General features: G+C 73.7%; 103 protein-coding genes and 1 riboswitch (1 of these 104 cut by a window edge). Of the genes, 60 read left to right on the forward strand and 43 right to left on the reverse strand.

Annotated elements, in window-relative coordinates:
- Nucleotides 1-944, forward strand: a 944-nt coding sequence (locus tag PV364_RS26825; RefSeq protein WP_319662903.1) for a WS/DGAT domain-containing protein, incomplete at its 5' end; no start/stop codon positions are given.
- A gap of 61 nt (nt 945-1005) precedes the next feature.
- Here the strand turns inward: PV364_RS26825 and PV364_RS26830 are convergent.
- On the reverse strand, nt 1006-1500 hold the full coding sequence (locus PV364_RS26830; RefSeq protein WP_319139054.1) for an inorganic diphosphatase: 495 nt from the start codon (nt 1498-1500) through the stop codon (nt 1006-1008).
- An 85-nt stretch (nt 1501-1585) separates the two neighbouring features.
- Here PV364_RS26830 and dacB point away from each other — a divergent pair, with 85 nt between their 5' ends.
- The 12 genes from dacB to PV364_RS26890 all read left to right on the forward strand — a co-directional run bounded on the left by dacB (nt 1586) and on the right by PV364_RS26890 (nt 14143).
- Nucleotides 1586-3058 (forward strand): D-alanyl-D-alanine carboxypeptidase/D-alanyl-D-alanine-endopeptidase, encoded by a 1473-nt coding sequence (dacB, locus tag PV364_RS26835; protein WP_319662904.1) that lies wholly within the window; start codon nt 1586-1588, stop codon nt 3056-3058.
- Nucleotides 3059-3112: 54 nt separating this feature from the next.
- Nucleotides 3113-4285, forward strand: coding sequence for a zinc-dependent metalloprotease (locus PV364_RS26840; protein ID WP_319662905.1), 1173 nt, complete (start codon nt 3113-3115; stop codon nt 4283-4285).
- 255 nt (nt 4286-4540) lie between these two features.
- Nucleotides 4541-5527, forward strand: a complete 987-nt coding sequence (tilS, locus tag PV364_RS26845; protein ID WP_319662907.1) for a tRNA lysidine(34) synthetase TilS — start codon at nt 4541-4543, stop codon at nt 5525-5527.
- Between the two features lie 36 nt (nt 5528-5563).
- The gene (gene hpt, locus PV364_RS26850; RefSeq protein ID WP_319663067.1) at nt 5564-6103 is read left to right on the forward strand and encodes a hypoxanthine phosphoribosyltransferase; all 540 of its coding nucleotides are present in this window, start codon (nt 5564-5566) and stop codon (nt 6101-6103) included.
- Between the two features lie 193 nt (nt 6104-6296).
- Nucleotides 6297-8348, forward strand: a complete 2052-nt coding sequence (gene ftsH / locus PV364_RS26855) for an ATP-dependent zinc metalloprotease FtsH (RefSeq protein WP_319662909.1) — start codon at nt 6297-6299, stop codon at nt 8346-8348.
- A gap of 116 nt (nt 8349-8464) precedes the next feature.
- Nucleotides 8465-9073, forward strand: coding sequence for a GTP cyclohydrolase I FolE (gene folE / locus PV364_RS26860; RefSeq protein WP_319662910.1), 609 nt, complete (start codon nt 8465-8467; stop codon nt 9071-9073).
- A 176-nt stretch (nt 9074-9249) separates the two neighbouring features.
- Complete coding sequence (locus PV364_RS26865; RefSeq protein ID WP_401973249.1) at nt 9250-11007, forward strand: phosphatidylglycerol lysyltransferase domain-containing protein; 1758 nt, start codon at nt 9250-9252, stop codon at nt 11005-11007.
- 32 nt (nt 11008-11039) lie between these two features.
- Nucleotides 11040-11894, forward strand: coding sequence for a dihydropteroate synthase (gene folP / locus PV364_RS26870; RefSeq protein ID WP_319662911.1), 855 nt, complete (start codon nt 11040-11042; stop codon nt 11892-11894).
- Nucleotides 11895-11958: 64 nt separating this feature from the next.
- On the forward strand, nt 11959-12438 hold the full coding sequence (locus tag PV364_RS26875) for a nuclear transport factor 2 family protein (RefSeq protein WP_319662912.1): 480 nt from the start codon (nt 11959-11961) through the stop codon (nt 12436-12438).
- 213 nt (nt 12439-12651) lie between these two features.
- Nucleotides 12652-13011 carry a dihydroneopterin aldolase gene (gene folB / locus PV364_RS26880; protein ID WP_319662913.1) on the forward strand — a complete coding sequence of 120 codons (360 nt, stop codon included), beginning with the start codon at nt 12652-12654 and terminating at the stop codon, nt 13009-13011.
- The gene (gene folK, locus PV364_RS26885; RefSeq protein ID WP_319662914.1) at nt 13008-13598 is read left to right on the forward strand and encodes a 2-amino-4-hydroxy-6-hydroxymethyldihydropteridine diphosphokinase; all 591 of its coding nucleotides are present in this window, start codon (nt 13008-13010) and stop codon (nt 13596-13598) included. Before folB ends, folK begins: the two co-directional genes overlap by 4 nt.
- A gap of 50 nt (nt 13599-13648) precedes the next feature.
- Entirely contained in the window at nt 13649-14143 is a 495-nt protein-coding gene (locus PV364_RS26890) for a DUF3180 domain-containing protein (RefSeq protein WP_319663069.1), read from the forward strand.
- A gap of 52 nt (nt 14144-14195) precedes the next feature.
- Here the strand turns inward: PV364_RS26890 and PV364_RS26895 are convergent, their stop codons facing one another.
- Nucleotides 14196-14798 (reverse strand): GOLPH3/VPS74 family protein, encoded by a 603-nt coding sequence (locus PV364_RS26895; protein WP_319662915.1) that lies wholly within the window; start codon nt 14796-14798, stop codon nt 14196-14198.
- 326 nt (nt 14799-15124) lie between these two features.
- On the opposite strand from PV364_RS26895, the gene PV364_RS26900 reads away from it, so the two are divergent.
- On the forward strand, nt 15125-16147 hold the full coding sequence (locus PV364_RS26900) for a hypothetical protein (protein ID WP_319662916.1): 1023 nt from the start codon (nt 15125-15127) through the stop codon (nt 16145-16147).
- Nucleotides 16148-16188: 41 nt separating this feature from the next.
- On the opposite strand, the gene PV364_RS26905 is transcribed toward PV364_RS26900, so the two are convergent.
- Nucleotides 16189-17331 (reverse strand): NADH-quinone oxidoreductase subunit D, encoded by a 1143-nt coding sequence (locus tag PV364_RS26905; RefSeq protein ID WP_319662918.1) that lies wholly within the window; start codon nt 17329-17331, stop codon nt 16189-16191.
- Nucleotides 17332-17335: 4 nt separating this feature from the next.
- Entirely contained in the window at nt 17336-18394 is a 1059-nt protein-coding gene (locus tag PV364_RS26910; RefSeq protein ID WP_319662919.1) for an SAM-dependent methyltransferase, read from the reverse strand.
- A 194-nt stretch (nt 18395-18588) separates the two neighbouring features.
- Between PV364_RS26910 and PV364_RS26915 the strand changes: the two genes are divergently transcribed.
- Nucleotides 18589-19575 (forward strand): carbohydrate-binding protein, encoded by a 987-nt coding sequence (locus PV364_RS26915; RefSeq protein ID WP_319662920.1) that lies wholly within the window; start codon nt 18589-18591, stop codon nt 19573-19575.
- Nucleotides 19576-19608: 33 nt separating this feature from the next.
- On the opposite strand, the gene PV364_RS26920 is transcribed toward PV364_RS26915, so the two are convergent.
- Nucleotides 19609-20547, reverse strand: a complete 939-nt coding sequence (locus PV364_RS26920; protein ID WP_319662921.1) for a 1-phosphofructokinase family hexose kinase — start codon at nt 20545-20547, stop codon at nt 19609-19611.
- A gap of 146 nt (nt 20548-20693) precedes the next feature.
- Here PV364_RS26920 and PV364_RS26925 point away from each other — a divergent pair, with 146 nt between their 5' ends.
- The 3 genes from PV364_RS26925 to PV364_RS26935 all read left to right on the forward strand — a co-directional run bounded on the left by PV364_RS26925 (nt 20694) and on the right by PV364_RS26935 (nt 25473).
- Complete coding sequence (locus tag PV364_RS26925; RefSeq protein WP_319662922.1) at nt 20694-23591, forward strand: AfsR/SARP family transcriptional regulator; 2898 nt, start codon at nt 20694-20696, stop codon at nt 23589-23591.
- A gap of 50 nt (nt 23592-23641) precedes the next feature.
- A complete protein-coding gene (locus PV364_RS26930; RefSeq protein ID WP_319662923.1) occupies nt 23642-24571 on the forward strand; it encodes an SCO0930 family lipoprotein in 930 nt (309 codons plus the stop codon).
- Between the two features lie 371 nt (nt 24572-24942).
- On the forward strand, nt 24943-25473 hold the full coding sequence (locus PV364_RS26935; protein WP_319662924.1) for a sigma-70 family RNA polymerase sigma factor: 531 nt from the start codon (nt 24943-24945) through the stop codon (nt 25471-25473).
- Between the two features lie 27 nt (nt 25474-25500).
- Here PV364_RS26935 and PV364_RS26940 read toward each other — a convergent pair whose 3' ends face one another.
- Nucleotides 25501-26943 (reverse strand): hypothetical protein, encoded by a 1443-nt coding sequence (locus PV364_RS26940; protein WP_319662925.1) that lies wholly within the window; start codon nt 26941-26943, stop codon nt 25501-25503.
- Nucleotides 26944-27104: 161 nt separating this feature from the next.
- Between PV364_RS26940 and PV364_RS26945 the strand changes: the two genes are divergently transcribed.
- From PV364_RS26945 to PV364_RS26955, 3 genes are all read left to right on the forward strand, one after another.
- Nucleotides 27105-29012: a putative T7SS-secreted protein gene (locus PV364_RS26945; protein WP_319662926.1), complete on the forward strand. Its 1908-nt coding sequence runs from the start codon at nt 27105-27107 to the stop codon at nt 29010-29012.
- An 81-nt stretch (nt 29013-29093) separates the two neighbouring features.
- Nucleotides 29094-29387, forward strand: coding sequence for a WXG100 family type VII secretion target (locus PV364_RS26950; protein ID WP_319662927.1), 294 nt, complete (start codon nt 29094-29096; stop codon nt 29385-29387).
- A 59-nt stretch (nt 29388-29446) separates the two neighbouring features.
- A complete protein-coding gene (locus PV364_RS26955) occupies nt 29447-33847 on the forward strand; it encodes an FtsK/SpoIIIE domain-containing protein (protein WP_415924613.1) in 4401 nt (1466 codons plus the stop codon).
- Between the two features lie 67 nt (nt 33848-33914).
- Here the strand turns inward: PV364_RS26955 and PV364_RS26960 are convergent, their stop codons facing one another.
- Nucleotides 33915-34547, reverse strand: a complete 633-nt coding sequence (locus tag PV364_RS26960) for a hypothetical protein (RefSeq protein ID WP_319662929.1) — start codon at nt 34545-34547, stop codon at nt 33915-33917.
- Nucleotides 34544-34840: a hypothetical protein gene (locus PV364_RS26965; protein ID WP_319662931.1), complete on the reverse strand. Its 297-nt coding sequence runs from the start codon at nt 34838-34840 to the stop codon at nt 34544-34546. The genes PV364_RS26960 and PV364_RS26965 overlap by 4 nt, the downstream gene beginning before the upstream one ends.
- Before the next feature lie 162 nt (nt 34841-35002).
- Here PV364_RS26965 and PV364_RS26970 point away from each other — a divergent pair, with 162 nt between their 5' ends.
- On the forward strand, nt 35003-35686 hold the full coding sequence (locus tag PV364_RS26970) for a hypothetical protein (protein ID WP_319662932.1): 684 nt from the start codon (nt 35003-35005) through the stop codon (nt 35684-35686).
- A gap of 75 nt (nt 35687-35761) precedes the next feature.
- On the opposite strand, the gene nagA is transcribed toward PV364_RS26970, so the two are convergent.
- The gene (nagA, locus tag PV364_RS26975) at nt 35762-36958 is read right to left on the reverse strand and encodes an N-acetylglucosamine-6-phosphate deacetylase (protein ID WP_415924608.1); all 1197 of its coding nucleotides are present in this window, start codon (nt 36956-36958) and stop codon (nt 35762-35764) included.
- Entirely contained in the window at nt 36901-37794 is an 894-nt protein-coding gene (locus PV364_RS26980; protein ID WP_319662934.1) for an ROK family protein, read from the reverse strand. The genes nagA and PV364_RS26980 overlap by 58 nt, the downstream gene beginning before the upstream one ends.
- 126 nt (nt 37795-37920) lie before the next feature.
- Here PV364_RS26980 and PV364_RS26985 point away from each other — a divergent pair, with 126 nt between their 5' ends.
- The gene (locus PV364_RS26985) at nt 37921-38178 is read left to right on the forward strand and encodes a DUF3263 domain-containing protein (protein ID WP_319663070.1); all 258 of its coding nucleotides are present in this window, start codon (nt 37921-37923) and stop codon (nt 38176-38178) included.
- 117 nt (nt 38179-38295) lie between these two features.
- Here the strand turns inward: PV364_RS26985 and PV364_RS26990 are convergent, their stop codons facing one another.
- Together PV364_RS26990 and PV364_RS26995 are read right to left on the reverse strand one after the other, a co-directional pair.
- Nucleotides 38296-41031, reverse strand: a complete 2736-nt coding sequence (locus PV364_RS26990) for an FtsX-like permease family protein (protein WP_415924614.1) — start codon at nt 41029-41031, stop codon at nt 38296-38298.
- A gap of 119 nt (nt 41032-41150) precedes the next feature.
- The gene (locus tag PV364_RS26995; RefSeq protein ID WP_319662935.1) at nt 41151-41909 is read right to left on the reverse strand and encodes an ABC transporter ATP-binding protein; all 759 of its coding nucleotides are present in this window, start codon (nt 41907-41909) and stop codon (nt 41151-41153) included.
- Nucleotides 41910-42481: 572 nt separating this feature from the next.
- Between PV364_RS26995 and otsB the strand changes: the two genes are divergently transcribed.
- Nucleotides 42482-43363, forward strand: a complete 882-nt coding sequence (gene otsB / locus PV364_RS27000) for a trehalose-phosphatase (protein WP_319662936.1) — start codon at nt 42482-42484, stop codon at nt 43361-43363.
- Nucleotides 43364-43504: 141 nt separating this feature from the next.
- On the opposite strand, the gene PV364_RS27005 is transcribed toward otsB, so the two are convergent.
- Both PV364_RS27005 and PV364_RS27010 read right to left on the reverse strand, forming a co-directional pair.
- Nucleotides 43505-44224 carry a response regulator transcription factor gene (locus tag PV364_RS27005; protein WP_319662937.1) on the reverse strand — a complete coding sequence of 240 codons (720 nt, stop codon included), beginning with the start codon at nt 44222-44224 and terminating at the stop codon, nt 43505-43507.
- Nucleotides 44221-45324: a sensor histidine kinase gene (locus PV364_RS27010; protein WP_319662939.1), complete on the reverse strand. Its 1104-nt coding sequence runs from the start codon at nt 45322-45324 to the stop codon at nt 44221-44223. The genes PV364_RS27005 and PV364_RS27010 overlap by 4 nt, the downstream gene beginning before the upstream one ends.
- A gap of 135 nt (nt 45325-45459) precedes the next feature.
- Between PV364_RS27010 and PV364_RS27015 the strand changes: the two genes are divergently transcribed.
- Genes PV364_RS27015 through PV364_RS27025 form a run of 3 tightly spaced genes read left to right on the forward strand, consistent with a single transcriptional unit; the run spans nt 45460 to nt 47508 of the window.
- Entirely contained in the window at nt 45460-45696 is a 237-nt protein-coding gene (locus PV364_RS27015; protein ID WP_319662940.1) for a hypothetical protein, read from the forward strand.
- Between the two features lie 24 nt (nt 45697-45720).
- On the forward strand, nt 45721-46977 hold the full coding sequence (locus tag PV364_RS27020; protein WP_319663072.1) for an SLC13 family permease: 1257 nt from the start codon (nt 45721-45723) through the stop codon (nt 46975-46977).
- Nucleotides 46978-46995: 18 nt separating this feature from the next.
- Nucleotides 46996-47508: a universal stress protein gene (locus PV364_RS27025; RefSeq protein WP_319662941.1), complete on the forward strand. Its 513-nt coding sequence runs from the start codon at nt 46996-46998 to the stop codon at nt 47506-47508.
- Between the two features lie 43 nt (nt 47509-47551).
- Here the strand turns inward: PV364_RS27025 and PV364_RS27030 are convergent, their stop codons facing one another.
- Nucleotides 47552-47968: a PIN domain nuclease gene (locus PV364_RS27030; RefSeq protein ID WP_319662942.1), complete on the reverse strand. Its 417-nt coding sequence runs from the start codon at nt 47966-47968 to the stop codon at nt 47552-47554.
- A gap of 360 nt (nt 47969-48328) precedes the next feature.
- On the opposite strand from PV364_RS27030, the gene PV364_RS27035 reads away from it, so the two are divergent.
- Nucleotides 48329-50302 (forward strand): LamG-like jellyroll fold domain-containing protein, encoded by a 1974-nt coding sequence (locus tag PV364_RS27035; protein ID WP_319662943.1) that lies wholly within the window; start codon nt 48329-48331, stop codon nt 50300-50302.
- 45 nt (nt 50303-50347) lie between these two features.
- Here the strand turns inward: PV364_RS27035 and PV364_RS27040 are convergent, their stop codons facing one another.
- On the reverse strand, nt 50348-51232 hold the full coding sequence (locus tag PV364_RS27040; RefSeq protein WP_319662944.1) for a hypothetical protein: 885 nt from the start codon (nt 51230-51232) through the stop codon (nt 50348-50350).
- A 255-nt stretch (nt 51233-51487) separates the two neighbouring features.
- Between PV364_RS27040 and PV364_RS27045 the strand changes: the two genes are divergently transcribed.
- Entirely contained in the window at nt 51488-52201 is a 714-nt protein-coding gene (locus PV364_RS27045) for a DUF2993 domain-containing protein (protein ID WP_319662945.1), read from the forward strand.
- Nucleotides 52202-52203: 2 nt separating this feature from the next.
- Here PV364_RS27045 and PV364_RS27050 read toward each other — a convergent pair whose 3' ends face one another.
- Nucleotides 52204-52395, reverse strand: coding sequence for a DUF397 domain-containing protein (locus PV364_RS27050; protein WP_319662946.1), 192 nt, complete (start codon nt 52393-52395; stop codon nt 52204-52206).
- Entirely contained in the window at nt 52392-53210 is an 819-nt protein-coding gene (locus PV364_RS27055) for a helix-turn-helix transcriptional regulator (protein ID WP_319662947.1), read from the reverse strand. Before PV364_RS27055 ends, PV364_RS27050 begins: the two co-directional genes overlap by 4 nt.
- Before the next feature lie 115 nt (nt 53211-53325).
- Between PV364_RS27055 and PV364_RS27060 the strand changes: the two genes are divergently transcribed.
- Complete coding sequence (locus tag PV364_RS27060; protein ID WP_319662948.1) at nt 53326-53718, forward strand: ATP-binding protein; 393 nt, start codon at nt 53326-53328, stop codon at nt 53716-53718.
- Nucleotides 53715-54131 (forward strand): hypothetical protein, encoded by a 417-nt coding sequence (locus PV364_RS27065; RefSeq protein WP_319662949.1) that lies wholly within the window; start codon nt 53715-53717, stop codon nt 54129-54131. Before PV364_RS27060 ends, PV364_RS27065 begins: the two co-directional genes overlap by 4 nt.
- On the opposite strand, the gene PV364_RS27070 is transcribed toward PV364_RS27065, so the two are convergent.
- Nucleotides 54110-54274, reverse strand: coding sequence for a hypothetical protein (locus tag PV364_RS27070; RefSeq protein ID WP_319662950.1), 165 nt, complete (start codon nt 54272-54274; stop codon nt 54110-54112). The two genes, PV364_RS27065 and PV364_RS27070, sit on opposite strands and share 22 nt — an antisense overlap.
- Nucleotides 54275-54443: 169 nt before the next feature.
- Entirely contained in the window at nt 54444-55436 is a 993-nt protein-coding gene (locus PV364_RS27075; RefSeq protein WP_319662951.1) for a zinc-dependent alcohol dehydrogenase family protein, read from the reverse strand.
- A 141-nt stretch (nt 55437-55577) separates the two neighbouring features.
- Here PV364_RS27075 and PV364_RS27080 point away from each other — a divergent pair, with 141 nt between their 5' ends.
- Nucleotides 55578-56165 (forward strand): TetR/AcrR family transcriptional regulator, encoded by a 588-nt coding sequence (locus tag PV364_RS27080; RefSeq protein WP_319662952.1) that lies wholly within the window; start codon nt 55578-55580, stop codon nt 56163-56165.
- A 27-nt stretch (nt 56166-56192) separates the two neighbouring features.
- On the opposite strand, the gene PV364_RS27085 is transcribed toward PV364_RS27080, so the two are convergent.
- Both PV364_RS27085 and PV364_RS27090 read right to left on the reverse strand, forming a co-directional pair.
- The gene (locus PV364_RS27085; protein ID WP_319662953.1) at nt 56193-57653 is read right to left on the reverse strand and encodes a trehalose-6-phosphate synthase; all 1461 of its coding nucleotides are present in this window, start codon (nt 57651-57653) and stop codon (nt 56193-56195) included.
- A 280-nt stretch (nt 57654-57933) separates the two neighbouring features.
- On the reverse strand, nt 57934-58905 hold the full coding sequence (locus PV364_RS27090) for a glucosyl-3-phosphoglycerate synthase (protein ID WP_319662954.1): 972 nt from the start codon (nt 58903-58905) through the stop codon (nt 57934-57936).
- Between the two features lie 180 nt (nt 58906-59085).
- A riboswitch (SAM riboswitch) is annotated at nt 59086-59213 on the forward strand.
- 18 nt (nt 59214-59231) lie between these two features.
- Here PV364_RS27090 and thrC point away from each other — a divergent pair.
- The 4 genes from thrC (at nt 59232) to groL (ending at nt 63475) form a co-directional block, all read left to right on the forward strand.
- Nucleotides 59232-60524, forward strand: coding sequence for a threonine synthase (gene thrC, locus PV364_RS27095; RefSeq protein ID WP_319662955.1), 1293 nt, complete (start codon nt 59232-59234; stop codon nt 60522-60524).
- Nucleotides 60525-60574: 50 nt separating this feature from the next.
- Nucleotides 60575-60853, forward strand: coding sequence for a ubiquitin-like small modifier protein 1 (locus tag PV364_RS27100; RefSeq protein ID WP_319662956.1), 279 nt, complete (start codon nt 60575-60577; stop codon nt 60851-60853).
- Between the two features lie 426 nt (nt 60854-61279).
- Nucleotides 61280-61486, forward strand: coding sequence for a cold-shock protein (locus tag PV364_RS27105; protein WP_005486335.1), 207 nt, complete (start codon nt 61280-61282; stop codon nt 61484-61486).
- A gap of 366 nt (nt 61487-61852) precedes the next feature.
- Complete coding sequence (groL, locus tag PV364_RS27110; RefSeq protein ID WP_319662957.1) at nt 61853-63475, forward strand: chaperonin GroEL; 1623 nt, start codon at nt 61853-61855, stop codon at nt 63473-63475.
- A gap of 81 nt (nt 63476-63556) precedes the next feature.
- On the opposite strand, the gene PV364_RS27115 is transcribed toward groL, so the two are convergent.
- Nucleotides 63557-64264 carry a copper homeostasis protein CutC gene (locus PV364_RS27115; RefSeq protein WP_319662958.1) on the reverse strand — a complete coding sequence of 236 codons (708 nt, stop codon included), beginning with the start codon at nt 64262-64264 and terminating at the stop codon, nt 63557-63559.
- Nucleotides 64265-64323: 59 nt separating this feature from the next.
- Between PV364_RS27115 and PV364_RS27120 the strand changes: the two genes are divergently transcribed.
- The 4 genes from PV364_RS27120 to PV364_RS27135 all read left to right on the forward strand — a co-directional run bounded on the left by PV364_RS27120 (nt 64324) and on the right by PV364_RS27135 (nt 68597).
- The gene (locus PV364_RS27120; protein WP_319662959.1) at nt 64324-65001 is read left to right on the forward strand and encodes a hypothetical protein; all 678 of its coding nucleotides are present in this window, start codon (nt 64324-64326) and stop codon (nt 64999-65001) included.
- Between the two features lie 40 nt (nt 65002-65041).
- Nucleotides 65042-65653: a maleylpyruvate isomerase family mycothiol-dependent enzyme gene (locus PV364_RS27125; RefSeq protein ID WP_319662960.1), complete on the forward strand. Its 612-nt coding sequence runs from the start codon at nt 65042-65044 to the stop codon at nt 65651-65653.
- A gap of 129 nt (nt 65654-65782) precedes the next feature.
- Nucleotides 65783-66139 (forward strand): VOC family protein, encoded by a 357-nt coding sequence (locus tag PV364_RS27130; RefSeq protein WP_319662961.1) that lies wholly within the window; start codon nt 65783-65785, stop codon nt 66137-66139.
- Between the two features lie 61 nt (nt 66140-66200).
- A complete protein-coding gene (locus tag PV364_RS27135) occupies nt 66201-68597 on the forward strand; it encodes an excinuclease ABC subunit UvrA (RefSeq protein ID WP_319662962.1) in 2397 nt (798 codons plus the stop codon).
- A 385-nt stretch (nt 68598-68982) separates the two neighbouring features.
- Here PV364_RS27135 and PV364_RS27140 read toward each other — a convergent pair whose 3' ends face one another.
- Both PV364_RS27140 and PV364_RS27145 read right to left on the reverse strand, forming a co-directional pair.
- Nucleotides 68983-69264 carry a DUF4031 domain-containing protein gene (locus PV364_RS27140; RefSeq protein WP_319662963.1) on the reverse strand — a complete coding sequence of 94 codons (282 nt, stop codon included), beginning with the start codon at nt 69262-69264 and terminating at the stop codon, nt 68983-68985.
- Between the two features lie 2 nt (nt 69265-69266).
- Nucleotides 69267-69671 carry a hypothetical protein gene (locus tag PV364_RS27145; RefSeq protein WP_319662964.1) on the reverse strand — a complete coding sequence of 135 codons (405 nt, stop codon included), beginning with the start codon at nt 69669-69671 and terminating at the stop codon, nt 69267-69269.
- Nucleotides 69672-69743: 72 nt separating this feature from the next.
- Between PV364_RS27145 and PV364_RS27150 the strand changes: the two genes are divergently transcribed.
- Both PV364_RS27150 and murQ read left to right on the forward strand, forming a co-directional pair.
- Nucleotides 69744-70652, forward strand: coding sequence for a MurR/RpiR family transcriptional regulator (locus PV364_RS27150; protein WP_319662965.1), 909 nt, complete (start codon nt 69744-69746; stop codon nt 70650-70652).
- A complete protein-coding gene (gene murQ / locus PV364_RS27155; RefSeq protein WP_319662966.1) occupies nt 70649-71578 on the forward strand; it encodes an N-acetylmuramic acid 6-phosphate etherase in 930 nt (309 codons plus the stop codon). Before PV364_RS27150 ends, murQ begins: the two co-directional genes overlap by 4 nt.
- Nucleotides 71579-71591: 13 nt before the next feature.
- Here the strand turns inward: murQ and PV364_RS27160 are convergent, their stop codons facing one another.
- Nucleotides 71592-73760 carry a HelD family protein gene (locus PV364_RS27160; RefSeq protein ID WP_415924609.1) on the reverse strand — a complete coding sequence of 723 codons (2169 nt, stop codon included), beginning with the start codon at nt 73758-73760 and terminating at the stop codon, nt 71592-71594.
- Nucleotides 73761-73917: 157 nt separating this feature from the next.
- Here PV364_RS27160 and PV364_RS27165 point away from each other — a divergent pair, with 157 nt between their 5' ends.
- The gene (locus PV364_RS27165) at nt 73918-74085 is read left to right on the forward strand and encodes a hypothetical protein (protein WP_319662968.1); all 168 of its coding nucleotides are present in this window, start codon (nt 73918-73920) and stop codon (nt 74083-74085) included.
- Nucleotides 74086-74094: 9 nt separating this feature from the next.
- Here PV364_RS27165 and PV364_RS27170 read toward each other — a convergent pair whose 3' ends face one another.
- Together PV364_RS27170 and PV364_RS27175 are read right to left on the reverse strand one after the other, a co-directional pair.
- The gene (locus PV364_RS27170; protein ID WP_319662969.1) at nt 74095-75726 is read right to left on the reverse strand and encodes a DNA repair helicase XPB; all 1632 of its coding nucleotides are present in this window, start codon (nt 75724-75726) and stop codon (nt 74095-74097) included.
- A 329-nt stretch (nt 75727-76055) separates the two neighbouring features.
- Complete coding sequence (locus PV364_RS27175) at nt 76056-78482, reverse strand: helicase C-terminal domain-containing protein (RefSeq protein WP_319662970.1); 2427 nt, start codon at nt 78480-78482, stop codon at nt 76056-76058.
- Nucleotides 78483-78631: 149 nt separating this feature from the next.
- On the opposite strand from PV364_RS27175, the gene PV364_RS27180 reads away from it, so the two are divergent.
- Nucleotides 78632-79486 carry an HAAS signaling domain-containing protein gene (locus PV364_RS27180; RefSeq protein ID WP_319662971.1) on the forward strand — a complete coding sequence of 285 codons (855 nt, stop codon included), beginning with the start codon at nt 78632-78634 and terminating at the stop codon, nt 79484-79486.
- Between the two features lie 21 nt (nt 79487-79507).
- On the forward strand, nt 79508-80125 hold the full coding sequence (locus tag PV364_RS27185; RefSeq protein ID WP_319662972.1) for an HAD family hydrolase: 618 nt from the start codon (nt 79508-79510) through the stop codon (nt 80123-80125).
- Here the strand turns inward: PV364_RS27185 and PV364_RS27190 are convergent.
- Nucleotides 80101-80340 carry a hypothetical protein gene (locus PV364_RS27190; protein ID WP_319662973.1) on the reverse strand — a complete coding sequence of 80 codons (240 nt, stop codon included), beginning with the start codon at nt 80338-80340 and terminating at the stop codon, nt 80101-80103. The genes PV364_RS27185 and PV364_RS27190 overlap by 25 nt on opposite strands.
- A gap of 187 nt (nt 80341-80527) precedes the next feature.
- Here PV364_RS27190 and PV364_RS27195 point away from each other — a divergent pair, with 187 nt between their 5' ends.
- Nucleotides 80528-80911 carry a cold-shock protein gene (locus PV364_RS27195; protein ID WP_319662974.1) on the forward strand — a complete coding sequence of 128 codons (384 nt, stop codon included), beginning with the start codon at nt 80528-80530 and terminating at the stop codon, nt 80909-80911.
- A gap of 45 nt (nt 80912-80956) precedes the next feature.
- Here the strand turns inward: PV364_RS27195 and PV364_RS27200 are convergent, their stop codons facing one another.
- From PV364_RS27200 to PV364_RS27215, 4 genes are all read right to left on the reverse strand, one after another.
- Complete coding sequence (locus PV364_RS27200) at nt 80957-81817, reverse strand: 1,4-dihydroxy-6-naphthoate synthase (protein WP_319662975.1); 861 nt, start codon at nt 81815-81817, stop codon at nt 80957-80959.
- A complete protein-coding gene (locus PV364_RS27205) occupies nt 81810-82514 on the reverse strand; it encodes a futalosine hydrolase (protein WP_319662976.1) in 705 nt (234 codons plus the stop codon). The genes PV364_RS27200 and PV364_RS27205 overlap by 8 nt, the downstream gene beginning before the upstream one ends.
- Before the next feature lie 14 nt (nt 82515-82528).
- Nucleotides 82529-82999, reverse strand: a complete 471-nt coding sequence (locus PV364_RS27210) for a hypothetical protein (protein ID WP_319662977.1) — start codon at nt 82997-82999, stop codon at nt 82529-82531.
- 135 nt (nt 83000-83134) lie between these two features.
- Nucleotides 83135-84532, reverse strand: coding sequence for an MFS transporter (locus PV364_RS27215; protein WP_415924610.1), 1398 nt, complete (start codon nt 84530-84532; stop codon nt 83135-83137).
- A 212-nt stretch (nt 84533-84744) separates the two neighbouring features.
- On the opposite strand from PV364_RS27215, the gene PV364_RS27220 reads away from it, so the two are divergent.
- The 3 genes from PV364_RS27220 (at nt 84745) to PV364_RS27230 (ending at nt 90470) form a co-directional block, all read left to right on the forward strand.
- The gene (locus PV364_RS27220) at nt 84745-85647 is read left to right on the forward strand and encodes a DUF3027 domain-containing protein (RefSeq protein ID WP_319662978.1); all 903 of its coding nucleotides are present in this window, start codon (nt 84745-84747) and stop codon (nt 85645-85647) included.
- A gap of 775 nt (nt 85648-86422) precedes the next feature.
- Nucleotides 86423-89584, forward strand: coding sequence for a sacsin N-terminal ATP-binding-like domain-containing protein (locus PV364_RS27225; RefSeq protein WP_319663074.1), 3162 nt, complete (start codon nt 86423-86425; stop codon nt 89582-89584).
- Between the two features lie 109 nt (nt 89585-89693).
- On the forward strand, nt 89694-90470 hold the full coding sequence (locus PV364_RS27230; RefSeq protein WP_319662979.1) for a calcium-binding protein: 777 nt from the start codon (nt 89694-89696) through the stop codon (nt 90468-90470).
- 31 nt (nt 90471-90501) lie between these two features.
- Here PV364_RS27230 and PV364_RS27235 read toward each other — a convergent pair whose 3' ends face one another.
- Both PV364_RS27235 and PV364_RS27240 read right to left on the reverse strand, forming a co-directional pair.
- Nucleotides 90502-92895 (reverse strand): HAD-IC family P-type ATPase, encoded by a 2394-nt coding sequence (locus PV364_RS27235; RefSeq protein ID WP_415924611.1) that lies wholly within the window; start codon nt 92893-92895, stop codon nt 90502-90504.
- A gap of 94 nt (nt 92896-92989) precedes the next feature.
- Nucleotides 92990-93340, reverse strand: coding sequence for a DUF2530 domain-containing protein (locus PV364_RS27240; RefSeq protein WP_401973310.1), 351 nt, complete (start codon nt 93338-93340; stop codon nt 92990-92992).
- A 159-nt stretch (nt 93341-93499) separates the two neighbouring features.
- On the opposite strand from PV364_RS27240, the gene PV364_RS27245 reads away from it, so the two are divergent.
- Nucleotides 93500-94960, forward strand: coding sequence for an NCS2 family permease (locus tag PV364_RS27245; RefSeq protein ID WP_319662980.1), 1461 nt, complete (start codon nt 93500-93502; stop codon nt 94958-94960).
- Here PV364_RS27245 and PV364_RS27250 read toward each other — a convergent pair.
- Nucleotides 94930-95139, reverse strand: coding sequence for a ribbon-helix-helix protein, CopG family (locus PV364_RS27250; RefSeq protein WP_319662981.1), 210 nt, complete (start codon nt 95137-95139; stop codon nt 94930-94932). The genes PV364_RS27245 and PV364_RS27250 overlap by 31 nt on opposite strands.
- A 198-nt stretch (nt 95140-95337) precedes the next feature.
- Here PV364_RS27250 and PV364_RS27255 point away from each other — a divergent pair, with 198 nt between their 5' ends.
- Together PV364_RS27255 and PV364_RS27260 are read left to right on the forward strand one after the other, a co-directional pair.
- On the forward strand, nt 95338-95730 hold the full coding sequence (locus PV364_RS27255; RefSeq protein ID WP_415924615.1) for a MarR family winged helix-turn-helix transcriptional regulator: 393 nt from the start codon (nt 95338-95340) through the stop codon (nt 95728-95730).
- Between the two features lie 171 nt (nt 95731-95901).
- On the forward strand, nt 95902-97254 hold the full coding sequence (locus PV364_RS27260) for an MFS transporter (protein ID WP_401973445.1): 1353 nt from the start codon (nt 95902-95904) through the stop codon (nt 97252-97254).
- A gap of 24 nt (nt 97255-97278) precedes the next feature.
- Here the strand turns inward: PV364_RS27260 and PV364_RS27265 are convergent, their stop codons facing one another.
- Entirely contained in the window at nt 97279-97704 is a 426-nt protein-coding gene (locus PV364_RS27265; protein ID WP_319662984.1) for a hypothetical protein, read from the reverse strand.
- Between the two features lie 124 nt (nt 97705-97828).
- On the reverse strand, nt 97829-98236 hold the full coding sequence (locus tag PV364_RS27270; RefSeq protein WP_319662985.1) for a helix-turn-helix domain-containing protein: 408 nt from the start codon (nt 98234-98236) through the stop codon (nt 97829-97831).
- Between the two features lie 131 nt (nt 98237-98367).
- On the opposite strand from PV364_RS27270, the gene PV364_RS27275 reads away from it, so the two are divergent.
- Nucleotides 98368-99270 (forward strand): NADP-dependent oxidoreductase, encoded by a 903-nt coding sequence (locus PV364_RS27275; RefSeq protein ID WP_319662986.1) that lies wholly within the window; start codon nt 98368-98370, stop codon nt 99268-99270.
- Nucleotides 99271-99408: 138 nt separating this feature from the next.
- Here PV364_RS27275 and PV364_RS27280 read toward each other — a convergent pair whose 3' ends face one another.
- Nucleotides 99409-102195 carry an FAD-binding and (Fe-S)-binding domain-containing protein gene (locus PV364_RS27280; RefSeq protein WP_319662987.1) on the reverse strand — a complete coding sequence of 929 codons (2787 nt, stop codon included), beginning with the start codon at nt 102193-102195 and terminating at the stop codon, nt 99409-99411.
- An 84-nt stretch (nt 102196-102279) separates the two neighbouring features.
- Between PV364_RS27280 and serC the strand changes: the two genes are divergently transcribed.
- Nucleotides 102280-103398 carry a phosphoserine transaminase gene (gene serC / locus PV364_RS27285; protein ID WP_319662988.1) on the forward strand — a complete coding sequence of 373 codons (1119 nt, stop codon included), beginning with the start codon at nt 102280-102282 and terminating at the stop codon, nt 103396-103398.
- A gap of 54 nt (nt 103399-103452) precedes the next feature.
- Here serC and PV364_RS27290 read toward each other — a convergent pair whose 3' ends face one another.
- Nucleotides 103453-104499, reverse strand: a complete 1047-nt coding sequence (locus tag PV364_RS27290; RefSeq protein WP_319663078.1) for a hypothetical protein — start codon at nt 104497-104499, stop codon at nt 103453-103455.
- 573 nt (nt 104500-105072) lie between these two features.
- Between PV364_RS27290 and PV364_RS27295 the strand changes: the two genes are divergently transcribed.
- The 3 genes from PV364_RS27295 to PV364_RS27305 all read left to right on the forward strand — a co-directional run bounded on the left by PV364_RS27295 (nt 105073) and on the right by PV364_RS27305 (nt 107344).
- Complete coding sequence (locus PV364_RS27295; protein ID WP_319663079.1) at nt 105073-105777, forward strand: GDSL-type esterase/lipase family protein; 705 nt, start codon at nt 105073-105075, stop codon at nt 105775-105777.
- Between the two features lie 34 nt (nt 105778-105811).
- Nucleotides 105812-106807 (forward strand): aldo/keto reductase, encoded by a 996-nt coding sequence (locus PV364_RS27300; protein WP_319662989.1) that lies wholly within the window; start codon nt 105812-105814, stop codon nt 106805-106807.
- 117 nt (nt 106808-106924) lie between these two features.
- A complete protein-coding gene (locus PV364_RS27305; protein WP_319662990.1) occupies nt 106925-107344 on the forward strand; it encodes a CBS domain-containing protein in 420 nt (139 codons plus the stop codon).
- 137 nt (nt 107345-107481) lie between these two features.
- On the opposite strand, the gene thpR is transcribed toward PV364_RS27305, so the two are convergent.
- On the reverse strand, nt 107482-108084 hold the full coding sequence (thpR, locus tag PV364_RS27310; RefSeq protein ID WP_319662991.1) for an RNA 2',3'-cyclic phosphodiesterase: 603 nt from the start codon (nt 108082-108084) through the stop codon (nt 107482-107484).
- 25 nt (nt 108085-108109) lie between these two features.
- The gene (locus PV364_RS27315; protein ID WP_319662992.1) at nt 108110-109210 is read right to left on the reverse strand and encodes a citrate synthase 2; all 1101 of its coding nucleotides are present in this window, start codon (nt 109208-109210) and stop codon (nt 108110-108112) included.
- 249 nt (nt 109211-109459) lie between these two features.
- Between PV364_RS27315 and pdxH the strand changes: the two genes are divergently transcribed.
- Together pdxH and PV364_RS27325 are read left to right on the forward strand one after the other, a co-directional pair.
- Nucleotides 109460-110080: a pyridoxamine 5'-phosphate oxidase gene (gene pdxH, locus PV364_RS27320; RefSeq protein WP_319663080.1), complete on the forward strand. Its 621-nt coding sequence runs from the start codon at nt 109460-109462 to the stop codon at nt 110078-110080.
- A gap of 370 nt (nt 110081-110450) precedes the next feature.
- Complete coding sequence (locus PV364_RS27325; protein ID WP_319662993.1) at nt 110451-111773, forward strand: PAS domain-containing protein; 1323 nt, start codon at nt 110451-110453, stop codon at nt 111771-111773.
- Between the two features lie 27 nt (nt 111774-111800).
- Here PV364_RS27325 and PV364_RS27330 read toward each other — a convergent pair whose 3' ends face one another.
- Nucleotides 111801-112550, reverse strand: coding sequence for an SIS domain-containing protein (locus PV364_RS27330; RefSeq protein WP_319662994.1), 750 nt, complete (start codon nt 112548-112550; stop codon nt 111801-111803).
- A 112-nt stretch (nt 112551-112662) separates the two neighbouring features.
- Between PV364_RS27330 and PV364_RS27335 the strand changes: the two genes are divergently transcribed.
- Nucleotides 112663-112855 carry the 5' portion of a metal-dependent transcriptional regulator gene (locus PV364_RS27335; protein WP_319662995.1) on the forward strand. Its footprint extends 500 nt past the window's final position, so 193 of the gene's 693 nt are visible here — the first part of the coding sequence; its start codon is at nt 112663-112665; the stop codon falls past the right edge of the window.

The raw sequence follows: 112855 nt of genomic DNA on the forward strand, positions 1-112855 counted from the left end.
CCCCCGTGCCGCCCGCGCCCCGCCGGCCGGCCGGTCTGCACCTGCCCGCGCTGCCGGGACTGCCCGGCCTGACCGGACTGCCGGGTCTCTCAGGGCTCCCCGACCCGCGGCAGATGGTCGCCTCCCTGCCGTCGCGTGTGCGCGAGGCGGGCCGGGCGCTGGGCATCGGCTCGGCGGTGCTGCGCGCCTCTCTCGACCCCGGCGGACCGGCCGCGCTCGGTGCCGCCCCCCGGCACGGCGGCGCGCCGCGCCGCTTCGCCGGCGCCTCGCTCGACGTGGACGACATGCACCGGGTCCGCAAGACCAGCGGCGGCACCGTCAACGACGTCGTCATGGCCGTCGTCGCCGGTGCCCTGCGGCGCTGGATGGAGTCGCGCGGCGACGACCCGGACGGCCCCGGCCCGCGCGCCCTGATCCCGGTGGCGCGCCGCCGCCGCAAGGGCGTGCGCGGCGGCCGGGGCAACCGCATCTCCGGCTACCTGCTGCGGCTGCCGGTCGGCGAGGCCGACCCGCTGGCCCGGCTGCGCGGTGTCCGCGAGGGCATGGACCGCAACAAGGCCGCCGGGCCGGACACCGGCCCCGGGGCGGTGGCGCTGCTCGCCGACAGCGTGCCGCCGCTCGCGCACCGCTTCGCGGCGCCGCTGCTGGCCGCCTCCGCGCGTCTGCTGTTCGACGTGCTGGTCACCAACGTGCCGATGCTCGACGTGCCGCTGACGCTGGGCGGCTGCCGGATGACCGAACTCCATCCGATCGCCCCGCTCGCCCGCGGCCAGTCGCTGGCGGTGGCCATCTCGACCTACCGGGGCCGGGTCCACATCGGGCTCTTCGCGGACGCCGCCGCCGTGCCCGACGCGGACGCGCTGGCCGCCGCGCTGCACGGCTCCCTGGCCGAACTGCTGGCGGCCTGCGGTGAGGGCGAGGACGGTCCGCGGCCGCAGCCCTGAGCACGCACGAGGGCGGCGCGCCCCCGGCAGGGAGCGCGCCGCCCTCGGCGGTCGCACGGCGTCAGTGGCCGCCGTGCTCCTTCAGGCGCTTGTAGGACGCCTCGATCTCGGCCTCGGCCTCGGCGCGGCCGACCCAGTTGGCGCCCTCGACGGACTTGCCGGGCTCCAGGTCCTTGTAGACCTCGAAGAAGTGCTGGATCTCCAGGCGGTCGAACTCCGAGACGTGGTGGATGTCCCGCAGGTGCTCCACGCGCGGGTCGGACGCCGGCACGCACAGCAGCTTGTCGTCGCCGCCGGCCTCGTCCGTCATGCGGAACATGCCGATCGCGCGGCAGCGCACGAGCACGCCGGGGAAGGTCGGCTCGTCCAGCAGGACGAGGGCGTCCAGCGGGTCGCCGTCCTCGCCGAGGGTGTTCTCCACGAAGCCGTAGTCCGCCGGGTAGACCGTCGAGGTGAACAGGTGCCTGTCCAGGCGGATACGACCGGTCTCGTGGTCCACTTCGTACTTGTTCCGGGAACCCTTCGGGATCTCGATCGTGACGTCGAACTCGAGCACAGCCTGTCCTCCATGATCAGCACATACTTCTGGTGATTAAGTGTCTCCCACGCTTGTGTGTGGTCGCGAAAGGGGCTGGTCCGGGGTGCCCGTCTCCAAGAACTGGCAGGTGGTGGCGGGGTCGACCGCCGCCGGCCTCGCCGTGGCGCTGACAGCGGTGGCCCTCGCGGGACCGTGGGAGTCAGGCCAGCGTACGGCCGAACGGGTGAGGGCCGCCTCCCGGGAGGAGAAGCCGGCCGGGGCCGGCGGAGCGGGGCGACCGTCCCAAGGGCCCTCCGGGGGCCGCAAGGGGGCCTCCGCGCCGGTTCCGGCGCCCCAGGTGCTCGCCGCCGCCGTGGGCCCGCGGGGAGCCCTGCCGCCGGGCGGCAGCGGCCTCGCCGGCCGGCTCGCCCCGCTGCTCAAGGACCGGGCGCTCGGGCCGCTGACCACCGGCGCGGTCGTCGACGCGGCCACCGGGGAGGGCGTCTGGGGCCACCGCGAGGGCACCGCGGCCGTGCCCGCCTCCACCACCAAGATCGCCACGGCGGTCGCCGCGCTGTCGCTGCTCGGACCCGACCACCGGCTCACCACCGGTGTCGTCGCGGACGGCGACGACCGCGTCGTCCTGGTGGGCGGCGGCGATCCCACCCTCACGGCCCGCAAGTCCGCCGGGGGCGGCTACGCGGCGGCCTCGCTGCGCGCCCTCGCCGACGGCACCGCCCGCGCCCTCAAGGCCCGCGGCGCACGCACCGTGCGGCTGTCGTACGACACGTCGCTCTACAGCGGGCCCACGGTGCATCCCATCGGGCACAACGACAACATCGCCCCGGTCGACGCCCTCATGGCGGACGAGGGCCGCGCCGACGGCAAGAGCTGGAAGGGCCCGGTGGCCCGGGTCTGGGACCCCGCGGCCAAGGCGGCGGCCACCTTCGCGGGGATGCTCCGCGACCGGGGCGTGAAGGTCACCGGAGCGGTGGACCGGCGCTCGGCCCCCGAGGGGCACGCCGCCGACCGGCTGGCCGTGGTGCGTTCGGCGCCGCTGTCCGACCTGGTCGAGCGGATGCTCACCAACAGCGACAACGACATCGCCGAGGCCCTGGCCCGGCACACCGCCCTCGCCGCCGGTCTGCCCGGCTCCTTCAGCGGCGGCGCCAAGGGCATCTCCTCCGCGCTGCGCGAGCTGGGGGTCCCGCTGAAGGGCGCCCGTTTCAACGACGGCAGCGGTCTGAACCGGGCCGACCGGCTCACCGCCGACCAGCTCGCCCGGCTCCTGGTGCTGGCCGGCGACCCCGAGTACCCCGAACTGCGGCCCACCCTGACGGGCCTGCCGGTCGCCCACTTCACCGGCTCCCTGAAGGAACGCTTCACCTCGGACGACGCCGGCGGCGGCCTGGGCGTCATCCGCGCCAAGACCGGCACCCTCACCGGGGTCAACGCGCTGGCCGGAACCGTGGTGAACGCCGACGGCCGGCTCGTCACCTTCGCCTTCCTCACCAACGGCACCACCAGCCCCGCGTCGGCCATGCGCGCCCTGGACCGGCTCGCCTCGGCGGTGGCCCAATGCGGTTGCCACGGTTGACCCGACACCCCGCGAACGCTCCCGAGCGCGGGGGACAGCACGTACCGTGAAGGAATGACGAGCATCGGTGGTGCGGAGATGGTCGACTGGAATCTCGCGGTCGCGACCGCGACCCGCTTCGTGCGGCCCGGACCCGAGGTCAGCCGGGACGAGGCGCGCGCGGTGGTCGCGGAGCTGCGGGGGTACGCGAAGGAGTCGGAGGCCCACGTACGGGCGTTCACGCGGATGTTCGGGGACCAGGAGCCCACGGACGCCGGCACGCCCGTGCTGATCGTGGACCGCCCAGGATGGATCAAGGCCAATGTGGCCGGCTTCCGCGAGGTGCTGAAGCCGCTGCTGGACAAGATGCAGGCCCGCAAGCCGGGCGGCCCCGGCGGCGCCGTGCTCGGCACCGTCGGCGGCAAGGTGACCGGTGTCGAGGTCGGGATGCTGCTGAGCTTCCTGGCCTCGCGTGTCCTCGGCCAGTACGAGACGTTCGCCCCGGCGTCCCGCGACATGCCGGCCGGCCCGGCGGTGCCGGGACCGGGCGAGCCGCGGACCGGGCGGCTGCTGCTGGTGGCCCCCAACATCGTCCACGTGGAGCGCGAACTCGACGTGGACCCGCACGACTTCAGGCTCTGGGTGTGCCTGCACGAGGAGACCCACCGCACGCAGTTCACGGCCGTCCCGTGGCTGCGCGACCACATCGAGCAGGAGGTCCAGGCCTTCCTCGGCGAGACCGAGATCGACCCCTCCACGCTGATCGAGCGGCTGCGCGAGGCGTTCCAGTCCTTCTCCGGCGGCCGTCCCGAGGCCGAGGAGGAGAGGATCGACGCCGGACCGGAGGACGGCCGCAGCCTGATCGACCTCGTGCAGACCCCGAACCAGCGGGAGATCCTGGGCCGGCTGACCGCGGTGATGTCGCTGCTGGAGGGGCACGCCGACTACGTGATGGACGGCGTCGGGCCGGACGTGGTGCCGTCGGTGGCCGAGATCCGGGAGAAGTTCCAGCTCCGCCGGCAGAGCGGCGCGGGGCGGCTGGACCAGGCGCTGCGCAGGCTGCTGGGACTGGACGCCAAGCTGCGCCAGTACCGGGACGGCGAGCGTTTCGTGCGGGCCGTGGTCGACCAGGCGGGCATGGACGGCTTCAACCGGATCTGGACCTCGCCCAACACGCTGCCGACGAAGCTGGAGATCGCCAAACCGGCGGACTGGGTGGCGCGGGTGCAGCGCAGGACCGAGACCTGAGCCACCGGGGCCGTTCCCGCTCCGGCGCATCCCGCCCCGACCCGTTACCCCACCCCGTCCCCAGCCGTTGTTCCAGCCGCCCTTTGCTCGTCTTTTCGCCTGTCCTTTCACCCGTCCGAGGGACCGTCGGCGCAGCGTAAGCGTGCAATGCTCGGGTATCGCACGCTGTCTGTCACCATCTAGCTACCCTGCGTCACTCCACCGTCTCCACTGCCTCCACTGCTCCGCCAGTGCTCTTCAGGAGGGAAACCGGACATGGGTCCCCACCCCGCGGTCGCGGCGATACGCCTCGCGGTCCGCCGCGTACTCCAGGACGTCCTGACCGACCACGCGGGCGGCAGCCCGCTGGTGCTCGCCGCCTGCAGCGGCGGCGCCGATTCCATGGCGCTCGCCACCGCGCTCGCCTTCGAGGCCCCCAAACTCGGCGTGCGCGCCGGCGGTGTGACCGTCGACCACGGCCTCCAGGACGGCTCGGACGTCCGTGCCGTGGACGTGGCCGCCCGCCTGCGTGGCCTGGGCCTGGACCCGGTGGACGCGGTCGCGGTCACCGTGGGCCGCCAGGGCGGCCCCGAGGCCGCGGCCCGTGACGCCCGCTACGCGGCCCTGGACGCCGCCGCGGAGCGCGCCGGCGCGACCGCCGTGCTGCTCGGCCACACCCGCGACGACCAGGCCGAGACGGTGCTGCTGGGGCTGGCGCGCGGCTCGGGCATCCGGTCGCTGTCCGGCATGCCGTCGGTCAACGGCCGCTACCGCCGGCCGTTCCTGCTGCTGGACCGGGACACGGTCCGCAAGGCCTGCCTGGCGCAGGGCATCGACGTGTGGGAGGACCCGCACAACCACGACCCGGCCTACACCCGCTCCCGCGTCCGGCACGAGGCGCTGCCCGTGCTGGAGAAGTCCCTCGGCAAGGGCGTGGTCGAGGCGCTGGCGCGTACCGCCCAGCTCTCCCGAGACGACGCGGACGCCCTCGACCAGTGGGCCGCCGAGGCGGAACGGTCCGCCTCCGACGCCGAGGGCGGCCTGGACATCGCCCGCCTGCTCGTGCTCCCCCCCGCCGTCCGCCGCCGGGTGCTGCGCCGCGCGGCCCTCGCCGCGGGTTCCCCCGCCGGTTCGCTCTTCGCCCGCCACATCGAGGAGACCGACCGCCTGCTCACCGCCTGGCGCGGTCAGAAGCCGCTCAACCTGCCGGGCGGAGTCGCCGTCGGGCGGCGCAATGGCAGACTGTTCTTCCAGGCCTTGTAGACCGAGCCGGAAGTTGTACGGGTGAACGAGAACGACATGGGCACCGACCTCGAGAAGGTGCTCATCTCCAAGCAAGAGATCGACGCCAAGCTGGCGGAGCTGGCGGCGAAGATCGACCGGGACTACCAAGGCAAGGACCTGCTCATCGTCGGCGTCCTCAAGGGCGCGGTGATGGTCATGGCGGATCTCGCCCGCACCCTGTCCTCCCACGTCACGATGGACTGGATGGCCGTGTCCTCGTACGGCGCCGGGACCAAGTCCTCCGGCGTGGTGCGCATCCTCAAGGACCTGGACACCGACATCGCGGGCCGTGACGTCCTGATCGTCGAGGACATCATCGACTCCGGCCTGACCCTGTCGTGGCTGATCAGCAACCTCGGCTCGCGCCGTCCGGCCTCGCTGGAGGTCTGCACGCTGCTGCGGAAGCCCGATGCGGCCAAGGTCACGATCGACGTCAAGTACGTCGGATTCGACATCCCGAACGAGTTCGTGGTCGGCTATGGCCTCGACTTCGCGGAGAAGTACCGGAACCTGCCGTTCATCGGCACTCTTGCGCCGCACGTGTACGGCGGCTGAGGCCTGCGGGAACCCTCACGCCCTCCGCGGCGTTGGAGGGTGGTAACGCTGTTTGTTAACGGTCTCCGGCGACTTCGGGTGACAATGCTGGGGTACCGTCCGAAGGTCGGTTCATACACCGGATGCACCGGCGGCTCTCCGGCCGCTGTGCCTCACTGTGGCAGGAGGGACGGGGCGTGATCGCCCCGCATGGATGGACGTGAAGCGCTATTTCCGTGGGCCAGTCATGTGGATCGTGCTGGCTGTCCTCGCCGTGGTCGTATTGATGCAGGTCGTCGGCTCGTCCGGCGGCTACAAGACGGTGGACACCGGCCAGGTCATCGCGGCGATCGACACCAATCAGGCCAAGTCGGCAGAGCTCACCACCGGTGACGAGAGCACCATCAAGGTCCAGCTCAAGGACGGCGCCAAGGTCAACGGCAAGGACCTCGGCTCCTCGAAGATCAAGGCGAGCTACATCGGCGACCAGGGCGTCGACATCGCGAAGACGCTGCAGACGAAGTCGGAGAACGGCCAGCTCCCGCAGGGGTACACCGTCGCTCCCTCGAAGCAGAACGCCTTCGTCGGCATCCTGCTCTCGCTGCTGCCCTTCGTGCTGATCGTCGTCGTGTTCCTGTTCCTGATGAACCAGATGCAGGGCGGCGGCTCCCGGGTCATGAACTTCGGGAAGTCCAAGGCCAAGCTGATCACCAAGGACACTCCGAAGACCACCTTCGCCGACGTCGCGGGCGCGGACGAGGCGGTCGAGGAGCTCCAGGAGATCAAGGAGTTCCTCCAGGAGCCGGCGAAGTTCCAGGCCGTGGGCGCCAAGATTCCCAAGGGTGTGCTGCTGTACGGCCCGCCCGGCACCGGCAAGACCCTGCTCGCGCGCGCCGTCGCGGGCGAGGCGGGCGTGCCGTTCTACTCGATCTCCGGTTCCGACTTCGTCGAGATGTTCGTCGGTGTCGGTGCCTCCCGGGTCCGCGACCTGTTCGAACAGGCCAAGGCGAACGCCCCGGCCATCGTCTTCGTCGACGAGATCGACGCCGTCGGCCGGCACCGCGGTGCGGGCCTCGGCGGCGGGCACGACGAGCGCGAGCAGACGCTGAACCAGCTGCTGGTCGAGATGGACGGTTTCGACGTGAAGGGCGGCGTCATCCTGATCGCCGCCACCAACCGCCCCGACATCCTGGACCCGGCGCTGCTGCGTCCCGGCCGCTTCGACCGGCAGATCGCCGTCGACCGTCCGGACCTGCAGGGCCGCCTGGAGATCCTCCAGGTCCACCAGAAGGGCAAGCCGGTCGCGCCGGACGTCGACCTCAAGGCCGTCGCCCGCCGCACCCCCGGCTTCACCGGTGCGGACCTCGCCAACGTCCTCAACGAGGCGGCGCTGCTCACCGCGCGCAGCGACAAGAAGCTGGTCGACAACGTGATGCTGGACGAGGCCATCGACCGTGTCGTGGCCGGCCCGCAGAAGCGCACCCGGATCATGTCCGAGAAGGAGAAGAAGATCACCGCGTACCACGAGGGCGGACACGCCCTGGTCGCGGCGGCCTCTCCGAACAGCGACCCGGTGCACAAGATCACGATCCTGTCGCGCGGCCGTGCCCTGGGCTACACCATGGTGCTGCCGGACGAGGACAAGTACTCGACCACCCGCAACGAGATGCTCGACCGGCTGGCCATGACCATGGGCGGCCGCGCGGCGGAGGAGCTGGTCTTCCACGACCCGACCACCGGTGCCGCGGACGACATCGAGAAGGCCACCGCGACGGCCCGTGCGATGGTCACCCAGTACGGCATGACCGAGCGGCTGGGCGCGATCAAGTTCGGGACGAGTGACGGCGAGCCGTTCCTCGGCCGGGAGATGTCCCACCAGCGCGACTACTCGGAAGAGGTCGCCGGGCTGGTCGACGAAGAGGTCAAGAAGCTCATCGAGACCGCGCACAACGAGGCGTGGGAGATCCTGGTCGAGAACCGCGACGTCCTCGACAACCTCGTTCTGGCCCTCCTGGAGAAGGAGACGCTGAACAAGGAGGAGATCGCCGAGGTCTTCAAGCAGATCGTCAAGCGCCCGCCGCGGCCGGCCTGGACGGGCTCCTCGCGGCGCACGCCGTCGACCCGCCCGCCGGTGCTCTCGCCCAAGGAGCTCGCCCTGACCAACGGCACCCAGCCGTCGGCCAACGGCACGGCCACCGCGGCCGGCTCCCTGAGCAAGTCCGCCGAGAGCGTCGAGCTCCCGGAGGAACCCGGCACCGAGGGCTGACGCCCCCGGCGTGGGATCGCTCACGCTCACCGGAATGTCCGCCGTGCCCCCCAGGTTTCCTATCCTGGGGGGCGCGGCTTTTCCGCGTGGTACGGCGTACGAGGAACGAGGCACACATGACCGACCCGGTGACCCTTGAGGGCGAGCTGAGCCCCATCGGCGAGTTCGACGAGAAGCGTGCCGAGAACGCGATCCGCGAACTCCTCATCGCCGTCGGCGAGGACCCCGACCGGGAGGGCCTGCGCGAGACCCCGGCGCGGGTCGCGCGCTCGTACCGGGAGATCTTCGCCGGGCTCTACCAGGAGCCGGAGGACGTGCTGACGACCACCTTCGACCTCGGGCACGACGAGATGGTGCTGGTCAAGGACATCGAGGTGCTCTCCAGTTGTGAGCACCACCTGGTCCCCTTCGTGGGCGTCGCGCACGTCGGCTACATCCCGTCGGCGGACGGCAAGATCACCGGACTGTCCAAGCTGGCGCGGCTGGTGGACGTCTTCGCCCGCCGTCCGCAGGTGCAGGAGCGGCTGACCACGCAGATCGCCGAGTCCCTGATGCGGATACTCGAACCGCGCGGTGTGATCGTGGTCATCGAGTGCGAGCACATGTGCATGACGATGCGGGGGGTCCGCAAGCCCGGCGCCAAGACCCTCACCTCGGCGGTGCGCGGGCAGCTGCGCGACCCCGCCACGCGGGCCGAGGCCATGAGCATGATCATGTCGCGATGAGCTGATCGCCGGCGGTGTCCGGCGAGGGTCCCCCCGGACGGGCACGACATCCGGGGGGACACGGTTGTGCCACCGACGGAACCCCAGGGCGGGTGTTCACGTCCTACTGGGCGCACATCTTCGTACGCGAGTGGGGCGTACGGGACTTTTCCGCAACGCTGGAGCTTGGTGGGGCCATGTCTGTCGTCGCACAGGAAGATCCCGGCGCACGGGTTTCCCGGGGAGCAGAGCGGAGGCTTCCCGCGGTGCTGCCCGCCGCGGCGTCCCCTCGTGCGGTGGGGACGGCGTGCGCGCTGGTCGGGCTGATGGACCTGGCGGCCGGGATCTTCCCCCGGTTCCGCTACAGCCGGATGCACGTGCTGGCCGGGGTGGTCCCCGGGACCGTCACGTCGGTGGCCGCGGCGGCGGCCGTGGTGACCGGCATCCTCATGCTGATGCTGGCGCACGCCCTCAAGCGGGGGAAGAAGCGCGCCTGGCGGGCCGCGGTGGTCCTGCTGCCGATCGGCGGGGTGGCGCAGCTGCTGCACCGTCACTCCCTGGGCGGCGCGGTCCTGTCGGCGGTGCTGCTGACCCTGCTGATCAGGTACCGGGCGGAGTTCTCGGCGCTCGGCGATCCGCGGACGCGATGGCGGGCGGTGGCGGCGTTCGCCGGACTGAGCGGGCTCAGCGTGCTGCTGGGGCTGCTCATCGTCAGCGCGCACCCGGCGGCGGAGATGGGCGACCCGACGGTGGCGCAGCGGTTCACCGAGGTGGTGTACGGGCTGTTCGGCTTCGACGGGCCGGTCGCCTACGCCACCGACCAGGTGGCCGACGTCGTCGCGTACTCGCTGGGCGGCCTCGGATTCCTGACCGCCGCGACCACCGCGTACCTGGCGCTGCGCCCCGCCCACCCGGTCGCCGAACTGACGGCGGAGGACGAGGAGCGGCTGCGCTGCCTGCTGGCCCGGCACGGCGCCCGGGACTCCCTCGGGCACTTCGCGCTGCGCCGGGACAAGAGCGTGGTGTTCTCCCCGAGCGGCAAGGCGGCGGTCTGCTACCGCGTCGTGTCCGGGGTGATGCTGGCCAGTGGTGATCCGATCGGCGACGTCGAGGCCTGGCCGGGCGCGATACACCGCTTCATGGCGGAGGCCCGCGCGCACGCGTGGATCCCGGCGGTGATGGGCTGCAGCGAGACCGGCGGCGAGGTGTGGACCCGGGAGACCGGGCTGGACGCGCTGGAGCTGGGCGACGAGGCGATCGTGCAGACGGCGGCGTTCTCGCTGTCCGGGCGGGCCATGCGCAACGTACGGCAGATGGTCAAGCGGATCGAGCGGGCCGGCTACGCGTGCAAGGTGCGCCGGGTGGGCGAGGTGGCCGAGGACGAGCGCGAGCTGATCCGCCGCGCGGCCGACGCGTGGCGGGGCACCGAGACCGAGCGCGGCTTCTCGATGGCGCTGGGCCGGATCGGCGACCCGTCGGACGCGGAGTGCGTGGTGGCGACCGCCCACGACGCGGACGGCGAACTGCGGGCGGTGCTGCACTTCGTGCCCTGGGGCAGCGACGGGATGTCGCTGGACCTCATGCGGCGCGACCGGGCCGCCGACCCCGGCCTGAACGAGCTGCTGATCGTCGCGGCGCTGCAACGGGCTCCGGAACTCGGGGTGAAGCGGGTCTCGCTGAACTTCGCGATGTTTCGCTCGGCGCTGGCCCGCGGTGAGCGGCTGGGCGCCGGGCCGGTGTTGCGCACCTGGCGCGGGCTGCTGGTCTTCCTGTCGCGCTGGTTCCAGATCGAGTCGCTGTACAAGTTCAACGCGAAGTTCCAGCCCGAGTGGCTGCCGCGCTTCCTGGTCTTCCGCGCCACGAAGGACCTGCCCCGGATCGGCCTGGCCGCGATGCGGGCCGAGGGCTTCGTCACCCTCGCCCTGCCCGCCTGGGCCTCCCGGCGTCTTCGGTGACCGGTGTCCGGGCCGCCACATAGGCTGACCTCATGGGTACGATGCGCGGCCACGTGGCCGGATTGCCGTCCTGGGACCGGTGCGCGGTCATGGGCGTGGTGAACGTCACGCCGGACTCGTTCTCCGACGGCGGCGAGTGGTTCGACCCGGAGCTGGCCGTGAAGCACGGGCTGGACCTGGTGGCGGCCGGTGCCGACCTGGTGGACGTCGGCGGCGAGTCGACCCGCCCGGGGGCGGCGCGCGTGGACGAGTCGGAGGAACTGCGCCGGGTGATCCCGGTGGTCCGCGAACTGGCCAGGGCCGGGGTCGTGGTGAGCGTGGACACGATGCGCGCCGCGGTCGCGGAGAAGGCGGTCGGGGCGGGCGCGGCGCTGGTCAACGACGTCAGCGGCGGCCTCGCCGATCCGGCGATGATCCCGGTCGTGGCGGCGTCGGGCGCCCCGTTCGTCGTGATGCACTGGCGCGGCCAGAGCATCGACATGAACAACCGCGCGGTCTACGCGGACGTGGTCGGCGAGGTCACCGACGAGCTGCGGCGCAGCTTCGACGCGGCGGTGTCCGGCGGGATCGACCCGGAGCGGATCGTCCTCGATCCCGGCCTGGGCTTCGCCAAGGACGCCGAGCACGACCTCGCGCTGATCGCGCACATGGAGGACCTGCGGACGCTGGGCCGCCCGCTGCTGATCGCGGCCTCGCGCAAGCGGTTCCTCGGCCGGGTCCTGGCCGGTGAGGGCGGCGATCCGCCGCCGGCGCGCGAGCGGGACGCGGCGACGGCCGCGGTGACCGCGATCGCCGCGAGCCGCGGGGCGTGGGCGGTGCGGGTGCACGAGGTGCACGACAGTGCGGACGCGGTCCGTGTGGCGCGGGCGATCGAAGGGGCGCGATGAGCGAGCGGTGGCAGTGGGGTCGGGGGGCGCGGTCGCGCCGTACCGTGGCGCTGGGGGTGTCGCGGTGACGCCGCGCACGGCCGAGGCGGCGCAGGTCGAACAGGCGAACCAGGCGTTCTACGACGCCGTGGAGCGCTCGGACCTGGACGCGCTGGAGGAACTGGTGCTGACCGGCCCGCTGGCGGAGACGGTGTCGGTGGTGCACCCGGGGTGGCCGGTGCTGCGCGGCCGCCGTGAGGTGATGCGCTCGTACGCGCTGATCATGGCGAACACCGACTACATCCAGTTCTTCCTCACGGACGTGGAGGTCGCGGTCGACGGGGACACGGCGCTCGTGACGTGCACCGAGAACATCCTCACCGGCGGCCCGGCCGAGGAGGAGGGCGAGATGGGCTCGCTGGTGGGCGGTCTGGTGGTGGCCACGAATGTGTTCCGGCGCACACCGGAGGGCTGGCGGCTGTGGGTGCACCACGGCTCCCCGGTCATGGCCGGTGCCGGTGAGGACGACGGGGACGGCGCGGACGACGGCGAGGGTGCGGCCTGAACACCCCGGTGGGTGCCACCCGTTCGTGCCAACAACCGGACCGGAGCGGAATACGGGCCTCCGCTCCGGGGTAAGCGCGGGTCGTTCGGGCCCCCTACTGCCCCGGTACTGGGGGCTGTCGGCGGTCGCAGGTAGATTCGAGTAAGGGCGTACTGTTACGTCCTGCCCCTCGCCAAATTCGTTCATGCGTTCGATGACCAGTGGGAGTGCATCGTGGACCGAGTCGCGCTGCGTGGCCTGAGGGCCCGCGGGCACCACGGCGTGTTCGAGCACGAGCGCCGCGAGGGCCAGGACTTCGTGGTGGACCTCGTCCTCGGGCTGGACACCGCGCCGGCCGCGGCCACGGACGACCTGACCAGGACCGTGCACTACGGGATCGTCGCCGAGGAGGTCGCGGCCGTCGTGCGAGGCGAGCCGGTGGACCTCATCGAGACCCTCGCCCAGCGGATCGCCGACCAGTGCCTCGAGCACGAGCTGGTGGAGGAGGTCGAGGTGACCGTGCACAAGCCGCAGGCCCCGATCACCGTTCCCTTTGACGACGTGACCGTATCGATCATCCGGAGGCGCCCGTGAGCTACGACCCCACCGTGCAGCCCGTCCCGGCCTCCGTTGTCGCGCAGGTCGACGCGGCGGACTCCACGCTGCAGAACCCCAAGTACGCCGTCATCTCCCTGGGGAGCAATCTCGGCAACCGCCTGGACACCCTCCAGGGCGCCGTGGACGCGTTGGAGGACACTCCTGGCGTCCGGGTGAAGAAGGTCTCGCCGGTGTACGAGACCGAGCCCTGGGGCGTCGAACCGGGCTCCCAGCCGAACTACTTCAACGCCGTGGTCCTGATCAGGACCACCCTGCCGCCGTCCTCGCTGCTGGAGCGCGGCCGGGCCATCGAGGACGCCTTCGCCAGGACCCGCACCGAGCGGTGGGGACCCCGGACCATCGACGTCGACATCGTGGCCTACCAGGGCGTGGTCTCCGACGACCCGGAGCTCACGCTGCCGCACCCGCGCGCGCACCAGCGGGCGTTCGTGCTCGCGCCGTGGCACGACATCGACCCCGCGGCGGAACTGCCGGGCGCGGGCCCGGTGGCGGGGCTGCTGGCCGGTGTGGGCCGGGAGGCGGTCTGGTCCCGCGGTGACGTGGAACTCAGGCTGCCCGAGTAATCGTTGACGACTTCGTCGTTGTGTCCGTCGATGTGGGGAGCGAGTACTCGGTGAAGGCGCTGCGTATCAGGACCCTGGTCGGTCTCTTCGTCGTGGCCGGGGTCCTTTCCTGGGCCGGCGCCAAGCTGTGGGACTCGGTGGGCACGCTGCCCAGCGTGCCGGTGGCCGCCCCCATCGTGCTGGCGCTGATCGCGGTCGTGCTGGCCGCGACCGCGCTGTCGCTGCGCTCCCGGCTGCGGGCCCAGCGCGAGCGGCGCCCCGGCGCCAAGGGGGTGGACCCGCTGCTGGCCGCCCGCGCGGTGGTCTTCGGCCAGGCGAGCGCGCTGGTGGCCTCCCTGGTCGCGGGCATGTACGGCGGCGCGGTCGTGTTCCTGATCATGTACGAGCTCGACAACGAGCCCCGCCGCAACCAGGCGATCTACGGTGGCGCGGCGGTGATCGCGGGCGTCGCGGTGTGCGCCGCCGCGCTCTTCCTGGAGCGGGTCTGCCGGCTCCCCGAGGACGAGGACGACCACCGCAACGGCGTCATAGGGGACCGCGCGTAGCGCTCGGCGTACGCCGTACGCCGCGTCCGCCGCGTACGGTCCGCGCGGGCGGTCAGTAGCCGCGCCGGACGTTCTCCGCGTGGGCGTCCTCCCGCCGCCTCGCGCGGCGCCGGCGCTCGGCGGCGAGTTCGCCCACCGCGTCGTCCACGGCGGCGAGCACGGCCGCCGTCCCCGGGTCGGCGGCCGGCGGTGCTCCGTCCCGCAGACCCACGGCCGTCCCGAGGCCGGCCAGCACGGGTTCCGCCGCCGCCCAGCGCTCCGCCGCGCGACGGCGGGCCGGGGTGTCGGTCGGCACGATCGAGGTCGTCCGCAGGACCACCCAGCGCCGCCGCCGCTTCTCCTCCAGCTCGCCGTCCGCCTCCAGCGCGGCCAGGTAGGCCGGGGTCAGGTCCCGGCCCCGGCGCCACAGCCAGTCGGTGACCGTCTCGTACGGCGCCTGGCGGTTGAGCGCCGCCGCGGCACGGTCCAGCAGCGGGTCCGCCAGGGGGGACCGCTCCCCGGGCACGAGGCGGTCGTCCGCCAGCGTCACGGCCCCGGCGGCGATGAGGTCGACCGCCTCGGCCCCGGCGAGCGCGAGCGACAGATCGCCCTGCTCCACGGAGCGGCCGACGGCCGGTTCGGAGGCGGTGATCAGCAAGTCCCGCGGTGTGCTCATGTGACGGCTCCCCGTCGGGACGCCGTCCGGCGGCCCTCCCGCCGATTGTCACGCGCCCGCCGCCCACCCGCCAGTGATCTCCGCGGGGCCGGGGCGGGTCCAGCAGGCCCGTGTGGAGCGGAGGGGGACGGCCGGCGTGCGGCCGCGGAACACCTCGCGTCCAAGGGCCCGCCGTGGTGCCGGGCGGGAGCGGAATTCCTCCGCGGAGGGCCGGGGGGCAACGCATGGTATCGGCGCGGACGCCCTCCGTATTTGTCGTTGTATGTTCAGTGAGAAATCGGAAGGCGGAGCCCCATGCGACTCACGGGCACGCTAAGTTCCTTGGCATGCCACGTGGACGCCACCGCCATTCCCAACCGCTGCACAGGCTGCTGCCGCCCGTGACGGTCGCCGGTTCCGCCGCGGCCCTCGCGCTCGGCGCGCTGGCGATCGGTGATCCGGCGCTGCTCCGTGTCCTCGTGTTCGCGGCGGCGGCGTCCGCCGGTACCGGTGCCTTCCTGCTGCGCAGTTGGGACCGCTCGGCCGGCAAGCAGGTCGCCGACCTCAAGACCGCCCGCGTGCGCGACGAGTGGCGCGCCGACGAGCGCATCGCGGAGCTGGAGGTCGACCTCGAGGACTCCCGCGATCTGCGCGGCAAGCTGGAGAACAAACTGCGCGGCAAGCGCGCCGAACTGGCCCGGCTGCGCACCGAGCACGCCGATCTGCTGCGCCGCTACGCCACCGCCGAGTCCGAGCGCGCCCGCGCCCTGGAGGACGGCCGTGTGCTGGCCCGCCAGGCCGCCGGTTCCGCGCTGCCGGTGCCGGCGAACGCGCTCGGCCCCACCGCCTATCTGCGGGCCGCCACGGCGCTCAAGGACCTGTCGCGCAACGCCGCCCGCCAGCAGGCCGCGGCCACCGTCGAGGAGGCCCGCCGCCGCGACGTGACGGACTCCGACGAGCAGCACGGCCGGCACGCCGCCGCGGACGGTTCCACGGCCACCAGCGGCGTCCTGGAGCGCCCCGCGGGCAACCCGGCCCTGCCGGTGCGCCAGCCCAAGGCGCTGCCGGCCGTCGCCGCGGCCGTCCTTCCGTACGCCAAGCCGCACAAGCAGGCCTCCCGTGCCCAGGGCGGGTTCGACTTCTTCGGCACGGCCAAGAACGCCAAGGGCCAGCCGAAGGAACTGCCGCCGGGGGCGGAGGGGGCCGCGGAGGCGGACCTCGCCGACGTCGTCGGGGACGAGGCGCTCGCCGCCCGCGCCGCGCTGCAGTCCGGCGCCGCGGCCGAGGCGGGCGCCGAGGTCATCGACCTCACCGTGCACGACGAGACCGAGCAGCTCGACCTCAGCGAGCTGCGCGCCCAGTCCTCGTAGTTCCGGTCCTCCTCGTAGTGGCGCAGTGCCCCTGCGCGGCCCTACTTGTCGATGTCGCCCACGACGAAGAACATCGAGCCGAGGATCGCCACCATGTCCGCGACCAGGGTGCCGGGCAGCAGCACGGCCAGCGCCTGGATGTTGTTGTAGGACGCCGAGCGCAGCTTCAGCCGGTACGGCGTCTTCTCGCCCTTGGACACCAGGTAGTAGCCGTTGAGCCCGAGCGGGTTCTCCGTCCAGGCGTAGGTGTGGCCCTCCGGGGCCTTGAGCACCTTGGGCAGCCGCTGGTTGACCGGGCCCGGGGGCAGTTCGGCCAACCGGTCCAGGCAGGCGTCCGCGAGGTCCAGGGCGTTGTGCGTCTGGTGCAGCAGCATCTCGAAGCGGGCCAGGCAGTCGCCCTCGGAGCGGGTCGCCACCTCCAGGGTGTCCTGGAGCTCCCCGTAGGCCAGGTACGGCTCGTCGCGCCGCAGGTCGAAGTCGACGCCCGAAGCGCGCGCGATCGGGCCGCTGACGCCGTACGCGTGGACGTCCCGCGCCGGCAGCACCCCGACGCCACGGGTGCGGCCGCGGAAGATCTCGTTGCCCAGCACCAGGTCGTCGAAGGTCCCCATGCGGGAGCGCACCTGCGCCACCGCGGCGCGCGCGCGTCCGTGCCAGCCGTTCGGCAGGTCCTCCTTGAGGCCGCCGACCCGGTTGAACATGTAGTGCATGCGGCCGCCGGAGACCTCCTCCATGACCGCCTGTAGGTCCTCGCGCTCGCGGAACGCGTAGAAGATCGGCGTGATGCCGCCCAGTTCCAGCGGGTACGAGCCGAGGAACATCAGGTGGTTGAGCACCCGGTTCAGCTCGGCGAGCAGGGTGCGGGTCCACACCGCGCGCTCCGGCACCTCCATGCCGAGCATGCGCTCCACCGCCAGGACGACACCCAGTTCGTTCGAGAAGGCGGAGAGCCAGTCGTGGCGGTTGGCCAGCATGATGATCTGGCGGTAGTCGCGGGCCTCGAAGAGCTTCTCCGCGCCCCGGTGCATGTAGCCGACGATCGGCTCGGCCTCGCTGATCCGCTCCCCGTCCAGCTTCAGCCGCAACCGCAGCACGCCGTGCGTCGAGGGGTGCTGCGGGCCGATGTTCAGCACCATGTCCGTGCCCTCGGCGGCGCCGCCGATCCCGATCGTGGTCTCCGTCATGCGCCTAGTTTCCCACCCGTCCCACCCGCTGTGCGGGCCGGTTGGGCGCGACGGGCAGGCTGAGCCAGAGGAAGCCGCCGAGGCCGGTGGGGGCGGTCAGCTCGGCGGCCTGGCCGGCGGCGGCCAGGGCGCGGACGTAGCCGGCGGGATCGGTCGACGCCAGGGAGAGCGGGGGGCGGCCGCCGGTGACGCCGAGGGCGTGCAGGGCCTCGCGCTGGGTGGTGAGGACGGCCCCGGCGCCGGCCGCGGCGGCGCAGGCGTCCATGGCCACGTGCGCGGTGATGTCGCTGGAGCCGTCGGGCACGGCGGGGGAGATCTCGCGGCCCTCGCGGAAGGCGGTGAGCGTCCCGTACGGCGGACGGGCGCCGGCCACGTGCCCGTAGTCGACCGCGACGGCGAGTCCCGCGTCGAGGCGGGCCGTCGCGTCCGCCCAGGCGGAATCCCGCCACCGGCCGATCTCCGCCCGCGTCCCCTCCTCCGCGCCCGTCAGCGGCCACCAGCGGTCGAGCCACGCGGCGTCCGCGCCGGCCACCGGGTCGCCCAGCCGCTCGGCCCCGTCGCGGGCGCGTACCAGGACGTACCGGGCGACACCCTCCGCGTCCGTCTGCGCGACGTCGACCGGTACGTTGTCCAGCCACTCGTTGGCGAAAAGGAGTCCGCGCACGCCCCGCGGCGGCTCCGCGCACCACACGACGCGCTCGTCCAGACCCGGCGGACGCGGCGCCTTCTCGACCGCCCAGACCCGCAGCCGGGGCTCCCGCAGGGTCTCCAGGACCGCCCTGACCAGCTCTCCGGCGCCCGCGCCGACGTCGACGAACGCGAGCTCCGGCGGGTGCCCGAGGTCGGTGTCGACGCGCCGGAGCAGTTCCGCGACGGCGCCGGCGAAGAGCGGCGAGGCGTGCACGGAGGTGCGGAAGTGGGCGGCCGGACGCTCGCGCCGGAAGAAGCCGGCGGGCCCGTACAGCGCCCGCTCGGTGGCTTCCCGCCACCCCGTCCACCCGCCCGCGTCCCCGGGCCGGTCCCCGGTTGTGTCTTCGGTCACGGCTCCACCGTATGGGCCCATCTCGGAGGGTTCGCGATCCGCGGTCGCTCTTCGCGGACCGGTAGGGTACCCGGGGCAGGGATGTGTCCGCCCGCGACAGCCGCGGTTGAATCGATCATGAACATTGGCCATCCGGAGAGCACACCCCCTTATGCCGGGTCTCCCGGCACTGATAGGTGCTGTGCAAGCGATAGGCAGTGGAAGGTGAAGAGCGGATGACGGCCGGCAACAACGGCGCCCCCGAGCCCGGGAACGACGACCCCTTCGGGTATCTGTACCGGCAGGACGGCGAGGACGCAGGTCAGTCGCCCGTCGCGCAGCCGGGTGTGCCCCGCACGTCGTACAACCAGGTCCAGCGGGTCGGCGAGCGCCGCCAGCAGCAGCAGCCCCCCGCCTACGGCTACCCCCAGCAGCAGCAACAGCAGCAACAGCAGCAGCGGCCCCAGCAGCCCGGTTACGGCCAGCAGCCCCCGCAGCAGCAGCCGGGGTACGGCCAGCAGCCGCAGGCGACCCAGGCCATGCCGCAGCCCGCCCCCGCCGGTCCCGGCGGCGGCCGCCGTGCGGCGGCCTCCCGGTCCACGGGCCCCAACAGCAAGGGTCTGCTGATCGGCGCCGTCGCCGTGGTCGCGGCCGTCGCGATCGGCATCGGCGTCGCCATGGCCAACGGGTCCGACGGTGACGCGAAGGCGGGGAACTCCCCGTCGCCGACCGCCGCCGCGGGCACCGGCGGCGACGAGCCGTCCTCCGCCGCCAGCGAGGACGCCGGCGGCGGGCTGCCGGGCAAGACGGACGCGGCGAGCCTGCCCCTGTCGGGCGGCGCCACCATCGCGACGGACGTGCCCGGGGCCAAGTCCGCCGGCGGCAAGTACGTCGCCGGTATGGAGACCGTGGGCGCCGCCGTCACGTGGAAGTTCGACGCGCCCGAGGACGGCGCGTACACCCTGTTCGTCGACTACACCGTTCCCGGCGCGGACGGCAACGCGACCATAACGGTCAACGGCTCGAAGCAGGCACGGCCCATCAGCCTGTCGAACTGGTCGCACGCCAAGCCGGGTGACTACGAGCACGCCTGGACCAACTCCTTCAGCTACATCGCGCTGAAGAAGGGGGAGAACACGGTGGCGCTGTCCTGCGAGGCGGGCAACCAGTGCAACTTCTACCTCGACCGGGTGTGGGTGGAGGCGGGCCAGCACAAGGGCTGACGCGCCGGGGCGCCGCGCGACGGTCCGGGAGGCCTAGCGCGGTTCCTCCTCCGCGTGGGTGACCGCGATCCGGCCGAGCAGGTCTGCGTACGTCCCGTGGTCGAACTCGCCCGCCACCGGCGCGGCCACGGTCGCCGCCGACAGGGCCACGGCACGGGCGAGCCGGCGGGGCCAGTCCAGGCCCTCGACGAGACCGGACAGCAGGCCGGCGACGGCGGAGTCGCCCGCGCCGGCCGGGTTGCCGGTGACGGGCGCGGGCGGACGGGCCCGCAGGACGGAGCCGTCCTCGGTGAGGACCAGGAGGCCGTCCGGGCCCAGCGAGGCGGCGACCGCGCGGGCCCCGCGGCGCCGGGCGTCCCGGGCGGCCCGCAGGGGCTCCAACGCGCCGGTCAGACCGGCCAGTTCGCCCGCGTTGGGCTTGACCAGGTCGGGCCGGGCGGCCAGTCCGCGGCGCAGCGGTTCGCCGCTGGTGTCGAGCAGGACGGGTATGCCCGCGCCCCGCGCGTCGCGCACGAGGTCGGCGTAGCAGCCGACAGGCAGTCCCGGCGGCAGGCTGCCGCACAGGGCGACGGCCCGCGCGCCGTCGTCCAGGAGCTTGCGGTAGACCCCGAGGAAGGCCGTCCACTCCTCCGAAGTGATCGTCGGGCCGGGCTCGTTGAACATGGTCGTGCCGCCGCCCGCCCCGTCCACGACGCCGACCGTGCGCCGGGTGGTCCCGGAGATCGGCACGAGGGCGTCGGTCACGCCGTCCACGTCGGCCAGTTGGTCCCGCAGCCGGTCACCGGCCGGGCCGCCCGCGAAGCCGGTCGCCACCGCCTCGTGGCCGAGCGCGGCGAGCACACGGGCGACGTTCAGGCCCTTGCCGCCGGGGCGTTCGGCGGTCTCCGACACCCGGTGGGTGGTGTGAGGACGCAGCCTGGGGACGCGGTAGGTCACGTCGAGGGCGGCGTTCAGCGTGACGGTGACGATCACCGCGTGATCCCTTCGAACAGCGGGTGCGATGGGAAGGGATCATGCCAAAGGAACGGTCGCGGGCACAGACCCCGCCCGCAGGGCCCGCGGCCGGTGCTTCGCGGTCGCGGGCGACGCAGCCCGGCGGGCATGCCAAGCTTGGCCGGGTGGTGGTGCGTTTCCAGATCCTCGGGCCGGTCCGTGCCTGGCGGGACGGAGCCGAGGTCAAACTGGGCCCTCCGAAGCGGCGGGCCCTGTTCGCGCTGCTGCTGGCCCAGAGCGGGCAACCGGTGCCCCTGCACGCGATCCTGGACGCCCTCTGGGGACCGGAGCCCCCGACGACCGCGGTCAACGTCGTCCACCGGCACGTCGGCGCGCTGCGCCGGCTGCTCGAACCCGACCTGCCGTCGGGGACCGCCTCGCGCCGCCTGGTGCGGGACGCGGGCGGTTACCGGGTGGAGGTGGAGCCGGACGAGCTGGACCTGCTGCGGTTCCGGGCGCTGCGCACAAGGGCGCAGCAGGTGGCGCTGCACGGCGACCGGGCGCGGGCCACCGGGTTCCTGGTCGAGGCACTGGGGATGTGGCGCGGTCCGACGGCTTCCGGCATCGCGCCGGAGGTGCGGGCGCACCCGGTCTTCGCCGCGGTGGACAACGAGCACCTGATCGCCGTGAAGGAGGCCGCCGGGTACGCGCCGGCGGCGGGCGCCGTGCTCACCGAGCGGGTGCTCGTCACCCTGCGCCAGGCCGCCGCCCACCACCCGCTGGACGAGGTGCTGCAGGCCCGGCTGATCGAGGTGCTGGCCGCCACCGGGCACCAGGCGGAGGCGCTGGAGGTCTACCAGGGAGTACGGGCCCGGATAGCCGACGAGCTCGGCCTCGACCCGGGTCCCGAGCTGCGGGAGGCGCAGCACAAGGTGCTGGACGGCACGGCCGTGGTCCGGCCGGCCCCGCAGGACCCGGTGCCCGTCCTCGACGGAGTCCCGGCGGACGCCGCGGGTCCCGCGGCCGACGCCCCGGGGGGCGCCGAGCTGCTGCGCCCGGCCCAGCTGCCCCGGGACCTCGCCGCCTTCTCGGGGAGACGTGCGGAGCTGGAGCTGTCCCGGATGCTGCCGTCCGGCCCCGCGGAACCGGCGCAGGCCGTGGTGATCAGCGGCATGGCGGGGGTCGGCAAGACCACCTTGGCCGTGCACTGGGCCCATCGGATCGCCGACCGGTTCCCGGACGGCCAGCTCTACCTCGACCTGCGCGGCTTCCACCTCACGGGTGCGGCCATGGGCACCGCCGAGGCGCTGCGCGCCCTGCTCGACGCTTTCGGGACACCCGTCGGCCGCATCCCCGCGGGCCTGGAGGCGCAGGCCGCGTTCTACCGCAGCCTGCTGGCCGGCCGCCGGGTCCTGGTCGTGCTGGACAACGCCCGCGACTCCGAGCAGGTCCGCCCTCTGCTGCCGTCCGCGCCCGGCTGCCTGGCCGTCGTCACCAGCCGCCACCAGCTCCAGGGGCTGGTGGCCGCCGAGGGGGCGCGCTCCTTCACCCTGGACCTGCTCGGCGACGGGGACGCGGTGGAACTGCTGGCCCTGCGGCTGGGCGCCGAACGGGTCGCCCGGGAGCCGACGGCGGCCGCGGAGATCGTCGCGCTGTGCGGACGGCTTCCGCTGGCGCTGGCCATCGTCAGCGCCCGCGCGGCCCTGAACCCGGGCTTCCCGCTGTCCGCCATCGCCGAGGAACTGCGGGAGAGCCACGGCAGCCTCGACGCCTTCACCGGCGAGGTGCCGCTCGGCGACGCGCGCTGCGTCTTCTCCTGGTCGTACCACGCGCTGAGCCCGGAGGCGGCCCGGCTGTTCCGGCTGCTGGCCGTGCACCCCGGTCCCGACTGGTCGGTGGCCGCCGCGGCGAGCCTTTCGGCCCGGCGTCCCGGGCAGACGCGCGCCCTGCTCGCGGAGCTGGTCCGCGCGCATCTGCTCTTCGAGAACGTACCGGGCCGGTTCTCCTGCCACGGGCTGCTGCGGGCGTACGCGACGGAACTGGCCGGCGAGCACGACGCCCCGGCGGAGGCGGTCGCGGCCTGCGCCCGGCTGCTCGACCACTACCTGCACAGCGCGCACGCCGCCGACGCCGCGCTCGCCCCGCACCGCGAGCGGATCGCGCTGCGCCGCCCGGCCCCGCACACCCTCCCCGAGCGCTTCACCGACCGGCGTGCCGCGGCCGAGTGGCTCGACGCCGAACGGTCGGTGCTGCTCGCCGTCATCGAGCACGACGGCCGGCACGGGGACGGGGCGCACAGCTGGCGCCTGGCCGTGCTCGTGGAGCTGTACCTGGACCGGGGCGGCCGCTGGCAGGAGCAGCGGACCGCTCAGACCACGGCCACCACCGCGGCGCAGCGGCAGGGCGACGTCCTCGGCCAGGCGCACGCCCACCGGGCGCTCGGCTTCGCGCTCGGGCGGCTGGAACGGTGGGAGAGCGCGCGCGAACACCTGCTGCGCGCCCTGCAGTTGTTCGGGGAGGTCGGCGAACCCTGCGGCCAGGCCCGGGTCCACCGCTACTGGGCCTTCCTGTCCAACCGGCACGGGTGGCATGCCGACGCGCTGCGCCACTACGCGCTCGCCGGTGACCTGTACCGCTCCGGTGGACACCTCAACGGCGAGGCCAGTGTGCACAACGAGGTCGGCTGGACGTACATGTTGCTCGGCGAGTACGACAAGGCCGTGGAGGAGTGCCGCTGTTCGCTGGTCATCCACCAGGAGACCGGCGACCGCAACGGTGAGGCCGCCGCATGGGACAGCCTGGGCTGCGCCTACCACCGGCTGCACCGTCACGAGGAGGCGCTGGACTGCTTCCGGCGGGCGCTGCGGATGTACCGGGAGATCCGGGACGCGTACCTGGAGGCCGACACCCTCGTCCACATCTCCGACACCCACCTCGCCGCGAGTGCCGCCACCGCCGCGGCCGACGCGCTGCGGCAGGCGCTTTCCATCCTGGACGGCATGGGTCATCCCGACGCCGAGGGGGTCCGCAGAAAATTGCGCGACATCGAACTGAACCCAGTGGTGCCACGGGTCCGTGTATAGCGGCGTAGCTCCGGCCCGGAGCGGACGTCTGGTGGACCTGAGGAAGTGCGATGAACAAGAACGCGCGGAACGCCCTGTTCCTGACCGGTACGGCCCTGGCGCTGACGGCCGTCACGGCCTGCGGGCAGCAGACCGGTACCGGGGCCGCCCCGGCGTCGGTGCAGCAGCCGGTGGTGAACGCGGTGTCCGGCTATCCCAGCGTGGACGACACGGAGTCGGCCCCGCCGGTGACGGAGGCGGCGTCCGGACTGGCGGTGCGCACCGACGCCAAGCTCAAGACGATCGTCGTGGACGGCAAGGGCATGACCGTCTACGTCTTCAGCAAGGACACCAAGCCGGGCACGTCGAGCTGCGAGGGCGAGTGCGCGGCGCAGTGGCCGCCGGTCCCCGCGGACGACGCCCAGGCGGCGAAGGGCCTGAACCAGGACCTGCTCGGCTCCATCACCCGCACCGACGGCTCCAAGCAGCTGACCCTCGCGGGCAAGCCGCTGTACTACTTCGCCAAGGACAGCCTGCCCGGTGACACCAACGGCCAGGGCGTCAAGGGCCTCTGGTACGCCGCGGAGCCCGACGGCTGGAAGGCAGGCGTGGAGCGCCCGGCCCTCGGCGTGCTGAACGACCCGAAGCTCGGGAAGATCCTCCAGGACAAGAACGGCCGGACGCTGTACCTGTTCACCAAGGACAAGCCGTGGCCGATGAAGACCGCGTGCGACGCGACCTGCCTGCAGAAGTGGACCCCCACCGCCCCGGTCACCGCCGCGGACGCCAAGGCCGCGGGCCTGGCGCCCACGGCACTGTTCACCTTCAACACGCCGAACGGCACGCAGCAGGAGGCCTTCAACTGCTGGCCCGGCTACACCTTCAAGGGCGACAGCCAGCCCGGCGACACCAACGGCCAGAACGTCAAGGGCGTGTGGTTCGCGATCAAGCAGGACATCACGGTCGACCGCGGCAAGACCGTCCCGGCGGCCAAGGGCTGACCGCTCCGGCCCCGGCGGCGCACCCGCGCCGGCCGGGGGCCGTGCCGACGACCCGCCGGGGGGCAGCGGTGCCCCGGCGGGCCGTCGCGGCGTTCCGGTCCGCGGGGTCGCGGAGCCGGCCGTCAGAATCACGTCAGTTTTTCGGCAGCGGGGCCTGCCTATGATCGCGCCCCGCGCTGCTTCCGCCAGGAACATCGCCGAAGCAGGCACGAACCGTCGTGCCCGTCGGCCCCCGGGCCCCACACCCGGTCCGGCCCGCGCCCGCCCCGCCCCGTCCTTCGGTGATCCGCGCACCGGCCCCGCAGTGCGGCGGCGCCGGCGCGAGAGCCGGGAGCGCTGACGGGGACGAGTTGTGCCTTCCGGGACCGACCATGACTTTCGCCGCTGCTCCGGGTGTCCGCCCTGCGGCACGCTCCGGACATCTGCTGACCCTTCTGGCGGCCGATCACGGCAAACCGCTGCTCGCCTACGCGGAACGCCTGCTGCGCGACCGCCACATGGCGGAGGACGTCGTCCAGGAGACCCTGATCCGGGCGTGGCACCACACCGACCGGCTGTACGGCAACGAGGGCTCCGTCCGGGGCTGGCTGCTCACCGTGGCCCGCAACCTGGCCATCGACCACATCCGCAGCGCCCGCTCCCGTCACGAGACGGTGGGCGCGGACCACCACGACGTGCTCCAGGCCGACCACGCCGACGCGGTCCTGGCCTCGGTCGACACGCGGGCCCTGCTGCGGCACCTGTCGCACGAGCACCGCGAGGTGCTCGTGCACACGTACCTGTTCGGCAGGACCGTCCAGGAGACGGCCCGGATACTCGGCGTCCCGGCGGGCACGGTGAAGTCCCGGCAGCACTACGCGCTCAGCAATCTGCGCAGCCGGGTCGGCGCCGCGGCGTGGTGACCGCGGCGAACACGCCGTGCAGGCCGTTCACGCCGGGACCGTGAGCTGGACACCGAGCACGGGGATGTCCACCGCGCCGTCCGCGCCGGCCCGCCAGCGCCAGTGGGCGCCGCCGACCTCGCCGCAGACCAGTCCGGTCCATCCGGCCCCGCCGGGACCGCACAGCGCGGCCAGTTCCGCGGCCTCCGGCCCGGTGGGTGTGCCGGCCATGACCACCAGCCCCCTGACCGGCCGGCGGGCGGCGGCGCCGCGCACCGTGCCGCGGGGCCCGGGCGCCGAGTCCCCCGGGAACACCGGGGTCCGCTCCTCGGTCCCGACGCGGACCACCTGGCGCAGGCCGGACGGCAGGGTCAGCGGCGACGCGTCCGCGCTGCCGCGCAGGACGGTCACCGGGGTGCCGGGCCGGTTGCGGGCGACCTCCTCGAGCAGGCCGTGCACCACGTCGCGGGCGACGGCGCGGTCACCCGTGACGCTGAGGACCCCGTCGAGCCGGCTGAGGTCGTAGAAGACCGGCTCGCCGTCCGCGTCGACGCCGACGCGCACCAGGCAGGCCCGGTCGTCCGGGACCCGGGACGCCGCGGCGTCGGCCGTGCGGCGCCACCGTGCGCCCTCCGGGCCGTCGAGTGCGGTCCAGGGGGCGCCGGGGGTGTCGCCCGGGGCCAGCCACGCGGTCACCCCGGCGCTGTCCACGCGCAGGGCGTGCACCGGCCGCTCCGGGGTGTCCCCGGAGCCGGAAAGGTCGGCGGCGGCCGCGTAGGCGCGGCTCACGGAGCCCGCGTCGGCGGCGAAGTGCCGGCCCACCGTACGGCGCAGCGCCAGGCGGCGGCGCCGGGCGACGGGATCGCCGAGCCGGCGCACCGCACGCTTCGCCGCGGCCCATGCGGCACCCACTCGGCGCCTGCCGACGATGCCCGCGGTCACCAGGGCGAGCAGCACCGCGCCCAGCACCGCGATCGCGGCCGGCAGCGGAATGGTGAAGGCGGCACCGCCGCCCGTGCCCGTGCCCGTGCCCGTGCCAGCGCCGGGGTCGGTCGCGGCCGGGGGTGCGGAGGCGTTCTGGGCGGCGGTGTCCCGGGCCAGTTGGACATCAGGGCCCGAGGCGTCCTGCGGCAGACGCAGGATCCAGCCGGGGTGCAGTTGCTCGTCCGGGCTGGTGAGGGCGGCGCCGTCGGTCTGCGCCTGCCCGCGGTTGAGGTCGAAGATCTCCCCGGCGCGCGCGGGGTCGCCCAGGGTGCTCGCCGCGACCGACGCGAGGGTCGCGGGGGCGCCCCCGGTCGTGCCGGTGTCCTGGACCACGAACACCTTCACGAGCTGGTCGTCCGCGCTCGCCGGGGCGGCGCTCGCGGCGAACAGGGCCCAGAGCGCCAGCAGTACCGCGGCCGCGGCGCGGCGCAGCGCCCTCCCGTGGGCGGGTGCGGTCGTCGCGGCCCCCGGCCGGTGCCGCCGTGTGGCGCTGACGCCGTCTCTCATCGTCTCCACCAAGTTCTCGTGTGCGTGCCGGTCCCCGGTCCCCGGCTCCGTCACCCCCTACACGGAGCGCCGCGGGAAAAAGGTTCGAAAGAGATCTGAACCAAGTCCCGGCGGGCGCCGTGTGGCAAGCGACAACGCACACGGACCTGGGAGGGACACGGATGGGACGCCGGCACGCGAGCGACGAGGACTTCCGCCTCGTGGGGCTCGACCGGGACCCGACGCCGGGTGATCCCGAACTGATCCGGGGGGTCGTCAAGCGGTACCAGGACGTCGGTGACGCGGCCGAGAAGGCGCTGAACATCCTCAAGAAGGACGGCACCATCTCCCGCGGCCGCGGCTCGGCCATGGACCAGCTCAAGGAGAAGATCGGCGACGACCTTCCCGACAAGCTGAACAAGACGGCGACCTCGTACCACGACGCGGCCCGTGCCTACAACGAGTACATCCCCCGCCTCCAGGAGGCGCAGGACACCTTCGACCGCGCCGTCGACCAGGCCCGCTCGGCCGCCGCCAAGGCGGGCCAGACCCCGAAGACGCTCGGCGAGAACCCCACCGACCAGGAGAAGTCGCAAGCCCGCGCCGTCCAGGACGAGATCGACGCGGGCACCAACGAGCTCGGCGCCGCCAAGGGGCTCGCCCAGCAGGCCAAGCAGATGCGGGAGTCCGCCCAGCGGACCTGCGCCGAGGTGCTGGACCGCGCGGCGGCGGAGGCGATCCCCGAGCGCAACGTCTTCCAGAAGATCGCCGACTTCTTCAAGGACTTCCCGTTCGTCCAGATCCTGCTGGCCGCGCTGATCGCCGTGGTGGCCGTGTTCTTCCCGGTGGTGGGCGCGCTGCTCGGCGGGGCGTTGTTCGTCTTCAACCAAGTGGTGGCGAGTCAGACGGGCGGCATCAAGGCCGGTGACTTCGTGGCCGGGTTGATCGGCATCATCCCCGGTGCCTCCCTGTTCAAGCTCGGCAGCAAGGCGGTCCAGGCGATCGCCCCGGCCGCGGTCGCCGCGATCAAGAACTCGGGGACCATCGCCAAGGTCTCGGGGACGATCACCAAGGTCGGTGACTCCGTCACCGCCAACAAGGCGGTCGGCGCGGTGCTCGCCAACCCGGTGGGCAAGGTGACCGTGGACATCACCGGCAAGTTCCTGACCAACTCGGCGCTGGAGGCGGCCGCCAAGGCCGCCAACCACGACAAGATCACCGCGGCCGGCGTCTTCGGCGGCGCCGCCGCGGGCGCGGTCGCCGGAGCCGCCTTCAAGGGCGGCATCGGCAAGATCGGTTCCGCGCGCGGCAACGCGCCGGTCCCGCCGGGGGGCGGCGGCCGGTTCGGGGACACCACCGATCCCGCGCTGGGCGACTCGATCGGCAAGCGGGCCTCGGACCAGGTCGGCGGCTTTGTCGAGGAGGGCGCGACCCTCGGTACGAAGATCGGTGTCGGGGTCGCCCAGGGCGGCGACCCCAACGAGGTCGCGGCCGGGGAGATCGCCAACTCCGCGCCCAAGCTGGGAGCGGGACCGGTCGGTGTCGCGGGGCTGGGACGCAAGATCGACGGCGTCGCCGACGGCATCCCGATCAAGGGTTCCACCGGCCCGGGCACGGGCACCGCCACGCCGGCTCCCCCGGCTGCTCCCCCCGCGGCGCCCGCACCGGACTCGCCGACCACCCCGGCCGCGCCGCACTCGCCGACGGTGCCGGACTCGCCGACCGCCCCGGCCGCGCCGGCCACCCCGACGACGCCGAACTCGCCCACGCCGCCGGCTTCCCCGACGACCCCGGCCGCGCCGCACTCGCCGACGGTGCCGGACTCGCCGGCCACCCCGACGACCCCGGCCGCGCCCGACTCGCCGACCACCCCGACCACGCCCACCGCGCCGGATTCCCCGGCCGCCGGGCGCCCGCCGCTGACCCCGCTGGACATCCCGCCGCAGAATCCGCAGAGCCCGCAGGGCCCGGCGAGCCCCCCGGGCGGGGCCACCTCCCCGTCCGGCTCGGACTCCGGCAGCGACGGCTTCACCACCGCCCCGACCAGCCCCGCCGGGGGCGACGGGACGACGGGCTCCGACGGCCGCTAGCGCCGCCCGGACCCGCACCTCCACAGACCTCCGTCCCCTGGAGGGACGGATTGTTCACCCGATCACGCAAGGAGTACCGACATGCCCGACTACCGCGTCAACTCGGACGAGACCGCCTCCACCTCGCAGGCGCTGCTCAACGACTTCTCGCAGCTGCAGGACAAGCTGAGCGAGGTCAAGGGCAAGATCTCCAACCTGCTCGCCAACGGCTACAGCACCCCCGCGGCCCAGCAGAAGTTCTCGCCGTTCTTCGACGAGTTCGCCAAGGGCTTCGACCAGGTCAACCAGGGTCTGCAGGGCATCGGGCAGTACGTCCGCTCCGTCGGCGACGCCTTCTCCCAGACCGACGACCAGCTCGGCTCCAACCTCGGCTGAGGCCGGTGACCCCGTCGCCCCGTCCCGCCCCTTCGTGAGAAAGACGATGCATCGTGCGTTTGAACGTCAGCGTTCGTGACCCCCGCGTCGAGGGGGTGTCCACCACCGTCGTCGTCGAGACCGAGCCGACCGCGCGGGCCGGCCGTCTCGCGGCGGAGCTCGCGCGGGCCGTCGACCACGAAGGGGCCGGCGGGGCGGGGACGGGGGATCCCGCCCTCTTCATCGGTGCCGGGGAGATCGACCCGGAGGCCACCCTGCAGGCCGCCGGGGTGCGGGACGGCATGGACCTCGGGCTCGGTTCCGCCCTGCCGGCGGAGCCCGAGCCGGAGGGCCGCACCGAGATCCGGCTGGTGTCGGGGCGGGGCGCGGGCACGGTCTTCCGGCTGGTGCCCGGCGAGTACGACCTCGGCAGCGACGCCACCTGCCGGATCCGGCTGGCCGAGGACGCCCCGGCGTTCGCCGCCCAGATCCGGGTGCGGCTCGACGGCGGCGCGGAACTGCTGTCCGGCGCCGACGCGTTGCTCGACGGCAAGCCGATGGAGCCCGGTGCGGCCTGGCGGGAGGGCAGCCAGCTGGCCGTCGGCGACACCCTGCTGGAACTGGCGTCGCGCGAGGCGGCGACCGCGCCGCTGACACCGGCAGCCGACGGCCTGGGCCTGGAGTTCAACCGGCCGCCGCGCTTCCTGCCCGCTCCCGCGGGCGGCAAGTTCCGGCTGCCGACGCCTCCCGTCCGGCCCGACAAGCGGCCCGTCCCGCTGCTGCCGATCCTGCTGCTGCCCGCCGGCAGCGCCGCGATCGCCATCTTCGTCACCAAGAGCTGGGTCTTCGTCTTCATCGCCCTGCTCTCGCCGCTCGCCGCGCTGTTCACCCAGTTCGGCGGGCGCAAGCAGGCGATGCTGAAGTACCTGGAGAAGAAGGAGGAGTACGAGGGCGCGCTGCGACGGGTGCGGGCGGACATCGAGTCCGCCGTCCTGGAGGAACAGCGCGGCCTGCGGTTGTCGCTGCCCGATCCGGCCTCGCTGCTGCAGATGGCGGTACGGCCGTCCGAGCGGCTGTGGGAACGCCGCTGGCAGGACCCCGACTTCCTCTCCGTCCGGGTGGGCACGGCGGATCTTCCCTCGTCGCTGAGCGTCGAGGACCCCACCCAGGACGAGCACCGGCGCTTCACCGTGCCGCCGCTCAGCCAGGTGCCGGTCTCCGTGCCGCTGCGCAGGGTGGGGGTGGCCGGACTGGCGGGCCCCGGCGCGGAGCGGCTGGCCGGCTGGATGACGGCCCAGGCCGCCGCGCTGCACAGCCCGGCGGACCTGCGGATCGTGGTGCTGGCCGGGGCGGACGGGGAGGCGGCGTGGTCGTGGACCCGCTGGCTGCCGCACGCGCAGGCGCAGGGCGAGGACGCCTACGCGCTGGTGGGCAGCACCACCGACTCCTTGGCCCGCCGTATCGGCGAACTCGGCCAGATCGTCACCTCGCGCATGGCGGCCGGACCGGATCTGGTCCGGGGCGGCGTCAACGGCTACCCCGACATCCTGGTCGTGCTGGAGCAGGCCCGCAGGGCCCGTTCGCTGCCCGGTGTGATCGCGCTGCTGCGCGACGGGCCGTCGGTGGGTGTCCACACCCTGTGCATCGACCGCGAGGAGCGGCTGCTGCCCGAGGAGTGCGGCGCGGTCGTCGTCACCGGGGGTGCCTCCCAGGGCGTCTCGCGGGTGCGCACCGGTACCGGCTCCGCCCTGGAGGGCGTGCGTACCGACTCCCCGGAGCCGGCCTGGTACGAGCGCTTCGGACGGGCGCTCGCGCCGCTGCGCGGCGTCGGGGACAGCGACGAGAGCGCGCTGCCCGGATCGGTGCGGCTGCTGGACCTGCTGGGCATCGAACCGCCCACCGCCGAGGCGGTGGTGGCCGGCTGGTCGCTCGGCGGCCGCAGCACGCGGGCGATCCTGGGCACCGGCTACGACGGCGACTTCTCCGTGGACCTGGTCCGCGACGGGCCGCACGCGCTGATCGCGGGTACCACCGGTTCGGGCAAGTCCGAGCTGCTGCAGACCCTGGTCGCCACGCTCGCGGTCGTGAACCGGCCGGACGAGATGACCTTCGTGCTCATCGACTACAAGGGTGGCAGCGCCTTCGCCGAGTGCGCCGACCTGCCGCACACCGTCGGCCTGGTCACCGACCTCGACACGCACCTGGTGGAACGCGCCCTGGTCTCGCTGGGCGCCGAACTGCGCCGCCGGGAGACCCAGTTGGCGCAGGCCGGGGCCAAGGACATCGAGGACTACCTCGACAAGCGGTCCCGCGGCGGCGACGTGCTGCCGCCGCTGCCCCGGCTGCTGCTGGTCGTCGACGAGTTCGCGTCCATGGTGCGCGAACTGCCCGACTTCATCTCGGGCCTGGTCAACATCGCCCAGCGCGGGCGCTCGCTGGGCATCCACATGGTGCTGGCGACCCAGCGTCCCGGGGGTGCGGTCACCCCGGACATCCGGGCCAACACCAATCTGCGGATCGCCCTGCGCACCACCGACACCACCGAGAGCCGCGACATCATCGACGCTCCCGACTCCGGTGACATCTCGCCCGCCAACCCGGGACGCGCCTACGCGCGCCTCGGACCGTCCGCGCTGCTGCCCTTCCAGTCCGGGCGCGTCGGCGGCCGGCGGCCCGGCGGCGCGGTCGCCGAGGGGACCGAAGTGCCGGTGCGGGCCCACGCGGTGACCTGGCGGGAGCTCGGCGGCCCGCTGCCGACCGGCCGCTCCCGCGGCGGCGGTTCGGGCCTGGCGCAGTCCGAGGCGGTCACCGACCTCGCGGTCCTCACCGCGGCCGTCGCCCAGGCCGCCCGGCTGGCCGACGTGCCCCGGCAGCCCAGCCCCTGGCTGCCCGCGCTGCCGGAGGTGCTGGAGTGGACGGCGCCGCCCGCGCCCGGGCCGGCCGGCGAGCGGGCGGCCGAACTGCCGCCCGTCGCCTACGGCATGGTGGACCTGCCCGCACGGCAGACCCGGGCCCCGCTGGAGTTCGACATCGACCGGGCGGGCCATCTGCACCTGATCGGCTCGCCCCGCAGCGGCCGCTCCCAGTCGCTGCGCACGCTCGCCGCCGCGCTGGCACAGGCGCACGGCGCGGACGACGTCCATCTGTACGGGATCGACTGCGGCAACGGCGCGCTGAACGCGCTGGCCGCGCTCCCGCACTGCGGCGCGGTCGTGGACCGCAACCAGGTGGAGCGCCTGGGCCGGCTGCTGGACCGGCTGAACGCCGAACTCACCGCCCGGCAGGGCGTGCTCGGCACCCGTGGTGCCGCCGACCTCGCCGAGCTGCGCCGCAGCCAGGCCGCGGGGGAGCGGCTGCCGCACATCGTGCTGCTGGTCGACCGCTTCGAGGTCTACGAGCGCGAGTTCACCGCGTACGACAACGGCAGCCTCATGGAGCGCATGATCAGGCTGCTGCGGGACGGCGCGGGCGTGGGCATCCACGTCGTGCTGGCCGGCGACCGGGTGCTGGGCTCCAGCCGGTTCTCCGGGACCACCGAGGACAAGATCGTCCTCAAGCTCAACGACCGCCAGGACTACTCGTCGGTCGGCGTCCCCTCGAAGTCGGCGCCGAGCGACCCGGCCCCCGGGCGCGGCATCCGCACCCTGGACCTCGCGGAGGCCCAGATCGCGGTGCTGACCGGGGACCTGTCCGGCGCGGCGCAGGGGCAGTTCCTCACGGATCTCGGCACGGCGCTCACCGAGCGCGAGGCCGGTGTGCCGCAGGCACGCCGTCCGCTGCGCCTGGACCTGCTGCCGGACCGGATCGCCTACCGCGACGCGCTGCCCCTGCACACGCGGCGCGGCCCGATGCGCCCGCTGGTCGCGGTCGGCGGGGACACCCTCACCGCGCTGGGCCCGGACCTCGCCGACGTCCCCACGTTCGTCGTCGCCGGACCCCCGCGGACCGGCCGCAGCACGGTGCTGCTCACCGCGGCGCACTCGCTGCTGGCGGAGGGCACGGGCCTGGTCCTGCTGGCGCCGCGCCGCTCACCGCTGCGCGACCTGGAGGGCAGGACCGGGGTGGCGGCCGTGATCACCGACTCCCAGGTGACGGTCGAGGAGTTCCGGCGGGTGCTCGGGGCGATTCCGCAGGACAACGCGGTGGTCGTCGTGGACGACGCCGAACTGTTCATGGGCTCCGACATCGACGCCGACCTGGCGCTGCTCGCCCGCGGCGGCGCGGGCAACGGCTGGGGCGTGCTGGCGGCGGGCAACGCCGAGTCGCTGGCACTGAGCCTGGCGGGCTGGATGGGCCAGGTGAAGCGCAACCGCACCGGCATGCTGCTGTCGCCGCAGGGCCTGGCCGACGGTGAGGTCATCGGCGTCAAGCTGACCCGCGGCGTGGTCGGTCAGGCACCGCAGCCCGGCCGCGGCCTGATCCACCTCGGCGACGGGTCGCTGCGGGCGGTGCAGGTGCCGCTGTCCGGCACGGAGGTCTGACGGCCTGGTACGGACGAAGGGCGGCCGGGACGCGATGTCCCGGCCGCCCTTCGCGTACCCGTCCGGCTCAGGAGGCGCCGGCGACGGGCACCAGCGGCTCGCCCTCCTCGGTCAGGAAGCGGAAGGTGCCGGTGACGGCGTCGAAGAGGTCGTACACCTCGTTCTTCAGCGGCAGGTTGGGGCTGGCCAGGGTGACGACGAGGAAGTCGTCGACACGTCCGGGCACCGGCATCATCGTGTGCATCGTCAGCAGCTCGACGTCGATGTCGCCGGTCAGCCGGGTGGTCTCGGTGCCGGTCACCCGGGGCACCGTGCCCACGTGCGGCACCTTCACGGAGGTGATCACCCGGTCCTTGGGCGCCGTCCCGTTCGCGGAGGAGACCCCCAGCTGCGCGGAGAGCACCGGGAGCGTCAGCTCCGAGCCCTCGGGCGTGGTGACGGCGAAGACCATGCCGTAGGCCATGAACAGGTCGTCGCCGTAGAGGGTCGCGGTGCCGGTGGCCAGCAGTGCCCCGTGCCGCCGCGCGGCCCGGCTCACCTCCCGCCCCTGCCGGAACATGTCGTTGATCCGGGCCTTCTCGCGGGGGTCGTCGGTGGTGGCGAGCGCCTTGGCGCGGGTCCTGGACAGCTCCTCCCCGCTCAGGTCGATGGTGTCCCACAGGTCGGGGACGTCGAGCAGGAAACGGTGCGCGGTGCTCACTGGCCACTCTTTCCGTCGTCGAGGTTCGCAGCGGCGTCCTGGTCGGTCTTCTCGAAGGAGTCCAGGATGCTCCCGATGGCGTCCCGGATGCCCTTGACCTGCTTCTGCAGCTGCTTCTTGCCGTCCTCCCACTTGTTCTCGAAGTGCTGTGCCGAGCCGTGGGAGAGCTCGGGGCCGAAGGCCGCGTCGAAGTCGAACGTGTGGTGCCCGATGTCGATGAAGTCGTGCACGAAGTCCAGCATCTGCTGGGCCTCGCGCAATTCGTCCCCCGGTATGTTGATGTCCTGGGCCATGTCGATCCCCTCGTGCTCCGCCGCTTACGGCCTCACGGGTCACACGGGTGGGACGGCCCGCGGAGTTCAATCGGCTTCCGGCGGGTACCTGTGAGGATCCGCTGCCGCGAAGACCCGCGAAATACGGGTGAACCCTTTCGCGCGCGGCCCCGTGTATCTGGGGTGACCTCTCTTCACCACTTCTCCGGCGCCGCCCCGCGCGGTCCCGTACGCCGCGCGGTCGTCGCCACCGCGGTCGTCCTGTGCGGCGTGGCGGGCCTGGCCGGGTGCGGCAAGACCATCACCATCGGGGACGCCGGCGCCCCGGCGGCCCCGGCCGCCTCCGCGCCTGCCGCGACCTCGCCCGCGGCGCCTCCCGCCGCGTCGCAGCCCGCGGGCAACACCGCGCTCCAGGTCGTCGACCGGACGGCCGCCCAGGCCGGGCTGACCGGCAACGGCGGCACCGTCGTGGGGGCGGCCGTCCAGGAGAGCCCGCCGCGCTGGGTGCAGCTGTCCGCGGTCACCTCGCCGCCGCTGACGGCGCCGCATCTGATCAACATCAACCAGGCCGCGCTCTACCGCTTCGACCCGGACAGCGCCGACCCGACGCAGTCGCACTGCAACGACGCCTGCGCCGTCCAGTGGCCCGCGGTCACCATCCAGCAGGGCGGCAACGTCTACCTGGCGGGCGTGGACCGCGACCAGGTGGGCGCCATTCGCCGCCAGGACGGCCAGGTGCAGCTGACGGTGGGCGGCATGCCGGTCTACCGCTTCGCGGGGGACACCAAGCCCGGGGACCTGAACGGTCAGGGCGTCGGCGGGACGTGGTTCGCCGTGGGGCCGAAGGGTGAGAAGGCGGGGCAGTGAGAGTCCGCCCCCTGTGACAGGGCGGGCCTCCGGCGCCGGACAGCGACGGCCGGAGGTCCGCCCGTTCCACGACGGTTACGGCTCGACGACCCACTGACCCCGGCGCATGACGCCGACCAGGTCGTACGCCTCGTTCAGCACCACCAGGTCGGCGTCCTTGCCGGGCTCCAGCGAGCCGACGCGGTCGTACACGCCCAGCAGCCGTGCCGGGTTGACGCTCAGGGCGCGCACGGCGTCGGTGACCGGGATCCCGTCCACCGTGACGGCCCGCTTGAAGGCGGTGTCCAGGGTCAGGGTGGACCCGGCGATGGAGCCGCCCTCGACCAGCCGGGCGACGCCGTCGGTGACGTCGACCTCCATGGGACCGAGCAGGTAGCGGCCGTCGCCGAAGCCAGCCGCGTCCATGGCGTCGGTGATGAAGGCCACCCGGCCGGCGCCCGCGCTGCGGAAGGCCAGTTCGAGGACGGCCGGGTGCAGGTGGACGCCGTCGTTGACCAGCTCCACGGTGACCCGCTCGTCCTCCAGCAGCGCGGCGACGGGGCCGGGCTGCCGGTGCAGCAGGGTGGGCATCGCGTTGAACAGGTGCGTGGCGACCGTGGCGCCGGCCTCGATGGCCTCCAAGGTGGCCTCGTACGCCGCGTCGGTGTGGCCGACGGCGGCGATGACGCCGTGCTCGGCCAGCAGCCGTACGGAGTCGAGCCCGCCCGGGAGTTCCGGTGCGAGGGTCACCATCTTCGCGGTCCCGCGGGCGGCGTCGATGAGCTTGCGGACGTCCGAGGGGTGCGGGTCGCGCAGCAGCGACGGCTTGTGGGCCCCGCAGCGGTGCGGGGAGATGAAGGGCCCCTCGAAGTGGATGCCCGCCAGGTCGCCCTGCTCGACCAGCTCGGACAGCAGCGCGGCCTGCCGGGCGAGGTCGTCCAGCTCGCCGGTGACCGTGGAGGCGACCATGGTGGTGGTGCCGTGCCGGCGGTGGGTGCCGACGCCGGTGAGGATGTCCTCCGCGCGGTCGGCCGAGAAGGACGCGCCGCCGCCGCCGTGCACGTGGATGTCCACGAAGCCGGGGACGATCCAGTGCCCGGACAGATCGCGGGCGGCCGCGGGCCGGCGCGGGTCGTCCGCGACGATCGAGCGGCCCTCGACGGTGATCCGGCCGCCGTCGACGACGCCGTCCGGCAGCACCACGCGGGCACCGGTCAGCACGGTTGGTTCCGCAGTCAAGCGGTCACCTCCAGGGAGAGAAGATCCCAGGCCAGCAGCCCTGCGCCCAGGCATCCGGCGGTGTCCCCGAGGGCCGCCGGCACGATGAGGGGGAGTTTCTGGAACGTCAGCCGCTCCTCGACGGCCGCGCGCAGCGGCGCGAAGAGCGTCTCGCCGGCCTCGGCCAGCCCGCCGCCGACGATCAGCGTCTCCGGCGTGAGCAGGGTGATCCCGGTGACCAGGCCGTCCGCGAGGGCGGCGACCACCTCGTCCCACACGGCGACGGCGCGCGGGTCGCCCGCGGCGACGGCGGAGGCGCACTCGGCGGCCTCGGCGCCGAAGGCGCGGGCCACCCCGGCGGCGGAGGCGATGGTCTCCAGGCAGCCGTGCTGGCCGCAGCCGCACGCCGCGCCTCCGGGACGGACGACGATGTGCCCGAGTTCGGTGGCCTCGACCCGCCCCTCGATGCCGATGGCGCCGGCGATGCCGGTGCCCAGGGCGACGAAGAGGAAGCGCTCGGCGCCGCGCCCGGTGCCGAGCCGGCCCTCGGCCAGGCCCCCGGAGCGCACGTCGTGGCCGAGGGCCACCGGCGTGCCGTCCAGGCGGCGGGACAGCAGGTCGCGCAGCGGCAGGTCGCGCCAGCCGAGGTTGGCGGAGAACACCGCGACGCCGGCCCGCTCGTCGACCAGGCCGGGCACGGCCACGCCGGCTGCGGCGGCGGGCTCGCCGAAGGTGTCCGCCCCGTACGCCCGCAGTTCCGCGGCGAAGTCGAGCACGGAGGCGACGACGGCCTCGGTCCCGCGGTCCCGGCCGGTCGCACGGCGGGCCTCGTGGAGCAGCGTGCCGTCCGCCGCGACCAGAGCGGCCTTCATGCCGGTGCCGCCCACATCGAGGGCGATGACGTGTCTCACGGAGCACAGTCTCCCGTGAGACAGCGCAAAAGGTCTAGTCCACTCGTCGAAAGATATCCCGTCACGGCCGCCCGCCAGGCGCCCCGGCCGTGCCGCACAAGGGAAGGCCCGTGTGGTGCAGACCTCATATGTCCCTCGCCACGGGGCTATCGTGTCGAGGTGACCCTCACCGACCAGGACCGTGCCGTCCTCGACATCGCCGGCCGCACGTGGGCGGGACCCGGCGCGAAGGAGCGGGCGATACGGGAGCGGCTCGGGATCTCGCCGACGCGGTTCTACCAGCTCCTGAACGCGCTGCTGGACGATCCCGAGGCACTCGCGCACGCGCCCGTCACCGTCAACCGCCTCCGCCGCACCCGCGACGCCCACCGCACCACCCGGTAGATCCCGGCGCCCCGCGCCGTTCCCCCCCGGCGGCATGCCGGTCGGGGCGCATCGCGCAGCACGGGCGACGCTCCCCCCGGCCCGGGGGAGTGTCACCTGCGGACGGACAGGGCCCGGCTAGTCCTGGACCCGGCGGCCCATCGCGGTGCGGGAGCGCGTGACCAGGGCGGCGAGCAGCGTGGCCCCGACGGGCACCAGGATCAGGAGCATGCCGATAGTGGCCCACGGCACCACCACGGGCACGTCGACGTGCGCGAGGGCGCTGTCGCCGCCATGGGCCAGCGCCTGTTCGGCCATCTGCCGTTGCTGCAGGCGGTCGACGCCCCGCAGCGCGACGGCGGGCAGGATGCCCGCGGCCGTCCCCAGCAGCACGCCCATCGCCGCGACGGCCCCGCACTGGAAGCCGGAGAGCGTGCGCCGCACCCGGCCCGGTGCCCCCACCGCGGCCAGGGTCCTGAGGTCCGCCTCGGCGTCGGCCTGGGCGAGACCCGTGGCGACACCCGCCGCACCGATCGTCACCAGGGCGGCGAAGAGCGTCAGCGCCGCCAGGACGACGCCGTATCTGCCGGTGTACCCGTGCTCCAGGTAGACCTCGGACGTGACGCCCAGTTTGGCGATGTCCCGTGCCAGCGCCTGCTGTTCGGCATCGGTGGGCATCCGGGAGGTGGTGAAGAGCGAGCCCAGCGGCACGGTCCGCAGACCGGCGGCGGCCGCCGCCCGCTGCGGCACCACCGCCTTGACCCCGTAGGACCGGGCGGTGACCAGCCGTACCGGCAGTGTGGTGACCGTGCTCGCCTGCTTCGACACGTCGGGGGTCACCCGGAGCCGCAGCGAGCCGTGATCACCGTAGGCGCGGTCGAACAGCACCGTCGTCCCGTGGGCGAGCGCCTGCCGCGCGGCGGGGTCGTGGATCCCCAGCGTCTCCAGCACCTGCGGTCCGCCGACCAGGAGGCCGCCCTCGGCCCGGATCGCCGGATCGACGCTGTCGTACCGGCACCGCCAGTCCTTGGCGAACGACCGCAGCTGGGCCGCGGTGAAGGTCCCCGCGGAGCCCTCGGCGACGAGCGGGCACTGGTTGGCCTCGGGCAGTACTGGCATCACGTTCCCGCAGCCCGCCTGCCAGTTGCCCGCGTCGCAGATCCGCGTCCCGGCCACCAGCCGGGACACGTCCGCCCGCAGCCGGACCGGGACGTCCGCGGACACGCTGCGCCGCACCGCCGCGACGCCCCGGCCCGCTTCCGAGGGCAGGCCGACCGCGAGCACTCCGCGCGGCGCCCTGGCGATGTACGCGTGCCGGTTCTGCTCCTCCTGGCTCGCCGCGTACGTGGCGACCGCGACCGTACCGGCCACCGCCGCCAGCACCGCCGCGACCGCGGGCGCGGTGCGTCCCCGGTTGCGCACCGCGTCCCGCAGCGCCAGCCGCGGGACCAGCGGCAGCCAGTGGCCGAGCCGGCCGAAGCCCGCGACCAGCAGGGGGGTGAGGGCCACCACGCCCAGTTCGGCGATGGCGGAGCCACCGGCCACCACGTAGGCGTTGCCGCTGTGCACCGACCCGAGGACGGCGATCACCGCGCCCAGGCAGACCGCCACGAGACCGGCCGACGGCAGCACCCGTCCGGCCCGCCGCGTGCCGCGCCGTCCGGTGAGCGAGGCGAGCACGCTCTGCCGGGAGGCGGTGACCGCGGGCACGAACGCGGCGAGCAGCCCGGTGACCACCGCGAGCGCCGCGATTCCGAGCAGTTCCACCGGCCGCAGGGCGATCCCGCCGAACCGGCTTCCGGCGTAGTCCTCCAGCCTCGTACGCAGCAGCAGCGTCAGCGCCACGCCGACGACCGTGCCGGTGACCGCCGCCGCGGCCCCGGTCACCAGGCCGCCGGAGAGCACGATCGCCCGGATGTGCCGGCGGTCGCCCCCGTTGGCGCCGACCAGGCCGAGCTGGCGCCGCGACCGCCGGGCACCGACCGCGAACGCGGGGCCGGCCAGCAGGCAGACCTCCAGCAGGGCCATCCCCGCGACGGTCGCCGCGGCGGCCGGTGCCGCGCGGTCCGTGACCGGGGCGGACTTGCCGTGGTCCGGGAGGCGGTAGAGCGGTACCTCGGCGTCGGCGGGCGGATCGAGCATCACCGTCCGCGAATGGACGACCACGCCAAGGGTGTTGGCCCGCTGCACCATGTCCCAGGTGAAGCCGCCCCGGGCCGCGACCAGGTACGACGACATCGGCTCGCCCCGGTCCGAGCCGGCCGCCGTGCGGGCGGCGAGGTACCGGCCGATGAAGGCTCCCGGCCGGAAGTCCAGTTGAGCGGTGTCCAGCTTGCTGGGCAGTTCGTAGGCGCCGACGATGCGGTAGGCCCGGTCCAGCCCGTGGGCCCGGACCTCGGATCCGATGCGCAGCCCGCTGCGCGTCAGGAACGCCTCGGTCGCGGTCACCTCGTCGGGCGCGGCGGCGAAGCTGCCCCGGGTCAGGTCCATGATCCCGGCGGCGATGGGGTCGGCCGCGTCCAGTTCCCTGACCTCGGTGCTCATGACGCCGGAGGCGGTCGTGACGTCGGCGTAGGAGCTCGTGTCGGGGATGGCCCGGGATCCCGCGGGCGCGGCCGTCCGGGGATCGACGGCGGCCGGGGCCGTCTCCGCGGAACCCGGTGCGGCGGAGTCCTTCGCCGGGCCGCTCTGCCGCGCCGGCGCGAAGGTGTCGCCCTGCGGCGACTGCAGGATCGCCTGGTGGCCCTGGCCGGCGTCCTCCAGCCGCGCGTCGGCCGCCCCGATGTCGCGGGTGATCGTCTGCCGCGGGGTCAACTGGGAGCTGCGGATGGTGACGTCTGCGGCGCTGACCCCGACGACCGGTACGGCGATCATCGCCAGCACCATCAGGCTGCGGCCCTTGGCGCGCCAGGCGTCGCGGCGGGCGATCCGGATCGCGACCCGCCAGCCGTGCAACGGGGCGGCCCCCCGGACCCGCCGGGTCGTCGGCGCGGTCACTGGGCGGTCCCGCCGGTCAGCAGCGACGCCTCGGACGACCGCAGCGTGATGTCCACCACCGAGCCGTCGCGCACGAGGACCACCCGGTCCGCCCAGGTGGCGAAACGGGACTCGTGGGTGACCAGCACACACGCCGCTCCCGCGTCGCACCGGTTCCGCAGCAGCGCCAGCACCGCCTCAGCGGTCTCCGAGTCCAGGGCGCCGGTCGGTTCGTCGGCGAGGACCAGCCGGCGGTCGCCCACCAGGGCCCGGGCGACGGCGACCCGCTGCTGCTGACCGCCGGACATCTCGTCGGGGAAGCGGTCGGCGAGCTGCTCCAGTCCCATCTCCGCCAGCAGCGCGAGCGCTTCGCGGCGGGCCGAGCGGCTGCTGATGCCGTCCAGTTCACGGGGGAGCGCGACGTTCTCCGCGGCGGTGAGCGCGGGTATCAGGTTGTAGTCCTGGAAGACGTAGCCGATGCTGTGCCGGCGCAGCGCCGCGACCTGCTTGCGGCTCGCGGCGGTCAGGTCGGTCCCCTCGACCACCACGCGTCCGGACGTCGGCACGTCCAGCCCGCCGGCCAAGGTCAGCAGCGAGGACTTGCCCGACCCCGACGGGCCCATGACGGCGACGAGTTCACCCGGGTACACCGCCAGGTCGATGCCGCGCAGCGCCTGCACCTCGGTGGCCCCGGAGCCGTGCACCCGGGTCAGCGCTTCGAGGAGCAGCACGGGCGGCGGTGCCGGTGGCGTGGACGGTGTGTTCTGGCTGGACATGAGCTGGTCTCTTCCCCGGTGGTGTGCGACATGGAGGGGGCACCCCCTGGGCGGCCCCCAGGTCGGTTCACGGTGCGATCGGCATGCGATGGCCATGAGCTCATGAGGTTGCGAAACGGCAACGGATCCCGCGGCCCACGGCGACGGCGCCCCGCCGGTATGCCCGGCCGACGTCCGGGGCAACGGGCGGACAGCCCGCCGCTGCGTCCGGCCGACGTCCGGGGCAACGGGCGGGCGGGTGGGAGACAGCCCGCCGCAGGCGCAGCGGCGCCGCACACGGCGACGGCGGGTCGGCCGCACGCAGCGGCAGCCGCACGCGGCAACGGGCGGACAGCCCGCTGCTGCGTCCGGCCGACGTCCGGGGCAACGGGCGGGCGGGTGGGAGACAGCCCGCCGCAGGCGCAGCGATGCCGCACACGGCGACGGCGGGTCGGCCGCACGCAGCGGCAGCCGCACGCAGCGGCAGCCGCACACGCCCACGGCGCCCCGCCGCAACGCCCCGGAAGCCCCCCGGGAAGGCGATGCTTCCGTACGCCCGCCATGCCCCCCGCGCCGCTGGGTAGGGTCGGGGCATGACCCTCAGGGACCCCAGGGACGAACTGCCCGAGCCGACGACGCCCGAGGGCGGGGACGGCCTGACCGCACTGCTCGCGGAGCCCCGCAGGGCCGTCGTGGCGCTGGACTTCGACGGGACGCTGGCCCCGATCGTGCCGGATCCGGACAGCGCCCGGGCGCACCCGGACGCGGCACGCGTGCTCGCCCGCCTCGCGCCGCGCATCGGGTCGGTGGTGGTCGTGACCGGCCGTCCCGCGGGGGTCGCCGTGCGGTACGGGGGCTTCGCCGGGGTGCCGGGCCTGGAGCATCTGGTGGTGCTCGGTCATTACGGCGCCGAGCGCTGGGACGCGCGTTCCGGCGAGGTGCGGGCGCCCGGCGCGCACCCGGGGGTGGACGCGCTGCGCGCGGAACTGCCCGGGGTGCTGGACGGGATCGGCGCGTGGCAGGGCACGTGGGTGGAGGACAAGGGCCGCGCCGTGGCGGTGCACACACGCCGTACGGATGACCCGCAGGCCGCGTTCGAGGCGCTGCGCGGGCCGTTGGGGGATCTGGCGGAGCGGCACGGGCTGATCGTGGAGCCGGGCCGGATGGTGCTGGAGCTGCGTCCGCCGGGGATGGACAAGGGCGTGGCGCTGGGCGACTACCTGCGCGAGGTCGGGGCAGGACCGGTGCTGTACGCGGGCGACGACCTGGGGGATCTGGCGGCGTTCGGCGCGGTGGAGAAGCGCCGCGCGGACGGCCTGCCGGGTGTGCTGGTGTGCAGCGGCAGCCCGGAGGTGGCGGAGCTGGCCGCCCGCGCGGATCTGGTGGTGGACGGCCCGGAGGGCGTGGTGCGTCTGCTGGACGCCCTCGCGGCCGTACTCGAAGCTCAGGAGACCCAGGACCGCGTGAGCGACTGAAGGGCCGAGCCGTCGGGGTCGGCGGGCTCGACGCCGACGAAGGCGCGGGCGGTTCCGGAGGTCCGCCCCCGGAACGGCCCGCGTGGACGAGGCGGGCATACCGGCGCCCAACGCCCTCTGGCCGAGTGCGAGGCAAAGGGCTCAGGCCCGGCCCGACCCCGCCCCGCCGGCGCCGCCGTCGGCGTCGTGCACGATCAGGGCGATCTGCACCCGGTTGTTGAGGCCGAGCTTGCCCAGGACGCGGGAGACGTGCGTCTTGACCGTGGGCACGCTCATGTGGAGCGCCGCCGCGATCTCCGCGTTCGACCGGCCCTCCCCGATGGACAGCGCCACCTCGCGCTCCCGCTCGCCCAGCGAGGCCAGTTGACGGCGGGCCCGCGCGCCCGTGCTCCGCTCCGCCGCCGCCCCGCCGGACACCTGCGCGATCAACTGCCGTGTCACCGCGGGCGACAGCACCGGCTCCCCCGCCGCCACCTTCCGTACCGCCTCGACGATCTCGCGCGGCGCGGTGTCCTTGAGCACGAAGCCTGCGGCCCCCGCGCGCAGCGCGCGCAGCACGTGCTCGTCGGTGTGGAAGGTGGTCAGCACGATGACCTCGGGCGCCCCCGGCCGGGCCCGCAGTGCCTCCGTGGCGGCCAGGCCGTCCACCGACGGCATGCGGATGTCCATCAGCACCACGTCGGGGGTGTGCGCCTCGACCAGCGCGGCGACCTCCGCCCCGTCGCCCGCCTCGGCCACCACCTCGATGTCGGGGGCCCCGCCCAGCATCAGCCGCAGCCCGGCGCGGACCAGGGGATCGTCGTCGACGAGCATCAGACGCAGCACGGTCACGCCGCCCACCGTAGCCAGTCCGCCCGTCATCCCGCCCACGGCAGCCAGGCGCGGACGCGGAAGCCGCCGCCGTCCGGGCCGTGTTCGAGCCGGCCGCCGGCGAGGGCGGCGCGTTCGGTGAGCCCGACGAGGCCCTGCCCGGCGCCGGGGATGGCCGGGGAGCGCGGGGCGCCGGGGGACGCCGCGTCCGGCGCCGGGTTGCTGATCTCCACCGTCAGCCCGTGTGCCGGGCCACCGGTGACGCGTACGGTCACCTCCGCGCCGGGGGCGTGCTTGCGGGCGTTGGTCAGCCCCTCCTGCACGATGCGGTAGACGGTGCGCCCGGTGGCGGCACCGCCCTCCTCGGCGGCGCGGTCCGTCTGCAGTACGACCCGCATCCCGGCCTCCCGCGCCTCGGCCACCAGCCGGGGCACGTCGGTGAGCGTGGGCTGCGGCCGAGCTCCCGCGCCGGGGGCGCCCGGACCGCCCGGTTCGCGCAGCACGCCGATGATCCCGCGCAGGTCCTCCAGTGCCTGGTGCGCGGCGTCGCGGATCACACCGGCGGCCCGTTCGATCTCGGCGGGCGGCGCCCCCGGGTGGAACTCCAGGGCCCCCGCGTGGACGCTCAGCAGCGTCAGCCGGTGCGCCAGCACGTCGTGCATCTCGCGGGCGATCTCCTCGCGGGCCTGCCGCCGTCCCCTCTCGGCGTGCGAGGCGAGCAACTGCCGCCGGGAGCGCACGTACAGGCCCCAGCCGATCGCCCCGGCCATGATCGCGAAGAAGGTGAGTGCGGAGCCGGTCTCCGGCAGGTCCGGGTCGGGCCCGTGGGCGAGGAACAACGGCAGCGGAGCGAAGGCGAGCGCCGCGATCCACGCCGTGGTCCGCAGCGGCCGGTGGGCCGCCACCGTGAAGACGGCCACCGCCGTCGGCCCGCCCACCAGGTGCGCGAGCCATCCGGTGACCAGCAGCGCCACCGCCAGGTGCACCGGCCACCGCCGCCGCAGGAACAGCGCGGCGCAGGCGACCGCGCTCACCGCCTGCTCCACCACCCCGGTCCCGGCACCGGTCCCGCCCGCGGACAGCACGGAGAAGGCCGCCGCGCCGAGGAAGACCGCGATGTCGGCGCCGATGCCCTTCGGTATGCGTCGCATGTCCCCGAATCTACGGACCGCGGGCGCCGCCACCACCACCCGCGCCGCAAGTCGGGACCTTCGGACGACAGGAGGGCGACGATCGGCTACTTAGGACGACAGCCCGGCCGCCCGGCCGCTCCCTAGCCTTCGGGCATGAAGGCATTGCGCGGGTACAGCGGTTTCATGGGGCTGATCGGTTTCATCCTGCTCTCCCAGGGCGTCGGCGGCATCGTTTACGAAGTCACCGGCGGCTGGTTCCGCGTGTGGGCGCTGACCCAGCGGATCGGTTTCCTGGACGGCTACCGGATCTACGTGTGTGTCGTGCTGGTCGCATTGGGCCTGGCCGTGTGCGTGGCGGCAGACTCGGTGGGCAAGGCGAAGAGCGAGTAGTCCGCCCACCCCGAGGAGCCTGTCCTGAGCACGTCGTACGCGGAGGCGCTGTCCGCCCTGCTGCTGGTGGTGGTGCTGGTCTGCGCCGTGGTGCGCCCCTGGGGGTGGCCCGAGGCGGTGGTCGCCGTCCCGGCGGCGGGGATCGTCATCGGCGCGGGGGCGATCTCCCTGGAGCACGCCGGGGAGGAGGCCGCCCGGCTGGGCCCGGTGATCGGCTTCCTGGCGGCCGTCCTGGTGCTGGCCCAACTCTGCGACGACGAAGGGCTGTTCCGCTTCTGCGGGGCGTGGATGGCGCGCACGGCGGCGGGCCGTCCGCGTCGGCTGCTGGCCCAGGTGTTCGTCGTCGCCTCGGTGATCACGGCGGTGCTCAGCCTGGACGCGACCGTGGTGCTGCTCACGCCCGTGGTCTTCGCGACCGCCGCACGGCTCGGCGCGCGGGCCAAGCCGCACGTGTACGCCTGCACGCACCTGTCGAACACGGCGTCGCTGCTGCTGCCCGTCTCCAACCTCACCAATCTGCTCGCCTTCGCCTCCAGCGGGCTGTCCTTCGCCCGGTTCGCCGCGCTGATGACGCTGCCGTGGCTGGTGGCGATCGGGGTGGAGTACGTGGTGCTGCGGCGCTTCTTCGCGGGGGAGCTGGACGCGGGGGCGGGCGCCCGGACGGCCGGGGACGCGCCCGAGGTGCCGCTGTTCGCCCTGGTGACGGTGGTCTGCACACTCGCCGGCTTCGTCGCCACCTCCGCGTTCGGGCTGAACCCGGCGTGGGCGGCGCTGGCCGGCGCGCTGGTACTGGCGGTGCGCGCGCTGGTGCGGCGCCGGACCACGGTCCGCGCGATCGGCCGGTCGGCGGCCGTGCCCTTCCTGGCGTTCGTGCTCGCGCTCGGCGTCGTGGTGCGCGCGGTGGTGGACAACGGGCTCGCCTCGGTGCTCGCGCACGTCGTGCCCGACGGCACGGGCCTGCTCGCGATGCTCGGACTCGCGGCCCTGGCGGCGGTGCTGGCCAACGTCATCAACAACCTGCCCGCGGTGCTGGTGCTGCTGCCGCTGGCGGCGCCGGGCGGTGCGGGCGCGGTGCTCGCCGTCCTGCTCGGGGTGAACATCGGCCCCAATCTGACCTACGCCGGGTCGCTGGCCACGCTGTTGTGGCGCCGCATCGTGCACGCGCACGACGCGGCGGTGGACTTGCGGGAGTTCACGCTCCTCGGGCTGCTCGTCGTGCCCGCTGCGCTGGTGCTGTCGGTGGTGGCACTGTGGGTGTCACTGCCGGTCTTCGGAGGCTGAGTCGGAAGGGGGACCGCGGTGACCGTCGTCGTCTGGACCGTCGAGGGGACCTGGCCCGCGTCGGTGGACGCCGCCCGCGCCCACGCGCGGGAGGGTGCCGAGATCGTGCTGCTCCATGTCAGCGGCCAGGATGTGCCGGACGCCGCCCACGGCGCGTTCGCGGGTCTGCTGGGCCGCGGGCACGGATCGCCGTACGGCTGGGGCCGGGACCCGGGCACGCGGATGGAGGAGCAGGCCACCGTCTCGGGCCGGGAGTTGCTGGAGGCGGCTGCGGCGCGGCTGGGCCGGCCGTGCGTCCCGCGCGAGCTGACCGGCCGGGTCGAACGGGAGGTGGTGGCCGCGGCCGAGGGCGCCGAACTGCTCGTCCTCGCGCGGGACGGCGACCGCAGCCACCTCGGCCCGCACAGCCTGGGTCCCGCCGCGCGCTTCGTCGTGGACCACGCCCCGTGCCCGGTCCTCCTGGTCTGGCCGGAACCGGCCCCCGACCTCACCACCATCCCGCCCCCGCCGCCGCATCCCCCGCGGGCATAGTGCGGGGTCGGCCCCGCGCCGCCCGGACAGACCCGCGCCCCGGTCAGTCGGCGCTGCCCGCTGCTGCCACCCACCGCACGGGCTGTCCCGTCACGCGCGCGATCATGTCGAAATCGCCGTCGTAGTGCAGGACGGTGGCGCCGTGCCGTTCCGCCGTGGCCGCGATGATCAGGTCGGCGACGGACAGAGCCCTCCGGTTCCCGCCTCCGACGAGCCGGGCTTGCACCTCCAGGGCGCGGTCCCATGCCTCGTCAGGTGTGGGGAGCCAGTCGAAACCGCGCATCTCGTCGCGGATGCGCTCGGCGTCGGCCTTGGAACGGGCGCTGCGGAGGACCTCCAGCTCGACCGCGCCGCACACGGCGAGGAGCCCGGCGTTGTGCAGCGGCTGGACCATGGCGCGGACCGGCGGTTCCGGATAACGGGCGAGGGCGGAGGTGTCGATCAGGAAGCGGTCGGTCATGCGTCCCGGTGCGGGTCGTCCGCGCTGTCGACGGGACCGGTCAGATCAGGCAGCCCGCCCTCGGCCAGCCACATGCCGACCGGGGCCGGGTGGGCCCGGGGTGACCCGCGGGCGGCCTGAGCGCTCTGTGCCACCGCCCGGGCCGTGCGGATATTCCCGGGCGGCTGCGCCGTGGGGATATCGCCTTCTCCTGGTCACTCTCCGCTCATCGAGCGGCCCGCTTCCCGCCACTGGCTGACGAGTGCCGTACACCTTGGGCGGAGACTCGCATTCCGTTTGTCATCTGACGTATGCCCAGCCGGCGACCCTTCTGAGTAGCGTCGATGGGGTTTTGGACCATCGACCCGGGAAGGGCGACCTATGTGCACTCATAATGACACTCCGTCACACGAGCAGGCCGGGCACAGCCGGCGCGGCTTTCTGCGCAACGCGGCGCTGGCCGGTGCCGGAGCGGCGGCCGCAGGTGTCGGCGGGGCCGCGTTCGGCGCGACGCCCGCGTCCGCCACGGAGGCCCTGAGCGCCGCGGACGCCGCGCGGCACGGCGGTACGTCCGGTACGTGGAACCCCGACCCGACCTCGCTCCGGTTCACCCTCGCGATCATGCCGGACACCCAGTTCCTCTACTGGGGCAGCCAGGACAGCGTGAACCGGACTCCGCAGGAGGAGTCGTTCCGCTACATCATCAAGAACAGCGGGAACCCCGACAACAACATCGTGTTCATGGCGCACCTCGGCGACATGACGCAGGACGCCGACCCGTCCTCCTTCGAGCAGGTCGACAAGGCGTTCGCGCTGCTGGACCAGCACGGCGCCGCGTACAGCGTGCTGGCCGGCAACCACGACGTGTCGGGCGACGACACCCGCGGCGACACGCCGTACCTGCAGACCATGGGCCCGCAGCGGTTCCGGCACTCCAAGTCCTTCGCGGGGGCGGACGAGACCGGTTACAACACCGCGCACATCTTCCAGGCCGCCGGCCGCTCGTGGCTGCTGCTGGCGCTGGACTGGCGGACCACCGACCAGGGTTACGCGTGGGCCAACAAGGTCATCAAGGCCCACCCGAAGATGCCGGTGATCGTCACGTCGCACGACATCGTCGCCTCTCCGTACGATGACAACGTTTTCCCCTACGAGTCCGGCGACCCCGAGAACAACGCCGTGATCGTGGGCAACGGCCAGGTGATGTGGGACAAGCTGATCAAGGAGAACGACCAGGTCTTCCTGACCCTCAACGGCCACTACTGGCCGCCCGGGCGCATGACCCAGAAGAACGCCGCCGGCAACGACGTGCACATGCACATCACGAACTACCAGAACCGCTACTTCGGCGGCGGCGGCATGATCCGGCTGTACCACTTCGACCTGGTCCGCAACACGATCGACGTCGAGACGATCAACCCCTGGGTGCTGGCCCAGGACCCGGAGTCCCGCACCGAGCTGGCCGCCGAGATCGCCCAGGTCACCGGCCCGGTGGACAACTTCTCGATGCCGATCGACTTCGACGAGCGGTTCTCGGGCTTCATCCCGGTTCCGGCCCGGCCCGCCCGCCCGGCGAGCAAGGAGCTGGTGAAGGGCACCCTGGCGTACTGGCGCTTCGACGGGCAGGGCGCGCCCGGCACCGCGCTCACCGCGGGCCAGACGATCCGCGACCTGTCGGGCAAGGGCAACGACCTGACGGTGGTGACCCTGCCGGGCACCGCCGCCGACGCGCTGACCTGGTCCGCCGACCACCACCCCGACCAGCCCGCGCACGCCAGCCTGAAGTTCGCCGGCGGCCGGAACCCGGTCAACGGCTCGTACCTCACCACCGGGCCGAAGGCGCCGCTGAACACCGAGACGTTCAGGAGCGGCTACACGATCGAGTCGTTCGTCATGATGCCGCTGGACTGGGACTCCGGCAGGAACGGCAACGCGTCGTTCCTCAGCCGCCGGGGTTCGGCCGGCGCCGCGGGCAAGCACGGCAAGAACACCGACCCGAACGAGCCCCTGGCCCAGTTCAACATCACGAACAACGGCCGCGAGCCGCAGTTCAACCACTACCCGACGAACACCACCTACCCGACGACCAACTGGGGTCACGGCCTGGTGGAGCTCAAGTGGTGGCACCTGGCGGTCGTCAACGACGGCCGCTACACCCGGCTGTACGTCGACGGCGCTCCCGTCGTCGACAACCCGAACCGGATCTCGCAGGGCCTCACCTCCCTCGGGCTGCCCTGGCTGGTGGGCGGCCACGAGTACGCGGGCGCGATCGACGTCGTCTTCCACGGCAACGTCGGCGACATCCGCATAGTGAACCGCCCGCTGTCCCACGACGAGTTCCTGACCGCCGAGTAAGGCGGCCGTTGCCCGCCCCCGGCCCACCCGCCGGGGGCGGGGGACTCAGGCCCGCGGGGCCGGACGGGCGACCGCCAGCGCGGCCCGTACCCGTTCCGCGCCGCTCGGCCCGCCGGGAGCGGGCACAGCCGCGGGCACGGGCAACGGCACGGCTCCCGTGCACGGCGTGCACACCCCGGTGGCCTGGCCGCGCGGCAACGGGTCGCCGCAGCCCGGGCATTCGGGCAGCGGTGCGGCCGGGGCCGCCGGATCGGCGCAGGTGCGCGGCGCGGGGAGTTTGTCGCGCAGGCGGCGGGCGATGAAGCCGGCGGGGGAGTGCACGGCGGTCGGCAGTCCGGCGGTCACGGCGGTGCGCAGTTCGAGTTCGCTCGCGCCGTTCGCCAGCCAGCGCGCGGCCAGCGGTGCCAGTCCGGCCGCCTCGGCGACGCCGAGCGCGAGTCTGGCCTCCATCCGCCCCACCCGGTGCAGCACGGCCGCCGCGCGGGCGACCAACGGCGCGGCGGGGTGGGGGGTGTTCACCTCATCGGTGTTCTTCCCCTTGGGGGATGTGCCGACGGCCCGTCCGGCCGGTGCGCCGACCGTCGGCATCCGGTCACCCGGCGGCGCGAAGGCCGCCTCGATCTCCTCCGCCGTCCGCAGCGCGACGTTGGAGACGAGCACGCGCGTCGTCCAGCGGCCGGTGCGCGGGCACTGACTGCGCCGGGTGTGGACGAAGCCCTCGGCCTCCAGTTGCTGCCGGGCCCGGCGCAGGGCGATGCGGCCCTCGGGCATCTTCTCGCCGATGCTCTGCAGGGTCTCCCGCGAATCCCCGGGCAGGGAGAGCGCCCACTGCAGCAGTCGTACGGCCGTTCCGTTCAGCCGCGGATGGCGGATGAGGTCGTTCGGCGTCTGGGAGAAGAAACGGGTCGGCGGGATAGCATGGCGCATCATTTACGGGGCTCCTGTCGTAAGCCTCGGAGGTGTAGGCCCCCGGCCGGTGTTGGCGCACCACTGGGGGCCGCTTCATGCGGTGGGCACGAAGCGTGATCGGGCGGTCACTCTATCGGCATCGCGGCGCCGCACGCGACGAACGCCCGTCACTGCCCGTGCCCTTGGGGCGGGGCCGGCCCCGTCGACCGGGGCTGGTGCCGGGGCGCGTGACCGTGCATGATCACCTCGCACGCGACAACGTATGGGGGGATCGGCGTGGGACGTCGTTGGGTAAGAGTCCTGGCTGTCACGGTCGTTGTGCTGGCCGTGCTGTTCGTGACCGCGGACCGGGTGGCCGTGCACGTCGCGGACAAGGAGGTGCTCCGGCTCGCGCAGGAGAAGTACGGCTACGCGAACACCACGGACGGCCACATGAGCGTGGCGATCCAGGGCTTCCCGTTCGTGACCCAGGCGATCGGCGGCGACTTCCGGCACGTCACGCTGACCGCGGAGAAGTTCTTCATCGACACCACGGACAACCGGCAGGGCGGCTACCTGGACATCGCCCGTCTCTCCCTCGACCTGCGCGGCGTGAGCGTGACCTCACTGACGGCGCGCAGCGCCCAGGCCGATCTCGCCACCGGCACCCTGACCCTCTCGTACGACGACCTGTCCGGCGTGGTGACCCGGCTGGCGAGGGCAGGCGGCCCCCTGCGGGTCTCGCAGGCCCCGGGGTCGGACGGCCAGGAGGCACGCCTCCGGGTCTCGGGAACGGTCGGCGGAACACCCCTGAACGGCACGGGAACGCTCCTCGCGCAGGGCTCGGAGCTGACTCTGACCGTTCCCGGTGCGCCGGACGCCGGCTGCGCGTGGAAGATGAGTCTCCCGGTGGGCCTCGGCTTCACCGCCGCGCGCGCCACCGCCGACGGCATCGAGATCAGCCTCGTCGGTCACCAAGTGACGCTCGGCTCCTCGCGCTTCGACGCGTGAGGTCACTCCACCGGCACGGCGGCGGCGTACGCGACGAAGGCCGTCCACTGCTCGGCCGTGAACGCGTGCGCGGGCCCCGCGGGGTCCTTGGAGTCCCGGACGTGGACGGCGGCCGGGCCGATGGCGACCTCGATGCACGCCCCGCCCTCACTGCCGCTGTAGCTGCTCTTGAACCATGCGAGTTCGGCGGTCATAGCTCCCCTGCAATCTGCTCGATCACCTTCGCGGAGTCCCCGACGCTGAGGGCCTGCGACCGGATCATCGCATAGCGCTGGTTGAGTTTGCTGACCTCGTTCCGCTGGTCCACCAGCACGCTGCGGCCCTGGACTTCGAGATAGGCGAGCAGCCGCAGATCGGGGGTCTCCAACAGGTGCATGGGCCCGTCGAAACCGGCGTGCGCCTCGTGGGGGAGCGGCATGACCTGGACGGTGACGTTCCGCAGCGCGCCCGCCTCCAGCAGGCGTTCCAGTTGGCGGCGGTTGACCTCGCGGCCGCCCACCGGGCGGCGCAGCACCCACTCCTCGATGACGAAGGCGAGCTGCGGCGCCGGGGTCCGGGTCAGCAGCGACTGCCGGGCCAGCCGGGCCCGCACCCGGCGCTCGACCTCGTCCGCCTCCAGCGTCGGGCAGTGGGCGCCCAGCACCACACGGGCGTAGTCCTCGGTCTGCAGCAGGCCGTTCACGACATGCGTGTCGTATGTGTAGAGGCAGGCCGCGGCGCGCTCCAGCTCCGCGTACTCCTCGAACCACGACGGGAACTCGCCGCGCTCCAGGTGCCGCGCCGCGGCCCGCAGCACCCCGCCCGCGTCGCCGAGCAGCGCCTCCGCGCTCTCCACGAACGCCGGCGGCGGCATCCGCTCGCCCCGCTCGATTTTGACCACCAGGGACTTCGAGTAGCCGACGCGCGCGGCCAGTTCGTCGGTCGTCAGCCCCCGCGCCTCGCGCAGCGACCGCGCGACCGAGCCGAACATCCGCATGCTGGCCGAGCCCTCGCCCTTCGTCGCCGGCACGCCACCACCTCCCCGATACACAGCGCGTACACACCGGCCCGGCCTCCCCGACACAACTGATCCGGGGTCAGGTCGTCCCTGGTCAGGCTAGCCGCGGCACGGAACCGTTGACTCCATGACGCAGGAATCCCCACCCGGAACGGCGATGCGTGTCATCGCCGAGCCCGCCCGTATCGCCGCCGTGCGCATTGCCGTGCGCGAACAACTCCGCGCCTGGGGCCGCGAGGACCTCGCGCACGCCGCCGCGCTGTGCGTCACGGAGATACTCGCCAACGTCCACCGCCACGCGGGCTCCCCCGAGTGCGAACTGACCCTGCACGACCTCGCCGGCGAGGGCGTGCGGGCCACGGTCAGCGACCGCTCGCACCGGCTGCCCGTACCCGCTCCGCTGCCGCTCGACTGGTCGGCCGAACGCGGCCGCGGCATGCACCTCATCGCGACGGCGGCCCACCGGTGGGGCGCCCGCCCGACGCCCACCGGCAAGCAGGTCTGGGTGGTGCTGCGGTGAGGCCCGCCACCTGGGCCTGGCTGGACGGCACCGCCTTCGGGCCGGTGGCCTTCCTGTTGCTGGCCCATCCGCGCGGGCACGGCACGGCGGGGCTCGCCGCACTGCTCGGCCTGGCCGAGCCGGGGCGGCGGCTGCCCGACCTGGGCGAGCGGATCACCGTGAGCGCTCCCGGCCGGGCCGTCGTGCACGCGGACGGGGGCGGGTGCCTGCTCGAAGTCGCCGTCGGGGAGCGGTGGTCCGCCTTCGTGGCGGACGGCGGCCCGGTCGCCCTGGTCGTCGGACTCGAACCGCTCGCCCGCCGGGCCCCGCTCGCGGAGGTGGAGGACTACCTCGCCACCGGCGCGCTGACCGCCCGCATCCGGCTGGGGATCAGCAGGCGACGGGCGGCCGGTCAGCCGCGCACCGGGGGCTGACCGGCCGTCGTCCCCGGGAACGCCAGGGCGGACGGGTCGAAGACCCACGCCCTGCTGTGCCGCGACCCCGGGCAGGTCAGCCGGGAGGCGGCGCGGTACGGCGCGGCGTGGGGATCGGGGACGAGGAGGGACTCGGGGAGCATCGCGCCGATCGACTCGAAGACCGCCTCCTCGTGCGGCGGTCGCCGGCCCGGCCCGGGCCTGTCCGGTGAGGGCGCCGCGGCCCGTGCTCCTGTCCGGGGTCGCCGGGGCGTCCCCGGCCGGGGAGCGGAGGCAGGAGGCCGTCCCGGACCGGGCCCACCGCCGGAGGCGTCAGTGCCGGACCGTGACCACGATCTTGCCGACCTGGCCGTTGGACTCCATGTAGCGGTGCGCCTCGACGATCTCCGTGAGATCGAAGGTCCGGTCCACCAGGGGCGTGAGGGCCTCGGTGTCCAGTCCCTCCCGCACGAACGCGACCGCGCGGCGCAGCCGGTCGGCGTCCTGCGTCACCTCGAAGACCGTGAAGAAGCGGCTGGTGATGCCGGGACGCTCCTCGGCGGTGGGCAGCTCCGCGGGGCGCGGGTCCAGCGCACCGTAGAGCAGGAGCGAGCCGCCGGGCCGGACGAGCGGCGCCAGGTCGCGCAGGCCGGGGCCGCCGACGGAGTCGAGGACCGTCCGGACGCCGCGCCCGCCGGTGATCTGCCGTACGCGCTCCGCCGGGTCCTCGGTGCCGGTGACGATCACGTGCGCGGCCCCGGCGTCCAGCAGCCGCCGCTTCTTCTCCGCGCTGCGGGTGGTGGCGATCGGGACCGCGCCGACGCGGAGGGCGGTCTGGATCGCGGCCAGGCCGACACCGCTGGAGGCGGCCGTGATCAGTACGGCGTCCCCCGGCTCGGTCCGTCCGTCCTCCGCCAGGGCCCCGTACGCCGTCAGGTACGTCATCCAGACGGCCGCGGCGGTCACGGGGTCGCTGCCGGGGGCGCGGTGCACGGCGGCGGCCGCCGGCACCAGCGCGTGCGCGCCGTAGGTGGCGTAGTCGGTGAGCAGGAAGCCCGGGACGACCGCGACCGCGTCGCCCGGGGCGAAGCCGGTCACCGCGTCCCCGACGGCCTCGACCACGCCCGCGGCCTCGTACCCCAGGCCCGACGGGAACTTCGGCGGGTAGAAGTAGCGGCCCTCGCGGAACATCGCCTCGGCCCGGTTCAGGCCGAAGGCGTCGACGCGGATGCGCAGTTCGCCGGGGCCGGGCCCGCCGACCTCCACGTCCCGCAGTCTCAGCACCTCGGGGCCGCCGGTCTCGTCGAACTCCACGCGCAGGCTCATGGTCCGGGCTTCCTCTCGGGAGGGGTGCACAGGCGGCCGGACACCCGGCCACCCGGGGGAAACAGATCTGTTTCCTCGATGTCGCCGTTACGGTACACCGATCTGTTTCCTCTCGTCGGCACCCCGGGTTACATTGGCCGCATGACGATCGACACCAAGGCGCCGGACGCCGTGCGCGAGCGCGTGCTCGCCGCCGCGTGCGACCTGTTCACCACCAGGGGCATCAACACCACGGGAGTGGACCTGGTGTCGGAGTCGGCCGGGGTGTCCAAGCGCAGCCTCTACCAGCGCTTCCCCAGCAAGGACCACCTGATCGCGGCCTACCTGCCGCTGGCCACCGACCGCTTCATGGCAGGGCTGATCCCGCCGGAGGACAGCGGCCTGTCACCGGCCGGGAAGATGATCGAGGTCTTCGCCGCCGCCCGGCGCGCGTCGGGCGACCCCGGCTTCCGCGGCTGCCCCGTGCTCAACGCGGCGGCCGAGATCACCGACACCGCCCATCCCGTGCGGGATGTGGCGCTGTCCTACAAGAAGCGCCTCCAGGAGTACTTCACCGAACAGGCCCGGGCCGCCGGCGCCGCCGAACCGGTCCTGCTCGCCGAGCAGTTGACCATGTTCTTCGACGGGGCCATGTCCTACGCCTCGGTGCGCAACGAGCCCCTGCCCGCCACCGTGACCACGACGGTCCGCACCCTGCTGGCGGCCCAGTCGGTTCCGCTGCCGGACTGACCGCACTGGCCGGACCGGCCCGGCCGGTCAGTCCAGGGCGCGCAACTGGTCCAGGAACCACTGCTGCGGCGGCAGCGCGGTGGCCGCCGCGGCCAGCCGCTTGGTGGCCTCGGCGCGCTCCCCGTGGGAGACCGAGAGCGCCTGGTGCAGCGCGCGGGCGGTGGCCAGGATGTCGTAGGGGTTGACCACGAAGGCGTCGTCGCCGAGCTCCTCGTAGGCGCCCGCCTCACGGGACAGCACTAGGGCGACGCCGTCGTCGGTGACGACCGGGATCTCCTTGGCCACCAGGTTCATGCCGTCGCGGATCGGGTTGACCAGAGCCACGTCGGCCAGCCGGTACGCCGCGAGCGAGCGCGCGAAGTCGTCCTTGACGTGCAGGATCACCGGCTCCCAGCCCGGGGTGCCGAACTCCTCGTTGATCTCCTCGGCGAGGTCGGAGACCTCGTCGGTGTACTCGCGGTAGATCGCCAGGTCGGTGCGCGAGGGATAGGCGAACGCGACGTGCACCACGCGGCCCTGCCACTCGGGGCGGTCGCGCAGCAGCTGCGCGTACGACAGCAGGCCGCGCACGATGTTCTTCGACAGCTCGGTGCGGTCCACCCGCACGATGACCTTGCGGTCCGGGCCGCCCACGGCCTCCCGGAGCACCGCCAGGCGCTCCTCCACGTCCGGGCGGTGCGCCCGCTCCCGCAGGAAGTCCGCGTCGGCCCCCAGCCCGTGCACCCCGATCCGGGTGGTGCGGCCGTGGTACGTCACCGTCAGCGCGCCCTCGTCCCGGCTCACCGTCGCGCCGAGCACGTCGGCGCAGCACGCGGCGAACGCCTCCGCCCAGCGCCGGGTCAGGAACGCCGCCCGGTCCGCGCCCAGGACGCCGGTCAGCACCTCGGCCGCCACGTCGTCCGGCAGCAGCCGGTAGTACTCCGGCGGCGCCCACGGCGTGTGGGAGAAGTGGCCGATCCGCAGGTCGGGGCGGCGCGAGCGGAGCATCTGCGGCACCAGCGTCAGGTGGTAGTCCTGCACCAGGACGGCCGCGCCCTCCCCGGCCTCCTCCGCCAGCGCGTCGGCGAAGGCGCTGTTGTACGCCACGTACGCCGCCCACTGGTCACGGAAGTCCTCGTCGAAGACGGGCTCCAGCGGCGTCTGGAAGAGCAGGTGGTGGACGAACCACAGCACGGAGTTCGCGATCCCGTTGTACGCGGACGCGTACGTGTCCGCCGGGATGTCCAGCATGCGCACCCGCTGCTCACCGGTGTCCTCCGCGGGCAGCCGCCCGCTTCTGTCCGGGGTCCGCAGCACGGCCGCGCGATCACCGTCGCCGAGCGCCGCGCACACCCACACGGCGTCCGTGTCCGGCCCGATCGCGCTCAGCCCCGACACGAGCCCGCCGCCTCCGCGGCGGGACTCCAGCGTCCCGTCCTCCCGGAGGCTGTACGAGACGGGCCCGCGATTGGACGCCACCAGAACCCGCGCGCCATGCGATGCGACCATGCCGCCAGCCTAGCCACGCATCCCCACCCGCAAACGTGTGCGCTACGCCACCCGGGTCCCCCTCCCCGCCGACCCCCCGACCCGTCGCCCTCAGGGGCGCGCCCAGCCACGACGCACCCGCGGCGCGTACCCCTTCAGGAGCGCGGGGAACTGCGCGCCCAGCCGAGCCCGCGGCGCGTACCCCCAGGGGCGCGGAGAACTGCGCGCTCAGCCGAGCCCGCGGCGCATACCCCCAGGGGCGCGGAGAACCGCCACGTACCCGCACGGAACGAACGCGGCGTCACGCCACCTCGCGCCGCCGCACATACTCCGGCACGGTCATCATCGGCGGCCGCTCCTCCGTCACCACGTCGTGGACCCGCGGCTCGAAGCCGCCGCCCGCCGCGCGGTCGAACTGCGTGAGGACGGGCCGCACCAGATGCCCGCGCGCAAGGCGCGTCTGCGCGGTGCGGTAGATCGTCGCGGCCATCCGCCCGAGTGCCTGCCCGTCCTGGTGCCGGTGGTGCCGCACCCCGACGTCGACCTGGGCGAGCGCGTCGAGCCCGACCGTGTTGAGCGCGTCGATGAGGATCCCCAGCTCGACGCCGTACCCCACGGGGAACGGCAGCCGCTCCAGCAGCGACCGGCGCGCCGCGTACTCGCCGCCGAGCGGCTGCACGAAGCCCGCGAGCTGCGGCCAGTGCAGGTTGAGCAGCGGCCGGGCGACCAGTTCCGTGACCCGGCCGCCGCCGGCCGGGTCCACCGTGCCGCCGGTCTCCAGGGGCCGGTCGTACATCGCCTTGACCAGGTGGACGTTCCCGTCCGTGAGCAGCGGCCCGACGATCCCGGAGACGAAGCGCGCGTCGAACTCGCGCAGGTCGGCGTCGACGAAGCAGACGATCTCGCCGCGCGTCGCGAGCAGCGAGCGCCACAGCACCTCGCCCTTGCCGGGCACGGCCGGCAGCCGCGGCAGGATCGCGTCGCGGTGGACCACCGTCGCCCCGGCCTCCGCCGCGACCGCCGCGGTCCGGTCCGTGGACCCCGAGTCCAGTACGACGAGCTCGTCGACCAGCGGCACGGCCTCGGACATCAGCTCGCGCCGGATCTCCGCCACGATCGCCCCGACCGTGGCCTCCTCGTCGAGCGCGGGCAGCACCACGCTCACCGTCCCGCGCGGGCCCGCGGCCCGCTTCGCGGCGAGGAGCTGGGACAGCGGGCGGCACTCGGCGGTCCAGGACCGCCGCCGCAGCCAGCCGGCTACCTCGTCCAGCACTGCGTCGCTCCGTTTCTGCCCCGTCTTCGCCCGGTCCTCGGCCCGTCTCGAAGGACGGACGGCCTGTGACCAGGTTCGAGGTCGTCGGTTACAGTCTTGAACACGAGGCATGACCATCGTATGTCCGCGGTGATCGCGCCCCGTACGACAAATGCACGGGCCCTGGGCCCGGTGCCATACCGCTCATCCAGAGGGGCAGAGGGAACGGCCCGTTGAAGCCCCGGCAACCCTCCCGCCGACCGCGAGGTCCAGGTGGGGAAGGTGCCAATTCCGTCTCGTGGCGAGATTCGCCGTGAGGAAGATGAGGAGAAAGGGCCTCGCCTGACATGGCTGCGCAGACTGTTGTCACCGACGTCGCGTCCACGGATTCCCCCTTCGGACCCGCTTCCGCGTTGTCCTGCCGCGAGTGCGGCGAACGCTTCCCGCTGAGCCCGGTCTTCGCCTGCGAGGTCTGTTTCGGGCCGCTCGAAGTGGCCTACGACCTCCCCGCCGGCGACCCCGAGACGCTCCGCAAGCGGATCGAGTCCGGACCGAACAACATCTGGCGCTACGCGCCGCTGCTGCCCGTCCCCGCCGACGTGGCGACCAAGCCCAACCTGAACCCGGGCTTCACCAAGCTGGTCAAGGCCGACAACCTCGCCCGCGAACTGGGCGTCACCGGCGGCCTGCACATCAAGGACGACTCCGGCAACCCCACGCACTCCTTCAAGGACCGCGTCGTCGCCATCGCCCTCGAGGCCGCCCGCACCTTCGGCCTCACCACGCTGTCCTGCTCGTCCACCGGCAACCTCGCGGGCGCGGTCGGCGCCGCGGCGGCCCGCGCCGGCTTCCGGTCCTGCGTGTTCATCCCGCACGACCTGGAGGAGGGCAAGGTCGTCATGGCCGCCGTCTACGGCGGCGAACTGGTCGGCATCGAGGGCAACTACGACGACGTCAACCGCTTCTGCAGCGAGCTGATCGGCGACCCGATCGGCGAGGGCTGGGGCTTCGTCAACGTCAACCTCCGCCCCTACTACGGGGAGGGCTCCAAGACGCTCGCGTACGAGATCTGCGAGCAGCTCGGCTGGCGCCTGCCGGACAACCTGGTCATCCCGATCGCCTCCGGCTCCCAGCTGACGAAGATCGACAAGGGGCTGCAGGAGCTGATCAAGCTCGGCCTGGTGGAGGACAAGCCGTACCGCATCTACGGCGCCCAGGCCGAAGGGTGCTCCCCGGTCTCCACCGCCTACAAGGCCGGGCAGGACGTCGTGCGCCCGCAGAAGCCCAACACCATCGCCAAGTCGCTCGCCATCGGCAACCCCGCCGACGGCCCCTACGTGCTGGACATCGCCCGGCGCACCGGCGGCGCGGTCGAGGACGTCACCGACGAGCAGATCGTGGACGCCATCAAGCTGCTGGCCCGCACCGAGGGCATCTTCGCGGAGACGGCGGGCGGTGTGACCGTCGGCGTCCTGAAGAAGCTGATCGAGAGCGGGCAGTTGGACCCGGCCGCCGAGACGGTCGTCCTCAACACCGGTGACGGGCTCAAGACCCTGGACGCCGTCGCCGCGACCTCCCGCCCCACGGCCACCATCCGCCCGAGCCTCGACGCGTTCCGCGCCGCCGGCCTGGCCGGCTGACCCCGACCGCCGACCGCCGACCGTCCCAGAACGAAGGTGAACCCCGCATCATGAGCGCGAACGTCCGCATCCCCACCATCCTTCGCCCCTACACCGGCGGCCGGGCCGAGGTGCCCGCCGCCGGCGGCACGCTGGCCGAGGTCATCGAGTCGCTGGAGAAGGACCACCCCGGTATCTCGGCCCGCGTCCTGGACGACACGGGCAAGCTGCGCCGCTTCGTGAACGTCTACGTCAACGACGACGACGTCCGCTTCTCCGAGGGCCTGCAGACCGTGGTGGCCGACGGCGCGTCCGTCTCGATCATCCCGGCGGTCGCCGGGGGCTGTTGAGCCGCGAGCGCCGCGGAACGGCCAGGGGTGCCGGGAGTTGCTCCCGGCACCCCTGTGTGCGTGAGGGGTAGTTGAAGGGCTGTACAGTTGCTCCGGAGGCTCGCAACCCCCTGCAACGCTCTGCGCAAACCCTCTTCACGGGGCGTCCTTGTCGGCGATTTATCGCCAAATTCCAGCGGTGATTGTCGTGTTGGCGACATATGTCCCGCCCGAGTTGCCCCGGATTGTTGGCCGTTCGAGCCGTTCTTCCCTTTTTCCGTGCCCGGATTTCTCGTCCGATTGACCTGTTGCAGACAGCGTCCGTGCAGATACATTCAGCCGCGGTCGACGCGTTCCGGCGCACGCCCCCTTGGCTGTAGGGGGTGAGGTCTGACCCGGGTCCGCGAGGTGCGGGTCTGTGAAGGGCCAGCAATAGGGGAGTTAGGAATGGCTCAGGGCACCGTCAAGTGGTTCAACGCGGAGAAGGGCTACGGCTTCATCGCGGTCGACGGTGGTGCGGACGTCTTCGTGCACTACAGCGCGATACAGATGGACGGCTACCGCACCCTCGAGGAAGGCCAGCGGGTCGAGTTCGAGATCTCGCAGGGCCAGAAGGGGCCGCAGGCGGACATGGTCCGCCTTGCCGCCGGCTGACGCCGCGCATCGGCCACGGAGCGCCACGTACGAACGCGCTCGAACATCACTGTCAAGGCCCGCCCCCTCCACAGGGGCGGGCCTTCGCGCGTTCCCCGGGCGCCGGCGGACGCCGGGGGATCTTCGGCGGCCCCGCGGGAGACCGGCCGAGCGGCTTGCACTCTCCTAGGGCGAGTGCTAATCATTGGCGTTAGCACTCTGACGTTGAGAGTGACAAAGGACCGAGTGGGTGAGGCCCGTTCGACCGCCGGAAAGGAACCGGCGGGAGGCAGGCCGTCCGTCGCGGGCGCCGGCGCGGTCCTGGAGTAATCCTTCCCCGCAGCCGTGTGCCGCGGGGGGACCCCAAGTCCGGGAGGACCACTTCACATGGCCAAGATCATCGCGTTCGACGAGGAGGCACGGCGCGGTCTCGAGCGCGGGATGAACCAGCTCGCCGACGCCGTCAAGGTCACCCTCGGCCCCAAGGGCCGCAACGTCGTCCTCGAGAAGAAGTGGGGCGCCCCCACGATCACCAACGATGGTGTGTCCATCGCCAAGGAGATCGAGCTCGAGGACCCGTACGAGAAGATCGGCGCCGAGCTGGTCAAGGAGGTCGCGAAGAAGACGGACGACGTCGCCGGTGACGGCACGACGACCGCGACCGTCCTCGCCCAGGCGCTGGTCCGCGAGGGCCTGCGCAACGTGGCCGCGGGTGCCAACCCGATGGCCCTGAAGCGTGGCATCGAGGCGGCCGTCGAGGCCGTTTCCGCCGCCCTGCTCGAGCAGGCGAAGGACGTGGAGACCAAGGAGCAGATCGCCTCCACCGCCTCCATCTCCGCCGCTGACCCCCAGATCGGCGAGCTCATCGCCGAGGCGATGGACAAGGTCGGCAAGGAAGGCGTCATCACCGTCGAGGAGTCCCAGACCTTCGGTCTGGAGCTGGAGCTCACCGAGGGTATGCGCTTCGACAAGGGCTACATCTCGGCGTACTTCGCCACCGACCTGGAGCGTATGGAGACCGTCTTCGACGACCCGTACATCCTGATCGTCAACTCCAAGATCTCCGCGGTCAAGGACCTGCTGCCGCTCCTGGAGAAGGTCATGCAGGGCGGCAAGCCGCTGCTGATCATCGCCGAGGACGTGGACGGCGAGGCCCTGTCGACCCTGGTCGTCAACAAGATCCGCGGCACCTTCAAGTCCGTCGCCGTCAAGGCCCCGGGCTTCGGCGACCGCCGCAAGGCCATGCTCCAGGACATCGCCATCCTCACCGGTGGCACCGTGGTGTCCGAGGAGGTCGGCCTCAAGCTGGAGAACGCCGGTCTGGAGCTGCTGGGCCGCGCCCGCAAGGTCGTCGTCACCAAGGACGAGACCACCATCGTGGACGGCTCCGGCGACGCCGACCAGATCCAGGGCCGGGTCAACCAGATCCGTGCCGAGATCGAGAACAGCGACTCGGACTACGACCGCGAGAAGCTCCAGGAGCGCCTCGCCAAGCTGGCCGGCGGCGTGGCCGTCATCAAGGCCGGCGCGGCCACCGAGGTCGAGCTCAAGGAGCGCAAGCACCGCATCGAGGACGCGGTGCGCAACGCCAAGGCCGCCGTCGAGGAGGGCATCGTCGCCGGTGGTGGCGTGGCCCTGCTCCAGGCGTCCAACGTCTTCGAGAAGCTCGAGCTCGACGGCGACGAGGCCACCGGTGCGGCGATCGTGAGGCTGGCCCTGGAGGCCCCGCTGAAGCAGATCGCGGTCAACGCCGGCCTCGAGGGCGGCGTCGTGGTGGAGAAGGTCCGCAACCTCACCCCGGGTCACGGCCTCAACGCCGCGACCGGCGAGTACGTCGACCTGATCGCCGAGGGCATCATCGACCCGGCCAAGGTGACGCGCTCCGCGCTGCAGAACGCGGCCTCCATCGCCGCGCTCTTCCTCACCACCGAGGCCGTCATCGCCGACAAGCCGGAGAAGGCCGCGGCCCCGGCCGGCGGCGGCATGCCGGGCGGTGACATGGACTTCTGATCCCGCGAGGGTTCAGCGGTACACGATCGAGGGCGGCACCCCGCACGGGGTGCCGCCCTCGGGCGTTCCCGGGAACCGGGGCTAGCCGACGGCGACCGGCGCGTCGAGCAGATCGCGCCAGGTCCGTACGGCCTCCGCGTCGACGGGGCCCGCCCAGCCGCCGGGGCGGACCGCGCCGCCGACGTGGAAGGCGTCGATGCCCGCGGCGAGCAGCCGGGGCAGGTGCTCGGCGCGCAGGCCACCGCCGACCATCAGCTGCGGATCGCCGGGCACGCCCTCGGCCGCCTCCGCGACCAGGACGCCCAGGCCGGCGTCGACGCCGCGGGCCGATCCCGCCGTGAGGTACGTGTCGTGCCCGGGCAGTCCGCGCAGCGCCGCGCGCAGCCCGGTGCGGTCCGCGCAGTGGTCGATGGCACGGTGGAACGTCCAGCGCGCCCCCGGGCCGACGGCGTCGGCCAGCAGCCGCACCGCCCCCAGGTCGGGCCCGCCGCCCGCGTCCAGGAAGCCGAGCACGAACTCGTCGGCGCCCTCGGTGCGCAGGGCGGCCGCCGCCGCGCACAGCGCGTCGACCTCCCGGGCGTCGCCCGCCGCGAAGTCGGCCCGGCCGCGCAGCATCACCCGCACCGGTACGTCCACCGCGGCACGCACGGCCGCGAAGACCTCCCGGCGCGGGGTGAGGCCGTCGGCGGACATGTCGGTGACCAGTTCGAGGCGGTCCGCGCCCCCCGTCTGGGCCGCGCGTGCGTCGTCGACGTCGAGCGCGATCACTTCGAAAATTGGTCTAGACATATATCCAGGATCCCACATGCCTCCGCCGGCCCGCGACCCCCGTACTCCACAATGGCCAGATGGCCGCCACCGATCCCGAGCTGCTGACGCACTGGAGCGCGCTGCTGCGCCGCTGCCAGACCGAGTCCGTCGACCCGAGGCCCTACGGCGAGGACCTGCTCGCCCGCTGGGCCGAGCCGCAGCGCCGCTACCACACCACCGACCACCTGGCCGCGGTGCTCGTCCACGTCGACTCCCTGGCCGAGTACGCCGAGGACATCGACGCGGTGCTGCTCGCCGCGTGGTTCCACGACGCCGTCTACCGCCCCGACCGCTCGGAGAACGAGGAGCGCAGCGCCCGCCTCGCCGAACGCGCGCTCCCCGAGGCGGGCGTCCCCGACACCATCACCGCCGAGGTCGTGCGCCTCGTCCGGCTCACCGTCACCCACCACCCCGGCGACGGCGACCGCAACGGCCAGGTGCTGTGCGACGCCGACCTCGCGGTCCTGGCCGGCGACCCCGTCGCGTACGCCGCCTACGCCGCCGCGGTCCGCGACGAGTACGGCTTCGTCCCCGACGACGCCTTCCGGGCCGGCCGCGCCGGTGTGCTGCGCCAGCTCCTCGCGCTGCCACGGCTGTTCCGCACCACCATCGGCTACGAACGGTGGGAGGACACCGCCCGCCGCAACCTCACCACCGAACTGGAACTCCTGCTCTCCGCCGATGACTCCGCGCCGCGGGACCGGTCTGCCCCTTGAGACGTGCCGTTCACCGCACCCACCGGAAGGCAGCACCGCCATGACCGATGACGCCGCACTGCGCACCGCCGTCACCGCCGCGTACCTCTCCCTCGCCGACCTCCTCGACACGGCGGGCGAGCAGCGGTGGGACACGCCGTCACTGTGCGAGGGCTGGCGGGTGCGCGAGGTCGTCGCCCACATGACCATGGCCGCGCGGTACACCGAGGACGAGTTCATGGCCGAACTGCGCGCCTGCGACTACGACTTCACCCGGCTGTCCGACGCCGTCGCCGCCCGCGACGCCGCGCTGCCGCAGGACGTGCTCGTCGCCGGGCTGCGCTCGCAGGTCATGCACCACTGGACCCCGCCGGGCGGCGGGGTCCGCGGTGCCCTCAACCACGTGGTGATCCACGGCCTCGACATCACCGTGCCGCTCGGCGGGGAGCGCACCGCCTCGGAGCCGGCCGTCACCGCCGTCCTGAACGACCTGACGTACGGTGGCGGCCACACCCACTTCGGGGTGGCGATCGACGGCCGCGCGCTGCGGGCCACCGACCTGGACTGGTCCTACGGCTCCGGCCCCGGCCTGAGCGGTGCGGCCGGCGACCTGGCGTCCGCGCTGTGCGGGCGCACGCTCCCCGCGGGGCGCCTCACGGGCGATCCGCTCTGAGCGGCGCGGCGGCGGACCGGTCAGGATTCGAGAAGCCCCGGCCGCGGGGTCACGACTAGCGTGGCCGGGAGAGCGACGGCGGCACCGCCGCCGCCCCGGCAGGACCCACGACCTCAGGAGTGAGCCACCATGAGCGGATCTTCCACCCAGGGCATCAAGACCGTGCTGCACCCCGTATCGGACCTGGCGAAGGCCAAGGGGGTGTACGCCGCCCTGCTCGGCACGGCGCCGCAGCACGACGGGGAGTACTACGTCGGTTTCGAGGCCGAGGGCCAGCACATCGGCCTGGTGCCGAACGGCGGACCGCAGAGCATGACCTCGCCGGTGACCTACTGGCACGTGGCCGACATCGAGGCGAAGCTCGCCGAGGTGACGGCCGCGGGCGGCACGGTGAAGGAGCCGGTGCACGACGTCGGCGGCGGCCGCCTGGTGGCCACCTTCACCGACCCCGACGGCAACGTCCTCGGGCTGCTCCAGGACAGCTGAGCGACGTACTGTTCGATGTCGGCGGGCACCCGGCCCGAGGACCAGAGGGAGACCAGACACGATGAGCACGGACACGAGGACGGCCCCCTCCGTGCGTGGGCCGGCCGCGCCGCACGGTGCCGACAGCCATGATCTGATCCGCGTGCTCGGCGCGCGGGTGAACAACCTCAAGGACGTCAGCGTCGAGATCCCGAAGCGCCGGCTGACCGTGTTCACCGGCGTCTCCGGCTCGGGCAAGAGCTCGCTGGTCTTCGGCACGGTCGCCGCGGAGTCGCAGCGCCTGATCAACGAGACCTACAGCTCGTTCGTGCAGGGCTTCATGCCGACGCTGGCCCGGCCCGAGGTCGACGTCCTCGAGGGGCTGACGACCGCGATCATCGTCGACCAGCAGCGGCTGGGCGCCGACCCCCGCTCCACGGTCGGCACCGCCACCGACGCCAACGCGATGCTGCGGATCCTCTTCAGCCGGCTCGGGCAGCCGCACATCGGCTCGCCCAACGCGTTCTCCTTCAACGTCGCCTCGGTCCGCGCCAGCGGCGCGATCACCGTCGAGCGCGGCGCCAAGAAGACGGTGAAGGCGACCTTCAACCGCCTCGGCGGCATGTGCCCGCGCTGCGAGGGCCGGGGCACGGTCACCGACATCGACCTGGCCCAGCTCTACGACGACAGCAAGTCGCTCGCCGAGGGCGCGCTCACGGTCCCCGGCTACAGCATGGACGGCTGGTACGGCCGGATCTTCAAGGGCAGCGGCTTCTTCGACCCGGACAAGCCGATCCGCAAGTACACCAAGAAGGAGCTCCACGACCTCCTCCACAAGGAGCCGACCAAGATCAAGGTCGAGGGGATCAACCTGACGTACGAGGGGCTGATCCCGAAGATCCAGAAGTCGATGCTCTCCAAGGACGTCGACGCGCTGCAGCCGCACGTCCGGGCGTTCGTGGAGCGGGCGATGACCTTCACCGTCTGCCCCGAGTGCGACGGCACCCGGCTGAGCGAGTCGGCCCGGTCCTCGAAGATCGCCGGGATCAGCATCGCCGACGCCTGCGCGATGCAGGTCAGCGACCTCGCCGAGTGGGTCAGGGGGCTGGACGAGCCGTCCGTCGCTCCCCTGCTCACGGCCCTGGTGGACACGTTCGACTCGTTCGCCGAGATCGGTCTCGGCTACCTCTCGCTGGACCGGCCGTCGGGCACGCTGTCGGGCGGCGAGGCGCAGCGCGTCAAGATGATCCGCCACCTCGGCTCCTCGCTCACCGACGTCACCTACGTCTTCGACGAGCCCACCGTCGGCCTGCACCCGCACGACATCCAGCGCATGAACGGCCTGCTGCTGCGGCTTCGGGACAAGGGCAACACGGTCCTCGTCGTGGAGCACAAGCCCGAGGTGATCGCGATCGCCGACCACGTCGTCGACCTCGGCCCCGGCGCCGGCACGGCGGGCGGCACCGTCTGCTTCGAGGGCACGGTCGACGGACTGCGGACGGCCGGCACCGTCACCGGACGCCACTTCGACGACCGGGCCACGCTCAAGGAGAGCGTGCGCAAGCCCACCGGCACGCTGGAGATCCGCGGCGCGACGGCGCACAACCTGCAGAGCGTCGACGTCGACATCCCGCTCGGGGTGCTGGCCGTGGTCACCGGTGTCGCCGGCTCCGGCAAGAGCTCGCTCGTGCACGGGTCGATCCCGGCCGGTGAGGGCGTGGTCTCGGTCGACCAGGGCGCGATCCGCGGCTCGCGGCGCAGCAACCCGGCGACCTACACCGGGCTGCTCGAGCCGATCCGCAAGGCGTTCGCCAAGGCCAACGGCGTGAAACCGGCGCTGTTCAGCGCCAACTCCGAGGGCGCCTGCCCGGTCTGCAACGGCGCCGGTGTCGTCTACACCGACCTCGCGATGATGGCGGGCGTCGCCACGACCTGCGAGGAGTGCGAGGGCAGGCGGTTCCAGGCGGCGGTGCTGGAGTACCGCCTCGGGGGCCGTGACATCAGCGAGGTGCTCGCCATGTCGGTGACCGAGGCGGAGGAGTTCTTCGGCGCGGGCGAGGCCCGCATCCCGGCCGCGCACGCCATCCTCGGCCGCCTCGCCGACGTCGGCCTCGGCTACCTCAGCCTCGGCCAGCCGCTCACCACGCTGTCCGGCGGCGAGCGCCAGCGGCTCAAGCTGGCCACGCACATGGCGGACAAGGGCGGCGTGTACGTCCTGGACGAGCCGACCGCCGGCCTGCACCTCGCCGACGTCGAGCAACTGCTCGGCCTGCTCGACCGGCTCGTCGACTCCGGCAAGTCGGTCATCGTGGTCGAGCACCACCAGGCGGTCATGGCCCACGCCGACTGGATCATCGACCTCGGCCCGGGCGCCGGCCACGACGGCGGCCGCATCGTCTTCGAGGGCACCCCCGCCGACCTCGTCGCCTCCGGCACCACCCTCACCGCCACCCACCTCGCCGCCTACGTCAGCGCCTGACCCCCCGTGCCCCCTGGGGCGCGGCATACGGCGCACCCGCACCGGGCCCCTCGGGGGCGCGGGGAACTGCGCACTCAGCCACGGCGCACCGGCACGGGACTCACGTCGCCCCCCCCGAGGGGCGCGGGGAACCGCGCGCCCAGCCATGACGCACCCGCTCGGGACCCGCGACGGTCAGGCCCCCGAGGGGTGCGGGGAACTGCGCGCCCCGCCACGGCGCACCCGCTCGGGACCCGCGACGGTCAGGCCCCCGAGGGGTGCGGGGAACTGCGCGCCCCGCCACGGCGCACCCGCACGGGACCCGCGACGGTCAGGCCCCCGAGGGGTGCGGGGAACCGCGCGCCCAGCCACGACGCACCCGCACCGCACCCCCCCGCAAAAAAATCTACGCACCCGCGTCCGGAGGACGCCGCCGCTTGGGCCTGCGCAGCCCCGCCTCCGTCAGCCTGCGCAGCAACTCCTTGCTGCCGACCTCGACCGCCCCCGCGGCCACCGCGGACGCGTACCGCTCGCTCGGCAGGTCGTAGTGGTCCCCGTCGAACGCCCGACGCGGTGATCCGATCGCCGCGGCGAACGCGTGCAGCTCCTCGTACGAGGCGTCGCTGACCAGGTGCGACCACAGCCTGCCGTGACCCGCCCAGGTCGGCGGGTCGATGTAGAGGGTCACGGTCAGCGGGCCCCGCCCAGCGCGGCGGCCAGCGAGCCGACCGGGGCCACGACCTCGCCCAGCGATTCGCAGACCCAGTGCGGGTCGGGCCCCAGCTCGGGCTCGACGTCCAGGGCGTGCGGGTCCGCGCAGCGCGGGCACAGCGGCCACCGGCCCATCCGTTCCAGCAGGGCGTCCTTGACGTCCTGGGCGACCAGGCCCGCGACGAACGCGGCACCGTCCGGCCACTGCTCCACCCAGCACCGGCGCTGCGCGACGGTGTCCTCGACGAGGGAGACGATCCCGGCGTCGGTCACGTCGGTGGCGGTGAGGTCGGCGAGGATGAGCGCGCGGGCGCTGTGCAGCGCGGCTTCCAGTGCGGCGGGGGCGTCGGGGGCGTCGGCGGAGCCGGGGACGTCGGAATCCATGCCCCTTATTGTCGCCCAGCGGCCGTCCGGACGTCCTTGACGCCGTCCGGCCCCGAAAATAGCTTTCGCGGTGTGGCCGAGAAGACGAAAGAAACCTTCAGCACCGGGGGGCTGGCCGCCAAGGTCCGGACCCTGGCTCCTTCCATGACCCGCTCGATGCTGCGCGTCGCGGAGGCCGTCGCCGCCGACCCGGCGGGCTGCTCCCGGCTCACCGTCACCGCGCTGGCCGTCCGTACCGGGACCAGCGAGGCCACCGTCGTCCGCACGGCACGGCTGCTCGGCTACCCCGGCTACCGCGATCTGCGCCTCGCCCTGGCCGCCTTCGCCGCCCGCGAGGAGGCCGGCGGCCGGCCCGCCGTCACCCCGGACATCGCCGTCGGCGACCCGCTGTCCGACGTCGTCGCCAAGCTCGCGGAGGACGAGCAGCGCTGCCTCGCCGACACCGCCGCGCAACTGGACGTCGCCCAACTGGAGGCCGCGGTCGGCGCGCTGGCCGCCGCCCGTCGCATCGACGTCTACGGCATAGGGGCCTCCAGCCTGGTCGCCCAGGACCTGGTGCAGAAGCTGCTGCGGATCGGCCTCATCGCGCACGCCCTGAGCGACCCGCACCTCGCCGTCACCAACGCCGTGCAGCTCCGGCAGGGCGACGTGGCCGTGGCCGTCACCCACTCCGGGCACACCCACGACGTGGTCGAACCGCTGCGTGCCGCCTTCGACCGGGGCGCCACCACGATCGCGATCACCGGCCGCGCCGACGGCACGGCCAGCCAGTACGCCGACCACGTGCTCCTCACCTCCAGTGGCAGGGAGAGCGAGTTCCGTCCGGCCGCGATGTCCAGCCGCACCAGTCAACTGCTGGTCGTGGACTGCCTGTTCATCGGCGTCGCGCAACGCACCTACGACACCGCGGGACCGGCCCTGGCCGCCTCGTACGAAGCCCTGGCCCATCGCCACAGCCCCCGAAGGAACCACCCGTCATGACGCACCGCGAGCTCCGCCGCGAACTGGACCGGTTGACCACCGAGGCCTTCCGCCCCGACCTCGCCGACATCGACCGGCTCCCGACTCTCGACATCGCCCGCCTGATGAACACCGAGGACGGCACCGTCCCGGCCGCCGTCGCCGCCCGACTCCCCGCCATCGCCGCCGCGATCGACGGCATCGCCGCCCGGATGGGCCGCGGCGGCCGCCTCGTCTACGCGGGCGCGGGCACCGCCGGGCGCCTCGGCGTCCTGGACGCCAGCGAGTGCCCGCCGACCTTCAACACCACGCCCGGCCAGGTCATCGGGCTCATCGCGGGCGGCCCGCGCGCGATGTCCGACGCCGTCGAGGGCGCGGAGGACAACCGCGAGACGGCCGCAGCGGACCTCGACGCACTCGGGCTCGGCCCGGACGACGCGGTCGTCGGCATCTCCGCCTCCGGCCGCACCCCCTACGCGGTCGGCGCCGTCGAGCACGCCCGCGCCCGCGGCGCGCTGACGGTCGGACTGTCCTGCAACGCCGGCTCCCCGCTCGCCGCCGCCGCCGAACACGGCATCGAGGTCGTCACGGGCCCGGAGTTCCTCACCGGCTCCACCCGGCTCAAGGCGGGCACCGCCCAGAAGCTCGTCCTCAACATGCTCTCGACCATCACGATGATCAGGCTGGGCAAGACCTACGGAAACCTGATGGTCGACGTCCGGGCCTCCAACGAGAAGCTCCGCGCCCGGTCCCGCAGCATCGTGGCCCAGGCCACCGGCGCCCCCGACGACGAGATCGAGGCCGCCCTCTCCGCCACCGGCGGCGAGGTGAAGCACGCGGTCCTCGTCCTGCTCGCCGGGGTCGACGCGGCGACGGCCGCCCGCCTCCTCACGGACGCGGACGGCCACCTGCGGGCGGCCCTCCTCGCGGCGGCACCCTCGAAGTAGCGCCGCCCGGGGCCTACCGCAGCGCCTCCGGCAGCGGGGCGGAGTGCAGGACGGCGAGGCCGGAGACGGCCCGGGTGAGGGAGACGTACAGGCGGCGCAGGCCCGTGCGCTCGTCGGGCTCGCCGTCGACGACGGCGGCGGGCTCGTCGAGGACGACGTAGTCGTACTCCAGGCCCTTGGCCAGGGAGGCGGGGACGAGAGTGAGCCGGACGTCCGGGGTGGTCTCCTCACCGGGGGAGAGGCAGGGCAGCCCGGCCGCCGACAGCGCCTCGGCCAGCACCGGGATGCGGGCGTCGGCGGAGATGAGGCCGGTGGAGCCCTCGCGGTCCAGGGCCTCGCGGCAGGCGGTGACCACGGCGGCGGTCAGTCCGTCCGCGGGCACCTGGGTGACGGAGAAGGCGCCGGGGTTGTCGCGGACGGACGTGGCCTCGGTCAGGCCGGGGGCGATGGCGGGCAGCAGCCGGGAGGCATAGGCGATGACCTCCAGCGGCACGCGGAAGCCCTGGGTCAGCTCCTCGACCCGGGAGCCCGGTTTGCCGAGGTGCGTCAGCGCCTCCTCCCAGGTGGCGGTGGCCCAGGGCGTGGTGCCCTGGGCCAGGTCCCCCAGGACGGTGGCGGAACCGGTGGAGCAGCGCCGCCCGACCGCCCGGTACTGCATGGGGGACAGGTCCTGGGCCTCGTCCACGACGACGTGGCCGAGCGAACCGGTGCGCTGCACCAGGTCGTGGGCCTCGTCGATCAGCACGGCGTCGGCCGCCGACCACTTCGCGGAGGCGACCCCCCGCGCCGGCTTCGCCCAGAGGATCTCCTTCTGCTCCTCCTCCGTGAGCAGGCCCTCCGCGCACCGCGCCAGGAACTCCGGCTCGGACAGCAGCCGCAGCACCGTCTTCGCCGGGTCCACCGGCGGCCAGACCTCCTTCACGGCCGCCTTGACCGCCGCGTTGCGCGCCACCGCGTCCTGCACGCGGTCGTCCGGCGCCTCGCCGGCCGCCTCCATCTGCACCAGCACGGCGTGCGCGATCCGCTGCGGCAGGGCCTCGCGGGCGGCGCCGTAGCGGATGTCGCGGTCCATCAGCTCACGGACCAGCTCCTCCAGCGCGTAGGCGGGAACCCGCCAGCGCCGCGAGCCGCGCACCACCACGACGGGCTCGGTGGGCATCCGGATGCCCGAGCGGACCGCCCGGCGCAGCACCTCCGCCATGCGCGCGTCGCCCTTCACCCCGGCGGCCGCCGCGCTGTCGGTGCCCCGGACGGGGACGTGCGCGACCAGGTCGTCGACCGTGGCCTGCTTGACGCTGAGCTCGCCGAGCGCGGGCAGCACCTGCTCGATGTAGTGCAGGAAGGAGGCGTTCGGGCCGATGACGAGCGTGCCCGTGCGGGCGAGGCGTTCGCGGTGCGCGTACAGCAGGTACGCCACCCGGTGCAGGCCGACGGCGGTCTTCCCGGTGCCGGGCGCGCCCTGCACGCAGACCGTGCCGCCGATCCCGGCGCGGACGATCTCGTCCTGCTCGGGCTGGATCGTGGCGACGATGTCCCGCATCGGTCCGACGCGGGGCCGCTCGATCTCCTGCTGGAGCAGCTTGCTGGAGGTCTGCGCCTCGCGGGGGTCGGTGAGGTGCTCGTCCTCGTACGCGGTCAGGTCGCCGGCGGTGTAGCCGAAGCGGCGGCGCAGCGCGACGTCCTGCGGGTCCTTGCGCGAGGCGCGGTAGAAGGGCTGGGAGACCGGCGCCCGCCAGTCGATGACCATCGGGTCGCCGTCGGCGTCGTGGACGTGGCGGCGGCCGATGTAGAAGCGGTGCTCGGCCTCCTCGCCGTCCGCGTCGTCCTTGGTGCCGTCGAGGTAGTCGAGACGGCCGAAGAAGAGCGGGGTGTGGGCGAGGTCCGCGAGGGCCTTGATGCGCGTGTCGATCTCCGCCTGGAGCACTTCGGCGTTCACCCAGTTGGCGGTGACGTCCTTGATGTCGAGCGCCTCGACGTCGGCGCGCATGGCGCGCAGGGCGGTGCGGGACGCGGCCAGGTGGGCGCGTTCGCGGTCGAGCGGATTGTCGGTCGTGAGGGATTGTTCCCCGGGCACGGGTTGCCTCCGGCGGCACGTAGGGCATGGCTCAGCCGGCCCCGGACCGGCGCGCGCGGGGGCGCGGGGGGCGGGGCGCTGTCCTGATACGAATGCGAGTAACACCATGACCCGGCCGGTTTCCGTCCGGCCGGCGGCACCGTCCCAGGGGGGCGGGCGGCAAGAGGAGGGATCCTACGCCGCCGGGACGGAGGGCGCGAACGGGTTTCCCGCCGCACCCGGGCACAGCTCTCCCCAAAGCATCACTTGTGCGTACATTGGGGGCATGGCACGAGCCCGCACATCCCGCGTCCGGGGCAGCACCGCCCTGACGGCGGACGCGGCGCACCGCCCCCCGCGGTACCTCCTCGGCAACGCGCTGCGTGCCGCCAAGGTCTACCTGACGAGCGCTGTCCGCATCGTCCTGCTGGGCCCCGACGGCACGCGCTACTGACGGCGGCCGTCAGAGCAGCTCGTCCGCGTCGACGATGCGGTACGCGTACCCCTGCTCGGCCAGGAAGCGCTGCCGGTGGGCGGCGAAGTCCTGGTCGATCGTGTCGCGCGCGACCACCGAGTAGAAGCGGGCCTCGTGACCGTCCGCCTTCGGCCGCAGCACCCGGCCGAGGCGCTGCGCCTCCTCCTGACGGGACCCGAAGGTGCCCGAGACCTGGATGGCGACCGTCGCCTCCGGCAGGTCGATGGAGAAGTTGGCGACCTTCGAGACCACCAGCACCGAGATCTCGCCCTGCCGGAAGGCCTCGAAGAGCTTCTCGCGCTGCGTGTTGGTCGTCTCGCCCTTGATGACCGGGGCGTTCAGGTGCTCGCCCAGCTCGTCCAGCTGGTCGATGTACTGCCCGATGACCAGCGTCTGCTCGCCCTGGTGCTTGGCCACCAGCGCCTCGGTGACCTTGCGCTTGGTCGCAGTGGTGGCGCAGTAGCGGTACTTCTCCTCGGCCTCGGCGGTGGCGTACGCCAGGCGCTCGGAGTCGGTGAGGTTGACCCGCACCTCCACGCAGTCCGCGGGCGCGATGTAGCCCTGCGCCTCGATCTCCTTCCACGGCGCGTCGAAGCGCTTGGGGCCGATCAGCGAGAAGACGTCCGACTCCCGGCCGTCCTCGCGCACCAGCGTCGCGGTCAGGCCGAGCCGGCGGCGGGCCTGCAGATCGGCGGTGAACTTGAAGACCGGCGCGGGCAGCAGGTGCACCTCGTCGTAGACGATCAGGCCCCAGTCCCGGGAGTCGAAGAGCTCCAGGTGCGGGTAGACGCCCTTCCGCCTGGTCGTCAGCACCTGGTACGTGGCGATGGTGACCGGGCGGATCTCCTTGCGCGTGCCGCTGTACTCGCCGATCTCGTCCTCGGTCAGCGAGGTCCGCTTCACCAGCTCGTGCTTCCACTGCCGGGCCGAGACGGTGTTCGTCACCAGGATCAGCGTCGTGGCCTTCGCCTCGGCCATCGCGCCCGCCCCGACCAGCGTCTTCCCGGCGCCGCAGGGCAGGACGACCACGCCCGAGCCGCCGTGCCAGAAGCCCTCGACGGCCTGCTTCTGGTACGGGCGCAGCGCCCAGCCGTTCTCCGCCAGCTCGATCGGGTGCGCCTCGCCGTCCACGTAGCCGGCCAGGTCCTCGGCGGGCCAGCCCAGCTTCAGCAGCACCTGCTTGATCTGGCCGCGCTCGGAGGGGTGCACGACCACGGTGTCCGGGTCGATCCGGGCGCCCACCAGGGGGGCCACCTTCTTCGAGCGCAGGATCTCCTCCAGCACCGGCCGGTCCGTGGAGGTCAGCACCAGGCCGTGCGCCGGGTGCTTGCTCAGCGTCAGCCGGCCGTACCGGTCCATGGTCTCGGCGATGTCCACGAGCAGCGCGTGCGGTACGGGGTAGCGGGAGAACTTCACCAGCGCGTCCACCACCTGCTCCGCGTCGTGCCCGGCGGCCCGCGCGTTCCACAGGCCGAGCGGCGTCAGGCGGTAGGTGTGGATGTGCTCCGGCGCGCGCTCCAGCTCGGCGAACGGGGCGATGGCCCGGCGGCACTCGTCGGCCAGCTCGTGGTCGACCTCCAGGAGCAGGGTCTTGTCGCTCTGGACGATCAGACAGGACACACAAACCTCCGCATAGGGGCGGGCCGGGGCCGGAACCGGGGCCGGGCTGAACTACCCATGGTCCCTCATCGCCCCGCGTTAACGCTCCGGTCCCCGTTTTCCATGCCCCTGCGGCCTGCGGCCTGCGGCCTGCGGCCGCCGTGACCGCGCGTCCGGGGTCCGTCCGGCTGCGGTCGGGCGTTGCGCCCCGGCGGACGGCTGCGCCGGGCCGTCGGGCTCGCGGGTCGCCGCGGGTTCCTCGCGCCCCTGGGGGGCTGGGCGCGCGGTTCCTCGCGCCCGTGCGGGGCTTGCCGCGGACGGGGGCGCGAGCAGGGCGGTGGTGGGGCTGCCTACGCCAAGTCGTCGGCGAGTTCGGAGACGCCCGTGATGCGGTGCAGGGCGAACGTGCGGACCTCGTCCGCGGTGTGGTCGTAGGCGGTGACGAAGCCGCCCTCGACGCGGAGGGGGCCGATCACGCGCTGGCTGGCCGCGCCGTCCGCGTTGACGTAGCCGATCCACACGGATTCGCCGGTGAGCACGGCGGCCTGCATCGTGGCCAGGGTCTCCGCCGCGGCCGTGCGGGGCAGTCCCCGGTCGCCGCCCGCGGCGGGGCGCGGCACGCTCTCCCGGCGCACCGCCGTGGAGGCGCGGTCGCCTGCCCTGATCGCCTTCACCGCGGCCATGAGCAGCGTGCCGTCCGGGACCGGAGGGCCGTCGGTCACGGGGACGGGGGCGCTCCGCGGCGGCGTCCTGCGGGCGTCGGCGCGAGTGATCAGCACGTCCCCCTCGGCGGACTCCGCCGCCGGGGCCAGCCCCATCGCCCGCAGGCGTTCCAGCAGGGTGCCCGGGTCGGCCTGGGCGGCCAGTACGGTCGGTGCGAGGCGGCGCAGCCCGAGGCCCGCCGCCCGGCGGTCCGCCAGCACCTCGCTGAGCAGGGCGTCGTCGTCGCAGCGCAGGTACGCCGAGGCCGCGCCCACCCGCAGCCGCCCGTGGCGGCGGGCCACGTCGTCGACGAGGTAGCTGAGCGGCTGAGGCACGGGGGTGCGCGAGTGCGCCGCCAGGAAGGCGTGCAGCTCGGCCGCCGTGCGCCCGGCGTCCAGGGCGCGCCGCACGGATTCGGGCGTGAAGCGGTAGACGGTCGCGCCGCCCTTGGACTCGATGTCCGCCAGCACGTGCAGCGTCTCCGCCAGGTGCGGCTGCAGCGGGCCCGGCGCGACAGCGGTCAGGTCGGCCTGCAGCAGTACGTGGTCCAGCGGTTCGGGCAGCAGCGGCCGCAGCAGCGCGGCGGCGCGCGCGGCCCGGTCGCCGGCCGCGGACAGCAGCGCCCGGCCGTGCGCCGCCAGCGCGCCGCGTCCCGTCACCCCCAGCAGTTCGGCCTCCGAAGCCGTCCACCGCACGAGGTCGGCGCGCAGCCCGTCCATCGACGCACCGCCGCGCAGCGGCCGCTCCCAGCGCAGCCGCGCCAGCAGGGCGTCGGGTGTGGCGGAGGCGCCGGCCGGCAGTGCGGCGAGGAAGTCCAGCACCTGGCGGCGGACCTCGGGCGCGAGCGAGCGGTCCAGGTCGGGGCCGAGCGCGGCCAGGGCGCGGCCCTTGGCGTCCCGGGTGCCCACCACACCGGAGGTGCGGGTGGCCGTCAGCCAGGCCGTGACCAGCACGGCCCAGCGCTGCTCGGCCGGGAGCGGCAGCCATTCGTCGTACTCGGGCGTGGGCGCGTACGCCTCGTCCAGCTCGCCGTCCGAGGCGATCAGGCCTGCGGCGTAGGCGAGTTCCAGCCAGAACGCGGCGACCGGCTCCGCCACGTCCAGGGCCGTCGCCACCCGCTTCAGGTCGCGCACGCTCAGCCCGCCCGCGCGCAGTATCTGCGGGCCGCCGGTCTCCCACTGCTTGACCAGTTCCTCGACCGTGCGGATGGCCGTGAACGCCTGGCCGGCGGCGGTCGCGTCCACAGCCTGTGGATCGTGTGCCCGCGGTTCCACCGCCGGCGGCACCGGTTCGGGCGTGCGGTGCGCACGCCCGTCCCGCAGATGCAGGGCGACCTCACGGGGGAGGACGACGTTGCGGGCACCGGCCGGCAGCAGCAGTCCCCGCTCCAGCAGCCACCGCACGGGCGCGGGCGGGGTGCCGACGTCCGCGACCTCGCCGTACGGCGGGCCCCAGGTCAGCCTGCCCAGCACCGCGACGGCCTCCGACGGCGCCGCCTCCAGCAGCGCGGTCATCCGCGGCCGGTCCGCGAACAGCGCGGTCAGCGCGTCCACCGCGCTCACCGGGTCGTGGGTCGGCGGCAGCCCGGCCGTCTCCAGGATCTGCTGCAGGCGCCCCGGCGACATCCCCGACGTCGCCTCGGCCACGCTCGGGCCCAGCCCGGTCGGCGAAACGCTCCCCGCGGCCGGCGCCAGGATGTCCCGCGCGGTCCGCACCAGCCGCAGCCGGTCGTCCCCGCCCCACAGGAGCGCCTGCGTCCGCAGCGTCTCCAGCGCCCTGGGCAGCGCGTCGGCGGCTTCCGGTCCCATCAGCGACAGCAGCGTTCCGAGCGGCGCGCCGTCCGGTGCGACCGCGAGCGCCTCCGCCGCCTGCAGCGTGAAGCGGTCCAGCCGCTCCAGCGCCCGCACCACCGATGCCCGCGTCCCGGCGCGGGTCGCCAGCTGCGACAGGTCGTTCGGTACGGGACTCAGCAGGTCCGGACGCGCCCGGAGCAGCGCGGACAACGCCCCGTCGCCCCGGGCGCGGAGATCCTCCGCCAGCGTGCGCGGCGCAGCCGCGGGCCCTTCGGTGGTCATCTCACCCACATTAGCCGCGCCGCCCCCGTGCGTAATCCCCCGGCCGGTCCCGGCGGCCCTCCCTGACGCGGTCCATATCCCCTTCCCTCGCCTCCCGGGGATCCGCTGCGCGAGGTGTCGGGCGGGGGCGAGGCGGTAGTTTCGGGGGCATGGGTGCGGAGGGCGACCGGTTGGTGCTGGATTACCTGAGCAGGGTGGGGGACCTGGCGCAGACGGCGCTGCCCGCGGCCCGCCGGGCGGAGCTGGTGGCGCGGCTGCGGGAGGACATCGACCGCGAGCGCGGCCGCGGCGACAGTTCCGCGGCGGTCCGGCGGATCCTGAAGCGGCTGGGGTCGCCGGACGAGGTGGTGCGGGACGCCGCCGCGCTGCCGCATCAGCGCAGTGAGCCGCAGCCGCAGCCGGCGTCGCAGTCGGCGCCGCAGCCCGCCGTGGAGCCGGACTGGTGGCGGCTGGCGGAGGCGCGGCAGCCGGCGTTGCGTCCGGTGGTGCCGGGGGACGAACTGGCGGGGCTGCCCGGGATGACGGGCGGGGTGACGATCCCGATGACGCCCCCCGAGCCCGCATCCGAGCCGGAGCCGGACGAGGAGCAGGAGCAGGAGCAGGAGGAGGAACCGGGGAAGTCCGGCCGGGCCGGGGCGCCGCGGAGGCGGTCGTGGCGGCCGTCGGCGTGGCTGGAGACGCTGGCCGCGCTGCTGCTGCTCGCCGGGGCGGTGCTCGGTTCCTGGATCGCCCTGCTCGCCGGGTGGGCGCTCGCGTACTCCTCCCGCCGGCTGTCCCGCCGCGCGGCCCGGTTCGCCGCGCTGGGCCTGCCCGGGGCGGTGGCGGCGGGGACCCTGGTGTGGTTGTGGGGGCGGCTCGACGGCCGCTGGGGCGAGCCGATCCCGCAGGGGCACATGAGGGACGCGATCGGCGACGCCTTCCCCGTCGTTCTCCGCGTCGCGGCCGTGGCCTCGGCGCTGTTCCTGCTGTGGCGGGGGCACCGGGCGGGCCGTTCGGGCCGTTAGCCGCTGGTTAGGGTGTCTGCTATGCCCATAACCGTCGGCTTCGACCTCGACATGACCCTGATCGACTCCCGCCCCGGCATCCAGGCCGCCTTCGACCGCCTCTCCGGGGAGACCGGCGTCGCCATCGACTCCGCGCTCGCCGTCACGCGCCTCGGGCCGCCCCTGGAGCTGGAACTGGCCCACTGGTTCCCGGCCGAGGACATCCCGGCGGTGGCCGACCGCTACCGGGCGCTGTACCCCGAGTACGCGATCGTCCCCACCCCCGCCCTGCCCGGTGCCCGGGAGGCGGTGGCCGCCGTGCGCGCGGGCGGCGGGCGGGTCGTCGTGGTCACCGCGAAGCACGCGCCGAACGCCCGGCTGCACCTGGACCACCTCGGCATCGCCGTCGACGCGTTGCGCGGCTCACTGTGGGCCGAGGCGAAGGCCGAAGCCCTCACCGAGTACGGGGTGACCGTCTACGTCGGCGACCACGTCGGCGACGTCGTGGGGGCCCGTACGGCGGGTGCGCTGTCCGTGGCCGTCCCCACCGGGCCGGTCGGCGCAGACGAACTGCGCGCCGCGGGCGCGGACGTCGTCCTGGCGGATCTGACGGAGTTCCCCGGCTGGTTCGCCGGCTACGTCCCGGACGTCGTGGCCTGACGGCTCTGCGCGCGGGCCGACCGCAGCAATCCGGCCAGCGCCAGGGCGAAGCCGACGCCCATCAGCATGGACACCAGGTAGGCGGCGGTCGGCAGCGGGTCGGAGCCGAGCAGGAGAGGTGCCACGGTGGCGAGTGTGGCCAGCGCTCCGACGGCGAAGACCACGCCGCCGACGCGCACCAGCACATCGCCCGGTTTCCGGGTTTCGTTACTCACCGCACCAGGGTAGATCGCGGGAGGAAGACGCAGCGCACCGGCCGGATGACGACCACCGGGGAGAGAAGCCGACGGCGTCTTGTCACACGCCCCGGGGCCATTAGCCTTGGGGCAGCGGGTCTGCGAAGGGACCCGCTGTCTTGCTATCCAAGTGCTTTTTCCTTCTACAGCGAGGACGAGGTCGGACGTGCCTACCGGCAAGGTGAAGTGGTTCAACAGCGAGAAGGGCTTCGGCTTCCTCTCCCGCGACGACGGCGGTGACGTCTTCGTCCACTCCTCCGTGCTGCCGGACGGGGTCGCCGTGCTCAAGCCGGGCCAGCGCGTGGAGTTCGGGGTGGTCGCCGGACAGCGTGGCGACCAGGCCCTCTCGGTGGTCCTGCTCGACCCCGCGCCCTCCGTGGCCGCCGCCCAGCGCCGCAAGCCGGACGAACTGGCCCCGATCGTCCAGGACCTCACGACCCTGCTGGAGGACGTCGCCCGCTCGCTGCAGCGCGGCCGGTACCCGGACAAGGAGCACGGCCACAAGATCGCGTCCGTGCTGCGGGTCGTCGCCGACCAGCTCGACGTCTGACCGAACCGCCGGCCGCCCGGCTGACCGGGCGACCGGGAGCGGGCGTCAGAAGTCCAGCGCGCCGGGGCCGAGGGGCGGTACCAGTCCCTCGGCCGCCGCCCGGGTGAGCAGGCCGCGGATCGCCGCGTAGCCGTCCTCGCCGAGGGCCGAGGTGAACTCGTTGACGTACAGCCCGATGTGCTGGTCCGCCACCTTCGGGTCCATCTCCTGCGCGTGCTCCATGACGTAGGAGCGGGAGGCGTCCGGGTCGTCCCAGGCCATGTGCACGGAGGTGTGCACCGCGTCGGCGAGTGCGCGCAGCCGGTCCCCGCCCAGCGAGCGCTTGGCGATGATCGCGCCCAGCGGAATGGGCAGGCCGGTGGTCTGCTCCCAGTGCTCGCCCATGTCGGCGAGCTTGTGCAGGCCGTAGTTCTGATAGGTGAAGCGCGCCTCGTGGATGACCAGGCCCGCGTCCACCCGGCCGTCGCGCACCGCGGGCATGATCTCGTGGAACGGCAGGACGACGATCTCGCCCACGCCGCCCGGCACTTCGGCCGCCGCCCAGAGCCGGAAGAGCAGGTACGCCGTCGAGCGCTCGCTCGGCACCGCGACCGTGCGCCCGCTGAGGTCGGCGCCCTTGCCGGAGCCCTCCTCGGCGGTCAGCACCAGCGGGCCGCAGCCCCGGCCGAGCGCGCCGCCGCCGGGCAGCAGCGCGTACTCGTCGAGGACGTACGGCAGCACGGCGTAGGACACTTTGAGCACGTCGAGTTCGCCGCGCTCGGCCATGCCGTTGGTGACGTCGATGTCCGCGAACGTCACGTCCACGTCCGGCGCGTCGGGCACGAGGCCGTGCGCGAGGGCGTGGAAGACGAACGTGTCGTTGGGGCAGGGCGAGTAGGCGATGCGCAGCGCGGCGGGTTCACTCATGCGGGTCTCCAACGTCCAGCAGGTCCGGCTGCTTCCTGAGGAGCGTGAACGCCTCCGTGAGCGCGTCGAGCGCGTCGGGCACCCGCCAGGACGCGCGGTCGCGCGGCCCGACCGGATTGGCGACGGTGCGGATCTCCAGCACCGGCACCCGGTGCGCCGTGGCCGCCTCGGCGACCCCGAAGCCCTCCATGGCCTCGCCCACCGCGCCGGGGTGCCGCTTGATCAGCTCGGCGGCCCGCTCGGCGGAGCCGGTCACGGTGGAGACGGTCAGCAGCGGTCCGTACTCGGCGCCGAGCGCCTCCGCGACGCGCCGCGACAGTTCCGGCGGCGGCCGGTGCGCGGAGGTGCCGTAGCCCAGTTCCGCGACCGGGATGAAGCCCTCGGGTCCCTCGGCGCCGAGGTCGGCCGCCACGATCGCGTCGGCGACCAGGGTCGAACCGATCCGCGCGACGGGCTCGAACCCGCCGGCGATGCCGGCCGACACCACCAGGTCGTACGGGGCGCTGGCCAGCGCCGCGGCCGTGCCGGCGGCAGCGGCCGCCGGGCCCACGCCCGCGGCCAGCACCGTGGCCGTCGGGGTGCGCAGGGCCATCCGCCGGCCGGGCAGCGGGTGCTCGGAGGGACGGCTGCTGAGGGCGCGTACGACCGCGTCCCGTTCCGCCGCTACGGCGGTGACGACCAGAAGGCGGGGAGTCATCCGCGGCGCGCCGGTCAGTCCGCCATCTTCAGCTTGAACTGCCAGACGCCCAGATACTGCTGGGTACCGGCGGTCTCGATGACGTTCAGCGTGATCTGGTCGGCGGTCTGCCCGGTCTGGGCGTCCGAGAACAGCGTCTCCGCGTCGAAGGAGCGGTAGGTCACGTCCTTCAGCAGTCCGGACTTGCCGGAGGTGCCGCTCGCGACGATCCAGCCCTTCTCGCCGATCGCCGGGTCGACACCGACCCGCACCTTGTCCCCGGCGTGCACCGTGAGCGTCTTCTTCGGCGTGCCGTTCAGGCAGGCCAGGAAGACCTTCTCCGACAGCTTGTCACCATCGGCGTAACAGTCGGCGGTTGCCTCGGTGGTCACGGTATCGCCGCCGACGGTGACGGTCGCCAGGGGCGTCGGCTTCTCGCAGGCGGAAAGGGCGAGAAGCCCGAGGGACACGGCACCGAGGGCGGCGGCACGGCGGCGAATGCTCATGGGGGTGAGGCTACCGGGCGGCCGCGTCCGCGCTGCGCGGGGGTCGCCTCGTGTCCCCGCCACCTCGGGTTTTCGCCACCCGGCCGGCGCCCGGCCCGCCGCGGCACACGGCTGCCGCCGAAAACGCCGGGCCCTTTACACCGTCCGGGGGCGCGTCGCCCGGCCGCGCGAGGCGGAGACCAGGCCGCGGACCGAGAACGAGAAGCCGACGGCGACCAGGCAGGCGGCCACGGACATCCCGAGGGTGCCGTTGAGCGGCAGCACGATGCCGATGGCACCGCCGATCACCCACGCGAGCTGCAGCGCGGTCTCGGACCGGGCGAAGGCCGAGGTGCGCACCTCCTCGGGCACGTCGCGCTGGATCATCGCGTCCAGGGAGAGCTTGCTCAGCGCCTGGGCGACACCGGCGGCGGTCGCGACCAGCGCGATCGTCAGCAGCCCGTACCGGGCAGCCGCCACGCACGTCGCCGTCAGTGCGCCGACCAGCGCGAACATGATGATCCGCTCCGGGCCGCGGTCCCGCAGCCACGAGCCCAGCGCCGTGCCGAAGGCGTTGCCCACACCCGCGGAGACGGCGGCGACACCGAGCGAGACCGGGCCGGACAGGCCGCCGAGCGGGTGGTCGCGCAGCAGGAACGCGAGGAAGAGCGTCAGGAAGCCGGACAGCGCGCGCAGCGCCGCGTTCGCCTGCAGGGCGTGCAGCACGGGACCGCCGACGCTGCCCAGGCCGGGCCGCCGCCCCTTGCCCGGCCGCCTGCCCTCCTCGTCCAGGAAGGGCCCGCCGGCCGTGGCCGCCCCGCCCGCCGTGAGCTCCGCACGCGCCTCGCCCTTGGCGGAATCGACCTTGTGGGGGAGCGAGAAGGACAGCAGGGTGCCGCAGGCGAAGACCACGAAGGCCCCGTACAGCGGCGCGCCCGGCCCCAGCAGATGCAGCAGACCGCCGATCGGCGCGGCGGCGGCCGTGGCCAGCAGCCCGGCCAGCGTCACCCGCGAGTTCGCCTTCACCAGCGTCGTCCGGGCCGGCAGCAGACGCGGCACGACCGCGCTGCGCACCACCCCGTACGCCTTCGAGGCGACCAGCACCCCCAGCGCGGCCGGGTACAGCTCCAGCCCCGCCGTCGCCACCACGCTCGCCATCGTCCAGGCGAGGATCGCCCGTACGAGCATCGACACCGCCATCGCCGCGCGCCGCCCGTGCGGCACCCGGTCCAGCAGCGGGCCGATGACCGGCGCGAGGAGGGCGAACGGCGCCATCGTCACCAGCAGGTAGAGGGCGACCCGCCCGCGGGCCTCGCCCGTCGGCACCGAGAAAAAGATCGTGCTGGCGAGCGCGACCGTGATCAGCATGTCGCCCGCGCTGTTCACCGCGTGCAACTCGATCAGCTTCGCCAGGCCCGACTCGCCCGCGCCTCCGGCGTGTGTGTGGCGCCGGACACGGCGCACCACGGCGCCCGACGTACGCTGCGCGGCACGCGCGACAGCGGTCCCCGCCCTGCGGACCGGACCGGGGCCGGACGTCACTGTGCGTGCCACGCTGGCCAGTCTGCCCTACCGGGCGGCTTTCCGAACGGGGTGCGCACCGATAGCGTGCGATCGCGCAGAATGGAGTCAACAGGTGCGCCCGGGTTCGTTCGGGCCGGCAGCGTTGAAGCGGTCCTCGGGTCCGCTCCGCCACCGCCCGCCCGATGCTCGGCGGCGCACGCGTGAAACGGCGTAGGAGAGAATCGATTCTTGTGAGTGCTGCGATGCGAAGCCGTACCCCTGACCGCGTGTGCGCCGAAGCGGTCGACGTCGCCTTCGGGGCGGCCGTCGAGGCCTTCGGCCCCGAGGCGGTCGGCGAACACCTCGGAGCGGTGGCCGAGGGCGAGCGTGTCGTCACCCACCTCTTCGACTGCCGCGATGCGGGCTACCGGGGCTGGCGGTGGGCGGTCACCCTCACCCGCGCCTCCCGGGCCAAGGCCGTGACGCTCGACGAGACCGTGCTGCTGCCCGGCCCGGACGCCGTCCTCGCCCCCGAATGGGTGCCCTGGAGCGAGCGCCTGCGCCCCGGCGACCTCGGCCCCGGCGACCTCCTGCCCACCGACGCCGACGACCTGCGCCTCGAACCCGGCTTCTCCGGCGAGGACGTCCCGCCGCCGAACTCCCCCATCTCCGACGAGATGGCCGAGCTCGTCGAGGCCGAGGACGCCGAGGTCTCCGCCGGCCCGCCGGCGCTGCTGCCGATGGCGCCCACCGTCGGGACGATCGCCGCGGTCGCGGAGGAGATCGGCATGGGCCGCCCGCGCGTGCTCTCCCGCTACGGGCTGCACGTCGCCGCGGACCGCTGGGAGGACGAGTACGGCCCCAAGGCGCCCATGGCCCAGTCCGCCCCCGCCCAGTGCGTCTCCTGCGGCTTCCTCGTCCCCCTCGCGGGGTCCCTCCGGCAGGCCTTCGGTGTCTGCGCCAACGAGTTCGCGCCCGCCGACGGCCGCGTCGTCTCCCTCGGCTACGGGTGCGGTGCCCACTCCGAGGCCGCGGTCATGCCGAAGACGCCGAGGCCGGCGCCGCCCGTCCTCGACGAGACGGCGGTGGAGCCGTTGCCGCTGCACCCGGACCGGCAGGGGTCCGTCGAGGAGACGACCCCCCAGGAGGAGCTGGGCCACAGCTAGCCCGCTGCGCCGGCTGTCCGGGGAGGTTTCTTCCCCGCCCGCCCGCCCGTGTGCCCTGTGAAGTCTGGGCGCCCCGGCGCGCGTGCGGGGTGGGCCGGGTGCGGGGCCTCCGGGGCTGCACGTCCTGGACTGGGATATTTACGCAGAACATCCACCCTCCCCCAGCCTCCGGCCGGGGGTGCCCCCAACTCCCCCGCCCCCTCGGTTTCGTCATGCGCCTGATCCCCGGTGGGGGGTATGGGGCGGTCCGGGGTGACCCCGGTTGCCTGACTCCGCCCCGGCGGCCTGCCGCGCGAGCGCTGGCGCCGCGGTCCGCGCCGGTGGGGGATGAAGCGGTCCGGGGTGACCGTGGTTGCCTGACTCCGCCCCTTCGGCTTGCCGCGAGACAGCCGGCCCCCTCGGACCGCGCTGCGCCAACGGGCGGCCCCAGGCACGGTGCCGCCACTACCCCCCACCGGGGATCAGGCGCGATACGAAACGGAGGGGGCGGGGTCGTAGGGGTGGGCGTTCTGGACTGTGGAGCATATTTGGGTGCACAACCCGGGATGAGATGAGCAGGTGCCCGAGGCACCTAAATGTGCTGTCCAGAATGGCCAGCCCCGGAGGCCCCGCACCCGGCCCCCACCACACGCGCGCCGGGGTCACTGACTTCACGGGGCACACGGGAGGGTGGGCGGGCGGGGAAAGACGGGGGCGTGCGTGGCGGCCGAGCCACGGTAGCGTCGGGCTCACAGACGTATCCGTGAGGGGAAGAGGCGACGTGAGCGGGACCGCGATGGACCGGGGCGCAGATCCGTTCGGGACGGGCCGGCTGCGACGGGCCGTGCTGGACGCGTGGGCGGCGTCGCCCGCCCGGTTCCGTGAGGACGCGAACGCGGAGGAGGACCTCGCCCTCGGCGGCTACCGCGACCGCCTCGTCGTGGAGCTGGCCCAGAACGCCGCGGACGCCGCGATCCGCGCCGGCGTGCCGGGCCGCCTGCGGCTGACGCTGCGGGAGGGCGTGCTCGCCGCCGCCAACACCGGTGCCCATCTGGACGCCGCCGGCGTGGAGTCCCTGTCGACGCTGCGCGCCAGCGCCAAGCGCGAGCCGGGCGACGCCGCCGCGGTCGTCGGGCGTTTCGGCGTCGGCTTCTCCGCCGTGCTCGCGGTCTCCGACGAGCCCGCGATCCTCAGCCGCTCCGGCGGCGTGCGGTGGTCGCTGGCCGAGGCCCGTGACCTGGCGAACGAGACCGGCGGCCGTTCCCCGGGACTCACCGACGAGCTGCGCCGCCGTGACGGCCACGTGCCGGTGCTGCGGCTCCCGCTGCCCGCCGAGGGCACCGCGCCGGACGGCTACGACACCGTCGTGGTGCTGCCGCTGCGCGACGGCGCGGCCGCCGACCTGGCCGGCCGCCTGCTCGCCTCGATCGACGACGCGCTGCTGCTGACCCTCCCGGGCCTCGGCGAGGTCGTCGTGGAGACGTCGGAGGGCGTGCGCACGCTGACCCGCCGCACGGACGACGGCCTCACCGTGATCGACGACAGCGCGAACGGCACGACCCGCTGGCGCACCGTGACCGACGCCGGCGAGCTGGACCCGGCGCTGCTGGCCGACCGGCCGGTCGAGGAGCGGCTGCGCCCGGTGTGGTCGGTGACCTGGGCCGTGCCCGTGGGTGCCGAGGGGGAGCCGGAGCGCCCGCGCACCGCGCCGTTCGTCCACGCGCCGACGCCCACGGACGAGCCGCTGGGCCTGCCCGCGCTGCTGATCGCCTCGCTCCCGCTGGACCCGACCCGGCGGCACGCCGCGCCGGGCCCGCTGACCGCGTTCCTGGTGGGCCGGGCCGCCGAGGCGCTGGTGCGGCTGCTGGCCGACTGGCGACCGGTCGGTCCGGGCATCGTGGACCTCGTACCCGGCCCACTCGGCAAGGGCGAGCTGGACGCGGAGCTGCGCCGCCGGGTGCTGGAGCTGCTGCCGCGTACCGCGTTCCTGCCGCGCGCGGCGGACGTGCCGGCCGGCCCGGACGAGGAGGACAGCCTGCCGGCCGCGCTGCGCCCGGTGGAGGCCGAGGTCGTCGAGGGCGCGGGGGCGGAGACCGTCCGGGTGCTGGCCGAGGTCTTCCCGACGCTGCTGCCCCCCGGCCTGGAGCGCCGCCCCGAGCTGCGTGTGCTCGGCGTGGCGCGGCTGCCGCTGGGCGACGCCATCGACCGCCTCGCCGGCGTGGAGCGCCCCGCGCCCTGGTGGCGCAGGCTCTACGACTCGCTGGCCGGCACCGATCCGGACCGCCTCAGCGGTCTGCCGGTGCCGCTCGCGGACCGGCGTACGGTCGTCGGCCCGCGCCAAGTGCTGCTGCCGCTGCCCGAGATGGACAGCGTGTACGGGGACGGGGACCAGGCCGCGGCCGGCACCGCCCTGCCCGCGGCCTCCGAACTGGCCCGGCTGGGACTGAAGGTGGCCGACCCGGACGCCACGCACCCGCTGCTGGAGAAGCTCGGCGCCACGCCGGCGACCCCCCGCGCGGTCCTGACGACCCCCCAGGTGCGGGCCGCGGTGGCGGGTTCCCTGGAGGCCGACGAGGTCTGGGACGACAACGCCTTGGACCCCGAGGAGTTGGCCGAGGTCGTCCTCGGTCTCGTCCGCGCCGCGAACCTCGCCCCCGGGGACGAGCCGTGGCTCTCGGCGCTCGCCCTCACCGACGACGAGGGCGAACTCGCCCCCGCCGGCGAGCTCGTCCTGCCCGGCAGCGCCTTCGAACAGGTCATCCGCGAGGGTGAACTCGCCGCCGTGGACCAGGATCTGGCCTCCCGTTGGGGTGAACAGCCGCTGACCGCGGTCGGCGTGCTGGCCACCTTCGCCCTGGTCCGCGCCACCGACGTGGTGCTCGACCCGGACGAGCTGGAGCCCCGGGAGAGCGACTGGGCCGAGCCGGACGACGCCGGTCTGCTCGACGCGGTCGACGTGTGGTGCGAGGACGTCCTCGACCAGCTGCCGGACACCGACGTGCCGCCGGTCGCCACCGAGATCGTCGCCGTCCGCGACCTCGACCTCGTCGACGACGACGCCTGGCCGCAGGCGCTCGCCATGCTCTCCGTGCCGCCGCTGCGCGACGCGATCACCCAGCCGGTGCGGGTGCTGCTGCCCGACGGCACGACGGAGTCGGTGAGCCCGTACACCGCCTGGTGGCTGCGCGACCATCCCGTCCTGGACGGGCGGCGCCCGGTCGGCCTGCGTGCCGCGGGCAGCGACCCGCTGCTCGCCGGGCTGTACGACGAGGCCGAGGCCGGCGCCGTCGACGACCAGGTGCTGCGCGCCCTCGGTGTGCGCACCTCCGCCGCGGCCCTGCTCGACGAACCCGGCGGCGCCGCCGAGCTGCTCGCCCGGCTCGTCGACCCGCGCCGCACCGTCACCCCGGCCCAGCTGCACCGGCTCTATGCGGAGCTGGCCGCCCTCGACCCCGAGCAGGTGACGCTGCCCGACGACCTGCGCGCGGTCGTGGACAGCCGGTACCCGGAGATCGTCGAGGCCTCCGACGCCCTGGTGGCCGACGCTCCCGACCTGCTGCCGCTCGCCGCGGGCCGCCCGCTGCTGCCCGTGCCGCCGGTGCGTGCCGCCGCCCTCGCCGAACTGTTCCAGGTGCGCCGGCTCAGCGAGGCCTTCGCCGCCCCCGTCGTCTCCGAGGGCGAGCCCCACGACGTCGCCGAGGCGGTGCGCGAGCTGCTGCCCGGCGCGCCCCTGACGTACATCGAGCACGAGGAGCTCGTCGTCGAGGGCCCCGACGGCACCCGCGTCGCACTCGACTGGCGCTGGATCGACGGCACCCTGCACGCCGCCACCCTCGAAGGCGTCGCCGCCGGCCTGTCCTGGGCGGCCGGCGCCTGGCAGCGCCGCTTCGAGGTGGCCGCGCTGCTGGAGGACGAGTCCCGCACGGAGGAGCTGGCCCGCGACCGCTGGTTCGACTGAGTCCGGGGCCCCCCGGTTTCCGCGAGCCGAATCGGACGTGTATACGATGCGACCGCCATTCTCGGCGTTCACTCGGGGCCATGCCCCTCGTTCCACAATGTGGGGACACATGCGTATACGTACCGCCGCGGTCGTGCTCGGCACGGCTGCGGCTCTTTCCGTTCTGGCTGTTCCGGCGGCCAGCGCCGACACGGCCAAGGCGGCCACGATCGGCAAGGTCGTGATCAACGGTGGCAAGCCCATCGTGCTGGGCACGGCCAACAAGACCTTCACGGCCTCGCTCACGGCCAGCGACGACTCCGGGATCGCTCTCGCGGGTATCGCCTTCCTGCACAACGCCGCGGGCGACGAGCTCGAGACCACGGACGCCGACCCGGTGTGCAAGGCCGTGAACAGCACGACCTCGACCTGCACCGTGACCTTCAAGGTCAACGCCAAGCGCGACCTCGGCAGCAACGCCGCGGCCGGTACCTGGTACGCCTACGGCGTCGTGATCCCGAAGGACGCCGACCTCGACACGGGCGCGGGCGTCGTCAGCAAGGACAAGGCCGCCACCACCAAGGTGCTGCGTGCCACGAAGCTGACGGTCAACGCCGCGCCCGAGCCGGTCAAGAAGGGCAAGACCCTCACCGTCACCGGTTCGCTGACCCGTGCCGACTGGAAGACGGCGAAGTACACCGCCTTCGTCGGCCAGAAGGCCGTGCTCCAGTTCCGCAAGGCGGGCACGACGAAGTTCGTCAACGTCAAGACCGTCACGTCGAGCAAGACGGGCGCGCTGAAGACCACGGTCAAGGCGGCCAAGGACGGCTACTGGCGCTACGTCTACACCGGCAGCACCACCACCGTCGCGGTCTCGGCCGCCGCGGACTACGTCGACGTCAAGTGACGTCGGGGCGCCGGGTGTACCGGCGGGGGCCTCAGGCGTCCGCCCGGGACACCCGGCGCCACACCACTTCCAGCACCGCCGACGCCGCGACCGCCACGGCGACGGCGGTCCAGGGCCCCTGGGTGCCGACGAGGCGCAGGGCGAAGAAGTCCTGGAGCCAGGGGACGGCCAGGACGACGAGGAAGGCCGCGCCCATGGCGAGGACCAGCACGATCCGCCACCAGGTGTAGGGGCGGGCGACGATGGCCAGCACCCACATGGCGATGAGGAACAGGGTCAGCGTGGCCGCGCTGGTCTCGGCGTCGAGCGCGCCGGCCCCCTGGTAGTGGTGGCGGGCCAGCATGTACGTCACGAAGGTGGCGACGCCCGCGATCACCCCGGCGGGCAGCGAGTACCGCATCACCCGCCGTACGAACTGCGGTTTGGCCCGCTCCTTGTTGGGGGCCAGGGCCAGGAAGAAGGCGGGGACGCCGATGGTCAGGGTGGACAGCAGCGTCAGGTGCCGGGGCAGGAACGGGTACGGGGCGTGCCAGATGACCACCAGCAGGGCGAGCAGCACCGAGTAGACGGTCTTGGTGAGGAACAGCGTCGCGACCCGCGTGATGTTGCCGATGACGCGGCGGCCCTCGGCGACGACCGAGGGCAGGGTCGCGAAGCTGTTGTTCAGCAGCACGATCTGCGCGACGGCCCGGGTGGCCTCGGAGCCGGATCCCATGGCGACCCCGATGTCGGCGTCCTTGAGCGCGAGCACGTCGTTGACCCCGTCGCCGGTCATCGCGACGTTGTGGCCGCGCGACTGGAGCGCCGCCACCATGTCCCGCTTCTGCTGCGGCGTGACGCGCCCGAAGACCGTGCCGCGGTCCAGGACGGCCGCCATCTCGCCGCGGTCGGCCGGCAGCCCGCGGGCGTCCACCGGGGCCTGGGCGCCGGGCAGGCCCAGCTTGCCCGCGACCGCGCCGACCGAGACCGCGTTGTCGCCGGAGATGACCTTGGCCTGCACCTGCTGCTCGGCGAAGTAGCGCAGCGTGTCCCCCGCGTCGGGGCGCAGCCGCTGCTCCAGCACGACCAGCGCGGCCGGGGTGACGGAGGCCGTGACCGCTGAGTCGGCCAGCCCCTTGCGGGCGCGGGCGAGCAGCAGGACGCGCAGTCCCTGGGCGTTGAGGTCGTCGATCTCGGCGAGGGCGCGGTCGCCGCGGGGGAGCAGCACGTCGGGGGCGCCGAGCAGCCAGGTGCTGCTGTCGCCGTCCGGCCCGGTGAACGCGGCGCCGCTGAACTTGCGGGCGGAGGAGAACGGCAGCGCTTCCGTGACGTGCCAGCCGTCGCCCGGGGCGGGAAAGGCCTCGGCGACGGCGGCGAGCGTGGGGTTGGGCCGCGGGTCGGAGGCGCTGACCGCGCCGAGGACCTGCCGTACGTAGGGCTCGGGGAGGCCGTCGAGCATGCGCAGTCCGGAGACGTCCATGCCGCCCTCGGTGAGCGTGCCGGTCTTGTCGAGGCACACCACGTCGACGCGGGCGAGCCCTTCGATCGCGGGCAGTTCCTGCACCAGGCACTGCTTGCGGCCCAGCCGGACCACCCCGATCGCGAAGGCCACCGAGGTCAGCAGCACCAGCCCCTCGGGGACCATCGGCACGATGCCGCCGACCATGCGGCGGACGGCCTCGCGCCAGTCGTCGCCCTCCAGTACCAGCTGGCTGACGATGAGGCCGATCGCGGTCGGGACCATCATCCAGGTCACGTACTTGAGGATCTGGCTGATGCCGCTGCGCAGTTCGGAGTGGACGAGGGTGAAGCGGCTGGCCTCCTCGGCCAGTTGCGCGGCGTAGGCCTCCCGGCCGACCTTGGTGGCGGTGAACGCGCCGCCGCCGGCGACGACGAAGCTGCCGGACATCACGGGGTCGCCGGGGTGCTTGACCACCGGGTCGGCCTCACCGGTGAGCAGGGACTCGTCGATCTCCAGGTTCTCGGCCTCGGCGACCTCGCCGTCGACCACCACCTTGTCGCCGGGCCCGAGCTCCACCAGGTCGCCGAGGACGATCCCGGAGGTGGGGACGCGCGTCGCGACGCCGTCCCGGCGGACCACCGGTCTGGCCTCGCCGATGACGGCCAGGCCGTCCAGGGTCTTCTTGGCGCGCCACTCCTGGAAGATCCCGATGCCGGTGTTGGCGATGATCACGAAGCCGAAGAGCCCGTCCTGGAGCGGGCCGACCACCAGGATGATGAGGAAGAGCACGCCGATGATGGCGTTGAAGCGGGTGAAGATGTTCGACCGCACGATCTCGGCCAGCGAGCGCGAGGAGGTCACCGGGACGTCGTTGACCTCGCCCCGCGCCACCCGTTCCGCGACCTCGGCGCCCGTCAGCCCCCGCAGCGCCGGCGGCACGGCGCCCGCCGCGTCCCGCGCCTGAGTCCCCATGCGGTCCGTCATGAGTTCGACGGTACGTGTCGATCGTCACGGACGCGTCGCGAGCCCCGGCGTCTCCGGGATGTCCCGGGGTGGGCGTACGCCGCGGAGGCGGAGGTCAGGCGCGCTCGGCGTGCTCCGGCTCGCCCGTCTGCTCGGCGGCCCTGGACCGGGCGATCGCGTCCCGGCGGGCGCGGACGTACCAGAGGCCGATCAGGCCGAGGCCGCCGCCGGCCAGGCAGGTCCAGATGAGCCACGCGTGCCCGTGGTCGGCGTACCAGCCGTAGAAGGGCAGCTGCACGACGAAGAGCGCGAACCAGACGACGGTGCCGATGGTGACGGTCGCGACGTCGTTGGCCTCCAGCGGCGCCGGTGCCTCGCGCAACGGTGTCGCCGTGCCCTCGGTCGGCCGGGCCGTGCCGGTGGTGCCGGCCGTGTTGTCGGGGTTGCCGGGCTCGCTGCTGCTCATACCGCACAGCCTACTCATGCCCGCCAGGGGGTCTACGCGCGGAGATAGCGTTTGGTCCGTTCATATGTTCATACTGAATCCATCTGCGCATGGCGTGATTCGTTCGTAGGAACATCCAAGTAAGCGGCTTCACCCTCCTCCCCCCACGCAAGGACCCGCATGTCCCCGTCGACCACCGCGAAGGTCGTGTCCAGCTCCCCGCCCCCGCCCCCGGCGGCCGCCCACGGCGCGCTCGACCGGTACTTCCGCATCTCCGAGCGAGGGTCCTCGATCCCCCGCGAGATCCGCGGCGGACTGGCCACCTTCTTCGCGATGGCCTACATCATCGTCCTGAACCCGATCATCCTCAGTTCGGGCGTGGACAAGTACGGCCACCACCTCGACAACGGCCAGCTCGTCACGGCCACCGTGCTGACGGCCGCGTTCACCACGCTGCTGATGGGCGTCATCGGCAACGTGCCGATCGCGCTCGCGGCCGGCCTCGGCGTGAACACCATCGTCGCGCTGCAGCTCGCGCCCCGGATGAGCTGGCCGGACGCCATGGGCATGGTCGTCCTCGCGGGTCTGGCGATCATGGTGCTGGTCGCCACCGGTCTGCGCGAGCGGGTCATGAGCGCGGTCCCGCTGGGGCTGCGCAAGGCGATCGCCATCGGCATCGGCCTGTTCATCGTGCTGATCGGCCTGGTCGACTCCGGCTTCGTCTCCCGCATCCCGGACGCCGCGCACACCACCGTGCCGCTGCAGCTCGGCGGGAACGGGCACCTGCTCGGCTGGCCGGTGCTGATCTTCATCCTCGGCGTCCTGGTCACGCTGGCGCTGCTGGCCCGCAAGGTGCCCGGCGCGATCCTCATCAGCATCGTGGCGATGACCGTGCTCGCGCTGATCGTGGACGCGGTCGCGGACGTCAAGCCGGGCGCGTGGGGCCTGACCGTGCCGCACTGGCCCGGCAACCCCGTCTCGACCCCCGACTTCGGGCTGCTCGGCAAGGTGAGCCTGTTCGGCGGCTTCGGCGAGGTCGGCATCGTCACCGGCCTGCTCTTCGTCTTCACCGTGCTGCTGAGCTGCTTCTTCGACGCGATGGGCACCATCCTCGGCGTGAGCGACGAGGCGCACCTGCTCGACGAGAAGGGCGACCTGCCCGGGATGAGCAAGGTGCTGATGGTCGACGGCATCGCGACCGCCGCCGGCGGTCTGACGTCCTGCTCGGCCAACACCTGCTACGCGGAATCCACGGCCGGCGCCGGCGAGGGCGCGCGCACCGGGCTCGCGTCGGTCGTCACCGGCCTGCTCTTCGTGGTGGCGCTGTTCCTCACCCCGCTGGCCACCATGGTCCCCGCCCAGGCCGCGACCCCCGCGCTGGTGGCGGTGGGCTTCCTGATCATGGCGGGCGGTGTCCGGGACATCGACTGGAGCGACGTCACGATCGCCGTCCCGGCGTTCCTGACGATGCTGCTGATGCCCTTCACCTACTCGATCACCAATGGCATCGGCATCGGCTTCATCACCTTCTGCCTGCTGCGGCTGGCGACGGGGCGCGGCCGTGAGGTGCCGGTGGCGCTGTACGTGGTGGCGGGCGTCTTCGTCTTCTACTACCTGATGCCGGCGCTGGGGCTGGCGTAGCCCTCCGCGTAGAACTGCTCGGTCTCGTCGACGGAGGCCTTGAGCCGCTCGTCGAAGTCGTCGCGGATGAGCGTCCGGACTATGTAGTCCTGGACGCTCATTCCGCGTTTCGCGGCGTGAGCCTGGAGACGGTCCAGCAGGTCCCCGTCTATGCGCATGCTGAGCACTCTCGAAGCCATGGGGTCAGGGTCCGCGTCGATCGGTCGTGCGTGCGTCGATTTCGGGTCGGAACTCACCCGGATGGGTGAGTTCGCTCACGAATGCGTTTGGCGCGGACGCCGCGTTTTCCTTAGCATAAGTAATGAGCTAGTCTAACTAACGTGACCGAACTGTCCGAGGACGACCGCACAGCGGTGAGCACGCTGCGCGTCGCCGTGATGCGGCTCTCCCGCCGTCTGCGCCACCAGAGGGTCGACGAGTCGCTGAGCCCCACGGAGATGGCGGTGCTGGGCACCCTGGCCCGCTGCGGCTCCGCCACACCGGGGGAGCTGGCCCGCAAGGAGCACGTCCAGCCGCCGTCGATGACCCGCATCGTCGCCATGCTCGAGTCCAAGGGGCTGGTCAGCAGGGACCCGCACCCGGAGGACCGCCGTCAGGTCGTCGTCCGGCAGACCGAGGCGGCCGAGGCGATGCTCGAGGAGAGCCGCGTCAAGCGGAACGCCTTCCTCGCGCAACTCGTCGAGGGGCTCGACGACGACGAGCGCGCCGTGCTGCGGGCCGCGGCCCCCGTCCTGGAGAAGCTCGCTCATTCCGACATCAGCCCTCGATGAGGAGGCGAAAACCGATTGAGTTCGGCAGCCGCATCTGACGCCGCACCCGAACCGACCATCCCCGACCCCGCGCCGGGCGGCCCGTCCGCCGACGCCGCGCCGCCGGACCGGGCGGCCGAACCGACGGCGGCCGAACCGACGGAACCGGCGGAGGCCGCCGATCCCGCCGATCTGGTGAACCCGGCGGGCGCCGACACCGCCGCGGGCGCCACCGAGGCGTCCCGCGCCGCCGGCCCCCCGACCGCCTCCAGCGGCGGCACCTTCAGCTCGCTGCGCAACCGCAACTACCGGCTCTTCGCCTCGGGCGCGCTGATCTCCAACACCGGGACGTGGATGTCCCGGATCGCGCAGGACTGGCTCGTGCTGAGCCTGACCGGCTCCTCCTTCGCGGTGGGCATCACCACCGCCCTGCAGTTCCTGCCGATGCTGCTGTTCGGCCTCTACGGCGGCGTGATCGCGGACCGCTACCCCAAGCGACGGATCCTGCTGGGCACCCAGGTGACCATGGGCGCGCTCGGCCTGCTGCTGGCGGCGCTCACCCTGTCCGGCTCGGTGCAGGTGTGGCACGTCTACGCGATCGCGTTCGGCCTCGGCATGGTGACGGTGGTCGACAACCCGGCGCGGCAGGCCTTCGTGGTGGAGATGGTCGGCCCGGCCGACGTGCGCAACGCCGTCTCGCTGAACTCCGCGAACTTCCAGAGCGCCCGGCTGGTCGGCCCGGCCGTCGCCGGTGTGCTGATCACCGCGGTCGGCAGCGGATGGGCCTTCCTCTTCAACGGCCTGTCCTTCCTGGCGCCGCTCGCCGGTCTGCTGCTGATGCGCGTCTCCGACCTGTACGCCGTGCCCACCGCCCCGCGCGGCAAGGGCCAGCTGCGCGAGGGACTGCGCTACGTGGCCGGCCGGCCCGAGCTGATCTGGCCCATCGTGCTGGTCGGCTTCATCGGCACGTTCGCCTACAACTTCCCGATCTGGCTGACCGCCTTCGCCGACCACGTCTTCCACGGCGACGCCGGGATGTACGGCCTGTTCAACTCCGTGCTCGCGGTCGGCTCCGTGGTCGGGGCGCTGCTGGCCGCCCGTCGCGGCAGCACGCGGCTGCGGCTGCTGGTGGGCGCCGCGTTCGCCTTCGGCGCGCTGGAGGTGGTGGCCGCGCTGGCGCCCACGTACTGGGTGTTCCTGGTGCTCATGCTGCCGATCGGCATGGTCGGGCTGACGTTCAACACCACCGCCAACGCCAGCGTGCAGCTCGCGACGGACCCGGCGATGCGCGGCCGCGTCATGAGCCTGTTCATGATGGTCTTCGTCGGCGGCACCCCCGTCGGCGGGCCGCTCGTCGGGTGGGTGACCGACCAGTTCGGCGCCCGGATCGGCTTCCTGTCCGGCGGCCTGGTCGCGGCCCTGGCGGCGGTCTCCGTGGGCCTGTTCCTCGCCCGGGTGGGCGGGCTCCGGCTCAAGATCGACCTGCACCGCGGCAAGGACCACAAGCTCATCGAGCTCGTACCGAGGGAGTCGGTGGCCGCCTGAGCGCGGCGCGGGCCCGGGCGGGGATCAGGCCGCGGCCAGGGGCCGGCGCTGATTGCGGAACTGCCGCATCAGCTCGGCCCACACCAGCAGTCCCGTGACCGGGGCTGCGGCGGCGAAGAGCATGTGCACGTAGTCCTCGCCCAGGCTCGACGACGCCCACAGGCTCCACGCGAGCGCGGCCCCCACGCCGACGGCGGTCAGGAACCACGAGGGCAGCTCGCGCCGCTCGTCGACGATCGCGGCGGCCGCCCCGAGGCCGCCGCCGATCACCAGGCCCATGACCAGCACCGCCCGGGTCCAGTCGGGGGCCCCGATGGCGCCCTGCAGCACGGGCTTCGCGTGCAATTGGCGATAGGTGATCAGCAGGCTGGCGACGTAGACCGTCGCGAGCGTCCCCAGGCTGAGCACTCTGACGAGCTGACCGAGCACACCGCGCTCTCGTCCGGACATGACGTATCCCCCCACCGCCGGAACTCGGCCGAAATGGCCGGTAATTGGTCTACAGAATGCCGGAAAGCGGACGTACGGCACAGGGGGATCGCGGAAATCCGGTCGGGCCGGTGCCCCGGGTCCGTCAGGACCCGCCCGCCCCGGCGTCGTACCGCTCGCGGGCCTCGAAGACCTCCTCGATGTGCTCCTCCGCCCAGTCCTTCACGGCGGAGAACAGCAGGGCCAGGCTCCCGCCCAGCGGCGTCAGGGCGTAGTCGACCCGCACCGGGACGGAGGGTGTCACGGTCCGCGAGACCAGGCCGTCGCGCTCCAGCGTGCGCAGGGTCTGCGTGAGCATCTTCTGACTGACGCCCGGGATGCGGCGGCCGAGGTCGCTGTAGCGGTGCGGGCCGTCCCTGAGCGCGGAGAGCAGCAGGCCGGCCCACTTGTCGCTGATCCGGGAGAGCAGCTCGTTCGTCGGGCAGCCCTTCATGAACGCGTTGTAGACCGCGCGGGCCTCCTCGCGCCGCTGGGCCGCGGTGGTCGTCGCCATGGGGCTCCCTCCGGACTTCCCGGTACGGTACGCACTTCCGAGTACGTACTTACCAGAAGAGAGTAGCTCTCCCTAGGTTGGCGGTGGCGGCATCAGCCGCCGCACACCGTCGAGAACAGGGAGTTTCTGCCATGCGCGCTGTTGTGATCAGGAGGTTCGGCGGGCCCGAGGTGCTGGAGGTCATCGAGGCGCCGCTGCCGGAACCGGGACCGGGCCAGGTCCGGGTGCGGGTCGCCGCGGCGGGCCTCAATCCGGCCGATCTCGCCGCACGGGCCGGACTGTTCGGACCCGCGGAACTGGCGCCCGGCGAGTTCCTCGGGCTCGGCTGGGACGTCGCCGGGACGGTGGACGCGCTCGGCAGCGGGGTCTCCGGGCCCGCCGAGGGCACGGCCGTGGTGGGCCTGGTGAGCGGGTCCGGCCGGCGGTTCAAGGCCCACGCCGAGTACGTCGTGGTCGACGCGGACGCCGTCGCCGCGGCCCCCTCGTCCGTCGGCCTCGTGCACGCCGCGACCCTGCCGGTCAACGCCCCGACCGCCGACCAGGCACTCGGCCTGCTCGGCGCCCGGCCCGGCGACCGCCTGCTGGTCACCGGCGCCGCGGGCGCGGTCGGCGGCTTCGCCGTGCAGCTGGCCCACCACGCGGGGCTGCGCGTCGTCGCCCTGGCCCGTGCCGGCGACGAGCCGCTGCTGCGGGAGCTGGGTGCGGACGAGACCGTGGCGTCCCTCGACGGCGTCCGGGCCGACGCCGCCCTCGACGCGGCGGTGCTCGGCTCCCCCGTACTGGCCGCCGTCCGGGACGGGGGCGCCTATGTCACCGCCCGGCCCGGCGCGGTCCCCGCCGCCGAGCGCGGCATCCGCGTCGCCGCCGTCCAGGTCCGCCCGGACGGCGCCCGCCTCGCGGAACTCGTGGCGCTCGCGGACCGGGGCGTGCTCACCACGCGGGTCGCCGACACCTACCCCCTGGCGGAGGCCGCCAAGGCGCACGCGCGCCTCGCGGAGGGCGGCCTGCGGGGAAGGCTCGTACTGGTGCCGTGACCGTTCGCGGCGACCGGGGGGCCTCCTCGCTTCGAGTGCGTGTGCGGCCGAGGCGCGCCGGCCCGTATCCGTTCGGCCCGTATCCGTTCGGCCCGGAGCCGGACACCGCGGAGCCGGTCCCGAGGCCCCGCCCCGCCGTCACAGTCCGTCGGCCAGGACCTCCGCGAGGTGCCGGGCGCGTACGCCGGCGAGCTGGTCGATCTGGGTGCGGCAGGAGAAGCCGTCGGCGAGGACGGCGGTGCCGGGGCGGGCGGTGCGCAGGGCGGGGAGGAGCTGCTCCTCGGCGCAGGCGACGGAGACGTCGTAGTGGCCGCGTTCGAAGCCGAAGTTGCCCGCGAGACCGCAGCAGCCGGCGGAGAGTTCGCCGGTGAGGCCGGCACGGGCGCGCAGCCGGCGGTCGGGGGCGTCGCCGAGGACGGCGTGCTGGTGGCAGTGCGTCTGACCGGCGACGGGCGCGCCGAGCCGGGGCGGGGTCCAGCCGGGGGCGAACTCCTCCAGGGTCTCGGCGAAGGTGCGTACGGAGGAGGCCAGTGCGCGGGCGTCGTCGGTGCCCAGGAGTTCGGGCAGGTCGGTGCGGAGCGCGGCCGCGCAGCTGGGCTCCAGGACCACGACCGGCAGTCCGGCGTCGAGGACCGGGCGCATCCGGTCCACCGTGCGCCGCATGACGGTGCGGGCCTGGTCGAGCTGGCCGGTGGAGACCCAGGTCAGACCGCAGCAGACGGCCCGCGGCGGGAGGACCGGACGCAGCCCCGCGGCCTCCAGGACGCGTACCGCGGCCCGGCCGGTGCCGGGGGAGAGGCGGTCGGTGAAGGTGTCGGGCCACAGGACGAGATCGCCGGGGGCCGGGGGGCCCGGCCGGCCGCGCGTCCGCCGCCACCAGCGCGTGAAGGACTCCTCCGCCAGCCGTGGCAGTGCCCGCTCCGGCGCGATGCCGGCCGCCCGCCGGGCCAGTGCGGCCGCCGGGCGGATCCGGGCCAGCGCGTTGAGCACGCCCGCGAACGGGCCGGCCGCGCGCAGCCACACCGGCAGCCGGCCCATCGCGTAGTGCGCGGCGGGCCGCGGCCGCCCCCGGTAGTGGTGGTGCAGGAACTCGGCCTTGTAGGTGGCCATGTCGACGCCCACCGGGCAGTCGCTGCGGCAGCCCTTGCAGGACAGGCACAGGTCCAGCGCGTCCAGGACCTCGGCCGAACGCCACCCGTCCGTGACGACCTCGCCCGCCAGCATCTCGTGCAGCAGGCGGGCCCGGCCGCGCGTGGAGTGGCGCTCCTCGCCCGTCACGCGGAACGAGGGGCACATCACCCCCGCGTCCGGCGGCGTGGCGTCGCGGCACTTGGCGACGCCGACACAGCGGCGCACGGCCGCCGCGAAGTCCCCGCCGTCGTGCGGGTACCCGAAGGCCACCTCGACGGGCTCCTTGGGCAGCACGGCGAAGCGCAGGCCGGTGTCCAGCGGTTCGGGCCGCACCAGCATGCCGGGGTTGAGTCCGCCCGCCGGGTCGAGCAGGTCCTTGAACCGGCCGAACAGGCCGACCAGTTCGGGCCCGTACATCCGCGGCAGGAGTTCCGCGCGCGCCTTGCCGTCGCCGTGCTCCCCGGACAGCGAGCCGCCGTGCGCCACGACGAGACCGGCCACGTCCTGCGAGAAACGCCGGAACCGGGCCACGCCCGCGTCCCGCACCAGGTCGAAGTCGATGCGCACGTGGATGCAGCCGTCGCCGAAGTGCCCGTACGGGGCACCGCGCAGCCCGTGCTCGGCCAGCAGGGCGCGGAAGTCCCGCAGATAGGCGCCCAGCCGGGCGGGCGGGACGGCGCAGTCCTCCCAGCCGGGCCACGCCTCGGTGCTCTCCCCCGGCCGGGTCCTGATGCGGGTGGCGGTCCCGGCCGCGTCCTCCCGCAGCCGCCACAGGGCGCGCTGCGCGGCGGGATCGGTGACCACGACCGAACCGGCGGCCCCGTCGGCGCCCGCCAGCCCGCGCAGCGCCTGCGCCTCCCCGACGCCCGGCATCTCCACGAAGAGCCAGGCCGCGCCCGCGGGCAGCAGTTCGGCCCGGCTCCTGGTGGCGCTGTCCACCAGGTCGGCGGCCATCCCCTCGACCGTGAGCGGACCGTACGGCAGCAGACCCGGCGCCGCGTCGGCGGCGGCGCCCTCGTCCGGGTACCCCAGGACGACCAGCACCCGCACCGGCGGCGCGGGCACCAGGCGCACTTCGGCCTCGGTGACCACCGCGAGCGTGCCCTCGCTGCCGGTCAGGGCGCGGGCCAGGTCGCGGCCCCGCTCGGGCAGCAGCGCGTCCAGGGCGTAGCCGGAGATCCGTCGGGGCAGGTCCTGCGGGTAGCCGGTGCGCAGCAGCGCCAGATGCGCGTCGGTGAAGGCCCGCACGTCCGCCCGGAGCGGGTCGCGGGTGCGCAGCGTGGCGCCGCCGTAGGTGAGCGCCTCCAGCCCGCGCACATTGTCCGCCGTGGTGCCCCAGGCCACCGAGTGCGCGCCGCAGGCGTTGTTGCCGATCATGCCGCCGAGGGTGCAGCGGCCGTGGGTGGACGGGTCGGGGCCGAAGGTCAGCCCGTGCGCGGCGGCCGCCCGCCGCAGGTCGTCCAGGACGACGCCGGGCTGCACACGGGCCGTCAACGCGTGCGGGTCCAGTGACACGATCCGGTGCATGTGCCGGGTGAAGTCCAGGACCACCCCGGTGCCCGTCGCCTGGCCGGCGATCGACGTGCCGCCGCCGCGCGGCACCACCGGCACGCCGTGCTCGCGGCACACCGCGAGCGCCGCGGCCACGTCCTCCGTGTCGCGCGGCGCCACCACGGCCACCGGGACGCGCCGGTAGTTGGACGCGTCCATGGTGGTCAGCGCCCTGCTCTGGGCGTCGAACGCGACCTCGCCCCGCACGTGCCGCTCCAGCGCCCGGCGCAGATCCTCCGTCATGTCCCCAGCCTGCCCCACCCCGGCTCATGTCTCACCGCGTGGACTACTCCCCGAAACCGCCTCGTAACGCACTACGCTGCGAATGTGGCCGAGATCCAGATCCCCGCTGACATCAAGCCCGCCGACGGACGTTTCGGTTCGGGCCCCTCCAAGGTGCGGCCGGAGGCGCTCGACGCGCTGGCCGCGACCGGCACCTCGCTGCTGGGCACCTCTCACCGGCAGGCGCCGGTGAAGAACCTGGTCGGTCAGGTGCGCGACGGCATCAGGCAGTTGTTCTCCCTCCCCGAGGGCTACGAGGTGGTGCTCGGCAACGGCGGTTCCACCGCGTTCTGGGACATCGCCACCCACGGCCTGATCGAGCGGAAGTCCCAGCACCTGAGCTTCGGCGAGTTCTCCTCGAAGTTCGCCAAGGCCGCCAAGATCGCGCCCTGGCTGGACGAGCCGACCGTGATCGCCACCGACCCGGGCTCCCACCCGGACGCGGTCGCCGAGGCGGGCGTGGACGTCTACGCCCTCACCCACAACGAGACCTCCACCGGTGTCGCGATGCCCCTGCGGCGCGTCGCGGGCGCCGACGACGGCGCACTCGTCCTGGTGGACGCCACCTCAGGCGCCGGCGGCCTGCCGGTGGACGTCACCGAGACCGACGTCTACTACTTCGCCCCGCAGAAGTCCTTCGCCGCCGACGGCGGTCTGTGGCTGGCGCTGTTCTCCCCGGCCGCGCTGGAGCGCGCGGAGCGGATCGCCGCCTCCGGACGCCACATCCCGGCGTTCTTCGACCTGCCGACCGCGATCGACAACTCGAAGAAGAACCAGACGTACAACACCCCCGCGCTGACCACCCTCTTCCTGCTGAACCAGCAGCTGGAGTGGATCAACGGCCAGGGCGGTCTGGAGTGGGCCGTCTCCCGCACCGCCGACTCCTCCTCGCGCCTGTACACCTGGGCCGAGAAGTCCGAGCACGCCACGCCGTTCGTCACCGACCCGGCCAAGCGCTCCCAGGTCGTCGGCACGGTCGACTTCGCCGACGGCATCGACGCCGCCGCCATCGCCAAGGTGCTGCGCGCCAACGGCATCGTGGACACCGAGCCGTACCGCAAGCTCGGCCGCAACCAGCTGCGCGTCGCGATGTTCCCGGCCGTCGACCCGGCCGACGTGGAGGCGCTGACCGCCTGCGTCGACTACGTCGCCGAGCGGCTCTGACCCCAGCCGCACGCGAAAGCCGGTGGGCACGGGTGCCCGCCGGCTTTCGCGCGCTCAGGACGGGCGACCGCCCCGGCGCAGCAGCCGGCGGCCCGCGAGGACGACCGCGGCCAGCGCGGCGATGGTCAGGGCGCCGACCGTGAACTGCCCCACCGACCGCTGCCCGCCGCCGTCCCCCGGTGCCTGCGCCCCGCCGCCCGTGGCGGACGACGAACCGGACGGCGGGGCGCCGGCCTTGCGGACGTCGTCGGGACGGTCGTCCCCGGTCAGGGGGACCCGGTAGACCTCGCTGTCCTGGCCCTCGCTGCCGTACATCAGGGCGCGTCCGTCGGTGGTGAAGGTCACGGACTCGCCCTGCCGCTGCAGCGGAACGTGCATCTGGTCGATGCGGTGCGGGGTGCCGTCCGCCCAGCGGTACATCAGGGCGCCGAAGTAGCCGCGCAGCACCAGGCGGCTGCCGTCCGGGGAGAAGGCGCCGTCGGTGATCCACAGCGGGATGTCGGTGGTGCGCCGGAAGATGTTCGTGCCGGAGGGGGTCATCCGCGCCGGGCCCTCGTAGAGCGCGCCGCCGTCCTCGTTCTTGCTGGCGATCCAGATCCGGCCGGTGCGCGGGTCGACCATCATGGCCTCCGCGTTCCGCGGCCCGGCGTCGTACTTCACGACGTACTGAGTGGCCCGCACCGTCTGGTCGGCCAGGCGCTTGGGCTCCGGGAAGCGGTAGATCCACACGTACGGCCAGCTGCCGCCGAGGTTGTCGCCGATGTCGCCGACGTAGATGTCGCCGTCCGGGCCGATGGAGATCGCCTCCACGTCGCGCGGGCGGCCGATGCCGCGCAGGGTCACGGTGGCGACGGTCTTGCCGGTCGCTGAGTCCACGGCGTAGACGTACGGGCCGTCGTCGCTGTCGTTGTGCGTCCAGTAGACGCCCTTGTGGAGCCGGCTGGCGGCCAGGCCGCTCGACTCGGTGATCCGCGGGTCCGTCATGGTGAAGGCCAGGGACTCGCCGTCGTCGGCGGCCGCGGTGCCGGCGATGCCGGGGACGCCGAGGAGCGGGACCGTGACGAGTGCGGAGGCCGCGGCCGCGGCGAGCAGGGGGCGCATGCGCATGCGCCCAGCCTGCCAGGTGCGCGGCTCAGCCGACGTCGAGGGCGCCGTCCGGCCGCGCTGGAGCCGCCTTTCGCATGCGCCTGTGGCGGTCTTGCCTTGCGCGGCGGCGTCTCTGGGACGTGCAGCGGTGTGCCGGGCGGGCGGCACCTCCGCGCCGTGCTTCGGCGCTGCGGCGAGCAGGGGGCGCTTGTGCGTGCGACCTGCCTGCGGGCGCTGTCCGACGGCGCTGGAGCCGCCTTTCGCGTGCGCCTGTGGCGGTCTTGCCTTGCGCGGCGGCGCGTCCGGGACGTGCCGCCGGGTGCCCGTCGTGCTCCCGCGCCGCCGCGCGGGACCCGCACGGGTCCAGTCGGTGCGCGGCGAGGGAGGTGATCCAGGCGAAGGGGCCCCGCCAAGGTGGCCGTTCCGCACCAGAAGCGACGACCCCGGGTGCGGAACGGCCCCTCGGCAGGGCCGCTTCGGGCGCGGGGAGATGGGCCGCCTCCCGCCCGGCGGGGAGTGCCTATCATCTCGTCCATGTCCCGACTGTCCCGCGCACCCTTCCCATCCCGTGCGCCTCGCACCTCGTGGATGTTCGTCGGCGACTCCATGACCATCGGCAGCGCGGGCGACCTCACGTGGCGCTACCGCATGTGGCGGCACCTGAGCTCGCTCGGCGAGCCGTTCGCGATCGTCGGCCCGCGCACCGCGCTGTACGACGCGACGGCCGACGCCGCGGTCTCCCACGCCTACGGCGACCCCGCCTTCCCGCGGGAGGCGCGCCGCCACCTGGCCGGCTGGGGCGAGGGCTGGCTGCACATGGCGCCGCTGATCGAGGACGCGGTGCGCGAGCACCGGGCGGACGTGCTGCTGGTCTCCCTCGGGCTGATAGACCTCGGCTTCTACACCGACCCCGCGCAGACCGAGGACAACCTGCGGCTGTTCGTCGAGCGGGCGCGGGCCGCCAACCCCCGTGTCGCCGCCGTGCTGTTGCCGGTCATCCCCAACACCCGCTGCGCACAGGACCCCGGATTCGCCGCGCAGTGCGAGGAGTTCAACACCCGCACCGCCAAAGCCGTCGCGGACCTGGCCACGTCCGCGTCGCCACTGCTGCTGGCCTCCCGCCCGGCCGGCTGGGACCTCGCCCGGCACACCTACGACGGCACCCACCCCAACGCCGCGGGGGAGCACCTGCTCGCCGCCGCCTTCGCCGACGCGATGCACCAGGCGTGGGGCACCGGGGGGCCCTACCGGGGCGCTCCGGCGGACCCGGCGGCCACGGCGAACGGCGCTTGATTCGAGCGCACTCGAAGAGCTTGGCTGGTGGCCCATGGAGTACACACAGCTCGGACGCACCGGACTCAAGGTCAGCCGGCTCGTACTGGGAACGATGAACTTCGGCCCGCAGACGGACGAGGCCGACAGCCACGCGATCATGGACGCCGCCCTGGACGCCGGCGTCAACTTCTTCGACACCGCCAACGTCTACGGCTGGGGCGAGAACAAGGGCCGCACCGAGGAGATCATCGGCACCTGGTTCGCCAAGGGCGGCGGCCGCCGCGAGAAGACGGTCCTCGCGACCAAGGTGTACGGCAACATGGGCGCCGACGGCACGCCCTGGCCCAACGACGACAAGCTCTCCGCGCTCAACATCCGCCGCGCGTGCGAGGCGAGCCTGAAGCGGCTGGGCACCGACCACATCGACCTCTACCAGTTCCACCACGTCGACCGTGCGACGCCGTGGGAGGAGATCTGGCAGGCCGTCGACGTCCTGGTGCAGCAGGGCAAGGTGCTCTACGCCGGGTCGTCGAACTTCGCCGGCTGGCACATCGCCCGCGCCAACGAGGCCGCCGCGCGCCGCGGTTCGCTCGGCCTGGTCAGCGAGCAGTGCCTGTACAACCTGGCCGAGCGGCGCGCCGAGATGGAGGTCATCCCGGCGGCCGAGGCCTACGGCCTGGGCGTCATCCCCTGGTCGCCGCTGAACGGCGGGCTGCTGGGCGGCGCGCTGCGCAAGGAGCGCGAGGGCGGCGGCTCCCGCTCGACCTCCGGCCGCGCCGCCGACTCGCTGAAGGACAGCGCGGTGCGCGCCCAGGTGCAGTCGTACGAGGACCTGGTCGACAAGGCGGGCCTGCAGCCCGGCGACGTCGCCCTGGCCTGGCTGCTGACCCGGCCCGGCGTGACCGGACCGATCGTCGGCCCGCGCACCCGCGAGCAGCTCGACTCCGCGCTGCGCGCGGTCGAACTGGAGCTGCCGGAGGACCTGTTGGCCGACCTCGACGGCGTCTTCCCCGGCACCGGTCCGTCCCCGGAGGCCTTCGCCTGGTGAGCCCGGCCCGCGGCCCGGGCGGCCCCGGTGCGGACGCCGTCCGTGCCGGGGCCGCCCCGTCCGGCGCAAGCGCCCGGTCCGGTCGCAGATTCACCCGGTCGGGCGCACGATGAGGGTATGACGACAGCCAAACAGATCATGCATCCAGGCGCCCGTGCGATCCCGGCGACCGAGAGCCTCGACCGGGCCGCGCAGCTCATGCGCGAACTCCACGTCGGCGCGCTCCCCGTCCATGGATCGGACGACCGGATGATGGGCATCATCACGGACCGCGACATCGTCGTGAAGTGCGTGGCGGCCGGCCGTGATCCGTCGAAGGTCACCTGCGGGGACCTCTGCGAGGGCACCCCGCGGTGGATCGACGCCGAGGCGGACGTCAACGACGTGCTCAGCGAGATGGAGACCCACCGCATCAAGCGGCTGCCGGTCGTCGAGAACAAGAAGCTCATCGGGATGATCACCGAGGCCGATCTGGCCCGGCACCTCACCGACGAGCAGATCGCCGAGTTCGTCGCGAACGTCTACGCCGAGACCTGATCCGCACCGGGCCCGGGGGCGCCGCCGTCAGCGGACCAGCGCGCTCACGACCACCACGACCACCAGCAGGGCGAGGGCGGCGGTCATCACTCGGGTTCGGGTCTTCGGGTTCACACTCCGAGGTTAACCCCAGCGGTTCAGTGCCCCAGCGGGCAGGTCCGCAGTCTCTCGTAGCGGGGCTGGGCGCCCGGCACCCCAGGTGCGGGCGGATGGCTCCGCACGAGGGCGATGGCGTCGGCCGTCCACACGGTGCCCCGGAAGGCGCCGAGCGCGTCGGTGAAGGGCCGCAGGCCAACCCGGCCGCGGTTGCCGCGCTGGCGGGCAAGGGTCAGATGGGCGTGGAAGCGGCCGTGCTCGTCCTCGTAGGAGACGCCGGCCCGCCGGGCGGCCGCCTGGGCGGCCTCCGCCAGACGTGCCGTGCTCCGGCCGTCCCGGCCGAGATCCCCGTCCGGCCCCGCCTCGTCCAGTCCCGCCCACAAGGTGCGGTCCCCGAAGCGGCCACCCCCGGCCAGACCGGCGCGGTACGGCTGATGGCGCCGGGCCGCCCGGTCCAGGCGCTCGACGAGCCCGGGGACCAGGTCCGGCCCGACCTCGCCGAGGAACGCCAGCGTCACGTGCCACCCGGCCCGTTCCGTCCACCTCAGCCCGTCGGCGTCCGGCAGGGCCCGCAGCGCGTCCACCGCGGCACCGAGTTCCGCCAGCGCCGCCCTGGGGGGCACGACCGCCACGAACAGCCTCATGCTCCCCAGGGTGCCGCCATGCGCCCTAGCTCGCGATGTCGCCGTACCCCTCGACGTCGCGCGGGTCGCGGGGGCCCGGGCCCACGTAGCGGGCCGACGGGCGCACCAGACGCCCGGTGCGCTTCTGCTCCAGGATGTGCGCCGACCAGCCGGCGGTGCGGGCGCAGCTGAACATCGAGGTGAACATGTGCGCCGGGACCTCGGCGAAGTCCAGCATGATCGCCGCCCAGAACTCGACGTTCGTCGCCAGTACGCGGTCGGGGCGCCGTGCGTGCAGCTCCTCCAGCGCGGCCTTCTCCAGCGCCTCGGCGATCTCGAAGCGGGGCGCGCCCAGTTCCTGGGCGGTGCGCCGCAGCACCCGCGCACGGGGGTCCTCGGCCCGGTAGACGCGGTGGCCGAAGCCCATCAGGCGCTCGCCCTTGTCGAGGGCCTGCTTGACGTACGCCGTGGCGTCGCCGGTGCGCTCGATCTCCTCGATCATGCCGAGCACCCGTGAGGGCGCGCCGCCGTGCAGCGGGCCGGACATCGCGCCCACCGCGCCCGACAGGGCGGCGGCCACGTCGGCGCCGGTCGAGGCGATGACCCGGGCGGTGAAGGTGGAGGCGTTCATGCCGTGCTCGGCGGCGGACGTCCAGTAGGCGTCCACGGCCTTGACGTGCTTGGGGTCGGGCTCGCCGCGCCAGCGGATCATGAAGCGCTCGACGACCGTCTCGGCCTTGTCGATCTCGCTCTGCGGCACCATCGGCAGCCCCTGGCCGCGGGCCGACTGCGCCACGTAGGACAGCGCCATGACCGCGGCCCGCGCCAGGTCCTCGCGCGCCTGCTCGGCGTCGATGTCCAGCAGCGGTTTCAGGCCCCAGACCGGGGCCAGCATCGCCAGCGCCGACTGCACGTCGACGCGGATGTCCCCGGAGTGCACGGGGATCGGGAAGGGCTCGGCCGGCGGCAGCCCGGGGTTGAAGGCGCCGTCGACCAGCAGGCCCCACACGTTTCCGAAGGAGACGTGGCCCACGAGGTCCACGATGTCCACGCCTCGGTAGCGGAGAGCGCCGCCTTCCTTGTCGGGTTCGGCGATCTCCGTTTCGAAGGCGACGACTCCCTCGAGTCCGGGTACGAAGTCGGACATCAGGCGGCTCCTCTTGATGCGGTCGACGATCGGCGGGGGCGGTGCTTGTGGCACGGAGTGCCCGAACGATATCTCCGGGTGTCCGTCGGCGCTGTGAGCCCACGGATACCCGGCCTGTAAGTCTGTCCCCTCCCGCTGACGGCGTGAAGCGTGAGGTGGGGCACATACTTTGCGGCACACCGTGCCGCGGGGGCGGGCGCCGTGCTGCAAGATGTGCGGGTGCAGCACCTCCACCACGATCCCGCCGCCATGCGCAAGCAGTACCGCGCCCGCGGACTGGCCGAGGCCGAGCTGGCCGCCGACCCGTACACGCAGTTCGCGCGCTGGTTCGCCGACGCCGTGAACGGCGGCATCGACGAGCCCAACGCCATGGTCGTCTCCACCGCGGACGCCGAGGGGCGGCCCAGTTCCCGGACCGTCCTGCTGAAGAGCTACGACCACCGCGGCTTCGTCTTCTTCACCAACTATCGGTCCAGGAAGGGCCGAGAGCTCGGCGAGCGGCCGTACGCCTCGCTCCTCTTCCCCTGGCACCCGATCGCCCGGCAGGTCATCGTCGGCGGCCGGGTGGAGCGCGTGACGCGGGAGGAGACCGAGGCGTACTTCCGCACCCGGCCGCACGGCTCCCGGGTCGGGGCCTGGGCCAGCGAGCAGTCCTCCGTGGTCGGCACTCGGGAGGAGCTGGAGCGCCGGTACGCGGAGCTGGCCGAGCGCTGGCCCGAGGAGACGGAGGTGCCGGTGCCGCCGCACTGGGGCGGCTTCCGGGTGATCGCGCGGACCGTGGAGTTCTGGCAGGGCCGGGAGAACCGGCTCCACGACCGCCTGCTGTACGAGGCGGACGGCGACTGGACGGTGCGGCGGCTGGCGCCGTAGGCCCCGCCGGGGCGAGGCCCGCAGACGCAGGCGACCCGCGGGCTGCTCCCTGGACGGAGGCCGTCCAGGCATCGGCCGGACGAATCCGACGAGCCCGCGGGTCGGGTGACTGCGATGGATTGGCCCGCGTCGCGCATCGCGCGCAGGCGAGGAGCGCGGTGCTAGCCCGCAGCCACCTCACGCGTCCGATGGGAACTCATTCTCCGGACCACCTCCCTTCGTGTGTGCCGCCACTCTAAGAAGCGGTCCGTCGCGCCACAACCTATTTTTTTTGCGTCTCCCGTCACCCTTTAATGCACCCGCCGCCGGTGCGCACCGATTTCGGCGAACTGGCTGTGTCCTGGGTCACATCCGGGTTGAATGTTCCGACGTGCAGTCATTCGATGCGACGCCGCAGCTGCTCGCCGCGCTCCTCGACGGCATGGAGGCCGGACTCTGTGCCTTCGACCGCGACGGAGTGATCACGCACTGGAACACCGAGGCCGTGCGCATCCTGGGGTGGACACCCGAGGAGGCCGTCGGCCGCAAGGGCTTCGCCGGCTGGGCGGCGCGCACGGCCGACGCCGAGGAGGTCCGCTCCCGGCTGCTCGCCGTGATGGACGCCGCCGGGCGGCAGGTGCACGAGTTCGCGCTGCTGACCAAGGACGGCCGCCGGGTGCTGGTGCGCACCCAGTCCGCCGCCGTCCAGGGCGCCGACGGCCGCCCGGCCGGGGTCTACTGCGCGTTCTCCGAGGTGCACGCCCAGATCGACCTGGAACGCTCGATCGCCCTGAGCGAGGCGCTGTTCGACGACGCCTCCTCCGGTGTCGTCCTGGTCGACGCGGACCTGCGCCCCGTCGTCGTCAACGCGTACGCCGCCAGGGTGCTGCACACCAGCCGGGACGCGCTCCTCGGGCGGCCGCTGGGTGACTTCCTCGACCAGGGCGTGGAGGAACTGGAGTCCGCGATGCAGCACGTGCTCGCGGAGGGCGCGCCTCCGGCGCCGTCCGAGCTGTGGGTGGGCCTGCGTGAGGAGGGCGGCACGCGCTGCTGCTGGCGCAGCAGCTTCGTGCGGCTCGGCTCGCCGCTGGGCGAGGAGCCGGTGCCGCTGGGGGTGGGCTGGCTGTTCCACGACATCACCGACGCCAAGGTCGCCGAGCGGGAGGCGGCGGTGCTGCGCTTCCGCAGCAACCAGCTGCAGCGGGCGGCCCGGGCGGTCGCCGAGTGCCGGGAGCCGATGGAGGCCGCCACCTGCTACGTGGACTTCGCGCTCGCGGGCTTCGCCGAGAACGCGCTGCTGGACGTGCTCACCGGGGACGGGACCCGGCTGGTGCGCGCCGCCGCCACGCCCTCCGGCGGCTCCGGTCCCTGCCTGCCCGTGGCCGGTGGTATCCCCGTGCGCTACGGGGAGGGCCATCCCGCGCTCCAGGCGGTGGCCCGCACCGGGGCCGTGCGCGCCTCCTTCGGCGCGCTCGCGGGCTCAGAACCGGCCTCCCGCGCCCAGATCGACGCGTGGTCCGCCGCCCGCCGCTGGCCCGACGGCACGGTGCACGGCCTGTGCGCCGTGCTGCGCAGCCGCGGCCGCACCCTGGGCACGCTCACCTTCCTGCGCGGCATGGGGCGGCGCCCCTTCGACCGCGTGGACGCGGCCTTCGCGGAGGACGTGGCGCTGCGGGTGGCCGCGGCCCTGGACCTGGCGCCGCGGGGGCGGTAGGCCCGGGGCCCGGATGGGGACGTGCGCTCAGTGGCGGTAGAAGATCCGGTCCCGGTACGCGTCGAAGACCGCCGCGTTCCACTCGTGGCCGCCGTCCACGTTGCCCGAGCGCAGCATCGGAGGGGTGGTCCCGCGCTCCGCGAGCCGCTGCGCCGCCGTCGCGACGACCGCCTGCATCAGCGCGCTGGTGACCACGGTGGAGGCGGGCCCGAAGGGCGCCGGGACGGCCGCGTGGGACAGCTCGGCGTCGCCGAGGGCGATCTTGCTGTCGAGGACGATGTCGCAGTGGTCCTTCAGGAACGTCCCGCTGGAGTGCCGCGACCGGGTCTCCTTCGCGTACGCGACCGAGGTGACGCCGATGACCTTGACCCCCATCGCCCGCGCGTCCCGCGCCATCTCCACGGGCAGGGCGTTGCGTCCGGACAGGGAGACGATCACCAGCACGTCGCCCGCGCGCAGCGGCGAGGTGCGCAGCACGACCCCGGCGAGGCCGTCGACCTGTTCGAGGGCGCTGCCGAGGGTGGCCGGGACGACGTCCACGCCGACCGCGCCGGGCACCGCGAGCAGGTTGACCAGGGCGAGCCCGCCGGCGCGGTAGACGACGTCCTGGGCGGCGAGCGAGGAGTGCCCGGCCCCGAAGGCGAAGACCCGCCCCCCGCCGGCCACGGCGTCCGCGACGGCGGTGGCGGCCGCCTCGATTCCCTCGGACTCCTCGTCCCTCACGCGCCGCAGGAGTGCGATGGCGGCGTCGAAATATGTGGCGGCCAGATCGGTCATGCCGGCAACCGTGGTGCGCGCGGCGTCCGCCTGTCAACCGCAGGGGACCGGTTGTCGGTCCGATGCGTCAGAATTGAGGCCAGGGCCACGCACGAGCCACCGAGGGGCACGCATGTCCGGACTCATCGACACGACGGAGATGTATCTCCGTACCATCCTGGAGCTGGAAGAGGAAGGCGTGGTCCCCATGCGCGCCCGAATCGCCGAGCGGCTGGACCAGAGCGGTCCGACCGTGAGCCAGACCGTCGCACGCATGGAGCGCGACGGTCTGGTGCACGTGGCCGGCGACCGGCATCTGGAGCTGA

This window comes from Streptomyces sp. MI02-7b (assembly GCF_033793585.1).
Classification (GTDB): Bacteria; Actinomycetota; Actinomycetes; order Streptomycetales; family Streptomycetaceae; genus Actinacidiphila.

Bases quoted from the DNA above. Each gene is read 5' to 3' on its own strand.
- PV364_RS26900 (WP_319662916.1), top strand. From the start codon at position 15,125: ATGCCACGTGGACGCCACCGCCATTCCCAACCGCTGCACAGGCTGCTG.
- PV364_RS27225 (WP_319663074.1), top strand. From the start codon at position 86,423: ATGGACCGGGGCGCAGATCCGTTCGGGACGGGCCGGCTGCGACGGGCC.
- PV364_RS26930 (WP_319662923.1), top strand. From the start codon at position 23,642: ATGAACAAGAACGCGCGGAACGCCCTGTTCCTGACCGGTACGGCCCTG.
- PV364_RS27235 (WP_415924611.1), bottom strand. From the start codon at position 92,895: ATGACGGACCGCATGGGGACTCAGGCGCGGGACGCGGCGGGCGCCGTG.
- PV364_RS27315 (WP_319662992.1), bottom strand. From the start codon at position 109,210: ATGTCCGACTTCGTACCCGGACTCGAGGGAGTCGTCGCCTTCGAAACG.
- PV364_RS26945 (WP_319662926.1), top strand. From the start codon at position 27,105: ATGGGACGCCGGCACGCGAGCGACGAGGACTTCCGCCTCGTGGGGCTC.
- PV364_RS26910 (WP_319662919.1), bottom strand. From the start codon at position 18,394: ATGGGCCCATACGGTGGAGCCGTGACCGAAGACACAACCGGGGACCGG.
- PV364_RS27035 (WP_319662943.1), top strand. From the start codon at position 48,329: ATGTGCACTCATAATGACACTCCGTCACACGAGCAGGCCGGGCACAGC.
- folP (WP_319662911.1), top strand. From the start codon at position 11,040: ATGGGTACGATGCGCGGCCACGTGGCCGGATTGCCGTCCTGGGACCGG.
- PV364_RS27125 (WP_319662960.1), top strand. From the start codon at position 65,042: ATGACCGATGACGCCGCACTGCGCACCGCCGTCACCGCCGCGTACCTC.
- PV364_RS27275 (WP_319662986.1), top strand. From the start codon at position 98,368: ATGCGCGCTGTTGTGATCAGGAGGTTCGGCGGGCCCGAGGTGCTGGAG.
- otsB (WP_319662936.1), top strand. From the start codon at position 42,482: ATGACCCTCAGGGACCCCAGGGACGAACTGCCCGAGCCGACGACGCCC.
- PV364_RS27085 (WP_319662953.1), bottom strand. From the start codon at position 57,653: ATGGTCGCATCGCATGGCGCGCGGGTTCTGGTGGCGTCCAATCGCGGG.
- PV364_RS27005 (WP_319662937.1), bottom strand. From the start codon at position 44,224: ATGACGGGCGGACTGGCTACGGTGGGCGGCGTGACCGTGCTGCGTCTG.
- PV364_RS27250 (WP_319662981.1), bottom strand. From the start codon at position 95,139: ATGGCTTCGAGAGTGCTCAGCATGCGCATAGACGGGGACCTGCTGGAC.
- PV364_RS27040 (WP_319662944.1), bottom strand. From the start codon at position 51,232: ATGATGCGCCATGCTATCCCGCCGACCCGTTTCTTCTCCCAGACGCCG.
- PV364_RS27240 (WP_401973310.1), bottom strand. From the start codon at position 93,340: ATGAGCAGCAGCGAGCCCGGCAACCCCGACAACACGGCCGGCACCACC.
- PV364_RS27290 (WP_319663078.1), bottom strand. From the start codon at position 104,499: ATGCGCCCCCTGCTCGCCGCGGCCGCGGCCTCCGCACTCGTCACGGTC.
- PV364_RS27305 (WP_319662990.1), top strand. From the start codon at position 106,925: ATGACGACAGCCAAACAGATCATGCATCCAGGCGCCCGTGCGATCCCG.
- PV364_RS27330 (WP_319662994.1), bottom strand. From the start codon at position 112,550: ATGACCGATCTGGCCGCCACATATTTCGACGCCGCCATCGCACTCCTG.
- murQ (WP_319662966.1), top strand. From the start codon at position 70,649: ATGACGCACCGCGAGCTCCGCCGCGAACTGGACCGGTTGACCACCGAG.
- PV364_RS26915 (WP_319662920.1), top strand. From the start codon at position 18,589: ATGACGGCCGGCAACAACGGCGCCCCCGAGCCCGGGAACGACGACCCC.
- PV364_RS26895 (WP_319662915.1), bottom strand. From the start codon at position 14,798: ATGAGCACACCGCGGGACTTGCTGATCACCGCCTCCGAACCGGCCGTC.
- pdxH (WP_319663080.1), top strand. From the start codon at position 109,460: ATGCGCAAGCAGTACCGCGCCCGCGGACTGGCCGAGGCCGAGCTGGCC.
- PV364_RS27130 (WP_319662961.1), top strand. From the start codon at position 65,783: ATGAGCGGATCTTCCACCCAGGGCATCAAGACCGTGCTGCACCCCGTA.
- PV364_RS27220 (WP_319662978.1), top strand. From the start codon at position 84,745: ATGCGAAGCCGTACCCCTGACCGCGTGTGCGCCGAAGCGGTCGACGTC.
- PV364_RS27105 (WP_005486335.1), top strand. From the start codon at position 61,280: ATGGCTCAGGGCACCGTCAAGTGGTTCAACGCGGAGAAGGGCTACGGC.
- PV364_RS27280 (WP_319662987.1), bottom strand. From the start codon at position 102,195: ATGACGGAGGATCTGCGCCGGGCGCTGGAGCGGCACGTGCGGGGCGAG.
- PV364_RS26905 (WP_319662918.1), bottom strand. From the start codon at position 17,331: ATGACGGAGACCACGATCGGGATCGGCGGCGCCGCCGAGGGCACGGAC.
- thpR (WP_319662991.1), bottom strand. From the start codon at position 108,084: ATGAGGCTGTTCGTGGCGGTCGTGCCCCCCAGGGCGGCGCTGGCGGAA.
- folE (WP_319662910.1), top strand. From the start codon at position 8,465: ATGACCGACCCGGTGACCCTTGAGGGCGAGCTGAGCCCCATCGGCGAG.
- PV364_RS27300 (WP_319662989.1), top strand. From the start codon at position 105,812: ATGGAGTACACACAGCTCGGACGCACCGGACTCAAGGTCAGCCGGCTC.
- PV364_RS26950 (WP_319662927.1), top strand. From the start codon at position 29,094: ATGCCCGACTACCGCGTCAACTCGGACGAGACCGCCTCCACCTCGCAG.
- ftsH (WP_319662909.1), top strand. From the start codon at position 6,297: ATGGACGTGAAGCGCTATTTCCGTGGGCCAGTCATGTGGATCGTGCTG.
- PV364_RS27070 (WP_319662950.1), bottom strand. From the start codon at position 54,274: ATGCTCCCCGAGTCCCTCCTCGTCCCCGATCCCCACGCCGCGCCGTAC.
- PV364_RS27200 (WP_319662975.1), bottom strand. From the start codon at position 81,817: ATGAGTGAACCCGCCGCGCTGCGCATCGCCTACTCGCCCTGCCCCAAC.
- PV364_RS27270 (WP_319662985.1), bottom strand. From the start codon at position 98,236: ATGGCGACGACCACCGCGGCCCAGCGGCGCGAGGAGGCCCGCGCGGTC.
- PV364_RS27050 (WP_319662946.1), bottom strand. From the start codon at position 52,395: ATGACCGCCGAACTCGCATGGTTCAAGAGCAGCTACAGCGGCAGTGAG.
- nagA (WP_415924608.1), bottom strand. From the start codon at position 36,958: ATGCCTGGGCGCAGGGCTGCTGGCCTGGGATCTTCTCTCCCTGGAGGT.
- PV364_RS27180 (WP_319662971.1), top strand. From the start codon at position 78,632: ATGGGTGCGGAGGGCGACCGGTTGGTGCTGGATTACCTGAGCAGGGTG.
- PV364_RS27295 (WP_319663079.1), top strand. From the start codon at position 105,073: ATGTTCGTCGGCGACTCCATGACCATCGGCAGCGCGGGCGACCTCACG.
- PV364_RS26865 (WP_401973249.1), top strand. From the start codon at position 9,250: ATGTCTGTCGTCGCACAGGAAGATCCCGGCGCACGGGTTTCCCGGGGA.
- PV364_RS27265 (WP_319662984.1), bottom strand. From the start codon at position 97,704: ATGTCCGGACGAGAGCGCGGTGTGCTCGGTCAGCTCGTCAGAGTGCTC.
- PV364_RS26935 (WP_319662924.1), top strand. From the start codon at position 24,943: ATGACTTTCGCCGCTGCTCCGGGTGTCCGCCCTGCGGCACGCTCCGGA.
- PV364_RS26940 (WP_319662925.1), bottom strand. From the start codon at position 26,943: ATGAGAGACGGCGTCAGCGCCACACGGCGGCACCGGCCGGGGGCCGCG.
- PV364_RS27030 (WP_319662942.1), bottom strand. From the start codon at position 47,968: ATGACCGACCGCTTCCTGATCGACACCTCCGCCCTCGCCCGTTATCCG.
- PV364_RS27230 (WP_319662979.1), top strand. From the start codon at position 89,694: ATGCGTATACGTACCGCCGCGGTCGTGCTCGGCACGGCTGCGGCTCTT.
- hpt (WP_319663067.1), top strand. From the start codon at position 5,564: ATGGGCACCGACCTCGAGAAGGTGCTCATCTCCAAGCAAGAGATCGAC.
- PV364_RS27175 (WP_319662970.1), bottom strand. From the start codon at position 78,482: ATGACCACCGAAGGGCCCGCGGCTGCGCCGCGCACGCTGGCGGAGGAT.
- PV364_RS26990 (WP_415924614.1), bottom strand. From the start codon at position 41,031: ATGATCGCCGTACCGGTCGTCGGGGTCAGCGCCGCAGACGTCACCATC.
- PV364_RS27120 (WP_319662959.1), top strand. From the start codon at position 64,324: ATGGCCGCCACCGATCCCGAGCTGCTGACGCACTGGAGCGCGCTGCTG.
- PV364_RS26965 (WP_319662931.1), bottom strand. From the start codon at position 34,840: ATGGCCCAGGACATCAACATACCGGGGGACGAATTGCGCGAGGCCCAG.
- PV364_RS26840 (WP_319662905.1), top strand. From the start codon at position 3,113: ATGACGAGCATCGGTGGTGCGGAGATGGTCGACTGGAATCTCGCGGTC.
- PV364_RS27160 (WP_415924609.1), bottom strand. From the start codon at position 73,760: ATGGTGTTACTCGCATTCGTATCAGGACAGCGCCCCGCCCCCCGCGCC.
- thrC (WP_319662955.1), top strand. From the start codon at position 59,232: ATGGCTGCGCAGACTGTTGTCACCGACGTCGCGTCCACGGATTCCCCC.
- groL (WP_319662957.1), top strand. From the start codon at position 61,853: ATGGCCAAGATCATCGCGTTCGACGAGGAGGCACGGCGCGGTCTCGAG.
- PV364_RS27015 (WP_319662940.1), top strand. From the start codon at position 45,460: ATGAAGGCATTGCGCGGGTACAGCGGTTTCATGGGGCTGATCGGTTTC.
- PV364_RS27060 (WP_319662948.1), top strand. From the start codon at position 53,326: ATGACGCAGGAATCCCCACCCGGAACGGCGATGCGTGTCATCGCCGAG.
- PV364_RS27115 (WP_319662958.1), bottom strand. From the start codon at position 64,264: ATGTCTAGACCAATTTTCGAAGTGATCGCGCTCGACGTCGACGACGCA.
- PV364_RS27205 (WP_319662976.1), bottom strand. From the start codon at position 82,514: ATGACTCCCCGCCTTCTGGTCGTCACCGCCGTAGCGGCGGAACGGGAC.
- PV364_RS27010 (WP_319662939.1), bottom strand. From the start codon at position 45,324: ATGCGACGCATACCGAAGGGCATCGGCGCCGACATCGCGGTCTTCCTC.
- tilS (WP_319662907.1), top strand. From the start codon at position 4,541: ATGGGTCCCCACCCCGCGGTCGCGGCGATACGCCTCGCGGTCCGCCGC.
- PV364_RS27080 (WP_319662952.1), top strand. From the start codon at position 55,578: ATGACGATCGACACCAAGGCGCCGGACGCCGTGCGCGAGCGCGTGCTC.
- PV364_RS27145 (WP_319662964.1), bottom strand. From the start codon at position 69,671: ATGGATTCCGACGTCCCCGGCTCCGCCGACGCCCCCGACGCCCCCGCC.
- PV364_RS27165 (WP_319662968.1), top strand. From the start codon at position 73,918: ATGGCACGAGCCCGCACATCCCGCGTCCGGGGCAGCACCGCCCTGACG.
- PV364_RS27135 (WP_319662962.1), top strand. From the start codon at position 66,201: ATGAGCACGGACACGAGGACGGCCCCCTCCGTGCGTGGGCCGGCCGCG.
- PV364_RS27210 (WP_319662977.1), bottom strand. From the start codon at position 82,999: ATGAGCATTCGCCGCCGTGCCGCCGCCCTCGGTGCCGTGTCCCTCGGG.
- PV364_RS27185 (WP_319662972.1), top strand. From the start codon at position 79,508: ATGCCCATAACCGTCGGCTTCGACCTCGACATGACCCTGATCGACTCC.
- PV364_RS27100 (WP_319662956.1), top strand. From the start codon at position 60,575: ATGAGCGCGAACGTCCGCATCCCCACCATCCTTCGCCCCTACACCGGC.
- PV364_RS26995 (WP_319662935.1), bottom strand. From the start codon at position 41,909: ATGTCCAGCCAGAACACACCGTCCACGCCACCGGCACCGCCGCCCGTG.
- PV364_RS27075 (WP_319662951.1), bottom strand. From the start codon at position 55,436: ATGAGCCTGCGCGTGGAGTTCGACGAGACCGGCGGCCCCGAGGTGCTG.
- PV364_RS27255 (WP_415924615.1), top strand. From the start codon at position 95,338: ATGCGGCTCTCCCGCCGTCTGCGCCACCAGAGGGTCGACGAGTCGCTG.
- PV364_RS27245 (WP_319662980.1), top strand. From the start codon at position 93,500: ATGTCCCCGTCGACCACCGCGAAGGTCGTGTCCAGCTCCCCGCCCCCG.